Source organism: Microbacterium sp. B35-30, assembly GCF_010634855.1.
GTDB lineage: Bacteria > Actinomycetota > Actinomycetes > Actinomycetales > Microbacteriaceae > Microbacterium.
The window spans coordinates 1-115,343 of record NZ_MWLQ01000023.1; the positions used below are offsets into that span (position 1 = coordinate 1).

At 70.0% G+C, this 115,343-nt stretch carries 101 protein-coding genes; 68 read left to right on the plus strand and 33 right to left on the minus strand.

The features are described 5' to 3' along the window. Window positions 1-76 precede the first annotated feature (76 nt). From B2K11_RS13400 to B2K11_RS13410, 3 genes are all read right to left on the minus strand, one after another. On the minus strand, window positions 77-1,147 hold the full coding sequence (locus tag B2K11_RS13400) for a low specificity L-threonine aldolase (protein ID WP_163618795.1): 1,071 nt from the start codon (window positions 1,145-1,147) through the stop codon (window positions 77-79). Between the two features lie 61 nt (window positions 1,148-1,208). Further along, complete coding sequence (locus tag B2K11_RS13405; RefSeq protein ID WP_163618796.1) at window positions 1,209-1,919, minus strand: SDR family oxidoreductase; 711 nt, start codon at window positions 1,917-1,919, stop codon at window positions 1,209-1,211. Between the two features lie 75 nt (window positions 1,920-1,994). Then, window positions 1,995-3,434 carry a DUF6421 family protein gene (locus B2K11_RS13410; protein ID WP_163618797.1) on the minus strand — a complete coding sequence of 480 codons (1,440 nt, stop codon included), beginning with the start codon at window positions 3,432-3,434 and terminating at the stop codon, window positions 1,995-1,997. A 125-nt stretch (window positions 3,435-3,559) separates the two neighbouring features. Here B2K11_RS13410 and B2K11_RS13415 point away from each other — a divergent pair, with 125 nt between their 5' ends. Beyond that, a complete protein-coding gene (locus B2K11_RS13415) occupies window positions 3,560-4,030 on the plus strand; it encodes an Lrp/AsnC family transcriptional regulator (protein WP_163618798.1) in 471 nt (156 codons plus the stop codon). A 22-nt stretch (window positions 4,031-4,052) separates the two neighbouring features. Continuing rightward, a complete protein-coding gene (locus B2K11_RS13420; RefSeq protein WP_239526051.1) occupies window positions 4,053-5,027 on the plus strand; it encodes a diacylglycerol kinase family protein in 975 nt (324 codons plus the stop codon). A gap of 129 nt (window positions 5,028-5,156) precedes the next feature. Here the strand turns inward: B2K11_RS13420 and B2K11_RS13425 are convergent, their stop codons facing one another. The 9 genes from B2K11_RS13425 to B2K11_RS13465 all read right to left on the minus strand — a co-directional run bounded on the left by B2K11_RS13425 (window position 5,157) and on the right by B2K11_RS13465 (window position 15,587). Next, window positions 5,157-6,689: a CoA-acylating methylmalonate-semialdehyde dehydrogenase gene (locus tag B2K11_RS13425; protein ID WP_163618799.1), complete on the minus strand. Its 1,533-nt coding sequence runs from the start codon at window positions 6,687-6,689 to the stop codon at window positions 5,157-5,159. 67 nt (window positions 6,690-6,756) lie between these two features. Beyond that, complete coding sequence (locus B2K11_RS13430) at window positions 6,757-8,073, minus strand: aspartate aminotransferase family protein (RefSeq protein ID WP_163618800.1); 1,317 nt, start codon at window positions 8,071-8,073, stop codon at window positions 6,757-6,759. A 174-nt stretch (window positions 8,074-8,247) separates the two neighbouring features. Next, window positions 8,248-9,438, minus strand: coding sequence for an ABC transporter substrate-binding protein (locus B2K11_RS13435; protein WP_163618801.1), 1,191 nt, complete (start codon window positions 9,436-9,438; stop codon window positions 8,248-8,250). Window positions 9,439-9,493: 55 nt separating this feature from the next. Then, a complete protein-coding gene (locus tag B2K11_RS13440; RefSeq protein WP_163618802.1) occupies window positions 9,494-10,327 on the minus strand; it encodes an ABC transporter permease subunit in 834 nt (277 codons plus the stop codon). Beyond that, window positions 10,324-11,115: an ABC transporter ATP-binding protein gene (locus tag B2K11_RS13445; RefSeq protein ID WP_163618803.1), complete on the minus strand. Its 792-nt coding sequence runs from the start codon at window positions 11,113-11,115 to the stop codon at window positions 10,324-10,326. Before B2K11_RS13445 ends, B2K11_RS13440 begins: the two co-directional genes overlap by 4 nt. Further along, on the minus strand, window positions 11,112-12,041 hold the full coding sequence (locus B2K11_RS13450; RefSeq protein ID WP_163618804.1) for an ABC transporter permease subunit: 930 nt from the start codon (window positions 12,039-12,041) through the stop codon (window positions 11,112-11,114). Before B2K11_RS13450 ends, B2K11_RS13445 begins: the two co-directional genes overlap by 4 nt. Window positions 12,042-12,051: 10 nt before the next feature. Beyond that, window positions 12,052-13,068 (minus strand): TIGR03842 family LLM class F420-dependent oxidoreductase, encoded by a 1,017-nt coding sequence (locus tag B2K11_RS13455; protein ID WP_163618805.1) that lies wholly within the window; start codon window positions 13,066-13,068, stop codon window positions 12,052-12,054. A 121-nt stretch (window positions 13,069-13,189) separates the two neighbouring features. Continuing rightward, on the minus strand, window positions 13,190-14,623 hold the full coding sequence (gene hydA, locus B2K11_RS13460) for a dihydropyrimidinase (protein ID WP_163618806.1): 1,434 nt from the start codon (window positions 14,621-14,623) through the stop codon (window positions 13,190-13,192). Window positions 14,624-14,738: 115 nt separating this feature from the next. Beyond that, window positions 14,739-15,587, minus strand: a complete 849-nt coding sequence (locus B2K11_RS13465; RefSeq protein ID WP_163618807.1) for a nitrilase-related carbon-nitrogen hydrolase — start codon at window positions 15,585-15,587, stop codon at window positions 14,739-14,741. A 272-nt stretch (window positions 15,588-15,859) separates the two neighbouring features. Between B2K11_RS13465 and B2K11_RS13470 the strand changes: the two genes are divergently transcribed. The 4 genes from B2K11_RS13470 to B2K11_RS13485 all read left to right on the plus strand — a co-directional run bounded on the left by B2K11_RS13470 (window position 15,860) and on the right by B2K11_RS13485 (window position 20,484). Then, window positions 15,860-17,077, plus strand: a complete 1,218-nt coding sequence (locus B2K11_RS13470; protein ID WP_163618808.1) for a histidine kinase — start codon at window positions 15,860-15,862, stop codon at window positions 17,075-17,077. Next, on the plus strand, window positions 17,074-17,727 hold the full coding sequence (locus B2K11_RS13475; RefSeq protein WP_163618809.1) for a response regulator transcription factor: 654 nt from the start codon (window positions 17,074-17,076) through the stop codon (window positions 17,725-17,727). The genes B2K11_RS13470 and B2K11_RS13475 overlap by 4 nt, the downstream gene beginning before the upstream one ends. Window positions 17,728-18,184: 457 nt before the next feature. Continuing rightward, complete coding sequence (locus tag B2K11_RS13480; RefSeq protein ID WP_163618810.1) at window positions 18,185-19,003, plus strand: ABC transporter ATP-binding protein; 819 nt, start codon at window positions 18,185-18,187, stop codon at window positions 19,001-19,003. 98 nt (window positions 19,004-19,101) lie between these two features. Continuing rightward, complete coding sequence (locus B2K11_RS13485; RefSeq protein WP_163618896.1) at window positions 19,102-20,484, plus strand: FtsX-like permease family protein; 1,383 nt, start codon at window positions 19,102-19,104, stop codon at window positions 20,482-20,484. A 29-nt stretch (window positions 20,485-20,513) separates the two neighbouring features. Here B2K11_RS13485 and B2K11_RS13490 read toward each other — a convergent pair whose 3' ends face one another. Together B2K11_RS13490 and B2K11_RS13495 are read right to left on the minus strand one after the other, a co-directional pair. Beyond that, complete coding sequence (locus B2K11_RS13490) at window positions 20,514-21,869, minus strand: hypothetical protein (RefSeq protein ID WP_163618811.1); 1,356 nt, start codon at window positions 21,867-21,869, stop codon at window positions 20,514-20,516. Next, window positions 21,866-23,605, minus strand: coding sequence for a hypothetical protein (locus B2K11_RS13495; RefSeq protein ID WP_163618812.1), 1,740 nt, complete (start codon window positions 23,603-23,605; stop codon window positions 21,866-21,868). The genes B2K11_RS13490 and B2K11_RS13495 overlap by 4 nt, the downstream gene beginning before the upstream one ends. A 175-nt stretch (window positions 23,606-23,780) precedes the next feature. Here B2K11_RS13495 and B2K11_RS13500 point away from each other — a divergent pair, with 175 nt between their 5' ends. Next, window positions 23,781-24,374: an NADPH-dependent FMN reductase gene (locus tag B2K11_RS13500; RefSeq protein WP_163618813.1), complete on the plus strand. Its 594-nt coding sequence runs from the start codon at window positions 23,781-23,783 to the stop codon at window positions 24,372-24,374. Window positions 24,375-24,412: 38 nt separating this feature from the next. Here the strand turns inward: B2K11_RS13500 and B2K11_RS13505 are convergent, their stop codons facing one another. Further along, window positions 24,413-24,955 carry a hypothetical protein gene (locus B2K11_RS13505; protein ID WP_163618814.1) on the minus strand — a complete coding sequence of 181 codons (543 nt, stop codon included), beginning with the start codon at window positions 24,953-24,955 and terminating at the stop codon, window positions 24,413-24,415. Window positions 24,956-25,022: 67 nt separating this feature from the next. Between B2K11_RS13505 and B2K11_RS13510 the strand changes: the two genes are divergently transcribed. After that, a complete protein-coding gene (locus tag B2K11_RS13510) occupies window positions 25,023-25,664 on the plus strand; it encodes a 2-phosphosulfolactate phosphatase (protein WP_163618898.1) in 642 nt (213 codons plus the stop codon). Between the two features lie 133 nt (window positions 25,665-25,797). On the opposite strand, the gene B2K11_RS13515 is transcribed toward B2K11_RS13510, so the two are convergent. The 3 genes from B2K11_RS13515 to B2K11_RS13525 form a co-directional block, all read right to left on the minus strand. Further along, a complete protein-coding gene (locus B2K11_RS13515) occupies window positions 25,798-26,289 on the minus strand; it encodes a SprT-like domain-containing protein (protein ID WP_163618815.1) in 492 nt (163 codons plus the stop codon). A gap of 50 nt (window positions 26,290-26,339) precedes the next feature. Beyond that, complete coding sequence (locus B2K11_RS13520; protein ID WP_163618816.1) at window positions 26,340-26,867, minus strand: tetratricopeptide repeat protein; 528 nt, start codon at window positions 26,865-26,867, stop codon at window positions 26,340-26,342. A gap of 82 nt (window positions 26,868-26,949) precedes the next feature. Next, window positions 26,950-27,813, minus strand: coding sequence for a fused MFS/spermidine synthase (locus B2K11_RS13525; protein WP_163618817.1), 864 nt, complete (start codon window positions 27,811-27,813; stop codon window positions 26,950-26,952). A gap of 257 nt (window positions 27,814-28,070) precedes the next feature. On the opposite strand from B2K11_RS13525, the gene B2K11_RS13530 reads away from it, so the two are divergent. The 3 genes from B2K11_RS13530 to B2K11_RS13540 all read left to right on the plus strand — a co-directional run bounded on the left by B2K11_RS13530 (window position 28,071) and on the right by B2K11_RS13540 (window position 31,850). Further along, window positions 28,071-29,732, plus strand: coding sequence for an ABC transporter substrate-binding protein (locus B2K11_RS13530; protein ID WP_163618818.1), 1,662 nt, complete (start codon window positions 28,071-28,073; stop codon window positions 29,730-29,732). A gap of 107 nt (window positions 29,733-29,839) precedes the next feature. After that, window positions 29,840-30,844 carry an ABC transporter permease gene (locus B2K11_RS13535; RefSeq protein WP_163618819.1) on the plus strand — a complete coding sequence of 335 codons (1,005 nt, stop codon included), beginning with the start codon at window positions 29,840-29,842 and terminating at the stop codon, window positions 30,842-30,844. A 43-nt stretch (window positions 30,845-30,887) separates the two neighbouring features. Continuing rightward, window positions 30,888-31,850, plus strand: coding sequence for an ABC transporter permease (locus tag B2K11_RS13540; protein ID WP_204260133.1), 963 nt, complete (start codon window positions 30,888-30,890; stop codon window positions 31,848-31,850). Between the two features lie 36 nt (window positions 31,851-31,886). Here the strand turns inward: B2K11_RS13540 and B2K11_RS13545 are convergent, their stop codons facing one another. Next, a complete protein-coding gene (locus B2K11_RS13545; RefSeq protein WP_163618820.1) occupies window positions 31,887-33,665 on the minus strand; it encodes an ABC transporter ATP-binding protein in 1,779 nt (592 codons plus the stop codon). Window positions 33,666-33,861: 196 nt separating this feature from the next. Between B2K11_RS13545 and B2K11_RS13550 the strand changes: the two genes are divergently transcribed. Beyond that, complete coding sequence (locus B2K11_RS13550) at window positions 33,862-34,617, plus strand: 5-oxoprolinase subunit PxpA (RefSeq protein ID WP_163618821.1); 756 nt, start codon at window positions 33,862-33,864, stop codon at window positions 34,615-34,617. Between the two features lie 46 nt (window positions 34,618-34,663). Next, window positions 34,664-36,295, plus strand: coding sequence for an urea amidolyase family protein (locus tag B2K11_RS13555; protein ID WP_239526053.1), 1,632 nt, complete (start codon window positions 34,664-34,666; stop codon window positions 36,293-36,295). 13 nt (window positions 36,296-36,308) lie between these two features. Here B2K11_RS13555 and B2K11_RS13560 read toward each other — a convergent pair whose 3' ends face one another. The 4 genes from B2K11_RS13560 to B2K11_RS13575 all read right to left on the minus strand — a co-directional run bounded on the left by B2K11_RS13560 (window position 36,309) and on the right by B2K11_RS13575 (window position 46,251). Further along, complete coding sequence (locus tag B2K11_RS13560; protein ID WP_163618822.1) at window positions 36,309-38,504, minus strand: caspase family protein; 2,196 nt, start codon at window positions 38,502-38,504, stop codon at window positions 36,309-36,311. A 66-nt stretch (window positions 38,505-38,570) separates the two neighbouring features. Next, window positions 38,571-40,814 carry a CHAT domain-containing protein gene (locus tag B2K11_RS13565; protein ID WP_163618823.1) on the minus strand — a complete coding sequence of 748 codons (2,244 nt, stop codon included), beginning with the start codon at window positions 40,812-40,814 and terminating at the stop codon, window positions 38,571-38,573. Window positions 40,815-41,020: 206 nt separating this feature from the next. Further along, on the minus strand, window positions 41,021-43,660 hold the full coding sequence (locus B2K11_RS13570) for a DUF4062 domain-containing protein (RefSeq protein WP_163618824.1): 2,640 nt from the start codon (window positions 43,658-43,660) through the stop codon (window positions 41,021-41,023). Next, a complete protein-coding gene (locus B2K11_RS13575) occupies window positions 43,654-46,251 on the minus strand; it encodes a DUF4062 domain-containing protein (RefSeq protein WP_163618825.1) in 2,598 nt (865 codons plus the stop codon). Before B2K11_RS13575 ends, B2K11_RS13570 begins: the two co-directional genes overlap by 7 nt. A gap of 213 nt (window positions 46,252-46,464) precedes the next feature. Here B2K11_RS13575 and B2K11_RS13580 point away from each other — a divergent pair, with 213 nt between their 5' ends. The 3 genes from B2K11_RS13580 (at window position 46,465) to rpoC (ending at window position 54,496) form a co-directional block, all read left to right on the plus strand. Next, on the plus strand, window positions 46,465-46,791 hold the full coding sequence (locus B2K11_RS13580; RefSeq protein ID WP_163618826.1) for a hypothetical protein: 327 nt from the start codon (window positions 46,465-46,467) through the stop codon (window positions 46,789-46,791). A 293-nt stretch (window positions 46,792-47,084) separates the two neighbouring features. Continuing rightward, window positions 47,085-50,582, plus strand: a complete 3,498-nt coding sequence (gene rpoB / locus B2K11_RS13585) for a DNA-directed RNA polymerase subunit beta (protein ID WP_163618827.1) — start codon at window positions 47,085-47,087, stop codon at window positions 50,580-50,582. Between the two features lie 41 nt (window positions 50,583-50,623). Beyond that, window positions 50,624-54,496 (plus strand): DNA-directed RNA polymerase subunit beta', encoded by a 3,873-nt coding sequence (gene rpoC, locus B2K11_RS13590; RefSeq protein WP_163618828.1) that lies wholly within the window; start codon window positions 50,624-50,626, stop codon window positions 54,494-54,496. A gap of 94 nt (window positions 54,497-54,590) precedes the next feature. Here rpoC and B2K11_RS13595 read toward each other — a convergent pair whose 3' ends face one another. The 3 genes from B2K11_RS13595 to B2K11_RS13605 are packed head-to-tail and all read right to left on the minus strand — an operon-like array spanning window position 54,591 to window position 56,490. Next, complete coding sequence (locus B2K11_RS13595) at window positions 54,591-55,286, minus strand: DUF3618 domain-containing protein (protein WP_163618829.1); 696 nt, start codon at window positions 55,284-55,286, stop codon at window positions 54,591-54,593. Continuing rightward, the gene (locus tag B2K11_RS13600; RefSeq protein ID WP_163618830.1) at window positions 55,286-55,705 is read right to left on the minus strand and encodes a phage holin family protein; all 420 of its coding nucleotides are present in this window, start codon (window positions 55,703-55,705) and stop codon (window positions 55,286-55,288) included. Before B2K11_RS13600 ends, B2K11_RS13595 begins: the two co-directional genes overlap by 1 nt. Beyond that, window positions 55,702-56,490, minus strand: coding sequence for a hypothetical protein (locus B2K11_RS13605; RefSeq protein WP_163618831.1), 789 nt, complete (start codon window positions 56,488-56,490; stop codon window positions 55,702-55,704). Before B2K11_RS13605 ends, B2K11_RS13600 begins: the two co-directional genes overlap by 4 nt. A gap of 265 nt (window positions 56,491-56,755) precedes the next feature. On the opposite strand from B2K11_RS13605, the gene B2K11_RS13610 reads away from it, so the two are divergent. Next, window positions 56,756-57,370: a hypothetical protein gene (locus tag B2K11_RS13610; RefSeq protein WP_163618832.1), complete on the plus strand. Its 615-nt coding sequence runs from the start codon at window positions 56,756-56,758 to the stop codon at window positions 57,368-57,370. 15 nt (window positions 57,371-57,385) lie between these two features. Here the strand turns inward: B2K11_RS13610 and B2K11_RS13615 are convergent, their stop codons facing one another. Then, window positions 57,386-58,039 (minus strand): DUF3558 domain-containing protein, encoded by a 654-nt coding sequence (locus B2K11_RS13615; RefSeq protein ID WP_239526055.1) that lies wholly within the window; start codon window positions 58,037-58,039, stop codon window positions 57,386-57,388. A gap of 143 nt (window positions 58,040-58,182) precedes the next feature. On the opposite strand from B2K11_RS13615, the gene B2K11_RS13620 reads away from it, so the two are divergent. The 47 genes from B2K11_RS13620 to rplQ all read left to right on the plus strand — a co-directional run bounded on the left by B2K11_RS13620 (window position 58,183) and on the right by rplQ (window position 105,532). Beyond that, window positions 58,183-59,241 carry an ABC transporter gene (locus B2K11_RS13620; RefSeq protein ID WP_163618833.1) on the plus strand — a complete coding sequence of 353 codons (1,059 nt, stop codon included), beginning with the start codon at window positions 58,183-58,185 and terminating at the stop codon, window positions 59,239-59,241. A gap of 42 nt (window positions 59,242-59,283) precedes the next feature. Next, window positions 59,284-59,862 (plus strand): hypothetical protein, encoded by a 579-nt coding sequence (locus B2K11_RS13625; protein ID WP_163618834.1) that lies wholly within the window; start codon window positions 59,284-59,286, stop codon window positions 59,860-59,862. 72 nt (window positions 59,863-59,934) lie between these two features. Then, window positions 59,935-60,603, plus strand: a complete 669-nt coding sequence (locus B2K11_RS13630) for a spermidine/putrescine ABC transporter substrate-binding protein (protein WP_163618835.1) — start codon at window positions 59,935-59,937, stop codon at window positions 60,601-60,603. A 345-nt stretch (window positions 60,604-60,948) separates the two neighbouring features. Continuing rightward, complete coding sequence (locus B2K11_RS13635) at window positions 60,949-62,085, plus strand: serine/threonine-protein kinase (protein ID WP_163618836.1); 1,137 nt, start codon at window positions 60,949-60,951, stop codon at window positions 62,083-62,085. Further along, window positions 62,085-68,093, plus strand: coding sequence for an Ig-like domain-containing protein (locus B2K11_RS13640; RefSeq protein ID WP_239526059.1), 6,009 nt, complete (start codon window positions 62,085-62,087; stop codon window positions 68,091-68,093). Before B2K11_RS13635 ends, B2K11_RS13640 begins: the two co-directional genes overlap by 1 nt. A gap of 57 nt (window positions 68,094-68,150) precedes the next feature. Next, window positions 68,151-69,116 (plus strand): MoxR family ATPase, encoded by a 966-nt coding sequence (locus B2K11_RS13645; RefSeq protein ID WP_163618837.1) that lies wholly within the window; start codon window positions 68,151-68,153, stop codon window positions 69,114-69,116. Continuing rightward, window positions 69,113-70,558: a DUF58 domain-containing protein gene (locus B2K11_RS13650; protein WP_163618838.1), complete on the plus strand. Its 1,446-nt coding sequence runs from the start codon at window positions 69,113-69,115 to the stop codon at window positions 70,556-70,558. The genes B2K11_RS13645 and B2K11_RS13650 overlap by 4 nt, the downstream gene beginning before the upstream one ends. Further along, entirely contained in the window at window positions 70,555-73,104 is a 2,550-nt protein-coding gene (locus tag B2K11_RS13655) for a transglutaminase domain-containing protein (protein ID WP_163618839.1), read from the plus strand. The genes B2K11_RS13650 and B2K11_RS13655 overlap by 4 nt, the downstream gene beginning before the upstream one ends. Further along, window positions 73,101-74,666, plus strand: coding sequence for a DUF5684 domain-containing protein (locus tag B2K11_RS13660; RefSeq protein ID WP_163618840.1), 1,566 nt, complete (start codon window positions 73,101-73,103; stop codon window positions 74,664-74,666). Before B2K11_RS13655 ends, B2K11_RS13660 begins: the two co-directional genes overlap by 4 nt. Further along, entirely contained in the window at window positions 74,663-75,268 is a 606-nt protein-coding gene (locus B2K11_RS13665; protein ID WP_163618841.1) for a hypothetical protein, read from the plus strand. Before B2K11_RS13660 ends, B2K11_RS13665 begins: the two co-directional genes overlap by 4 nt. A gap of 371 nt (window positions 75,269-75,639) precedes the next feature. Continuing rightward, a complete protein-coding gene (rpsL, locus tag B2K11_RS13670) occupies window positions 75,640-76,008 on the plus strand; it encodes a 30S ribosomal protein S12 (RefSeq protein WP_018171438.1) in 369 nt (122 codons plus the stop codon). 5 nt (window positions 76,009-76,013) lie between these two features. Beyond that, window positions 76,014-76,484, plus strand: coding sequence for a 30S ribosomal protein S7 (gene rpsG / locus B2K11_RS13675; RefSeq protein ID WP_055962856.1), 471 nt, complete (start codon window positions 76,014-76,016; stop codon window positions 76,482-76,484). Between the two features lie 122 nt (window positions 76,485-76,606). After that, window positions 76,607-78,721: an elongation factor G gene (fusA, locus tag B2K11_RS13680; protein WP_163618842.1), complete on the plus strand. Its 2,115-nt coding sequence runs from the start codon at window positions 76,607-76,609 to the stop codon at window positions 78,719-78,721. A gap of 159 nt (window positions 78,722-78,880) precedes the next feature. Continuing rightward, window positions 78,881-80,074, plus strand: coding sequence for an elongation factor Tu (gene tuf / locus B2K11_RS13685; protein ID WP_163618843.1), 1,194 nt, complete (start codon window positions 78,881-78,883; stop codon window positions 80,072-80,074). Between the two features lie 200 nt (window positions 80,075-80,274). Continuing rightward, a complete protein-coding gene (locus B2K11_RS13690) occupies window positions 80,275-80,493 on the plus strand; it encodes an Rv0909 family putative TA system antitoxin (protein ID WP_163618844.1) in 219 nt (72 codons plus the stop codon). Between the two features lie 286 nt (window positions 80,494-80,779). Further along, the gene (locus B2K11_RS13695; protein ID WP_163618845.1) at window positions 80,780-86,743 is read left to right on the plus strand and encodes a SpaA isopeptide-forming pilin-related protein; all 5,964 of its coding nucleotides are present in this window, start codon (window positions 80,780-80,782) and stop codon (window positions 86,741-86,743) included. 438 nt (window positions 86,744-87,181) lie between these two features. Continuing rightward, a complete protein-coding gene (locus tag B2K11_RS13700; RefSeq protein ID WP_163618846.1) occupies window positions 87,182-88,591 on the plus strand; it encodes a hypothetical protein in 1,410 nt (469 codons plus the stop codon). Window positions 88,592-89,075: 484 nt separating this feature from the next. Continuing rightward, complete coding sequence (gene rpsJ, locus B2K11_RS13705; RefSeq protein WP_106816553.1) at window positions 89,076-89,384, plus strand: 30S ribosomal protein S10; 309 nt, start codon at window positions 89,076-89,078, stop codon at window positions 89,382-89,384. Window positions 89,385-89,392: 8 nt separating this feature from the next. Next, window positions 89,393-90,052 (plus strand): 50S ribosomal protein L3, encoded by a 660-nt coding sequence (gene rplC / locus B2K11_RS13710; protein WP_163618847.1) that lies wholly within the window; start codon window positions 89,393-89,395, stop codon window positions 90,050-90,052. A 4-nt stretch (window positions 90,053-90,056) separates the two neighbouring features. Then, window positions 90,057-90,719 carry a 50S ribosomal protein L4 gene (gene rplD / locus B2K11_RS13715; protein WP_163618848.1) on the plus strand — a complete coding sequence of 221 codons (663 nt, stop codon included), beginning with the start codon at window positions 90,057-90,059 and terminating at the stop codon, window positions 90,717-90,719. Continuing rightward, window positions 90,716-91,015 (plus strand): 50S ribosomal protein L23, encoded by a 300-nt coding sequence (gene rplW / locus B2K11_RS13720; RefSeq protein ID WP_163618849.1) that lies wholly within the window; start codon window positions 90,716-90,718, stop codon window positions 91,013-91,015. The genes rplD and rplW overlap by 4 nt, the downstream gene beginning before the upstream one ends. A gap of 24 nt (window positions 91,016-91,039) precedes the next feature. Further along, on the plus strand, window positions 91,040-91,879 hold the full coding sequence (gene rplB, locus B2K11_RS13725; RefSeq protein ID WP_163618850.1) for a 50S ribosomal protein L2: 840 nt from the start codon (window positions 91,040-91,042) through the stop codon (window positions 91,877-91,879). Window positions 91,880-91,891: 12 nt separating this feature from the next. Then, entirely contained in the window at window positions 91,892-92,173 is a 282-nt protein-coding gene (gene rpsS / locus B2K11_RS13730; protein ID WP_045275479.1) for a 30S ribosomal protein S19, read from the plus strand. Window positions 92,174-92,195: 22 nt separating this feature from the next. Then, window positions 92,196-92,594 (plus strand): 50S ribosomal protein L22, encoded by a 399-nt coding sequence (gene rplV, locus B2K11_RS13735; protein ID WP_163618851.1) that lies wholly within the window; start codon window positions 92,196-92,198, stop codon window positions 92,592-92,594. Continuing rightward, complete coding sequence (gene rpsC / locus B2K11_RS13740; RefSeq protein WP_163618852.1) at window positions 92,594-93,364, plus strand: 30S ribosomal protein S3; 771 nt, start codon at window positions 92,594-92,596, stop codon at window positions 93,362-93,364. Before rplV ends, rpsC begins: the two co-directional genes overlap by 1 nt. Continuing rightward, window positions 93,364-93,783 carry a 50S ribosomal protein L16 gene (gene rplP, locus B2K11_RS13745; RefSeq protein ID WP_018171451.1) on the plus strand — a complete coding sequence of 140 codons (420 nt, stop codon included), beginning with the start codon at window positions 93,364-93,366 and terminating at the stop codon, window positions 93,781-93,783. Before rpsC ends, rplP begins: the two co-directional genes overlap by 1 nt. After that, window positions 93,783-94,097, plus strand: a complete 315-nt coding sequence (gene rpmC, locus B2K11_RS13750; protein ID WP_045301493.1) for a 50S ribosomal protein L29 — start codon at window positions 93,783-93,785, stop codon at window positions 94,095-94,097. The genes rplP and rpmC overlap by 1 nt, the downstream gene beginning before the upstream one ends. After that, window positions 94,097-94,429: a 30S ribosomal protein S17 gene (gene rpsQ, locus B2K11_RS20780; protein WP_163618853.1), complete on the plus strand. Its 333-nt coding sequence runs from the start codon at window positions 94,097-94,099 to the stop codon at window positions 94,427-94,429. Before rpmC ends, rpsQ begins: the two co-directional genes overlap by 1 nt. Next, window positions 94,426-94,794, plus strand: a complete 369-nt coding sequence (gene rplN, locus B2K11_RS13760) for a 50S ribosomal protein L14 (protein WP_163618854.1) — start codon at window positions 94,426-94,428, stop codon at window positions 94,792-94,794. The genes rpsQ and rplN overlap by 4 nt, the downstream gene beginning before the upstream one ends. 4 nt (window positions 94,795-94,798) lie before the next feature. Then, window positions 94,799-95,158, plus strand: coding sequence for a 50S ribosomal protein L24 (rplX, locus tag B2K11_RS13765; protein ID WP_163618855.1), 360 nt, complete (start codon window positions 94,799-94,801; stop codon window positions 95,156-95,158). Continuing rightward, window positions 95,158-95,748 carry a 50S ribosomal protein L5 gene (rplE, locus tag B2K11_RS13770; protein WP_163618856.1) on the plus strand — a complete coding sequence of 197 codons (591 nt, stop codon included), beginning with the start codon at window positions 95,158-95,160 and terminating at the stop codon, window positions 95,746-95,748. Before rplX ends, rplE begins: the two co-directional genes overlap by 1 nt. Window positions 95,749-95,882: 134 nt before the next feature. Beyond that, window positions 95,883-96,281, plus strand: a complete 399-nt coding sequence (gene rpsH / locus B2K11_RS13775; protein WP_163618857.1) for a 30S ribosomal protein S8 — start codon at window positions 95,883-95,885, stop codon at window positions 96,279-96,281. Window positions 96,282-96,287: 6 nt separating this feature from the next. Further along, window positions 96,288-96,824 (plus strand): 50S ribosomal protein L6, encoded by a 537-nt coding sequence (rplF, locus tag B2K11_RS13780; protein WP_163618858.1) that lies wholly within the window; start codon window positions 96,288-96,290, stop codon window positions 96,822-96,824. Window positions 96,825-96,826: 2 nt separating this feature from the next. After that, window positions 96,827-97,186: a 50S ribosomal protein L18 gene (rplR, locus tag B2K11_RS13785; RefSeq protein WP_163618859.1), complete on the plus strand. Its 360-nt coding sequence runs from the start codon at window positions 96,827-96,829 to the stop codon at window positions 97,184-97,186. Continuing rightward, entirely contained in the window at window positions 97,183-97,884 is a 702-nt protein-coding gene (gene rpsE, locus B2K11_RS13790) for a 30S ribosomal protein S5 (protein ID WP_163618860.1), read from the plus strand. The genes rplR and rpsE overlap by 4 nt, the downstream gene beginning before the upstream one ends. Beyond that, entirely contained in the window at window positions 97,884-98,069 is a 186-nt protein-coding gene (gene rpmD / locus B2K11_RS13795) for a 50S ribosomal protein L30 (protein ID WP_018171461.1), read from the plus strand. Before rpsE ends, rpmD begins: the two co-directional genes overlap by 1 nt. Continuing rightward, a complete protein-coding gene (rplO, locus tag B2K11_RS13800; RefSeq protein WP_163618861.1) occupies window positions 98,069-98,674 on the plus strand; it encodes a 50S ribosomal protein L15 in 606 nt (201 codons plus the stop codon). Before rpmD ends, rplO begins: the two co-directional genes overlap by 1 nt. Window positions 98,675-98,773: 99 nt before the next feature. Further along, window positions 98,774-100,096, plus strand: a complete 1,323-nt coding sequence (gene secY / locus B2K11_RS13805) for a preprotein translocase subunit SecY (protein WP_163618862.1) — start codon at window positions 98,774-98,776, stop codon at window positions 100,094-100,096. Then, window positions 100,093-100,686, plus strand: a complete 594-nt coding sequence (locus B2K11_RS13810) for an adenylate kinase (protein ID WP_163618863.1) — start codon at window positions 100,093-100,095, stop codon at window positions 100,684-100,686. The genes secY and B2K11_RS13810 overlap by 4 nt, the downstream gene beginning before the upstream one ends. 4 nt (window positions 100,687-100,690) lie before the next feature. Continuing rightward, a complete protein-coding gene (gene map / locus B2K11_RS13815) occupies window positions 100,691-101,548 on the plus strand; it encodes a type I methionyl aminopeptidase (RefSeq protein ID WP_163618865.1) in 858 nt (285 codons plus the stop codon). A gap of 10 nt (window positions 101,549-101,558) precedes the next feature. Further along, window positions 101,559-102,257 (plus strand): thioredoxin domain-containing protein, encoded by a 699-nt coding sequence (locus tag B2K11_RS13820; protein ID WP_163618867.1) that lies wholly within the window; start codon window positions 101,559-101,561, stop codon window positions 102,255-102,257. A gap of 167 nt (window positions 102,258-102,424) precedes the next feature. Beyond that, window positions 102,425-102,646, plus strand: coding sequence for a translation initiation factor IF-1 (gene infA, locus B2K11_RS13825; RefSeq protein ID WP_017201569.1), 222 nt, complete (start codon window positions 102,425-102,427; stop codon window positions 102,644-102,646). 91 nt (window positions 102,647-102,737) lie between these two features. Further along, window positions 102,738-102,854, plus strand: a complete 117-nt coding sequence (gene rpmJ, locus B2K11_RS13830) for a 50S ribosomal protein L36 (protein WP_005050492.1) — start codon at window positions 102,738-102,740, stop codon at window positions 102,852-102,854. 146 nt (window positions 102,855-103,000) lie between these two features. Further along, complete coding sequence (rpsM, locus tag B2K11_RS13835) at window positions 103,001-103,375, plus strand: 30S ribosomal protein S13 (RefSeq protein WP_163618869.1); 375 nt, start codon at window positions 103,001-103,003, stop codon at window positions 103,373-103,375. Window positions 103,376-103,407: 32 nt separating this feature from the next. Further along, on the plus strand, window positions 103,408-103,806 hold the full coding sequence (gene rpsK / locus B2K11_RS13840; RefSeq protein WP_018171470.1) for a 30S ribosomal protein S11: 399 nt from the start codon (window positions 103,408-103,410) through the stop codon (window positions 103,804-103,806). A 157-nt stretch (window positions 103,807-103,963) separates the two neighbouring features. Further along, window positions 103,964-104,953 (plus strand): DNA-directed RNA polymerase subunit alpha, encoded by a 990-nt coding sequence (locus tag B2K11_RS13845; protein WP_163618871.1) that lies wholly within the window; start codon window positions 103,964-103,966, stop codon window positions 104,951-104,953. A gap of 39 nt (window positions 104,954-104,992) precedes the next feature. Next, window positions 104,993-105,532, plus strand: coding sequence for a 50S ribosomal protein L17 (rplQ, locus tag B2K11_RS13850; protein ID WP_163618873.1), 540 nt, complete (start codon window positions 104,993-104,995; stop codon window positions 105,530-105,532). 63 nt (window positions 105,533-105,595) lie between these two features. Here the strand turns inward: rplQ and B2K11_RS13855 are convergent, their stop codons facing one another. Then, entirely contained in the window at window positions 105,596-107,527 is a 1,932-nt protein-coding gene (locus B2K11_RS13855; protein ID WP_163618875.1) for an acyltransferase family protein, read from the minus strand. A gap of 97 nt (window positions 107,528-107,624) precedes the next feature. On the opposite strand from B2K11_RS13855, the gene truA reads away from it, so the two are divergent. Further along, window positions 107,625-108,485 carry a tRNA pseudouridine(38-40) synthase TruA gene (gene truA / locus B2K11_RS13860; RefSeq protein WP_163618877.1) on the plus strand — a complete coding sequence of 287 codons (861 nt, stop codon included), beginning with the start codon at window positions 107,625-107,627 and terminating at the stop codon, window positions 108,483-108,485. Between the two features lie 19 nt (window positions 108,486-108,504). On the opposite strand, the gene B2K11_RS13865 is transcribed toward truA, so the two are convergent. Next, window positions 108,505-108,951 (minus strand): hypothetical protein, encoded by a 447-nt coding sequence (locus B2K11_RS13865; protein WP_163618879.1) that lies wholly within the window; start codon window positions 108,949-108,951, stop codon window positions 108,505-108,507. Between the two features lie 149 nt (window positions 108,952-109,100). Here B2K11_RS13865 and B2K11_RS13870 point away from each other — a divergent pair, with 149 nt between their 5' ends. Both B2K11_RS13870 and B2K11_RS13875 read left to right on the plus strand, forming a co-directional pair. Beyond that, complete coding sequence (locus B2K11_RS13870) at window positions 109,101-109,820, plus strand: endonuclease/exonuclease/phosphatase family protein (RefSeq protein ID WP_163618881.1); 720 nt, start codon at window positions 109,101-109,103, stop codon at window positions 109,818-109,820. A gap of 133 nt (window positions 109,821-109,953) precedes the next feature. Continuing rightward, window positions 109,954-111,762: a DUF4012 domain-containing protein gene (locus B2K11_RS13875; protein WP_163618883.1), complete on the plus strand. Its 1,809-nt coding sequence runs from the start codon at window positions 109,954-109,956 to the stop codon at window positions 111,760-111,762. Window positions 111,763-111,774: 12 nt separating this feature from the next. On the opposite strand, the gene B2K11_RS13880 is transcribed toward B2K11_RS13875, so the two are convergent. Further along, window positions 111,775-112,617: a hypothetical protein gene (locus B2K11_RS13880; protein WP_163618885.1), complete on the minus strand. Its 843-nt coding sequence runs from the start codon at window positions 112,615-112,617 to the stop codon at window positions 111,775-111,777. A gap of 123 nt (window positions 112,618-112,740) precedes the next feature. Here B2K11_RS13880 and B2K11_RS13885 point away from each other — a divergent pair, with 123 nt between their 5' ends. Further along, entirely contained in the window at window positions 112,741-113,202 is a 462-nt protein-coding gene (locus B2K11_RS13885) for a VanZ family protein (protein WP_163618887.1), read from the plus strand. Between the two features lie 13 nt (window positions 113,203-113,215). Here B2K11_RS13885 and B2K11_RS13890 read toward each other — a convergent pair whose 3' ends face one another. From B2K11_RS13890 to B2K11_RS13900, 3 genes are all read right to left on the minus strand, one after another. Next, entirely contained in the window at window positions 113,216-113,578 is a 363-nt protein-coding gene (locus B2K11_RS13890; protein ID WP_163618889.1) for a DUF2127 domain-containing protein, read from the minus strand. 101 nt (window positions 113,579-113,679) lie between these two features. Beyond that, the gene (locus B2K11_RS13895) at window positions 113,680-114,303 is read right to left on the minus strand and encodes an HNH endonuclease signature motif containing protein (RefSeq protein ID WP_163618890.1); all 624 of its coding nucleotides are present in this window, start codon (window positions 114,301-114,303) and stop codon (window positions 113,680-113,682) included. Beyond that, a complete protein-coding gene (locus B2K11_RS13900; protein ID WP_163618892.1) occupies window positions 114,225-115,052 on the minus strand; it encodes a DUF222 domain-containing protein in 828 nt (275 codons plus the stop codon). Before B2K11_RS13900 ends, B2K11_RS13895 begins: the two co-directional genes overlap by 79 nt. Between the last annotated feature and the right edge of the window lie 291 nt (window positions 115,053-115,343).

Sequence of the window (115,343 nt, forward strand, 5' to 3'; positions counted from 1 at the left end):
TCGCTCAACGACCGTGGGGGAGGTGCGGGGCGTTTCGCCTCGCTCGCTCAACGACCGTGCGGCGAAGGCAGCCAGGTCAGGCGGCGGCGGTCTCGCGTGCGATCGCAGCGATGAAGGCGTCGATGTCGTTCTCGGACGTGTCGAACGCGCACATCCAGCGGACCTCGTTCTTCGCGGCATCCCAGTCGTAGAAGCGGAACGAGGCGCGCAGGCGGTCGGCGACGCCGTCGGGCAGGGTGGCGAAGACGCCGTTCGCCTGCGTCGGCTGCGTGAACGCCACACCGCGGATCGAGCCGTCGGCGAGGCCCGCCTCGACGCCGGCGCGCAGGCGCTGAGCCATGGCGTTGGAGTGCGACGCGTTGCGGAGCCACAGATCGCCCTCGAGCAGAGCCACCAGCTGCGCTGACACGAACCGCATCTTCGACGACAGCTGCATGTCGAGCTTGCGCAGGTACGTCAGGCCCTGCGACGCCTCGGGGTTCAGCACGACGATGGCCTCGCCGAGCATCGCGCCGTTCTTCGTGCCGCCGAAGCTGAGCACGTCGACGCCCACGTCGCGGGTGATCGCACGGAGGGGGAGGTCGAGGGACGCGGCGGCGTTCGAGATGCGCGAGCCGTCCATGTGCAGATGCATGCCGTGGCCGTGCACATGGTCGGCGATCGAGCGCAGCTCGTCGACCGTGTACAGGGTGCCGAGCTCCGTCGACTGCGTGATCGAGACGACGAGCGGCTGAGCCCGGTGCTCGTCACCCCAGCCCCAGGCCTCGCGGTCGATGAGCTCCGGCGTGAGCTTGCCGTCATCGGTCGGCACGTTGAGGATCTTGATACCGCCGACGCGCTCCGGGGCTCCGCCCTCGTCGACGTTGATGTGCGCGGTGGTGGCGGCGATCACGGCGCCCCAGCGGGGCAGCATCGACTGCAGGCCGACGACGTTCGCGCCCGTGCCGTTGAACACCGGATACGCCTCGACGCCCTCGCCGAAGTGGCGCGCCATGACCGCCTGCAGCCGTTCGGTGTAGACGTCCTCGCCGTAGGCGACCTGGTGGCCGTCGTTGGCGGCGGCGATGGCCGCGAGCACCTCGGGGTGGATGCCGGAGTAGTTGTCTGAGGCGAAGCCCCGCAGGTTCGTGTCGTGGATCGTGGTCACGGGTGTCCAATCTAGTTCGCGCGCGGCTGCGCGATGCGCGGCAGGGTTGTCGAGCCTGCCGTCACAGCGAGGGGTCGGTGAGTTCGACGATCGTGTCGTTGGTCTCGGCGGCGGGGGTCGCCCAGAGGTCGGTGAATCTCTGTGCGAGCGCCTCTTCGAGTCCCGAGAGGCTCTTCACACGGAAGACGACGGATGCCGCGGCCAGCGGCTTCCCGGCATCCCGGGCGTCCTTCGCGAACCCCTGCGCGACCGCGCGCGCCCACGCCTCGGTCGCCGCCTTGACCGCGGCGTAGTTCGCGCCGCCCGCGAGCGGACGCCCCACCGCGGTTGAGGACACGACCGCGAGACGCCCGGCGACGGATGCCCGCAGGTCGGCGTCGAAGGCCCGGCTGACGTGACGCAGTGCCGTCAAAGAGCGCTCGAGGAAGCGGTAGTCGTTGTCGCTCTGCCCGGCGAGCCCGCCGCCGCCGCGCCAGCCGCCGACCAGGTGCAGCACGCCGTCGACCGGGCCGTCGGCGGCGTGCACGCGCTCCGCGAGCGTCGTGACAGCAGCTTCGTCCGTGAGGTCGCACACCTCGGTGCGCAGCGCTTCCGAGTCCTGCGCCAGGATGCCAGCATCCGCTCGGACGGCCTCTTCGAGTTCGCGCAGCCGGCCCTCGTCGCGCCCCACAGCGACGACGCGCGCGCCGCCGGCGATCAGGGCGCGTGCGGCCGCGAGGCCCGAGGTGCTGGTCGCGCCGGCGATCACCACGAGTCTGCCTTCGACGCTCATGCTCCTACCCTTCCACGTCGAGATCGTCCGGTCTCGCCCGAACGATTGTCCTCGGCGCCGTCGACCCGGCGCGGCTCAGCCGGTGATCCCGGCCGTCGACTCGATGACGGGCTTCATCTTCTTGTCGAGCGCCTCGAAGAACATCGACAGCGGGAACTCGTCGTCCAGCACGGCGTCCGTGTAGCCCTTCGGCGCGCCGGCGAGGATGTCGTCCGGCAGGCCACGCGCCCATGCCGACGCGGGGTTCGGCGTGAGCGTGGCGCGCACGAGTTCGTACGCCGCGAGCCAGTGGGCGGTCTTCGGCCGGTCGATCGAGCGCCAGTAGAGCTCGTCGATCGCCTCACCCAGTGCGACGACCGCGGCGGGCACGTTCTCCCAGTCGAACGACAGGGCCGTGTCGGTCCAGTGCAGCACGCCCCGCTGGTGCAGCCAGGCGAACAGCAGCTGGCCGCCGAGCCCGTCGTAGTTGCGCACGCGCGTTCCGGTGATCGAGAAGCGGAAGATCCGGTCGAAGATCACCGCGTACTGCACGAGCTTCGCGTGCTCGAGCATCTCCGTCTCGGCGGCATCCAGCGGTTGGACCGGCTCACCGAGTGACAGTGCATCGACCCGCGCCGACAGCCGGCCTTGGATCGCGACGCACTCGCGGAAGGCCGTGAGGTCGCACCGCAGCTCCTCCAGCGAATACAGGAAGTACGGCATCCGCTGCTTGATCATGAAGGGGTCGAACGGCAGATCGCCGCGCATGTGGGTGCGGTCGTGGATGATGTCCCACATCACGAAGGTCTGCTCGGTGAGCGCCTGGTCGTCGAGCATGCGTGCGGCGTCGGCGGGCAGATCCAGCCGTGTGATCTCGGCAGCAGCCCGCACGACGCGGCGGTAGCGCGCCGCTTCGCGGTCCTGGAAGATCGCGCCCCACGTGAACTGCGGGATCTCGCGCATCGCGACCGTCTCGGGGAAGAGCACGGCGCTGTTGGTGTCGTAGCCCGGGGTGAAGTCCAGGAAGCGCAGCGAGACGAAGAGCTTGTTGCCGTAGTCGCCGGCCTCGAGCTGCGCGATGAACTCGGGCCAGATCACCTCGACGAGCACCGCCTCCACACACCGGTTCGGCGAGCCGTTCTGGGTGTACATCGGGAACACGACGAGATGACGGATGCCGTCGGCCCGGTGCTGCTGCGGCTGGAAGGCCTGGAGCGAATCCAGGAAGTCCGGGATGCCGAAGCCTTCGCCCGCCCAGCGCTCGAAGTCGCGCACCGATGCGGCGAGGTACTCGGCGTCGTGCGGCAGCGCGGGGGCGAGGGCGCGGATGCCAGCGATGATGCGGGCGACGTGGGAGTGCGCGTCGACGTGGGATGCGGCATCCGGAATCGAGCCGTCCTTGACCTGCAGGGCCTGGAGCGCGGTCGCCGCCGCCTTGAGCTGCAGCCACGCCGCACTCGTCTCGGCCAGTCCGGCGTCCTCGACGACCTCGGGTTCGCCGACGATGACCTGCGTGGTGCGGGCATGGATGGACATGTGAACCTCCGATCTGCGAGTCGAGGACGATCTCGGTTCCGATTGTACGGGATATCTTCCTGTCAAACATGCCATGGACAGGAAGAGTTCCTGTCGCGGCGAGCGCGCGCTGATAGCCTCGGATCATGAGCGAAGACGGCCCGGCACGCCTCGACGACGACATCGACGAGGGGATCGTGCGCGAGGTCTCGCGCAACGCCCGGGCCACGCTGGCCGAGCTGTCGGCCGCCGTCGGGCTCTCGGTCTCGGCGGTGCAGACGCGGCTGCGGCGGCTCGAGGCTCGCGGTGTCATCACGGGCTATCGGGCGCTCGTCGACGCCGAAGCCGTCGGAAAGCCGCTCGCCGCGTTCGTCGAGATCACGCCCCTCGACCCGGGGCAGCCCGACAACGCTCCCGAGCTGCTCGAGCACCTGTCCGAGATCGAGGCCTGCCACTCGATCGCCGGGGACGCCAGCTACATGCTGCTGGTCAGGGTCGCGTCGCCTCGGCATCTTGAATCGCTCATCCGCGACATCCGCTCGGCCGCATCGGTCAACACACGGACGACGGTCGTGCTGCAGACCTTCTACGAGAACAGGCCCGTCCTCCCTGCGTGAGCGCGCGGGTAGCCTCAGGAGCATGCCCACCTCACCCGAGTCGTCTGCGTTCGCCGACGGCAGCGGCGTGTTCATCGTGCGCAACGTGGCCTCCGGCACCGCCGTCGTTCGGGCAGACCCCGCCGACACGTTCGCCAAGCGCCTGCCCGCGGCCACCGTCCACGAGCTGGCCGAGGGGGAGGACCTCGCCGAGGTCGTCGCCGCTGCGATGGGGTCTGAGGCGCCGCCCGCAGTCCTGGGCGTCTACGGCGGCGACGGCTCGGTCTCCCGCATGGCGGGGCTCGCCCGTCAGCACGGCCGCCCGCTCCTCGTCATGCCCGGGGGCACCTTCAACCACTTCGCCCGCTCGGCGGGCCTCGTCGACGTGGACACGGCCATCGACGCGCTCCAGAGCGGCACGACGATCGAAGTGAGCGCGATCGAGGTGCGGGCGGACGGGGGCGAGCCCATCCTGGCGCTGAACGCGGTGTCGGTGGGCACCTACCCCGAGCTGATCGACGAGCGGGATCGCCGTCGGGCGGCCCTGGGCAAGTGGCTCGGCGGGATCGTCGCGGCGTGGCGGACGCTGCGAGGGGCGGAGTCGCTGACGATCGCGCGCGAGGGCCGGCGGGCGCAGGTGTGGTCGGTGTTCGTCGGGGTCGGCCGCAACGACCCCCAGCGGGTCGCGACGATGCAGCGCGAGACGCTGGTGGAGCCGACGCTCGACGTCCGCATCCACCACGCGCGGGGTTCGCGGGCGCGCGCGATGGCGTCACTCGCGTTCGGGAAGCGCACGGCGGCCGTGCTGCGCGCCGTCGGGCTCATGCCGCCCCGCTCGGACGTCGAGCGTCTGGTCGTCGAGGAGTTCGAGATGACGGTGCGCCTCGAGGAGGGGCATCCGTCGGTCTTCGTCCATGACGGCGAGCTCGAGGAGCAGTCGCCCGGCGGCTTCACGCTGCGCTGCGTCGCCGTTCCCCGCGCGGTAACGGTCTTCGCGTCACCGCTGCCCGGTCGTTGAGCGAGCGAAGCGAGACGAAACGCGCTGAGCCGACGTCGTACGTCAGCCCAGGGCGTTTCGTCTCGCTCGTTCCTCGCTCGCTCAACGACCGGATATCGCCCACTCAGCGAACGAAAGCGACGCCCTCCGTCAGTCGTGCTGCGGGAAGCCCAGGTTGATCCCGCCGTGCGACGGGTCGAGCCAGCGTGACGTGACGGCCTTCTCGGCGGTGAAGAACTCGAAGGCGTGAGGGCCGTACGCCTTCGTGTCACCGAAGTGCGACGCCTTCCAGCCGCCGAACGAGTGGTATGCCACGGGCACCGGAATCGGCACGTTGATGCCGATCATGCCCACCGTCGCCTCGTGTTGGAAGCGCCGAGCGGCACCCCCGTCGTTCGTGAAGATGGCCGTGCCGTTGCCGTACGGGCTCGAGTTGATGATGTCGAGGCCGTCTTCGTAGCCCTCGACCCGCACCACGGACAGCACCGGGCCGAACACCTCGTCGGCGTACACCGACGAGGTCGTCGGCACGTTGTCGATGAGGGTCGGGCCGAGCCAGAAGCCGTTCGGGTCGCCGTCGATGTCGACGTCGCGACCGTCGACGACCACCGAGGCTCCGTCGGATGCCGCCACGTCGATGTACGAGGTGACCTTGTCGCGGTGCTGCCCGGTGATGAGCGGCCCCATGTCGCACCCGCGCATACCGTCGCCGGTGCGGAGCGTCTTCATCCGCTCCGACACCTTGCGCACGAACTCGTCAGCCACCGTGTCGACGGCCAGCACCACCGAGATCGCCATGCAGCGCTCGCCCGCCGAGCCGAAGCCGGCGTTCACGGCGGCGTCCGCGGCGAGGTCGAGGTCGGCATCCGGCAGCACCAGCATGTGGTTCTTCGCGCCGCCGAACGCCTGCACGCGCTTGCCGTGCGACGTCGCCGTCTCGTAGACGTACTTGGCGATCGGCGTCGAGCCGACGAACGAGATCCCGCGCACGTCCGGGTGCTCGAGGAGCGCGTCGACGGCCTCCTTGTCGCCGTGGACGACGTTGAAGACGCCCTCCGGCAGCCCCGCCTCGGTCAGCAGCGCAGCCATCCAGTTGGCGGCCGTCGGGTCCTTCTCGCTGGGCTTCAGCACCACGGCGTTGCCGGCGGCGAGGGCCACCGAGAAGAACCACAGCGGAACCATCGCGGGGAAGTTGAACGGGCTGATGATGCCGACCACGCCCAGCGGCTGGCGGAGCGTGTAGACGTCGATGCCGGTCGAGACGTTCTCGGAGTACGCGCCCTTGGTGAGGTGCCCCACCCCGCACGCGAACTCGACGACCTCCATGCCGCGGGCGATCTCGCCCAGCGCGTCCGAGAGCACCTTGCCGTGCTCGGCGGTGAGGATCTCGGCGAGCTCCTGCTTGCGCTGATTCAGCAGCTCGCGGAAGTTGAACAGCACCGCCTGACGCTTGGCGATCGACGCGTCGCGCCAGAGCGCCCACGCCGCCGACGCGGCGTCGACCGCTTCGCCCACATCGGCCCGCGAGGCGAACCGCACCCGCTTCTGCACGATGCCGAGTGCCGGGTTGAACACCTGTCCCGTGCGATCGGATGACCCCGCCCAGGGGGCGCCGTTCACCCAGTGATCCAGGACAGCCGTGTCTGCATCCACCGTCTCGGTGTGCTCCATCGTGTCCGTCATTGTCGTGTTCCTCCTTTGGAATCCGCCTGAGCGATTCGTGATCGCCCAGCAGTGCGGGATGCACGCGTCAGAAGAGGTCGTCTTCGACGCTCGTCAGGGCTTCATCGTAGATCGCTATCGCCTCCTGCACCTCCCCGTCGGTCACCACGCAGGGCGGTACGACGTGGATGCGGTTGTCGGCGGCGAAAGGCAGCAGGCCGCGTGAAGTGAGCGCCTTCTTGAGACGGCCCATCACGTCCGCGCCCACGGGCTCGCGCGTCTCGCGGTCCGAGACGAGCTCCAGCGCCCAGAAGACGCCCTCGCCCCGCACCTCGCCGATGAGCGGATGCCGCGCCGCGAGGTCGCGCAGCCCCGGACCGATCGCGTCCTCGCCCACGCGGCGGGCGTTGTCGACGATGCCCTCGGACTCCATCGCGTCGATGGAGGCGATGATGGATGCTGCGGCCAGCGGATGCCCGGAGTAGGTGAGCCCGCCGGGGAACACCCGGTCGTCGAACGTCGCCGAGATCGCGTCCGAGATGATCACGCCGCCGACCGGGACGTAGCCGGAGTTCACGCCCTTCGCGAAGGTGATGAGATCGGGCACGACGTCATAGCCCTGGAACGCGAACCAGCGTCCGGTGCGGCCGAAACCGGCCATGACCTCGTCGAGGATGAGCACGATGCCGTACTTGTCGGCCAGCGCCCGCACACCGGCGAGGTAGCCGGGGGGCGGGAGCAGGATGCCGGCGGTGCCGGGAATCGACTCGAGCAGCAGTGCGGCGATCGTCGAGGGGCCCTCCGACTGGATGACGCGCTCGAGGTGGTGCAGCGCCCGCTCGCACTCCTCCTCGGCGGTGGTCGCCCAGAACTCCGAGCGGTACAGGTAGGGGCCGAAGAAGTGCACGTGTCCGCGGGCGAACTGGTTCGGCATCCGTCGCCAGTCACCGGTCGCGACGATCGCCGCCCCGGTGTTGCCGTGATACGACCGGTACGTCGACAGGACGGTGTCGCGGCCGGTGTGAAGGCGGGCCATGCGGATGGCGTTCTCGATCGCGTCGGCGCCGCCGTTGGTGAAGAAGACCTTCGCGAATCCGTCGGGCGCCTTGCCGAGGATGCGCTGCGCCGCGCGCCCGCGGGCGAGGTTGGCGGTGGCGGGGCCGATGGTGGCGAGCTCGTCGGCCTGCGCGCGGATGGCCGCGACGACGGCAGGATGCTGGTGCCCGATGTTGACGTTGACCAGCTGGCTGGAGAAGTCGAGCATGCGCCGGCCCGCGTGGTCCCACACCACCGTTCCTGAGCCGCCGGCGATGACGGGGAGGTCGAGCCCCGCCTGCGCGGACCAGGAGTGGAACACGTGCTCGCGGTCGAGCTCCTTCGCGAGGGCGTCGAGGTCTTCGGTCATGCGGCCACGCTTCCTGTTCTCCGTCGGCGGGTCAAGGGCGTTCGGCGGGCCCAGGGCGTTTCGTCTCTGCGTTTCGACTCGCAAGCTCGCTCAACGACCCCGTTCCTCGCTCGCTCAACGACCGACCGCGAGCCGGTCGTTGAGCGAGCGGAGCGAGTCGAAACGCCCTTCCCGCTACTGGCCGCCCTCGGTGAGGGTGACCTCGATCGGCGTGTACTCGCCGGCGACCTCGATGCCCTCGTCCTTCAGCTCGGCGAGCGCCTGCTCGATGTACTCGTTCGAGTAGGCCGAGTCGGCCGGCTCGGTGGTGATGAGCTCGAGGTCGTCCTGGTTCTTGGCCGACAGTGCTGCCGCAACGGTCTTGTCCCAGGCGGCCTCGTCGACGAGCCCGAAGTCGGCGCCCGTCCAGATGAGCTTGTTGACCTCGTTCATCTGCCACAACTGGTGCACGGGACCCACGGGGAACGCGGCCTCGGCGTTGGAGGCGATGTCGTAGACGATCGCCGCGGCCTCTTCGGGGTTGTCGCGCGCGTAGATCCAGCCCTTGGTGACGGCCTTGAGGAACCGGACCGCTGCGTCGGCGTAGGCCGGGTCTTCCTCGAGCCGCTGCGTGTCGGCCCAGATGGCGTCCTGGAGCATGGCGCCCTCGGTGTCTTCGTACGACATGACGTCGAAGTCCTCGGGCTGGTAGAGCTCGCCGGTCTCGGGGTTCACGACCTCGAGGATCTGCGCCCACTCGTTGTACGTCATGGCCTGCGCGGCGTCGACGTCGCGGTCGAGCAGGGCGTTCATCGAGAAGTCCTGGGTCGTGATCGACACGGAGGTCGAATCGAGATCCTCGGCGGCCATGGCCGCGAAGATCTCCCACTCGTTGCCGAAGCCCCACGAGCCGATCCGCTTGCCCTCGAAGTCGGCGACCGAGGTGACGCCGTCGCCCTTCCACGCCACCTGCAGGGTGCCCGACTTCTGGAACACCTGCGCGATGTCGGTGAGCTCGACGCCGGTCGCCTCGAGAGTGCCGAGCACCTTGGGCACCCAGGCGATCGCGAAGTCCGCGTCGCCCGCCACGAGCGCGTCCTGCGGGACGATGTCGCCGCCGGACGGCAGGATCTCGACGTCGTCGAAGCCCTCCTCCTCGAAGTAGCCCTGTTCCTGGGCCACGTAATATCCCGCGAACTGTGCCTGCGGCAGCCATTGCAGCTGCAGCTTGATCGATGTGAGCGGCTCGAAGTCCTCGCCGGTGTCGCCGCCGTTGTCGTCGCTCGCGCCGGAACAGGCGGCGAGCGCGAGGGCCGCGACTGTCGCGACGGATGCCGCGGCCAGCCCACGTCGGATGCCCGGGCTGCGTGAGTTGCTGTGTCTCATTGCGTTCCTTTCGTGTGGTGCGGTTGCTTGGTGTGGAGCTTGTCGAACCCGCCGGTCAGGCCGGCGACCGCCTCGTCGCCAGCCGCTCGAGGAGCGAGGTCGCGAGGAAGAACACGAGGCCGATGATGATGCCGCCGAGGACGTACGCCCACGCGAGCGCGGCGCGGCCGGACTTGGCGTAGGTCGCGATGGCGGTGCCGATGCCGTCGGCGGGACCGCCGAAGTACTCGGCGACCAGCGCGGCGATCACGGCGAGCGAGCTCGCGATGCGCAGGCCCGTCATCAGGTAGGGGAGGGCGGTGGGCAGGGTGAGCACCCGGAACGTCTGGAAGCCGGATGCCGCGGACGAGCGCAGCAGGTCGCGGTGCACGGGGCGGGTCTGGCGGAGGCCGCGGAGCACGTTGACGAACACCGGGATGAAGGCGGCGATCGTCGCCACCGCCTGGCGCCCGAACTGGCTCGACGCGCCGAACATGGTGTTGAGGATCGGCGTGACGGCGACGATCGGGATCACTGCCAGGGCAGACACGAGCGGCGCCAGCATGCCGTCGATCGGCCGGGCGGCCGCGGCGAGCCCCGCGAAGACGAGGGCGAGGAGCGAACCCACGGCCAGGCCGATGAGCGCGTTCGTGGCGGTGATCGACATGTCCTCGAGGATGATCGGGAACCGCCGGACGAATTCCTCGGCGATGGCGATCGGGCTCGGCAGCATCCGGGGCGCGGTGCCGAGCACGTCGACCCAGAAGATCCAGACGGCGAGGATCAGGATGCCGACCACGACGGGCGCCACCCATCGCAGCCAGTCCGGAAGCTCGCGCTCGCCGGGCGCCGGCGCCGCGCCCGCCGGCGTCGGCGGGGCGGGCAGCATCGTGGTCGCGGCATCCGTCATGACTCACTCGCTCTCGCGACCGGGGAGCCGTGCAGCGCCTCGCGGACGGCGGTCACGCGGTCGAAGAACGCGGGGGACTCGCGCAGCGCCTCGTCCCGCTGGTCGCCGAGGCCCGTCTCGATGACGTCGGTGATGCGGCCGGGACGCGGGCTCATCACCACGACGCGGTCGGACAGGAAGACGGCCTCCGGGATCGAGTGCGTGACGAACACCACCGCGGCGGAGGTCTCGGCCGCGATGCGCGTGAGCTCGGACTGCAGTCGCTCGCGCGTCATCTCGTCGAGCGCGCCGAACGGCTCGTCCATGAGCAGGAGCTTCGGCCGCGCGGCGAGTGCGCGAGCGATGGCGACGCGCTGCTGCATTCCGCCCGACAGCTGGTCGGGGTACCGGTCGACGAAGTCCGACAGACCGACCAGCTCGGCGAGCTCGGCGACGCGGGTCGCCCGCTCGGCCTTGCCGGTGCCGTGCAGCTCGAGCGGCAGTCCGATGTTGGCGGCCACCGTGCGCCACGGCAGGAGCCCTGCCTGTTGGAAGGCGATGCCGTAGTCCTGGTCGATCCGGGCGCGCTTGGCGGGCTTGCCGAAGATCTCGAGGGTGCCGGTGGTGGCCTGGTCGAGGTCGGCGATCAGGCGCAGGAGCGTGGACTTGCCGCAGCCCGAAGGGCCGATGAGCGAGACGAACTCGCCCGCGGCGACCTCGAGCTCGACCTCGGTGAGCGCGACGACCTCCCCGGTCTTCGTCGGGAACACCTTCCCGACTCCGGCTGCGTGCACGGCAAGGTCCGTCATGCGGTGGCCTCTCCTCTGCGGTAGTTGGCGAGTCCGAGCCCGATCAGCGCGACCGAGCCGGCGGCGATGAGGCCGAGGGCGATCGAGCCGAACGTCGGCCCCCACGGCGCGGCGGGGTCGCTCGAGGCCTGACCCGCGAGCTGGATGAGCATGCGGCCGATGCCGCCGCGCATGCCGATCGAGACCTCGGCGACGACCGCGCCGAGCACGGCGTTCGCGGCGGCGAGCCGCAGCGCGGGCAGCAGGTGCGGCACCGCGGCGGGCAGCCGCAGCCTGAGGAGGGTCGGCCAGTAGCCGGCGGCGTAGCTGTTCATGAGGTCGAGATGGATGCGGTCCGGCGAGGCGAGACCGTGCAGCACGCCGACGGCCACGGGGAAGAACGCGAGGTACGACGCGATGACGGCGACCGACAGCCACTGCGGCCACGTGCCGCCGCCGCGGTCGATCTGATTGCCGATCGCGTTGACGACCGGGGCGAACGCGATCAGCGGCACGATCTGGCTGACCACGATCCAGGGGAGCAGGCCCCATTCCAGCAGGCGCCAGCGCTGCATCACGAGACCGAGCACCGCACCGACGGCGACGCCGATCAGCCAGCCGACGGCGGCGATGCCGAGCGTCAGGAGGGCGGCACCGGCGACCGAGACCCACAGCGGCGGGGTGTCGCCGCCGCTCGTCGGTGCGAACAGGCGGGCGACCATGTCCCAGACGTGCGGCATCGCCCGATCATGGGCGCGCGGCAGGATCATGACGCCCGACCCCGACTCGCCGTCCACCGCCCCGACCACGAATCCTTCGCGGGGCCCGAGGAACTTGTACAGCTCCCACAGCACGAGCACAGCGAGCACGCCGAGGGCTCCCCAGCCCGCGGCGATCCAGCCGCGAAGCTCTCCCTGCCTTCGGGCCGACCAGCCGATCGGTCTCATGCCGCAGACCTCACTTCTTCGCGGCCACGTGGGTCTGGAGCGCGGGGATCACGGTCTCGCCGTAGACGCGCAGCGTCTCCTCCTTGTTGTCGTGCTGGAGATAGCCGGCGAACTGCGTCACGCCCAGCTCGCGCAGCTGCTCGAGCTTGGCGATGTGCTCGTCGGCGGTGCCGAGGATGCAGAAGCGCTCCACGATCTCGTCGGGCACGAAGTCGACGTGGTCGTTGTCGGCCCTGCCGTGGGTGTTGTAGTCGTAGCCCTGGCGGCCGGCGATGTAGTCGGTCAGCGCGTCGGGGACCGCGCCATGCTCGCCGTACTTCGCGACGATGTCGGCGACGTGGTTGCCGACCATCCCGCCGAACCAGCGGCACTGGTCCCGCATGTGGTCCCGGTCGTCGCCGATGTACATCGGCGCCGCGACGCAGAAGGCGAGGGCCTCGGGGTCGCGGCCGGCGGCGGCTGCGGCATCCTTCACCGTCTTGATCATCCAGGCGGCGATGTCGACGTCGGCGAGCTGCAGGATGAAGCCGTCGCCCACCTCGCCGGTGAGCTTGAGGGCCATCGGCCCGTAAGCCGCGACCCAGACGTCGAGCTCGGAGCCGCGGCTCCACGGGAACTGCAGCGTCGCACCCTTGTACTCGACCGCACGCGAGTTCGCGAGCTCGCGGATGACGTGGATCGACTCGCGCAGCTCGGCCATCGTCACCGGCTTGCCGTTGGTGACCCGCACAGCCGAGTCACCGCGCCCGATGCCGCAGATCGTGCGGTTGCCGTACATCTCGTTGAGCGTGGCGAAGACAGATGCCGTGACCGTCCAATCGCGCGTCGCCGGGTTCGTCACGAACGGCCCCACCGTGACCCGCTTGGTCTCGGCGAGAATCGCGGAGTGGATGACGTAGGGCTCCTGCCACAGCAGGTGCGAGTCGAACGTCCACACGTGGCTGAACCCGTGCGCCTCGGCGAGCCGGGCGAGCTGCACCGTGCGCGCGGCCGGCGGATTGGTCTGCAGAACGACTCCGAAGTCCATGTGTGCTCCTATTCCGGACGCGTTTCGTCTCGCTCGTTCCTCGCTCGCTCAACGACCGCGAGACATGCCGGTCGTTGAGCGTGCGAAGCGAGACGAAACGCAGAGACGAGACGCGTCATGGTCAGATGAGGTACTGCGAGAGGCCGCGCTTGAGGAAGCGGCCGTCGCCCTTGGCGCCGAGGTACTGTCCGCCGTCGACCACGACCTTGCCGCGCGAGATCACGGTGTCGACGTGCCCGTCGATCTCATAGCCCTCCCACGCGGAGTGGTCCATGTTCATGTGGTGGGATGCCGCGGAGATGCTGGTGTGCCCGTCCGGGTCGTAGACGACGACGTCGCCGTCCGCGCCCGGCTGGATCACGCCCTTGCGGCCGTAGAGCCCGAACATGCGCGCGGGCGTCGTCGAGGTGAGCTCCACCCACCGCTCCAGCGTGATCTTGCCGGTCACGACCCCCTGGTACATGAGGTCCATGCGGTGCTCGACCGAGCCGATGCCGTTGGGGATGGCACGGAAGTCGTCCTTGCCGAGCTCCTTCTGGCCCTTCATGCAGAACGGGCAGTGGTCGGTCGACACCATCTGGATGTCGTTGGTGCGCAGCGCCTGCCACATGTGGTGCTGGTGGCCCTCCTTGCTGCTGCGCAGCGGCGTTGAGCACACCCACTTGGCGCCCTCGAACTGCCCCCACTCCTCACTGAAGGCCCCGAGCTGCTCCTCGAGCGACAGGTAGAGGTACTGCGGGCACGTCTCGCCGAACACGTTCCAGCCCTGGTCGCGCGCCCATGCGATCTGGTCGACCGCCTGCTTGGCGCTCACGTGCACCGTGTAGAGCGGCGCGCCGGTGAGGTTCGCCAGCATGATCGCGCGGTGCGTGGCCTCTTCTTCCATCTGCCAGGCGCGCGCGATGCCGTGGTAGTACGGCGCCTTCTTGCCGGCTTCGGCCAGCTGCGCCGCGAGCACGTCGATCGCCGGGCCGTTCTCGGCGTGCATCATGGTGAGCAGGCCCGTCTCGGCCGACACCTGCATCGCCTTCAGCACCTGAGCGTCGTCGGAGTAGAAGACGCCGGGGTAGGCCATGAAGAGCTTGAAGCTCGAGATGCCCTCGTCGAGGAGCCCCCGCATCGCGGCAAGCGAGTCGTCGTCGACGCCGCCGACGATCTGGTGGAACCCGTAGTCGATCGCGCAGTTGCCGGCGGCCTTCTCATGCCAGGCAGCCAGGCCGTCCTGCACGCGCTCGCCGTAGCGCTGCACCGCGAAGTCGATGATCGACGTCGTGCCGCCCCAGGCCGCCGCCCGGGTGCCCGTCTCGAACGTGTCGGACGCGTTCGTGCCGCCGAAAGGCAGTTCCATATGCGTGTGCGCGTCGATGCCGCCGGGGATCACGTACTTGCCGGTCGCGTCGATGACGGTGTCGACGGATGCCGCGACATCCGTCCCGAGAAGCTGCGAGCCGGGCGCGAGCACGGCGGCGATCGTCTCGCCGTCGATGAGAACGTCGGCTTCGCCGCGCCCGGTCGCCGAGACGACGGTCCCGCCGGTGATGAGTGTGGTGGTCATTGCATCTCCCTTGATCCCCGTCGTTGAGCGAGCGAAGCGAGACGAAACGCGTCATCCGTGCGCTCGGGCCGCTTTGTCTCGATCGTTCCTCGCTCGCTCAACGACCGCATATCGGTCACGGCTTCGCGATCCGCGTGTACGAGTCGGGCCGGCGGTCGCGGTAGAACTGCCAGTCGTCGCGCATCTCGCGCACCATCTCGAGGTCGAGGTCGCGCACCAGCAGCTCCTCCTGGTCGCCCGAGCCGCGCTCGCCGACGAAGTTCCCCCGGGGGTCGATCACCTGGCTCGTGCCGTAGAAGTCGACCGCGAGGTCGCCGTACTCGTTGTCTTCGCGGCCCACGCGGTTGGGCTGCAGCACGAAGTAGCCGTTGGCGACGGCCGCCGCCGGACCCTCGACCTCCCAGAGCCGGTTGGAGAGCCCGGGCTTCGTGGCGTTGGGGTTGAAGACCATATGCGCGTCGGCGAGGCCGAGCTCGCGCCAGCCTTCGGGGAAGTGCCGGTCGTAGCAGATGTACATGCCGACGCGTCCGACGGCGGTGTCGAAGACGGGGTACCCGAGGTTGCCGGGGCGGAAGTAGAACTTCTCCCAGAAGCGGTCGAGGTGCGGCAGGTGGTGCTTGCGGTAGCTGCCGAGGATGGTGCCGTCGGCATCCACCAGCACCGCGGTGTTGTAGTAGACGCCCGTCTCGGCCTCCTCGTAGATCGGGAGCACCATCACGATCCCGAGCTCCTTGGCCAACGCGGCGAACCGCTGCACGATCGGGCCGTCCACCGGCTCGGCGAAGCGGTAGTACTTCTTGTCCTGGGTGATGCCGAAGTAGGGCCCGTAGAAGAGCTCCTGGAAGCACACCACCTGCGCACCCTGGGCTGCGGCATCGCGCGCGAACCCTTCGTGCTTGTCGAGCATCGACTCTTTGTCGCCCGTCCACGTGGTCTGTGAAATCGCCGCGCGTACCGTCGTCATCGTCTCTCCGTTCGTGAACCGGCGCGTGCCGTGTTCCTCGTCCCTCGGGTGGGACCGGCGGGGTCCGCTCCCGCGGCGACCCTGCACCCCGATCCTGTCGACCCGACGTTTCCCGTCGGTTTCGGCCTGTGACGCGACAGTAAAGCCTGACCCGGTGCGGCGCAATGGTTGGTTCGGCCGACCTTTCGATCGATCGCGGGGTGGATGCCGCGGCATCCGTCGTACATCTCCGGACGGATGCCGCCCCACAGGGCTTCCCGTAACGTGAAACGGTGTTCCGCCGCCTGAAGACGTACCAGCTCGTCGCCGACCTGTCGGTCGCGCTGGTCTTCCTGCTCATCGCCTGGCCCCTCGAGGCGGTCATGGCGACCGGTGCGTTCGGCGTGGAGTACGGATTCGGCGCGGAGGGGCACACCGTATTCGGGCTGCTCGTCGCGGGCCTGTTCAGCGCGGCGCTGGCGCTCCGCCGACTCTCGCCCGCGCTCGCCCTGGGCATCGCGTGGATCGGCGCCCTGGTGCAGATGGGTCTCGGCCGTCCGCCGAGCTTCTCGGACGTCGCGATCTGCGCCGTGCTGTACGCCACCGCCGCGTACGGGTCGCGGCTGGTGTACTGGGCGGGCTTCGCGTCGGCGATCGTCGGAGCCCTGGTGATCACGGTCTACCTCTTCGCCGGGCCGGTGTTCGCGGGGGGCGGGCTGTCGTGGGAGACGCTGCCGCTGGCTCTCGTGCTGCTCGTCGCGGCCGCGTTCGCCCTCGGGCTCTCGTGGACCGTGGGCGCCCTCGTGCGCACCGCGGTGAGGGCGCGGGAGAATCGCGAGGCGCAGCAGCGCGCCGAAGCCGAGACGGTCGCGGAGCAGGAGCGCGTGCGCATCGCCCGGGACATGCACGACGTGGTGGCGCATTCGCTCGCCGTCGTGATCGCCCAGGCCGACGGTGCGCGCTATGCCGCCGCGGCGGATCCCGCAGTCGCCACAGACGCGCTGGCGACGATCTCGACCACCGCCCGTTCGGCGCTCGCCGACGTGCGGCTGCTGCTCGGTCAGCTCAGGCACCGCCAGGGCGACGGGCCGCAGCCGACGATCGGCGACCTGGAGGAGCTCTACGCGCAGGTGCGCGCGGCCGGGGTGCAGTTGCGGGTCGACGTCGATCCCGCGCCGCAGCCCAGTTCGGCAGAGGGCCGTCCAGCAGAGGGCGAGCCGGCGGCCGCCGTGCAGCTCGCCGTCTACCGCATCCTTCAGGAGGCGCTGACGAACGCCCTCCGCCATGGCGCTCCCGGCGGCCCCGTCGACGTGCACCTGGGATGGCTGGCGGACCGCGTCGAGCTCGATGTGCGCAACCCGATCGTTCCAGGCACCCAGCCGGGGCGGTTCGGCCATGGGCTCATCGGCATGCGCGAGCGTGCGCAGCTCGCCGGCGGCAGGCTCGACGCGGCCGACGAGTTCGGCGCCTTCACCGTGCGCGCGCACATCCCGATCGGAGATCTCGCATGATCCGCGTCGTGCTGGTCGACGACCAGGCGCTGTTCCGCGCCGGCATCCGCATGCTCATCGACTCGCAGCCCGACCTGGAGGTCGTCGCCGAGGCCCCTGACGGCCGTGAGGGGATCGATGCGGTGCGCCGGTCGCGGCCGGACGTGGTGCTCATGGACATCCGCATGCCGGTCCTGGACGGCCTCGCGGCCACCGCGGAGCTCCTCGCCGACACCCCGGAGCCGGGAGTGCCGTCGCCGCGCATCGTGATGCTCACGACCTTCGACCTCGACGAGGCGGCGGCCCGGGCCATCCGGCAGGGCGCCAGCGGGTTCCTCCTCAAGGACGCCGACCCCGAGTTCCTCCTCGCCGCGATCCGCACGGTGCACGCCGGATCAGCCGTGATCGCGGCATCCGCCACCCGCGAGCTCTTCGAGCGCTTCACGGATGCCGCGCCGCAGCCGGTGCCCCCGTCCTACGGCGACCTCACCGACCGTGAGCGCGAGATCTTCGCGCTCGCCGCGCGCGGGCTCTCGAACGCCGAGATCGCGGCGCGCGAGTTCCTCTCTGAGGCCACCGTGAAGACGCACATCAGCCGCATCCTCACGAAGCTCGGGCTGCGCGACCGCGTGCAGCTCGTCGTGTTCGCGTTCGAGCACGGCCTGGCGTAGGGCCACGCACCACCGTCCCACGTTTCGTCTCGCTCGTTCCTCGCTCGCTCAACGACCGGGGGAAGGTTCCGGTCGTTGAGCGAGGGAGCGCCAGCGACCGAGACGAAACGCGGTAGCGCCTCGCACCACCGTCCCACCACGTTTCGTCTCGCTCGTTCTTCGCTCGCTCAACGACTGGGGGAAGGTTCCGGTCGTTGAGCGAGGGAGCGCCAGCGACCGAGACGAAACGCGGTAGCGCCTCGCATCACCGTCTCACCACGTTTCGTCTCGCTCGTTCTTCGCTCGCTCAACGACTGGGGGAAGGTTCCGGTCGTTGAGCGAGGGAGCGCCAGCGACCGAGACGAAACGCCTCGAGCCTCTCGACGACCGAGGCCCTTGCGAAGTCATCCTCCAGATGTACACGGATGCCTCGCCGGGCCGACGCGGGAGACCGGGGGCCGTCCATACCGTCGTAGGCATGGAACTCTCATCGACCGACTTGGGCCTCGCCGCCCGGGTGCAGCAGCTCAGCAAGACCTATGGCACCGGCGAGAGCACGGTGCATGCGCTCGACGGGGTGAGCGTCGGCATCCGCCGCGGCGAGTTCACCGCGATCATGGGCCCGTCGGGCTCGGGCAAGTCCACGCTCATGCACATCATGGCCGGCCTCGACGCGCCCAGCTCCGGCCGCGCCTGGATCGGCGACACCGACATCACCGGGCTCTCCGACCTGGAGCTCACCATCCTGCGCCGGCGTCGTGTCGGCTTCGTGTTCCAGGCGTTCAACCTCGTGCCGACCCTCGATGCCCTCGGCAACATCCTGCTGCCGTTCGACCTCGACGGGCGCCGGCCCACGGCGCTCGAGCGAGCGCGCATCGACGGGCTCATCGAGCGCCTCGGCCTCACGAGCCGCCTCGGGCACCGGCCGCACCAGCTGTCGGGCGGGCAGCAGCAGCGCGTGGCGATCGCCCGCGCCCTCGCGACCGCGCCCGACCTGGTGTTCGCCGACGAGCCGACCGGCAACCTCGACTCGCGGTCGGGCCGTGAGGTGCTCGCCCTGCTCGCCGCCGCCACGCGCGAGCACGGCCAATCGATCGCGATGGTCACGCACGACCCGGTCGCCGCCTCCCACGCCGACCGCGTGCTGTTCCTCGGCGACGGGCGCATCGTCGCCGACAAGCCGCGCCAGAGCGCCGAGGAGATCTCGGCGTACATGCTCGCGTCCGAGCTGACCGCGGGGGCGCCGGTTCCCGCGTCGTCGGCCGTAGGCCACCGGGTCGCGGAGGTGACGTCGTGAGCTCCGTCGCCACGACTGAGCGCCCGCCTGGGCTCGAGGCATCCGTCATCCCCTCGTCGCGCCCCGCCGCGCCGCTCGCCTGGCTGCGGGAGAGGGGCATGGGCGCGAGCATCCTGGTGGCCGCGATCTCGAGCGCGTTCGGCGCGATCCTGCTGAGCGCCACAGGGTTCATCGCCGCACTGCTGCGGGCAGACCCGTACATCGGCGACAGCGGCACGCTCGCGGCGGTGCTCGCGATCATGAGCTTCCTGCTCATCGGAGTGGCCGTGTACGTCGCCGCCGTCGTGACCGCGAACACCTTCGCCACGGTCATCGCCGGACGCACGCGCCGCATCGCGCTGCTGCGCCTCATCGGCGCCTCGGCGCGCTCGCAGCGCTCCGAGGTGGCACGGCAGGGCCTCGGGGTCGGCGTGATCGGTGCCGTGCTGGGACTGGTCGGCGGCACGCTGGCCGCCTGGGCGGGCGTGCTGCTCGCGACGTCGGCGCTCGGCATCCAGGATGTCGACTACGCCGTCGTGCAGCCGGTGCTGCTGGTCCCGGCAGCCGTCGTCGCCTTGACGACGTGGGCCGCCGCGTGGGCGGGATCGCGGCGCGTGCTGACGGTGACGCCGCTGCAGGCCCTCGGCGGCTCGGTCGAGGCATCGCACGACGCGCAGGTGCGCAAGGGCGGGCGCAACGGCGTCGCGATCGCCCTGTTCGCGATCGGTGGCGTGCTGCTCGCCGGCGGGATCCTGATCGGCCTCGTGTCGCCGCTCGGGGTGGTCGTGGCGTTCTTCGGCGGCATCTTCTCCTTCACCGGGCTCGCGCTCGGCGCGACGCTCGTGATGCCGCCGGTGCTGCGTCTCGTCGGCAGGCTGTTCGGCCGGTCGGCGACGGCCCGGCTGGCGGCTGAGAACGCCCTGCGGTATCCCGAGCGCTCGAGCCGCATGGCCATCGGCGTCGTCATGGGCGTCACGCTGGTGACGATGTTCGCGGTCGCACTCGAGACGCAGAAGGCCGTGTTCGCGGCATCCGCCGACGGTCCGCTGCCCACCGACATGACGACGCTCATGGACACGTTCGCGGGCATCATGATGGGCCTCGTCGCCGTCTCGGCCGTGATCGCCGCGGTGGGACTGGTCAATCTCCTGACCATCGGCGTCGTGCAGCGGCGTCGCGAGCTCGGACTGCTGCGCGCGCTGGGCGTGTCGACGGGGCAGGTGCGGCGCCTCGTGCTGCTCGAGGCCGCGCACATCACGATCACCGCCACCGTGACGGGGCTCGCGCTCGGCACCGCCTACGGGTGGGCCGGCGCGCAGTCGCTCCTCGGCGCGGTGCCGATGCCCCCGTCGTTCTCTGCGCCGACGCTGGTCGCACCGGCCGTGCCGTGGCTGCCCGTCGCGATCATCGTCGTGGCGACGGCGGTGCTCACGCTGGTGGCGGCGGTCGTGCCGACGCGGCTCGCGACGAGGGTCGCTCCGGTCGAGGCGCTCGCCGACTGACCGCGCCGGGTTCTCGCGTCGTGGAGTCGTCAGCCCGGTGGGGGGACGAGGCGGAAGGGACCACCACGCGCGTCGGCGACCACCTCGACGAATTCTCCGCCGGTGACGGGCTCGTCCGTCGAGTACACGTCGGCGACCCCGCGCAGCGCCGTCAGCAGCTGCTCCTGCGGAACCGCCGTGTCGCGCTTGCCGTGGACGTCCTGCCGGGTGGACAGCAGCGCCGTCATCCGCGGGCGGTCGGGGGAGCGGCCGCTCCACAGGGCGTGCAGCGACCGGGGGGTGGCGTTGCGGCTGCCGTGGTGACCCACCTTGTACAGGTCGACCCGCGCCAGCCGGTCGCGGAGCTTCGCGTCGCGGGGGAGCCGCTCGAGGGTGTGCTGCCAGTTCTCGATCTGCGCGTCGCCGGGGAACAGCAGGGTCAGGCCGCCCACCTCGAGGAGCAGGATGACGCTCGTGTTGTTGAGCGCGTCGTCGAGGTCTCGCACCAGCCGGGCAGCGGAATGCGACCGCTGGTCGGCGAGCCGGTCCACCAGCCAGCGGACGGGACCCGGCGGCAGCGTGACCGGCGCCGGTGCGTCGGCGTCGCCCGCCGATCCTGCCACGCGCAGCGAGGCGTCCAGGGCCGTCAGCCAGTACTCCGGGTCGTTCTCCCGCTGTTTCGCCACGCGCCGGTCCTGGTCGACGGTGGGCGGGCCGAGCACCGTCGCTGCGAGCCCCGGGATCACGTCGGCGATGCCGGCATCCATCCCCGCGTACAGGTAGCGCCCTCGACCGTCGCGCGAGAGCTCATCGAGCAGCGCCACGGCATCCGCGTTCTTGAGCTGGTCCTGGGCCGCGGCGCGGATGTCGTCGTCGAGGCCGACGAGCCCGCTCAGGCGTGCGACGTGCTCCTGCGCCTGCGCGATGAGCGCGGCGTACCGGACGGATGCGGCGCTGATCGGGCCGGCCGCGCCGTCCCGTCGCGGCGCATCGGCCCCGTCGGCATCGCCGACCGGGGTCGCCCCCGGCTGGGCATCCGGTCCGTCGGCGGTCGCCGACAGCTCCGGGTCCTCCGTCCACGACCGCAGCACGAGCTTGGGAGCGAGCTTCTTCATGATCGCGCCGCCCGCGGCGACTTCGAAGCCGCGCAGATGGTCGCGGTGCCGATGGGACACCACGAGCACGTCCAGCTGGCCGCCGGTGTGCGTCTCGATCAGTGCGGCGACATCCGCCATGCGCCCGCGCGCCATCCCGTCGCGTGGGGGGTGGCTCGTCCCGAAGTCGATGAGCAGGTGCCGCTCGGCGCGACCGTCGGCCAGTGGGGCGTCGTACTGCACCGACACCAGGAAGCAGTCGCCGAAGCCCACCTGGTACATCCGGACGCGGACGCTGATCGGAGTGCTCACCATGCCTCCCCGGAGCTCAGGTCGCTGTTGTGCAGTCGGGCGAACGCCTGGCCGCGGGCCGTGCCCTCGGAGAACCCGAGACGCTGCAGCGAATCCCGTCGGCCCGTCTTCGCGAGGTACTCGAGGCGCCGCTGCTGGCGCTTCCAGTCGGTGAGGCGCTTGAAGATATGCAGCTTCAGCCGCCCGAACTGGTCGAAGACGAGGGTGCCGCCGCCGAACAGCTGCACCGATGTGCCGGGGTCGATCTGCGGTGAGAGCTCCAGCCCCGAGGCGTCGGTGAACTCGCGGGCGGTCATGTTGACCATCTGCAGGTAGGTGGCCACCGACTCCGGAACGATGAGCCCGTCCGGTCCGATCCGCTGCGTCGGCAGCACCGACTCGATGACGGTGTAGTAGTCCGTGCAGATCTCGAGCCGGGGTGCGTTCAGCCAGAGGAAACGGAACACCTCGTCGCGGTCGCTGCGGAGCCCCGCGAAGTTGATCCCCAGGTAGTGCGGCGGGCGCTGGGCGGTGAGCACGTCGGTGACCCGGTTCTGAGGGCGCTTGATGCCCGCGGCCTCGAAGCGGCCGATGAGCAGGTCGCGATAGCCGAGGTCGTCATCGGGCACCACCTCCGCGTCGGCGAGCACCACGGCGTTGAGCAGGTCGCCGTAGTCGAACTCGACGGGCGGCAGGTAGTCGAGTCCGCGGATGAGCATGGTGAGCAGCTGGGATGCCGCCCGTGCCCCCTCCTCGGCGGCCCGGGCCCGGTCGACCGTGATGCCGCGGCCGTCGCCGTCCGCCGCTTTCGGGCGAGAGAGGAGCGGCTGCAGCCGCTTCCACCAGATCTCGACGAGCAGCTCGAACGCGAGCGCCACCAGCACTTCGCCGCGCCGATGCGGCTCGTCGAACTCGGGCATCTCGTCCCACCCCGTGGGCGGCGGCTTCCTCGCCGACTCCCGGAGGGCCCCGCGGCCCTGCGTGAGCACGCCGCCGATCTCCTCGGCGACCTTCGCGAGGACGCTCCTGCGGAGCGCTGCGGGCTCGACGCTCGCGCGCTTGATGCGCCCGTTCTTGTCGGCCGGCCCGAGCGCCCGCTCGATGACCGGACGCATGGAGAACACCGACAGCAGTGCGACGATGTCGGCGAACCCCTCGTGGAAGGCGGCCTGATCGGGAAGAGCCGGCTCGAGGTAGCGCCGCCGGAGGCCGTCGAGCACCGCGTGCGCAGTCTCGTGGACGACGACGTCATGGCTCAGACAGGTGTAGACGGCCTCGCGGTCGGCATCCGCGGGCACGTAGCCGAACAGCAGCGCCCCGTCTTCGCGTGAGTAGTACGCGTTCGCCTCGGCGAAGGCATGCGGAACGAGGGCGAGCTGGTGGTTCGCGAAGCCCCAGGGCAGCCGGCGCCCGAGAGCGGTCTCGAACGCCGCCAGCGTGCGTGCGGCCGTGCCGTAGACCTGCTGCGCGTGGAACGCCCGGTCTTTCTTCAGCGTCGTGTCCGGGACGTCCGCGAACGGGTCGTCGTCGGTGATCGCGGCGTGCCTGTAGTAGCGGCCGGTCGCGGTGTCGTAGTCGACCACGTGCAGCCGGGCGCCCCGCGGGCCCACCTCCATGCGCGACCACGGCACCCTGACCAGCGCGGTCAGGATCCGCTCGTCCTCGCCGAGCACAGTAGGGTCCTGTGCGATCAGGCGCAGCGTCATGTGGGTGCGCGGCTGATCGGTGTCATCGGCGAAGTCGATGCCGTCGGGCATGTGCCACCTCCAGCAGGCTCGGGCGTGCACCTGTGGCGTACGTCCCGTTGTTGATGAGGATGCTCCTGTGCACCTGATACCGATAGGGGGACGGCGCGACGGCGCGGACGGGGGCTCCGGCATCCGTCCGTCAACGGGGGTGCGTGCGCGCCCGCACCGGGTGCAGGCTGAGGCCATGAAGATCGACATCGTCGAGCACGAACCGCCCTACCGCGTCGGCGTCATCGTCGGCAGTCTGTCGCGCGAGTCCATCAACCGGCGCCTGGCCACGGCGCTGCAGCGCCTGGCGCCGCCCGAGCTCGAGTTCTTCGAGATCGGGTACGGCGACCTGCCGCTGTACAACCGCGACCTCGACAGCGACTACCCGCAGGAGGCGCTGGACTTCAAGGCGGCGGTGCGCTCGGCCGACGCGCTGCTGTTCGTGACGCCCGAATACAACCGCTCGCTGCCCGGTGCGCTGAAGAACGCCATCGACTGGGGGAGCCGCCCCTGGGGGCAGAACGCGTGGTCCGACAAGCCGACCGCCGTCATCGGCGCCTCGGCCGGCCAGATCGGCACGGCCGTCGGCCAGCAGTCGCTGCGCAGCACGCTGAGCTTCCTCAACGCGCGGCAGATGACGACGCCCGAGGCGTACATCCACTTCACGCCGGGGCTCATCGAAGACGACGGCGAGGTCACCGTGCCGGAGACCGAGGAGTTCCTCCGCACCTTCATGGTGAAGTTCCTCGAGTACACCGCGCGGGTGCTCACCGTGATCCCGCAGGCCTGACGGCGCGGCATCCGTTCGGCCGAACCGCAGGCGCCCGCTCAGGCGTCGGCGCGCGCGTCCGCCCCCGCGTCCGCGTCGGCGGGGGCGGGCTCAGGATCGTGCGCCCAGCCCGGGGCGAGCGCCTTCACCCGCGCGGCGCGCCACTGCCAGATGCCCCACAGCACCGGCCACAGCAGCGGCGCGGTCGGGCCGCCGATGACGAGGCGGTCGCGCCACAGCGTCTTGCCGGGCTGCCCCGGCGCCGGCGACACGGCCATCTGGTGATCCCAGACGTCGAGGCTCGCGAGCGGACCGGTCAGCGGGATGCCGCTGTCGCGGAAGACCCGCACGCGTCCGCCCGGCTCGTCGACCGACCTCTCGCTGACGTGGATCAGCTGCCGCCCCATCGGCACCGAGCCGAACGCCGAAAGCTGCACGGGCACGTCGTCGCCGGGAGTCCACGACGTCGGCAGGCCGCGCGGGACCAGCGGCGCGAGATCCATCACCGGGCCGTAGAGCTCGGCCACCGCACGCGGCGAGTGCACCGCCCGCCACGCGGCGTCGGGGTCGCAGTCGATCACGAACTTCAGCAGGATCCGCATGCTCCAGTGTCGCACCCGCCTCGGCACCGGGCACCGGCTCGCGGATGCCGCGGCCTACGCTGGACGGATGCCCGAGAGTCCCTTCGACCAGCGCCGCTACCAGGTCCGCCACGACTGGGGAGTCGAGGGCCTTCGGCGTCTCGCTCCCGCCGACGTCGTCGTGATCGTCGACGTGCTGCGGTTCTCCACGACGGTGACGGATGCCGTGGCCCGGGGTGAGCACGTGCCGCTCGACGCCTCGGCGCACGCCGTGTCGCTCAACGGCGCGGCGGTGGCCGACGCGGCCCGCGAGTCCGGCGTGGTGGTGCTGCTCGGCTGCCTCCGCAACGCCTCGGCGGTGGCCGGCGTGGTTCTCGACATCCAGCACCGGCGTGCCGAGCGGACGAGCATCGCGGTGATCGCCGCCGGCGAGCTCGGCGGCCGCGAGTCCGGTGCGTCGCTGAGGCTCGCCGTCGAGGACCAGCTCGGGGCGGGCGCCGTCGTCGACGCCCTCGGTGCGCTCGGCATCGACCACACGTCGCCCGAGGCGGCCGCGGCGGGCGAGGCGTTCCGCGGCCTGCGCGGTGCCGTGCGCCACCTCCTCGCGGCGAGTGGCTCGGGCCAGGAGCTGCTCGACCGCGGCCCGCGTGACGAGGTGCTGAACGCCGCGGTCGTGGATGCGGCATCCGTCGTGCCCGTCCTCCGCGACGGCTCGTTCGTCGCGTACTGAGGCCTGTGCTGCGCCGGGGGCAGCGCGTCTCGTCTCTGCGTTTCGACTCGCAAGCTCGCTCAACGACCGCGCTCCTCGCTCGCTCAACGACCGGCAAGGGTCGCGCCGCGGCGACCGCGGGCCCGGCCGGGGTTCAATCGCGCGGGGTCATCGCCGCCAGGCGCGTCGCACGGGTGATCTCGCGCCGGGTCCAGGTGAACGCGTGGCGCTCGTCGAACCCCGGTGCGCACTTGGCGCACGACGTCGGCCTCGTCGCCTTGCGGTGCCGGTAGGCGACGTGCCCGGCGGGGCACACGCCGATCCACGGCGCGAGCTCGGTCGCCGTCTCGCCGTGGTGGGTCGTGCCGCCGACGTAGCCGAGCTCACGCGCGACCTCTTTCCAGCGCGGCCCGTGCCCCGCCCGGGGACCGGCGAGCGCATGGGCGACCTCGTGCAGCAGCGTCTGATGGTTGGTGTCGTCGTCATACCGCGCCGCAAGGTAGCGCGATACGCTGATGCGCTTGTGCGTGTAGTCGCACAGCCCCGCCCGTCGCTTGGCGTTGTCGAACGCGAAGGTCCACGACGGGTCGAGATGGGCGGCGATGAGGGCGTCGGCCCAGTGCCGCACGCGATGCAATTCCGACATGACGCGAGACTAGAACAAATCTCCGACACTCAGACCGACGGCATCCACCCTCAGCTGGCGACGGTTGCCGAGGTGCGGCGCCGGTCGGCGGCGTCGATCGCAAGGAGGACGGACTCGAGCTGATCCTCGGTGGCGCCGGACTCCTGGCGGAGGAACAGTGCGCGCTTGAAGTCCTTGCGGGCTGCGTCGTAGTCGCCGGCGTCGAAGTGGACCTTGCCCCGATGCTGGTGGGCGAAGGCGGCGATGCCGGCCCATCCCTGTCCCTCGGCCTCGGCGGCGCAGGTCGTGAGCTCCTGCTCGGCGGCGGCATAGGCGCCCCGTGCCTGCACGACGGTGGCGTGCAGGATGCGGGCGCGGAGCAGGTCCTTGCGGGTGCCTGCCATGCGCGCGACGCGCACCGACTGCTCCGAGACCACCAGGGCGTCCTCGGTGCGGTCGAGCACCTTCAGCAGCCAGACACGCTCCAGCAGCGCCGGAAGGCTGCGCTGCTCGCCGATCTCTTCGAGCCGCTCCCTGCATTCGCTCGGATTCACCTGTTCGCGGAGAGTATCGGGATCGTACCCGCTGATGTAGCTCACGTCTGACTCCCTTCGCCGAACCGGTGGCCCATCCAGTGTGCCTGGCGGGGGCGCGCTCGGCGGCGTGCCACGCCGGGTCGCGTCAGCGTGAGAACACGGATGCCGAGGGCTTCGGCGACGGCGTGGCATCGGCGTCGGTGGCGACCCGCGCACCGCGCGCGAAGTCCTCGAGCTCGCGCCCCTCCGCGACCTTCGCCGGATGGGGCCCGGCCGCCATGAGCCGCGGCAGCCACTCGGTCGGAAGCGGCGCCGGCGAGGCGGCGATCACGAGGTTGCCGAAGCGCCGCCCCTTGAGGGTCTGCACCTCTGCCAGCACGATGACGTGCTCGAGCACGGCCTGCACCGTCGCCACCTCGCGGCGGGCGAACGCGAGCCCCGCGCCGTCGGCGACGTTGACGAGCAGCACGCCGTCGGGGGCGAGGAAGCGGGCGGCCTCGGTGAAGAACTCGACGGTGGTGAGGTGCGCCGGCGTCTGCGCGCCGGAGTACACGTCCGACACGACGAGGTCGGCGGCGCCGACGAGTCCGGCGGGAAGGCGCCCGAGGGCTGCGCGAGCGTCGCCGATCCGCATGCGGATCGAGGCGCCGCGGGGGAGCGGCAGGTTCTCGCGCACGAGGTCCCACAGCGCCGGCTCGAGCTCGACCACCTGCTGCCGGGAGCCCGGCCGCGTCGCCTCCACGTAGCGGGGGATCGTGAGGGCGCCGGCGCCCAGGTGGATCGCGGTGAGCGGCTGCCCCGGCATCCGCAGCCGGTCGATCACCGCTCCCATGCGCGCGATGTACTCGAAGTGCAGATGGGTCGGATCATCGAGGTCGACGTGCGACTGCGGGGTGCCGTCGACGTCGAGCTCCCACCCGCCGCCGAACTGCGAGCGGACGACCCGGGCGAGGGTGCCGTCCGAGAGGCGCACGGACGGGACGGATGTCTCCTCCCTCGCGCGTGCCATGGCTCCACGTTAGCCGCATCGCCGCCTCGCACCGGGGGCGGTTGACACTTCTGCGCACCCCGCAGCGTCGTCTCTGCACAGAACGCTGAGGGCGCGGCATCCGTCATCGCCGAAACCGAATCGAGACACAGGTGTAACCGACGAGTACGCCCGGCCCGGGTAGCGTCGGACCCATCACACCCCGCTGAGGGCTGCGCGCACCTCTGCTCCACGACGACGTGCAGCGGAGCCCACACGACATGGAAGGTGCACAGCACATGCTCCACACTGCGAGAAGGCGCTGGCTGACCGCCGCCGCCACGGTCGCCGTCGGTGCGGTCGTCCTGACCGCCTGCGCGAGCCAGCGCGAGGATGGCGGCGGCGACGACGACGCGTCCGGCGACGTCGACACGACGTTCGTGTTCGGCGCGTCCGGAGACCCGGCCAGCCTCGACCCCGCGTTCGCGAGCGACGGCGAGACGTTCCGCGTCGCGCGCCAGATGTTCGAGGGCCTCGTCGGCACCGAGCCCGGCACCGCCGACCCGGCACCGCTCCTCGCGAAGAGCTGGGAGCAGCCCGACGACACGACCTACGTGTTCACGCTCGAAGAGGACGTCACGTTCCACGACGGCACGGACTTCAACGCCGAGGCCGTCTGCTTCAACTTCGACCGCCAGAATGCCTTCACGGGCGTCGCGGCCTCGCAGAGCATGGCGTACTACTGGGGCGTCATCATGCGCGGCTTCGGCGAGGAGTCGATCTACGAGAGCTGCACGGCCGACGAGGACTACCAGGTCACGATCGCGCTGAAGCAGCCGTTCGCCGGCTTCATCCCCGCGCTCTCGCTGCCCTCGTTCTCGATCCAGAGCCCGACGGCGCTGGAGGAGTACGGCGCCGACGAGATCGGCGGCACCGAGGAGGCGCCCGTCCAGAGCGAGTACGGCCAGGGACACCCCACCGGCACCGGTCCGTTCGTGTTCGACTCGATCTCGCCCGGCGAGCAGACGGTGCTCACGGCGTATCCCGACTACTGGGGCGAGCAGGGCGTCGTCGAAGAGGTCATCTTCCGCGTCATCGGCGACACGACGGCTCGCCGTCAGGCGCTCGAGGCCGGCAGCATCGACGGCTACGACCTGGTCGCGCCCGCCGACCTCCAGTCGCTGGAGGATGCCGGATTCTCGCTCGTGAACCGCGATCCGTTCAACGTGCTGTACCTCGGCATGAACCAGGCCGCACCCGGCCTGTCGGACCCGAAGGTGCGCCAGGCGATCGCCCACGCGATCGACAAGGATGCGCTCATCACGCAGGTGCTCCCCGAGGGCACCGTGGCGGCGAGCCAGTTCATGCCCGACGCCGTGATCGGCTGGAACGAGGACGTCACGCAGTACGAGTACGACCCGGAGGCCGCGCAGGCGCTCCTGGCCGAGGCCGGCTACTCGGAGGCGAACCCGCTGACGATCACGTTCAACTACCCCGTGAACATCTCGCGGCCGTACATGCCCAACCCCGAGCAGATCTTCACCAACCTGCAGAGCCAGCTCGAGGCCGTGGGCATCGTGCTCAACCCGGTGACGAACGAGTGGGTCGAGTACCTCGACCTGATCCAGGGCGGCACGGAGCACGGCATCCACCTGCTCGGCTGGACCGGCGACTACAACGACCCCGACAACTTCGTGGGGACGTTCTTCGGTCTGCCCACAAACGAGTGGGGCTTCGACAACGCCGAGCTGTTCGACGCGCTCACCGAGGCACGCGGTCTCGCGACCGAGGAGGAGCAGGAGTCCGCCTACGCCGCGATCAACGAGCAGATCATGGAGTTCCTGCCGGGCGTGCCCCTCGCGCACCCGGTGCCGACGCTCGCGTTCGACGCGCGCGTCACGTCCTACCCGGCGAGCCCGGTGCAGGACGAGGTGTACAACCTGGTGGAACTCAGCGAGTGACGCCGTGACCGGATGCCCCGTCCCGGCGACGCCCGCCGGGACGGGGCATCCGGTTCCCCCCGTCTGCTCGCCCGCGACCGCCGGTCGCCGTTCCCCGGAGATTCCACGTGCTACGCACCATCGGCAGGCGCCTCCTCCTGCTCGTCCCGACCCTGTTCGGGCTGACACTTCTGCTGTTCTTCTGGGTGCGCGCCCTGCCCGGCGGGCCGGCCGTCGCCCTCCTCGGCGAACGCGCGACGCCGGAGCGGGTCGCCGAGATCAACGAGCTGTACGGCTTCAACGAGCCGCTGATCGCCCAGTACTTCACGTGGCTCGGGCAGCTGCTGCAGGGCAACTTCGGCGTCTCGATCCAGACCCAGCGGCCCGTGACGGAGGAGTTCCTCCGCCGCTTCCCCGCGACGCTCGAGCTGACCTTCTTCGCGATCATCCTCGCCGTGGGCCTCGGCATCACGATCGGCTACTGGGCTGCACGCCGGCAGGGGAAGCCCGCCGATCACTTCGCCGTCTTCGCCAGCCTCATCGGCATCACGATCCCGGTGTTCTTCCTAGGCGTGATCCTCAAGTGGATCTTCGCGGTGCAGCTCGGATGGCTCCCCTCGGACGGTCGCCAGGATCCGCGGCTGGACGCGACCCACTACACGAACTTCTATGTCCTCGACGGCATCATCACGGGCGAATGGGATGCCGCGTGGGACGCGTTCCTGCACCTCATCCTTCCCGGCATCGCCCTGGCGACGATCCCGCTCGCGATCATCACGCGCATCACCCGCGCCTCGGTGCTGGAGGTCCAGAACTCGGACTACGTGCGGACGGGCATGGCGAAGGGCATCTCGCGCGGCACCATCCGCGGCCGGTTCATCCTCCGCAATTCTCTGCTGCCGGTCGTGACCACCATCGGCCTCCAGTTCGGTCTGCTGCTGTCAGGCGCCATCCTCACCGAATCGGTGTTCGCCTACCCTGGCATCGGATCCTTCCTCTCCCGCGCGATCTTCACGCGCGACTACCCGGTGCTGCAGGGGTTCATCCTCTTCATCGCCGTCATCTACGCGCTCATCAACCTCGCGGTGGATGTGTCGTACAGCTTCATCGACCCGAGAGTGCGGGTGCAGTGATGGCGCCGGCACAGCTCATCAGAGACACCCTCGGAGGTGCGGCATGACGTCCGCGATGCTTCCCCCCGCCCCGAGCGGCGGACCCGTCGACGACACCGCCATCGACGACAAGGAGCTGCTTGCCGCGAAGACCCGCGGCGGCGGCTTCTGGCGCGACGTCTTCCGGCGACTGCGCCGCAACCCCAGCGCCTGGGTCGGCGCCGTCATCATCGCGATCTTCGTGCTCGTCGCGATCTTCGCCCCGTGGCTGGCGCCCTACGGCCCAGAGGAGCTGCCGGGTCAGCAGTACATCACGCCGGGCCACATCCCCGGCCCGGGTGAGATCCCCGGCTTCCCGCTGGGTTTCGACCGCTTCGGCGGCGACATGCTCTCCAAGCTCATCTGGGGTGCGCGCGCGTCCCTCGTGATCGGCATCGTGTCGACGCTGGTCGGTCTCATCGGCGGCATGATCCTCGGCCTGGTCGCCGCCACGTTCGGGGGCTGGGTCGATACGGCCATCATGCGCTTCGTCGACATCCTGCTGTCGGTGCCGTCGCTGCTGCTCGCCGTCTCGATCGCGGCGCTCATGGGCCAGACGCCGCTCGCGATCATGATCGCGATCGGTGCGGCGCAGGTGCCGATCTTCGCGCGCCTGCTGCGCGCGTCGATGCTGCAGCAGAGATCGAGCGACTACGTGCTGTCTGCGGCGACGCTCGGCCTGGGCCGCGGACGCATCACGATGAGCCACGTGCTCCCGAACGCCGTCGGCCCCGTCATCGTGCAGGCGACGCTGTCGCTCGCGACGGCCGTCATCGAAGCCGCGGGCCTGTCGTACCTCGGGCTCGGCGGCGGCGTGCCGCAGACCGCCGAGTGGGGCCGCATGCTCACCTACGCGCAGCTGGAGCTGTCGGTCAACCCGTGGATCGCGATCCTGCCGGGCATCTGCATCACCATCACGGCGCTGGGCTTCACGCTGCTCGGCGAGGCCCTCCGCGAGGCCATGGACCCGCGCACCCGCGCCCGCTGACGCACGCCGGCTCGCGGCATCCGTCCCTTTCGCGCTTCAGACGGCGATGTCGAGCTCGTTGCCGGGGATCGATGCCAGCAGGCGCCGCGTGTACGGGTCGCGGGCGTTGGTGAAGATCTCCTCGGAGGATGCCGCCTCCACGAGCTGCCCGTCCTTCATGACGCAGACGTAGTCGCTGATGAGGCGCACCACGGCGAGGTCGTGCGAGATGAAGAGGTAGCTCAGGCCGTACTCGCGCTGCAGGTCGCGCAGGAGCGTCAGCACCTGGTCCTGCACCAGCACGTCGAGCGCCGACACCGGCTCGTCGCACACGATGAGGTCGGGCGAGAGCGCGAGCGCGCGCGCGATCGCGACGCGCTGGCGCTGACCGCCGGACAGCTCCGAGGGGTAGCGGCGCAGCATCGACTCCGGCAGCGCGACGTCGTCGAGGAGCTGGCGCACGCGGGCCGCGCGCTCCTTGGACGATCCGCGCTTGTAGAAGTCGAGCGGCTCGGAGATGATCCGCTCGATCGAGAACATGGGGTTCAGAGATGAGTACGGGTCCTGGAAGATCGGCTGCACGCGCTGGCGGAACTGCTTGAGATCTGCGCCCTTGAGGGTTGCGACATCCTGCCCGTCGAAGCGGATGGACCCGCTCGTGGGCTCGTACACCCGCAGCATCATGCGCGCCGTGGTCGTCTTGCCCGATCCCGACTCGCCCACGATCGCGACGGTCTCGCCGCGCGGAATGGCGAACGACACGTCCTGCACGGCCGCGAAGTCCTCCTTGCTGCCGCGCACCTTGAAGATCTTGGTCAGGCCCTCGACCTCCACGATGTAGTCGGGAGCTGCGGCCTCGTCCCCGGCGGCCTCGTCGGCTCGCGGTTGCGTGAGCGCGGGCTGGACGGGCCGGGGCGGGGGGACCGTCCCCGTGCCTGTCGCCTCCGCGGCCGGTGCGATGTCAGGTTCGGGAGTTTCGGCGGGGGTGGCACGGAACACCTCGGGGCGGAGCCGCACCGCCGCGACCGACGGTGCCGCCTTCACCAGGGCCTGCGTGTAGGGATGCTGCGGGTCCTCGAGGATCTGCCGCGCCGGCCCCTGCTCGACGATGCGTCCGCGGTTCATCACAACGACGCGCGCCGCCCGCTCGGCGGCGAGGCCCAGGTCGTGCGTGATGAGCATGACCGCAGTGCCGCGCTCGCTCGTCATGCGATCGAGCTGATCGAGGATGGTCTTCTGCACCGTCACGTCGAGGGCGCTCGTGGGCTCGTCGGCGATGAGCAGCTTCGGGTCGCACGCGAGCCCGATCGCGATGAGCGCACGCTGTCGCATGCCGCCGGAGAACTCGTGCGGGTATTGCTTGGCCCGCTCCTCGGCGTTCGGAAGGCCCGCGGCGGCGAGCGTCTCGACGACCTTGCGGTCGACATCCCTCCGGGTGGCGAGGCCGTGTGCGAGGAGCGTCTCGGCGATCTGCGTGCCGATCTTCGCGACGGGGTTGAGGTTCGACATCGGGTCCTGCGGCACGAGGCCGATGGAGCGGCCGCGAATGGTGCGCAGTACGCTCTCCGGCGCGCCGACCAGGTCTTCGCCCTCGAACAGGATGCTGCCCCGGGTGATCTTGCCGTTGCCGGGCAGCAGCCCGATCACGGCCATCGCGGTGGTCGACTTGCCCGAGCCGGACTCGCCCACGATGGCCAGCGTCTCGCCGGCGACGAGATCGAGGTCGACGGCTTCGACGGCGTGCACCGGGCCGTCGATGGTCTGGAACTCGACGGCGACGTCGCGGACCTGAAGCAGCGGCGCCCCGGCCGCCGGACGTTCATGGGTTCGGGCCATGGGCTCCATCCTGCCTCCCGGCGTCTCGCCGCGCACCCGTCCCCGCCCAGCCTTTACTCATCCGTAACGCGTGGGGGACGGGCGCGCGCAGCCCAGGCAGATCGTCGACGGCGGGCGGCTCACGGGCCGTCGGGGACGGGATGGCCTGAGTCATGCGCAGGACGAACGCGTGCCGGCCGGGCGTAGCGTGGGATCTGTGACGGCGATCGACCTCAACGCGGACCTCGGCGAGACCGTGGACGGGATGCCGACGGCCGACGACGAGGCGATGTTCGCGGTGATCTCGAGCGCGAGCATCGCGTGCGGCGGGCACGCGGGGGACGCGGCCTCGATGCGCGAAGCCGTCGGCCGGGCCGAGCGGTTCGACGTGGCGGTGGGCGCCCACCCCTCCTATCCCGATCGCGCGAGCTTCGGCCGCGTGCCGGTCGCGATGGAGGCGGCCGCTCTCGCCGAGACCGTCGGGCAGCAGCTCGACCGGCTGCACCGCGCGGGCGCCGACCTGCGCTACGTCAAGCCGCACGGCGCGCTCTACCACGCGGTCATCCGCGACAGGGAGCAGGCGGATGCCGTCGCCCGCGCCGTCTCCGAATTCTCGGAGATGCTCGGCCGACCGCTGCCGCTGCTGGGCCTCCCCGGCGAGATCGCGGCGGCTGCGGCATCCGTCGGCCTGCCGTTCGTGCACGAGGCGTTCCTCGATCGCGGCTACCTGCCCGACGGTTCGCTCGTGCCACGCGGCCGGCCGAAGGCGCTGCTCGACGACCCGCAGCTGGTCGCCGCGCGAGCGGTGCGGCTCGCCAGAGAGGGTGTCGTCGAGGCGATCGACGGGACGCTCGTGCCGGCCGTCGCCGAGTCGCTGTGCGTGCACGGCGACTCGCCGGCCGCCGTGGCCATGGCCCGCGCGGTGCGCGCCGCGCTCGACGACGCGGGCGTCGAGGTGCGGGCGTCGTGGTGAACGTGCGGCACCCGATCCGTGGTGCGGGGAGCCCGAGGTGGGCAGCGTGCTGAGTCCGCGCGTGCGGCCGATGGGGGAGCGGGCGTTCCTCCTCGAGGTCGGGGCGCTCGACGAGGTGCTGCCGCTGCACGCCGCGCTCGCCGCCGCCCGGCCCGACGGCGTGGTCGACCTCGTTCCCGCTGCGCGGACCGTGCTGGTGCGCGTCGACACGCGGCGGCTGCCGCTGGCCGCCGCCCGCGCGTGGGCGCTCGGTGCGGCCGCCGACGCTGAGCCAGGCGGCGGCACCGCCGGCCCGCTGGTCGAGCTCGACATCGTGTACGACGGCGCGGATCTCGCCGAGACCGCCCAGCTGCTCGGCACCGGCGCCGACGAGCTGGTGCGACGTCACACCGCGGCGGAGTGGCGCGTGGCCTTCACCGGCTTCGCGCCGGGCTTCGGCTACCTCGTCAGCGAGGGCTGGCCCTTCGACGTCCCTCGCCTGGACTCGCCGCGCACCCGCGTGCCGGCCGGTGCGGTGGGGCTGGCCGGCGGCTTCTCGGGCGCGTACCCGCGTGACACCCCGGGCGGCTGGCGGCTCATCGGCACGACTGCGGCGCGACTGTTCGATCCGGATGCCGCGTCCCCGGCTCTTCTCGCACCCGGAACGCGCGTCCGGTTCCGCGAAGTCGGCGGTCTCGACCGCGCGAGATCAGGTGATCTCGCGGGCTCAGGACTTTACGGCGCGAATCGGCCTGCCTCCGTGAGATCACCTGATCTCGAGGCGGCGCGCGGGGGGACGGACGCCGGACCCGGCTTCACCGCGTCGGGCCGCGGCATCCGCATCGTCGAACCGGGTCTCCTGGCGACCCTGCAGGATCTCGGGCGCGAGGGCGCGGCATCCGTCGGTGTGGCCGTATCGGGGGCACTCGACCGCGGCGCCCTGCGCACCGCCAATCGTCTGCTCGGCAACCCCGAGGGCGCGGCCGCCATCGAGGTGACGATGGGGGGCCTCCGGGCCGTGGCGGAGGAGGACCTGTGGGTCGCGGTGACGGGTGCGTGGGGCGCCGTCCGCATCGACGGCCGCGACGCCGACCCCTATGCGGCGCACCCGTGGCCGGCGGGCGCCGAGCTGCAGCTGGACTGGTTCGCCCACGGCGCCCGCGCCTACGTCGCCGTGCGCGGCGGGCTCGACGGCCGCCTGGCTCTCGGGTCGCGGGCGACCGACCTCCTTGCGGGTCTCGGACCGGCGGCGCTGCGCGCGGGCGGCGTCGTAGGCATCCGCGATGACGCGGTCGCGCCGATCCCGGTCGCACCGCCCGCCGCGTGGGGCGCGCCGCACGACGACGAGCTCGAACTCGACCTCGCCCCCGGACCCCGCGCCGACTGGTTCACCCCGGCGGCGCTGACGACGCTGTACGACACCGTGTGGACCGTCTCGAACCACGCCGACCGCGTCGGCGCCCGGCTGGACGGGCCGTCGCTCGCCCGCTCGCGCGAGGGCGAGCTCGCGAGCGAGGGCATGGTCCCGGGCGCGCTGCAGGTCCCGCCCAGCGGCCGACCCACGATCCTCCTCGCGGATGGTCCGGTGACGGGCGGCTATCCCGTGATCGCGGTGGTGACGGATGCCGGGCTCGACCTGGTCGCGCAGGCCAGGCCGAGCACCCGCATCCGTTTCCGGCACGCCCGCGCGTCGGCGTGACGGCGCCCGGCACTCAGTTCCCGCCGGCCTCCAGCAGGTCGGCCGTCGCGCGCAGGATGGCGACGATCGCGGCCGTGCGCATCTCTGCGGGTGCGCGGTGGCCGTTCGTCTCGACCGCGACGGATGCCGCGGTGGGAAGCGCGTCGTGCACGGACGTCAGCAGGCCCCGCGCACTCAGCTCGCTCGTCGCCGAGAGCATCGGCCGCTGTTCATAGGTGTCGTCGACGATGTCGAACACCGCGCGGACGAAGTCGCCGTTGGTGAGCGCCGGCGTCTTCGCCAGCACCGTCAGGGCGGCCGACGTGAACACCCCGTGCCCGTTCGTCTCGAGCGCCACCTGATCGGGCTGGCAGGCGCTGAACAGCACCTCGCGACCGTCCACCCGCTGCGCGCGCTGCACCGCGGCACGGTTGGTCTCGACCTTGACGACCTCCTTCCAGGCCTCCAGGCGGAACTCGTCCTTCGGCGACGCCGCACGCTCTCCGCGGAAGGCCGCCTCCTCGTCGGCATCGAGCACGGTCATGCGCGGTGTGGCGCCTGCCGGGATCTTGCGCGACTCGAACTCCTCCGGAGTGATCTGGCGGTTCGCCGAGCCGGAGTGGCACGAATCGAAGAAGAGCGTCACCGCGACGCCGTCGGGGATCGCGTCCCAGATGGCGCCGAGGTCGTCGTCGATGATGAGCTGGCCGTCACGGAAGTCGATCGGGCAGAGGGCCTCGTCCTTCGGCCCGAACTCGTCGGTCTCGTCGCCGTCCAGGTCTGGGGCGAAGGTGCCGTGACCGGCGAACTGGATCGCGACGATGTCGCCGTCCCGCGCCGACGAGACCTTGTCGAGCATCGCCCGCAGGATCCCGTCGCGGGTGGCATCGGCGTTGTGGATCGACTCCACCTTGAAGCCGGCGTCCCCCAGCGCATCCGCCCAGGACGTGGCGTCTGCGACGCAGCCGCTCAGCGGATCCCTCGGGTAGGCGTCGATGCCGATGCACAGCGCCAGCTTCCGCGGCGCCGCGCCGCGGGCGCCGGTCGGCTCGGGGCGCGGCGACGGGGTGAACTCGCCGACCTCGCGCGTCCGTGACGGGAACACCGCGACGTGATCGGGCTCGTCGCTGTCGGGCACGCCGACGACCCGTCGCGCCAGGCTCATCATCGTCTGCTCGTCGTTGTCGAAGGCCCCGTGCGATGTCGCCTGCGTGCTGCTGAGCCGGCCGCGGGCGACGGGCCCGAGGACGAGGCGCTCCGAGGCGTCGTCGAGGTAGGCCATGATCCGCCCCGAGCGGCGCAGGTGTGCCTCGAGGCCGAGGATCTCGGCATCCTTCTCGGCCTCGAACGCCCGCGAGACCAGGTACAGGAGCGATTTGCGGTAGACCCCCGCCGTGTTGTCGCGCTTCTCCTGATCCTCGTTCATCGTGAAGATCGACAGGTTCTCGATCCGGCCGGTCTCGGCGAGCGGCAGCAGCGTCGCCTCGAAGGTGTCGACCCGCACCGCCGGCGCGAGGAAGGTCACGCTCTTCACGCTCTCGACCTTGTCGTCACCCTCGAAGAGGCGCGGCACGAAGTGCGAGTGGTAGATCGACCCGGCGCTGTGGCCGGCGATGTGCAGCTCGATCGCACCGGAGTTGGCCGCCATGTACGAGCGCAGTGCGGATGCCAGCACGAATGCGCCGCCCGGCGCGCCTTTTCCCACAGGAGGAAGGCAGGCGCCGGCGGAGTCGAGCTTCATGTCGTCCCAGAACTTGCGGCCGCCGAGCACGCGTGCGGCGGCCTCCACGGCGAGGTCGGTCACATCGGTGAAGCCGCGCTTGCCGGGCTTGGCGCGCAGGACGTCTTCGAGAGTGGTCTTGAATCCGCTCTCCCACACGAGATGGAGGGGGTAGACGCCGTTCTTCTTCCACCACGCGACCTGGCGCTGCGCGGTCAGCAGCCCTGCGCCCTTGTCGGTGAGCCCACCGTGCGCCCAGATGAGCACGGGCACCGGCGGCGGCACCTCGCCGGCGGGGGTCTTCTTGGCCTGCTGCGCGACGAAGTCGGCGAGGTCCGTCTCGATCATCCGCTTCACATCTTCGGCGGTCGTGAGGAAATCCTCGACGGTGCGCGGCTTGGCGCTCGCCGTCGGCGCGAGCCTGCCGTCGGCCGTGTGGACGACGTGCTTGCGCAGCGCGGTGAGCTCTGCCGGGCTGAGTGTCGCGCCACGGGTGGTGGTGTCGGGCATGGTGTCACGTCCTGTCTGCTGATTCTGGGTGTCTTGATGGCGGTCTGCCGATGGTGGATGGAGGTTTCAGGAGTCGTCGCCGCGGGCGCCGGCCACGAGCTTGGCGCGTGGGTCGGCGAAGACCGTGAAGGCCAGCGAGGTGAGGTCGCCGGCGTCGCGCGCGGCGTGCCGCGCCGTGAGCACCGCCTCGCCGACGGTCGCGTGGTCGTCGCCGAGGAGCTTCTCGTAGAAGGTGCGGACGAACAGTGACGTGACGTCGTCGCGCACCGCCCAGGAGCATCCGATGAACACGCCCACGCCGCCGCGGAGGAAGACCTCGGCGAACCCGCCGAGACCCGTCGCGCCGGAGCGGAGCCGACCGACATCGCACGCGCTCAGGAACACGAACGGCGCGGATGCCCCCGCCGGCGGCCCGTCGAGCTCGGGAAGATCGCGGCGCGCATCGGAGTCGGTGTACGACGCGGAGCCGTCGTCGTGGTCCTCCGAGAACGTGGCGAAGGCGATCTCCTGCCCGAGCGGGTCGGCCTCGCGCCACCGACCGTGACCGGCGAAGTGGAGGAGGTCGAAGCCGTCGGTGATCGCCTGACGCAGCTCGACGGGGTCGGCGGCGGAGCGAGGACTCCTCGCCAGCAGCTCGCCGAGCCTCCGGACCTCCTCGCCGGTGCGGCTGAGCTTGTACTCCGGTTTGATGTAGTCGGGGGCGATCGCGACGACGCGGCTCGCGTTGATGGGGATGACGGTCGGCCGCAGCGTGCCGTACATCCACCGCGTGAGACCGAGGTCGCCCAGGAAGAACCGGTCCTTGTCGGGCCGCTGGGTGCCGACGGGCACGAGATGCACCATCTCCCAGGGGATGTCGAGCTCGCCGGACGTCTGCAGCACGAGGTGCGATATCCGGCGGCGCCTGCTCCAGAGCAGCTTGTTGACCTCGTCCCCCAGCAGCTCGCGGGCGATCCGCGCGCCGAGGCTGCGCACCTCGCGGCGGACCGTGTCGGCCGCCTCCTCGGCTTCCTCCGGAGCAGCGCGGACGGTCTCGAGATACTCCGACCTGATCCGGGTGAGCTCGGCGTAGACGCCCTGGATGTACTCGGCCTTCCTGGCGAGATGCACCGAGTTCTTGACGACCGTGCCGCCGATCTTCGCCGTGATGAGCAGGTCGGAGGCGCCACCGGCGATGGACTCGTCGATCACGAGTGTCGGAAGGTCGGCGATGCTGCGTGGCGGTGCGGCGACGGATGCCGTGACGACGCGCGGATCGTCCGAGTCGGGATCGCCGGCGCCGGCGTCGGGCGGGAGCACCGGGGTGCTCAGCGCGAGCACGGCGAGCGGCGCCACGACGGGCGGCTGGGTGAAGGTGACGGTGATGTGGCCGCGCCCGGGTTCCTCTGGCCGGAGGCGGAAGACCAGGCGCCGGGTCTCGTCCGGCGTGGCGGGCAGCGTCGTCGTGACGACCGGCAGCGTGCCGTCTGCGAACGCGAGGCCGCGCAACTGGACGCCCACCTCGATCTCGCGGGTGGGGTCGAACCGCGCCGTGGCCTTCTGACGCGCCGTGCCGGCGGTCGGGACCAGCTCCTCCCGCGACAGCCGTACGACGGCATCGAACTCCACGCCGGCGACGAGGCGAGCGGGGATCTCGGCGTCGACGAACGCCGGTACGGGTGACGCACCGTCGAGCCCGCCTGCCGGGGCTCCCGGGGCAGGCGCGGCGCCTGCCGGCGGGGCCGCGCCTGCCGGCGGGGCCGGTGCGGCTGCCGGCGGCGCCGGGGGAGCGAGCCCGGGAGAGCGAGTGCTGGTGAACCCACCACCGCCGAGCGGGCCACCCCCGAGCGGGCCGACACCCAGCACGTCATCCGGCACGAGAGGTGGCGGCGGTGGCGCGGCTTCGGCGGCCGACCCGGGGCCGGCGCTCATGCCCATGCCGCCGGCGGCGACCGTCGCCTCGAGCCACAGCATCCCGGTCTCGAAGTCGCTCGCGACGACCGTCAGGTGCAGCATCTCCCCGGGCGCCACGGCGATGTCGGCCGTATAGAGGTCGTCGTCCTGCCGCTCCAGGTGCCTGAGCTCGGCGTGCATGAAACCGGCGGAGTCCTCGCGTGCCACCACCGCGGCGTAGTGGAAGTCGTCCGTCCCCCGCACGATCATCGTCGCCATGCCGCCGGCGCGGCCGCGGATCACGACGTCGGCCAGCGTCGCGACGCCATGCTCGTTGGCGCCGGCATGCTCGGGAGCATGCTCGATGCGCACCTCGAAGGCCTCGGCGTCGCCTTCGACGTCGACCATGCCGCGCGGCATGTCCGGAACGCGAGCCATCTCGACCCCCTCGCACCGATGCCCGCTTCCCCAGGGGGCACCGTCACCTTCGATTTCGAGGAGCGCAGTCCGAGGCACAGCATACGAGCAGGCTCCTCACCGCACCAGAGCCCGGTGCGCGACCTGCTGATACGTGCCGACGTCGGTCCCCACGCCCCTCCAGCCGTCGCTGGCACCGGCGCCCGGATCCGTGGCCCGGCCTGTGCCTACCAGGCGCGGAGCGAGTCCGCGACGGTCTCCCACTCGTGCTCGGGCAGCGCGAGCTGCACGGCCTCGGCGACCGTGAGCTCGGCGCCCGCGGTCCGACCCGCCTCGACACTCGCCTGGTCGTGGCCGCGCAGGATCTCGAGGTGCGGCGTGTGGACCGTGAAGGCCTCGACGTCGAAGATGCCGATGCGCCGCCGGATCTCGCCGGCCGCGACCGCCAGTGCCGCCGCCCGCCACGCCTCGCCATGCGCGGCTGCCACGGCGCAGACGCCCTCGAGTCCGTACGCGATGCCCTCCTCGTAGTGCAGCCCGATCGACAGCAGCAGGGTGTGGACGAACTCGCGCTCCGCCTGCTCCGTGCGTCCGAGCTGGAAGTTCAGCCGCGCGCGCAGGTTGCCGGCGACGGACGTGGTGAACAGGTCGCCGCGCGATTCGGCGACCGAGGTGGCGCGGTCGAAGTGCGCCAGGGCGTCGTCGGTGGCGCCCCGCACCCACGCCAGCCGCCCGAGCGAGACCTCCGTGATGGCCTCCGCCCACGTGTTGCCGCGCGCGCTCAGCGTGACGACCGCCTCACGCAGCTCCGCCTCCGCCCTGTCGGTGTCGAAGATGGAGAACTGCACGCGCGCCGTCGCACGCGCGGCGAGAGCCATCGCCGCGGCATCCTCGTCACCGCTCTCGATGAACAGCCGTACGCACTCCCCGAGTCCGGCGACCACCTGCTCGCTGGGACGCTGCCACATCTCGCCCCAGAGCGCGAAGAACCATGCGATCGCGCGGGTGTGCGGCGTGATGGGCTGGTCGTGCTGCTTTTCGAGCAGCTCGAGCATCCAGAGCCGCACCTCGGCGAAGAAGCCGGAGATCCACCAGTAGATGAGGAGGCTCCACGCGAAGTCGCCGGCGTCGTCCAGCCGGTTCGTATGGACGAGATGGCGCACCGCGGCGCGCAGATTGGGGAGCTCGAGGCCCAGTCGCACCACGGCGTCCGCCTGCCCGCTGCCCCCCAGGTCGGGCGCGATGCGCTGCACGAGCCCGCGGTAGTAGTCGGCGTGCGCGCGGCGCACCCGCACCGCGTCACCCCGGTCCTTCAGTCGTCCGAGCGCGTACTCGCGCACCAGCGCGAGCAGCGAGAACACGCGCCGCCCGCCGACCTGGCTCTGCTTCACCAGCGAGCCGTCGATGAGGGCGGTCAGGGCGTCGATGGCGTGTTCGCCCCACGAACGTCCCTCGCCGAGCGCCTCGACGGCATCCAGCGTGAACCGCGTGGCGAACACGCCGAGGTCCTCGAGCAGCTCGCGCTGCGAGTCGGGGAGCAGGCTCACGCTCCAGTCGATCGTCGCGCGCATCGTGCGGTGCCGCTCGGGAAGATCGCGCACGGCGGCCGTCAGCAGCGGCAGGCTGCGCTCCAGACGCTCGGCGATGCCGGCGGGGCTGAGGATGCGCACCTTGGCGGCCGCGAGCTCGATCGCCAGCGGCAGTCCCTCGAGCCGGCGGCAGATGTCGGCCAGGTCGGCGGCGTTCTCGGCGCTGACGTCGAAGTCGGCGTCGATCGCCCGTGCCCGGTCGACGAACAACGTCACCGCGGCCGAACGCGTCGCACGGTCCAGGCTCGCCGGGCCGTCGCCGGCCGGCGTCGTCAACGGCGCCACCTCGAACACGCGCTCGCCGCGGATACGCAGCACGATGCGGCTCGTCACCAGGAACGTCGCCGTCGGCGCGACCGTGTACAGCCGCACGAGCACGGGTGCGGCATCCACGATCTGCTCGAAGTTGTCGAGCACGATGAGCACCCGGCGATCGGCGAGGGCGTGGGCGATGCGCTCCTCGAGGGCGGCTTCGCCGTTGTCGCGGATGCCGAGATAGTAGGCGATCGTCGGCAGCAGCAGCCCCGGCTCGAGCACGCCCTCGAGGAGCACGAAGTACACCCCGTCGGGGAACATGTCGCCGCACGCCAGCGCCGTCTCGATCGCGAGGCGGCTCTTGCCGATGCCACCGGGGCCGATGAGGCTCACGACGCGATCTGTGCCGCGTGCGAGGAGCGTCCTGACAGCGTCGATGTCCGCCTCGCGGCCGATCGTCGGGGTGTAGGGGACCGGCACCCGGCCGATCAGGGAAGGAATCACCGGTTCCGGTTCGGATGCCGCCGATGCCCGCGATTCGTCGAAGCGCTCGGCGAGGAGCATGGCGAGGTCTCCGGCGACCTGATCTTCGAGGTCGTCGGCGGAGCGGAAGTGCAGGTAGGCGGCGGTGTCGTCGGCCTGGATGCGGGCGATGAGCTGGGTGAGGCGCTCGTCGCGGGGGTCGGCGTCCTTGACGTAGATGAGCTTGGGCATCTCGGCGGCGGCGAGGTTGTATTCGTCCTCGAGGCCGGAGACCTCCTCTCCGGGAGCGACCCAGCCGTAGCTCGCACCGTAGATGCCGATGAAGACGTCGCTCTGCGCGAGGTAGGACCGGTAGAGGTCCCGCGGCGGATGCGGACGGGCGCCCAGCTCGAACATCACGGGCGCGAGTCGCAGGCGCTCGATGGCCGACCTCACCGCTTCACGTTCGTCGCCGAGCTCGCGCAGGGTCGAGCTCACGAACACCCGGATCCGCTGGTCGGGTGTGCGGATCACGGGGGATCGCGCAAGACCGGTCACCATGACGGGACCTTCTGCAGATCGGCCTCGGGTTCGGGCAGTGCGATGGCGATGGCGTCTGCGAGAGCCATCTCCGCACCGGCCTGGGCCCCGGCCTCGACGCTCTCGGGGTCGGTGGCGCGCAGGGCCGCGAGCGGTTCGAGGTGCACGGCGAACCCCGCGGGGTCGTACACGCCGGTCTTCTCGCGGATCGTCGCCGCTACCGCCGCGAGGGCGCCCGCCCGCCAGCCGTCGCCCCGCGAGGCCGCGACCGCGCAGATCCCCTCGATCCCGTAGGTCGCGCCGTCGACGAAGTGCAGCCGTATCGACAGGGTCAGGATGACGAGGAACTCCTCTTCCGCGGATTCGTGGTCGCCGAGCATGAACCTCAGGCGGGCGCGGTTGCTGCCCGCAACGACGCGAGTGAACGCATCGTCTGCGGCCTCGGCGATCTGGACTGCGCGGTCGAAATGGGCGAGCGCCGCGGGAATGTCACGGCACACCACGCCCAGCTGCCCGAGCGCCACCTCCGCGAGCGACTCCGCCCAGCTGTCGCCCAGCCCGTGGAGCTTCGCGATCGCGCTCTCGAACTCGGCGCGTGCCGTAGCGGGGTCGAGGTCGGGGAACTGCAGCCGGGTCGACGCCTGTGCCGCGAGCGCCATCGCGGCGGCCTGTTCGTCTCCGCTCTCGGTGAACAGTCGCACCGCCTCGCCGAGCCCCGCCACCACCTGGTCGCTCGGCCGCTGCCAGAGCTCTGCCCACAGCGGGAAGAACGTCGCGATCGCACGCGTGCGGGCGGTGATCGGCAGTTGCTTCTCCAGGAGCTCCAGCATCCACACGCGCACGTCGGCGAAGTAGCCCGAGATCCACCAGTAGGGCAGCAGCGTCCACGCGAAGTCGCCCGCGTCGTCCAGCCGGTCCTCCTGGACGAGGTGCCGCGCAGCCGCGCGCAGGTTCGGAACCTCCAGTCCGAGCTCGGCGACGGCGGTGATCTGTGCGGCGCCGCGCAGCCGGGGTGCGATCCGCCGCACCAGCGCCAGGTAATACTCTGCGTGCGCGATCCGCATCGCGTCGGCCGCGCCGCGGGACTCGAGCACCCCGAGGGCGTACTCGCGGACGATGGCGAGGAGCGAGAAGACCGTTCGGCCGCCCGAGTCGAGGCGCTGCACCAGGGATGCGTCGATGAGTGCGGCGAGCGTCTCGATCGTCTCGTCACCCCAGGATCGCCCCATGCCGACCGCCTCGACCGCCTCCAGGGTGAACCGCGCCGCGAACACCCCGAGGTCCTCGAGCATCGCGCGCTGGTCCTCGGTCAGCAGACCCACACTCCAGTCGATCGTCGCCCGCATCGTGCGATGCCGATCGGGCAGGTCCCGCGCGGAGGTCGACAGCAGCGGGAGGCTGTTCCCGAGTCTCTCGGCGACGTCGTGGGGCGAGAGCAACCGGATCTTCGCCGCGGCGAGCTCGATGGCCAGGGGCAGGCCGTCCAGCCGCCGGCAGATCTCGACGACGTCCTGTGCGTTCTGCGCCGTCAGCTCGAAGCCCGGCAGCGCGGCGGCGGAGCGCTCGGCGAACAGCCGGCACGCCGAGGAGGCCTGCGCCTGGGCGAGGGTCGCAGGAGCTTCGGGGGCGGGCGTCTCGAGCGTTTCGACATCGAACACGCGTTCGCCGCGGATGCGCAGCACATTCCGGCTGGTCACCAGGAAGCAGGCGCGCGGAGCCAGCGTGTAGAGACCGACGATGACCGGAGCCTCGTCGATGATCTGCTCGAAGTTGTCGAGCACGATGAGGACATGGCGGTCGCCGATCGCCTGTGCGATGCGCTCTTCGAGCGTCGCCGCACCGGTGTCGCGCACGCCGAGGACGTAGGCGATCGTCGGCAGCAGCAATCCCGGCTCCAGCACGCCCTCCAACGGCACGAAGAAGACGCCGTCGGGGAAGAGATCGGCGTCGGCGTGGGCGGCCTCGATGGCGAGCCGGCTCTTGCCGATGCCGCCGGGGCCGACGAGGCTCACGACCCGGTGCTGTCCTCCGGCCAGCAGTGCGCGGATCTCGGCGAGCTCGCCCTCGCGCCCGATCGTCTCGGTGTACGGCGCCGGCACCCGCGCAGTGAGGCCGATGTCGGCCGCGCCGGCCGGTGCACCGTCGTGCCGGGACTGGTCGAAGCGTTCGGCGAGGAGCATGGCGAGGTCGCCGGCGACCTGGTCTTCGAGGTCGGCGGCGTTGCGGAAGTGGAGGTAGGCGGCGGTGTCGTCGGCCTGGATGCGGGCGATGAGCTGGGTGAGGCGCTCGTCGCGGGTGTCGGTGTCTTTGACGTAGATGAGCTTGGGCATCTCGGCGGCGGCGAGGTTGTATTCGTCCTCGAGGCCGGAGACGTTTTCGTCGGGGGCGACCCAGCCGTAGCTGGCGCCGTAGATGCCGATGAAGATGTCGCTCTGCGCGAGGTAGGACCGGTAGAGGTCCCGCGGCGGATGCGGGCGGGCGCCCAGCTCGAACATCACGGGCGCGAGCCGTAGGCGCTCGATGGCCGACCTCACCGCTTCACGTTCGTCGCCGAGCTCGCGCAGGGTCGAGCTCACGAACACCCGGATCCGCTGGTCGGGCGTGCGGATCACGGGGGATCGTCCCCCAGTCATGACCACATCATGGACCTGTCCGGCCGATTCCGCCACGGTTTCAGTGCATCGGTGTATCGGCAGCGGTCGTTCCTCCGCGGGCGTCCTTCCGCTCGGCCTCCGTCAGGAGTATGGTGCGGCGGTGACGGCGCCGAAGGGGACGCCGTTCGTCCGATCCGGGACTTCGGGCGTCACCATGGGGAGGGGAATGCAATGAAGAAGGTCTTGGCGTGCGCGGCGGTGGCGATCGGGCTGGTGCTCGGCAGCGGCGGAGCCGCGATGGCAGGAGAGGCGACCGGCAACGGCGGTGAGGCGCAAGGCGCCAACAACTCCGCGTCGGAGTGCGCGTTCTCGGGGCAGGACACCATCGACAGTGTCGAGGGCAACCCCGAGGGCTTCGACGACGACATGCTCGCGATGCGGGGCAACCAGAAGAACGGCTACAAAGGCATCCAGAGCTACGGCATGTTCGTGAGCGCCGGCATCGACGTCGGCGTGAACCCGGGCATGGCTTGCCGAGGAAACCTCGGCAAGAAGTAGGCAGCACCACGTCGCGCCCGCGCGGTCTGGCCCCTGGGCTGGGCCCGCGGGCGCTGTGCTGCGCGCGTTTATACCGCAGCATCCGAAAGTCGTCAAGGATCGGACTGGACACGGCGCGTCGTTCGACGTATAGTTGGTCTTTGCGCTCTTGGATTCCCCCTGCCCTCATATGGTGGTCGGCTGTGCCCGCGCCCCCCGCGTTCACGCGAGGAGTGCCGCGCGGGTTTCGGGGAAGAGAGCACTCCACCTGACGACAAGGAAACGAGCCCTACGGGCCCACGGAGGTAATCCCCTTGGCTGCTGCGCGCAACGCATCCAACCCCACCACCCCCAAGAACGGACGCGGAGCTTCCCGCCTCTCGTTCGCCAAGATCTCCGACACGCTGACGGTCCCCGACCTTCTCGCGCTGCAGACCGAGTCGTTCGACTGGCTCGTGGGCAACGAGGCCTGGAAGGCCCGCGTCGCCCAGGCGAAGGCCGACGGTCGCACCGACGTGCCCGAGATCAGCGGCCTCGAGGAGATCTTCGAGGAGATCAGCCCGATCGAGGACCTGAGCGAGACCATGCAGCTCTCGTTCACGAACCCCTACCTCGAGCCTGAGAAGTACTCCATCGAGGAGTGCAAGGAGCGCGGCAAGACGTACGCGGCCCCGCTCTACGTCGAGGCCGAGTTCATGAACCACCAGACCGGTGAGATCAAGACCCAGACGGTCTTCATGGGCGACTTCCCGCTCCAGACCGGCAAGGGCACTTTCATCATCAACGGCACCGAGCGCGTCGTCGTGTCGCAGCTCGTCCGTTCGCCCGGCGTCTACTTCGACAAGACCGCCGACAAGACGTCCGACAAGGACATCGTCTCGGCGCGCGTCATCCCGAGCCGTGGCGCATGGCTCGAGTTCGAGATCGACAAGCGCGACCAGGTCGGCGTCCGCATCGACCGCAAGCGCAAGCAGTCGGTCACCGTCTTCCTCAAGGCGCTCGGCCTCACCAGCGAGGACATCCTCGCCGAGTTCGCCGGCTTCGACTCGATCGAAGAGACGCTGTCGAAGGACACCATCCTCACCAAGGAAGACGCCCTCCGCGACATCTACCGCAAGCTCCGTCCGGGCGAGCAGGTCGCCGCCGAGGCCGCCCGCGCGCTCCTGGACAACTTCTACTTCAACCCGAAGCGCTACGACCTCGCCAAGGTCGGCCGGTACAAGATCAACCACAAGCTCGGCCTCGACAAGCCGCTGTCGGACTCGGTGCTGACGGTCGACGACATCGTCGCCACCATCAAGTACCTCGTGCGCATCCACCGCGGCGACGTCACCTTCGACGGCGTGCGCGGCGGCAAGCCGGCCGAGATCCGTCTGGACGTCGACGACATCGACAACTTCGGCAACCGTCGCATCCGCGCGGTCGGCGAGCTCATCCAGAACCAGGTCCGCACCGGTCTGTCGCGCATGGAGCGCGTCGTCCGCGAGCGCATGACCACGCAGGACATCGAGGCGATCACGCCGCAGACCCTGATCAACGTCCGCCCCGTGGTGGCCGCGATCAAGGAGTTCTTCGGAACGTCGCAGCTGTCGCAGTTCATGGACCAGAACAACCCGCTCGCGGGTCTGACGCACAAGCGCCGCCTCTCGGCCCTCGGCCCCGGCGGTCTGTCGCGTGAGCGCGCCGGCGTCGAGGTCCGCGACGTCCACCCGTCGCACTACGGCCGTATGTGCCCCATCGAGACCCCGGAAGGCCCGAACATCGGCCTGATCGGCTCGCTCGCCTCGTTCGCGCGCATCAACGCGTTCGGCTTCATCGAGACGCCGTACCGCCGCGTGGTCGACGGCAAGGTCACCGACCAGATCGACTACCTGACCGCCTCGGAAGAGAGCGACTACATCGTCGCCCAGGCCGGTGTCGAGCTGAAGGCCGACGGCCGCTTCGCCCAGGACCGCGTCCTCGCCCGTCGCGGCAACGGCGGTGAGGTCGACCTCTTCCACTCGGAGGAGATCGGCTACATGGACGTCTCGCCGCGCCAGATGGTGTCGGTCGCGACCTCGCTGATCCCGTTCCTCGAGCACGACGACGCGAACCGCGCCCTCATGGGCGCGAACATGCAGCGCCAGGCCGTGCCGCTTCTCCGTTCGGAGTCGCCGGTGGTCGGCACGGGCATGGAGGGCTTCGCCGCGATCGACGCCGGTGACGTCGTCACCGCCGACAAGGCGGGTGTCGTCGTCGAGGTGTCGGCCGACGTCGTGACCGTGCAGCTCGACGAGGGCGGCACGCAGGACTACTTCCTGCGCAAGTTCGACCGCTCCAACCAGGGCACGAGCTACAACCAGCGCGTCGTGGTCTCGGCCGGCGAGCGCGTCGAGGCCGGCGAGGTCATCGCCGACGGTCCCGCGACGGAGAACGGCGAGCTCGCGCTCGGCAAGAACCTCCTCGTCGCGTTCATGACGTGGGAGGGTCACAACTTCGAGGACGCGATCATCCTGAGCCAGGACCTGGTGAAGGACGACACCCTCTCGTCGATCCACATCGAGGAGTACGAGGTCGACGCGCGCGACACGAAGCTCGGCAAGGAGGAGATCACCCGTGATCTCCCCAACGTGAGCCCCGACCTGCTCAAGGACCTCGACGAGCGCGGCATCATCCGCATCGGCGCCGAGGTCCGCCCCGGCGACATCCTCGTCGGCAAGGTCACGCCCAAGGGCGAGACCGAGCTGTCGGCCGAGGAGCGCCTGCTCCGCGCGATCTTCAACGAGAAGAGCCGCGAGGTCCGCGACACGTCGCTGAAGGTGCCCCACGGTGAGCAGGGCACGATCATCGCGGTCAAGGAGTTCAACGCCGAGGACGGCGACGACGAGCTCGGCTCGGGCGTCAACCGCCGCGTCGTGGTCTACATCGCCCAGAAGCGCAAGATCACCGAGGGCGACAAGCTCGCCGGTCGTCACGGCAACAAGGGCGTCATCGCGAAGATCCTCCCCGTCGAGGACATGCCGTTCCTTGCGGACGGCACGCCGGTCCAGGTCATCCTGAACCCGCTCGGCATCCCCGGTCGAATGAACTTCGGCCAGGTCCTCGAGCTGCACCTGGGCTGGATCGCGCAGCAGGGCTGGAAGGTCGAGGGCACCCCCGAGTGGGCCGCCCGGCTTCCGGAGCAGGCGTTCGAGGCCCCCGCGGGCACCAAGGTCGCCACCCCGGTGTTCGACGGTGCCTTCGAGGCCGAGATCGCGGGTCTGCTCGACTCGACGCTGCCCACGCGCGACGGCGACCGCCTGATCGACTCCACGGGCAAGACGCAGCTGTTCGACGGCCGCTCCGGCGAGCCGTTCCCGGCTCCGATCTCGGTCGGCTACATGTACATCCTGAAGCTGCACCACCTCGTGGACGACAAGATCCACGCGCGCTCGACGGGCCCGTACTCGATGATCACCCAGCAGCCGCTCGGTGGTAAGGCGCAGTTCGGTGGTCAGCGCTTCGGTGAGATGGAGGTGTGGGCCCTCGAGGCCTACGGCGCCGCGTACGCGCTCCAGGAGCTCCTCACGATCAAGTCCGACGACATCCTCGGCCGCGTCAAGGTGTACGAGGCGATCGTCAAGGGTGAGAACATCCAGGAGCCCGGCATCCCCGAGTCGTTCAAGGTGCTCATGAAGGAGATGCAGTCGCTCTGCCTGAACGTCGAGGTGCTCTCGGCCGACGGCACGGCGGTCAACCTCCGCGACACCGACGACGACGCCTTCCGCGCAGCGGAAGAGCTCGGCATCAACATCTCCAGCCGCTTCGAGTCGTCGTCGATCGACGAGATCTAAGCGCGCCAGGTAACGAACGAATTTCCGACACAGGAGAACCAGTGCTCGAATCAACCACTTTCGATCAGCTTCGCATCGGCCTGGCCACCGCTGACGACATCCGTCGTTGGTCCTACGGCGAGGTCAAGAAGCCCGAGACCATCAACTACCGCACCCTGAAGCCCGAGAAGGACGGTCTGTTCGGCGAGCAGATCTTCGGACCCTCGCGCGACTGGGAGTGCGCGTGCGGCAAGTACAAGCGCGTCCGCTTCAAGGGCATCGTCTGCGAGCGCTGCGGCGTCGAGGTCACCAAGTCCTCGGTGCGCCGTGAGCGCATGGGCCACATCGAGCTCGCCGCGCCCGTCACGCACATCTGGTACTTCAAGGGCGTCCCGTCGCGCCTCGGGTACCTGCTCGACATGGCGCCGAAGGACCTCGAGAAGGTCATCTACTTCGCCGCCTACATGGTGATCTCCGTCGACGAGGAGGCTCGCCACCGCGACCTCTCGACGCAGGAGAACAACATCCGCCTCGAGCTCAAGACGCTCGCCGACCGCCGCGACGCGCGTGTCGCCGCTCGCCTCCAGAAGCTGGAGGAGGAGCTCGCCGCGCTCGAGGAGGAGGGTGCCAAGGCCGACCAGAAGAAGAAGGTCAAGGACGCCGCCGAGAAGGAGATGGCCGGTATCCGCAAGGGCACCGACGACCAGATCACGCGCCTCGAGAAGGTGTGGGAGGACTTCCGCACGCTCGAGGTCGGCCAGCTCAAGGGCGAAGACGAGATCTTCCACGAGCTGCAGGACCGCTTCGGTCAGTACTTCGAGGCCCACATGGGCGCCGAGTCGATCAAGCGTCGCCTCGAGGCGTTCGACCTCGCCCAGGAGTCCGAGGACCTGCACCTGCAGATCTCCGAGGGCAAGGGCCAGCGCAAGATCCGTGCGATCAAGCGCCTCAAGGTCGTCAACTCGTTCCTGCAGACCGGTATGAGCCCGGCCTCGATGGTGCTCGACGTCGTCCCGGTGATCCCGCCGGAGCTGCGCCCGATGGTGCAGCTGGACGGTGGCCGCTTCGCGACCTCCGACCTGAACGACCTCTACCGTCGCGTGATCAACCGCAACAACCGCCTCCGTCGCCTGATCGACCTCGGTGCTCCCGAGATCATCGTGAACAACGAGAAGCGGATGCTGCAGGAGGCCGTCGACGCGCTGTTCGACAACGGCCGCCGCGGTCGTCCCGTCACGGGCACGGGCAACCGTGCGCTGAAGTCGCTGTCCGACATGCTCAAGGGCAAGCAGGGCCGGTTCCGTCAGAACCTGCTCGGCAAGCGCGTGGACTACTCAGGCCGTTCGGTCATCATCGTCGGCCCGCAGCTCAAGCTCCACCAGTGCGGTCTGCCCAAGCAGATGGCGCTCGAGCTGTTCAAGCCGTTCGTGATCAAGCGCCTGATCGACCTCGGTCACTCGCAGAACATCAAGGCGGCCAAGCGCGCCGTCGAGCGCACGCGTCCCGAGGTGTGGGACGTGCTCGAGGAGATCATCCGCGAGCGTCCCGTGCTGCTCAACCGCGCACCCACGCTGCACCGTCTCGGCATCCAGGCCTTCGAGCCTCAGCTCGTCGAGGGCAAGGCCATCCAGCTGCACCCGCTCGTCTGCGCCGCGTTCAACGCGGACTTCGACGGTGACCAGATGGCCGTGCACCTGCCGCTGTCGGTCGAGGCCCAGGCCGAGGCCCGCATCCTGATGCTGGCGTCGAACAACATCCTGAAGCCGTCGGACGGCCGTCCGGTGACCCTGCCCTCGCAGGACATGATCATCGGTCTGCACCACCTGACCACGGTCATCGAGGGCGCAGCCGGCGAGGGCCGCGTGTTCGGCTCGGTCGGCGAGGCGATCCTGGCCAAGGACGAGGGCACCCTCGACCTGCAGGCCAAGGTGCGCATCCGCGTCCCCGGGCTGACGTTCCTCGAGGGCGAAGCGCCCGAGGGCTACGAGCGCCACGGCCTCGTGGACGCGTCGCTCGGCCAGGCGATCTTCAACGACACGCTCCCCAAGGGCTACCCGTTCGTTCGCGAGCAGGCCGACAAGGGCAAGCTGTCGCAGATCGTGAACAAGCTGGCCGAGGAGTACCCGAAGGTGGAGGTCGCGGCTTCGCTCGACCGCATCAAGGACGCCGGCTTCTACTGGGCCACCCGTTCGGGTGTCACCGTGGCGCTCAGCGACATCCTCACGCCGCCGAACAAGGGCGAGATCGTCGCGGGCTACGAGAAGCAGGCCGCGAAGGTCCAGGCGCAGTTCGAGAAGGGTCTCACCACCGACGCCGAGCGTCGTCAGGAGCTCATCAAGATCTGGACCGAGGCGACCGACGAGGTCCAGAAGGCGATGCGGGACAACTTCCCGGCCGACAACACCATCAACCGGATGGTCTCGTCGGGTGCTCGTGGTAACTGGCTGCAGATCCGCAACATCGCGGGTATGCGAGGCCTGGTGAACAACCCCAAGGGTGAGATCATCCCGCGTCCGATCATCTCCTCGTACCGCGAGGGTCTGTCGGTGGCGGAGTACTTCATCGCGACGCACGGTGCCCGTAAGGGTCTGGCCGACACGGCCCTCCGTACCGCCGACTCGGGGTACCTGACCCGTCGTCTCGTGGACGTCTCGCAGGATGTCATCATCCGCGAGGAGGACTGCGGCACGACCAAGGGCCTCGAGTTCACCATCGCCGCCCCCGGCGCCGACGGTGAACTGGTGCGCGACGCGAACGTCGAGAACTCGGTGTTCGCCCGCACGCTCGCGGCCGACGCGGTCGACCCGAAGGGCGAGGTCGTCGCCTCCGCCGGTGAGGACGTCGGCGACGTGCTCATCGACAAGCTGGTGGCGGCGGGTGTCGAGTCGATCAAGGTCCGCTCGGTGCTCACCTGCGACTCGGCCGTCGGTGTCTGCGCGAAGTGCTACGGCCGTTCGCTCGCGACCGGCAAGATCGTCGACATCGGCGAGGCCGTCGGCATCATCGCGGCCCAGTCGATCGGTGAGCCCGGCACGCAGCTGACCATGCGTACCTTCCACACCGGCGGTTCGGCCTCGGCCGATGACATCACGCAGGGTCTGCCCCGCGTGCAGGAGCTGTTCGAGGCCCGCACCCCGAAGGGTGCGTCGCCGATCGCCGAGGCCGATGGCCGCATCACGATCGACGAGACCGAGAAGTCGAAGAAGGTCATCCTCACGCCCGACAACGGCGACGAGCCGCACGTCTACCCGGTCCTGAAGCGCGCGACGCTCCTGGTCGAGGACGGGCAGCGCGTCACGGTCGGTCAGCCCCTGCAGGTCGGTACGCTCGACCCCAAGGAGGTCATGCGCGTGCAGGGTGCCCGCGAGGTGCAGAAGTACCTCGTGAACGGCGTCCAGGGCGTGTACCGCTCGCAGGGTGTGCCGATCCACGACAAGCACATCGAGGTCATCGTCCGTCAGATGCTGCGGAAGGTCACCGTGGTCGACCACGGCGACACGACGCTGCTGCCGGGTGAGCTGGTCGACTTCAAGAAGTACCAGAACATCAACCGCGAGACCGTGGCCGAGGGCAAGCGCCCCGCGTCGGGTCGTCCCGAGCTGATGGGTATCACGAAGGCGTCGCTCGCGACCGAGTCGTGGCTGTCGGCCGCGTCGTTCCAGGAGACCACCCGCGTCCTGACGCAGGCGGCCATGGAGGGCAAGAGCGACCCGCTCGTCGGCCTCAAGGAGAACGTCATCATCGGAAAGCTCATCCCCGCCGGAACCGGCCTCGCGAAGTACCGCGATGTCACGGTCGAGGCGACGGAAGAGGCCAAGAGCGAGCGGTACCCCAACCGCATCTTCGCCTCGGACGGCGCGTACACCGACGCCGACCTGAGCTACGTCGACTTCGACAGCTTCTCGACGGACGGTTTCACCACCGACTACAACTGAGTCGACCAGGGTCCGATCGGACCCGCACGTCGCAAGCGAAGGGCCCTGGCTTCTGCCAGGGCCCTTCGTCGTTGCGGGAAACGGATGCCGCGACTCAGTACTGCGTCGTCTTCCCCGTGTCACCCGTGGTGCCGGTCGTGCCCGTCGTGTCCGTGGCTCCGGGGGTGCCCGAAACTCCGGTGGTGCCGGTGCTGCCCGTCGAACCGCTGCTCGGGGCGACGTTCGCCTTGACCCGCTCCGCGGTGCTCTGAGCCTCTTCCTTCACGGTCTCGGCGGATGCGGCGGCCGAATCCTTGACCTGGTTGACGGCGTCCTTCGCCGGCTCCTTGAGGTTCTGCGCCACGTCCTGCGCGGCATCCTTCGCCTTGTCCACCGCCTTGTCGACGAGCGGCTGCGCCTGGTCGCGGAGCTGGGTGCTCCAGCGCTTCTCAGCGTCCGTCGCGGGGATGAGGCTCGCGACGAGGAAGCCGACGCCGGCGGCGAGGAGCCCGACCACGAGCGGCGTGCCCTGAGTCTGCGCCTTCGCTCGGTTCGGCAGGTCCTTCACCGCGTCGCCCGCCGCGCCGAGCTTGTCGCCGACCGTGTGGCCGGCCGAGGATGCCGAGTCGCCGACGTCGTCGGCGACGCCCATCACACGACCCTTGACGTCGCCGAGCACCTGCCGGACGCGCGTCTTCTGCCGTTCCATGATCTTCGGTGGCGAGACCTTGTCGGCGAGTGCGTCCACATCCCGGCCCAGTTCGTCGCGCGTGACCTCGATATCGGCGCGGATCTGCTCTGCGTTGCTCATTATCGGTTCTCCTGATTTCTCTTGAGCGCGTCGGGGATCTCCTTGACGGTCTCGACCGTCTTCGGAGCCCCTTGCACGGTCTTCAGTCGCTTCCGCCCGACGGCGAAGAGGATCGCGGCGATGATCACCCAGATGACGGCCACGATCACGGCCGACCAGCCGAGGCTGTCGATGAGGTCGCCAAGACCCCACCACAGGGCGACGGACAGGAAGAAGACTGCCATCGCGCCGGCGTACCCGGCGCCGCCGAGGAGCCCTGCGCCCGCGCCGGCTCGCTTGGCCGACTCTGAGAGCTCGGCTTTCGCAAGCTCGAGCTCCTTGCGCATGAGCTCTGACAGGTCACGCGAAACCTCGCCTACCAGCTCGCCCAGCGATGTCTCGGCCGCCTTCTGCTGAGACGGCGTGGGCATATCCGTCATCGTCGTGCCTCTCCTGTCGCGGACCACTCGTCTTCTGCTCCGGTGGTCGCACCGGGGCTGGTGCCGGTGGTCAGCGGGTCGCTCGAGAGAGCGTCGCCGATCGGGGTGTCACCCTCGTAGCCCGTCGTTCCCAGCGCGCCGGCACCGGCAGCCGTGCCACCGAGGCCGGCGGTGGTGCCGCCTGCGACGGTCGGTGAGCCCGTGACGAGGGGCTGCTGGGTGCGGCCATAGGCATCGAGCGTTCGGTCCGTGGTCCGATCATTGTCGCGGGCGTCCGAGACGAGAGCCCGGGTGAGGCGACCGGCGACGAGGCCGACTCCGACCGCGATGGCCAGGAAGGCTCCCGTGTGCCGGCGCGCGAAGGTCCGGACCTCGTACACCACGTCGGCGGGTTCTTTCTGCTCCAGCCAGTCGGCGACGCGGCGGGTCTGCTCGCCGACGGCGCGCACGGCTTTGGTCGCCGTTCCGGAGCCCGTAGCCGTGCCGTCAGCCAGCCCGGCGAGTTCGTCGCCCGTAGTGCGCAGTGCGCCCGCGGCTCGGCGCTGCTGCGTCGACGCCTGGTCCGACAGTTGCGCGCGGGTCTCGTAAAGGAAACCGCGAGCGGCGTCCTTCGCGTCGTGGGCCACGTCCTTGGCCTCTTCGCCGGCGACGCCGGCGACGTACTTGGCACCCGCGTCCACCTCCGCGACGGTCTCGACCGCGCGCTCCTTGACGTCGGCCGAGCCTGTGCTCTGGCCGGAACCCGTGCTCTGATTCGCATACGGGTCGGTGTCGTAAGTCGACATGCTCCTCCTCCATCTCGCGGCGGGGTCGGGCCGGCGATGTGCCGGCTTCGGAGATCCGCCGTGACGACAACCGTGCGTGATGAACCCGGTTGTGAAGAGAGGGTGGCACTCGGCGCATCGGCGGAGTATCCTTCCAGCCCGGAGCCGCGAGGGAGGGCGCGGCGACCGTTCTCGCGCCGTCGCGGCCGCCGCGACGGTTCTGCGGCGTGTATCGATCTCAACTCGGCCCCCCGGCTTACCGTGGAAGACGGAGGTTGGGGGCCCCATGTCGCGGATCGGCGGTCGCAATGCCTGGATCGCCGTGCCCGCCGGGATGCTGTGCGCCGCCGTCGTGGGCACGCTCGTGTGGCTGTCGCTGCCGATGCTGCCCGTGACGGTCGCGTGGGTCGGCGACAGGCTGCGGAGCGCTACGGCGCCGCAGCCGAGCGCCACACCCCGTCAGACGCCGGCGCAGACCGCAGCGGAGGGCGGCGCGATCGACTGCCGCACGCTGTACGCCGACGATCTGTGGAACGAGCTGATGTGGCGGCCGGGGTCGCTCCTCGGCCAGTCCCAGGCGCCGCCGGCGACGACCGCGACATCGTTCGCCGACGCGGCGGCGCCCGAGGTGCTGGTGACCTGCACGTGGCGGTTCGACACGGGCGACATCGTCACGACGCTCTCGAAAGTCGACGCGGATGCCGCCGCCATCGCCGAGGCCGCGCTCGCCGGCGAGGGGTTCTCGTGTGAGGCCAAGGGGCCCGCGACGGCGTGCGCACGCACGCGGGGCGCCGTGCGGGAGGAGCACACCCTGCGCGAGGGGCTCTGGCTCGTGAGTGTCGAGACCCAGTGGCACCCCGAGGATTTCGGAGCGCGACTCGATCGCACCATCTGGGGCTGACCCGGAGGACGTCCCTCAGCCGAAGATGCTCGCAACGAGCGCGGCGGTGTACCCGATGGGGGCGAGATTCGAGTACGCCGTGTCGACGAGGATGTCGTCGCGCCAGAACAGGGTGCGGCCGTCGGTGACCGGGTAGGTCGCGTTCTGCCAGGTCTTCTCGCAGCGCGTGCCGCCGTCCGGCGTGTAGCAGGTGTAGCCCTCGTCCGCCACGAGCTTGTTGAGCATCTCGAGCGCCGGGCCGCGCGACATGTAGCTGATCGTGGTGACGAGCCCGGTCGTGTCGGTGGCGGGATCGCGCCACACGCACACCAGGCCGCCATCGGGCTGGGGACCCGACGAGCCGAAGGCGGGATCGTTGAGCGGCACCCCGTCGAGCTGCGCCAGCACATCAGCGGTGAGCATCGCGCGGCAGTCGTCGGGGATGTCGGCGAGGGCGGTCGCCGACGGTGTCGGGGTGGGCGTCGCCGAGGCGTCCGCCGAAGGAGTCGGCGTGTAGGTGAACTCACCGCCGGCGGGGGCCTCGTCGGGGGCGCACGCCGTCAGGACGACGAGAGCGAGGAGGACGGATGCCGCGCCCGCCGCACGCCGCCGCGCTCGGGTGGGCGTGCGCGCGACGCTGCGCGGGCCGGCGAGGGCTGACACCGGGAGCCGGGTCGCTGGGGATGCCATGGGCTCAGGGTAGTGGGCGGCGCTGCGCGAGACGCCGCGCCGTGCGCCTGCTGTGGATTCTCGCGGCACGCCTCCGCGGCATGCGTGGACCTGCGGGCTACTCTGCCACTGCGGGGACTGGCCCTGCGTGAGGAGTGCCTGCGATGAGTGACCCCAAGTCGTCTTACGGCGAACCCGTCGAAGAGCCCAACGGCGTCGACGACGTCGTCGGCCGTGCGAACGAAGGTCTCGCCGACGCAGAGGCCGCCCGCGGTGACGCGGTCGCCGCCGACGCCGCCCCCGCCGAAGCTCCGATCTCCGCCGACCGCTCCGATGAAGATGTGGTGTCCGACCAGACCGCCGCGTCCGACGAGCACACCCCGGTCGTGACCGACGAGGCCGCTGCGCGGCGCGCCGCCGAGCCGGCCGACGTCGCGACCGACGAGGTCGTCGCACCGGCGACCGCTGCACCTGCCGACCCGGAGCCCGACCCGTGGGCATCGCCGGAGGCGGCATCCCTCGAGTACACCTCGACCGCGGCACCCGTCGCGCCGGTCGCTGCCGACGACGCGCCGACGGTCGTGGCGGCACCGGTCGTGACTCCGAGCGAGCCGGTCGTCGCCGAGCCCGCCGTCGTCGCCGCCGCCGCCGCTCCGCAGCCCATCTTCGTGCAGGCGCCCGAGGCGCCGCGTCCGCGCGGAAACCGCGCGGCAGCCGGCGCCATCGGCCTTCTCGCCGCCCTCGCTTTCGCGGTGCTCTATCTCGCCGTCTGGCTCGGCGTCGGCGCGATCGAGGGAGAGGTCACCGGCGAGAACGTCGGCACGACGGTCCTCGGCGCACTGGCCACGTGGTCGCTGTGGGTGCCGGTCGTGGTCTTCTTCATCGCGTTCTGGCTGCTCGGGGCGATCATCAACCGCGGTCGCTGGGGCGCGTGGGTCATCCTCGGCATCCTCGTCGGCATCGCCGCCTACGGCGGCCACATCCTCGGCGCGCTGTTCCAGGCGCCGTTCTGGGAGCTCACGGCCAGCGAGGGCGGCGACCTCGCCGAGGCCGAATTGCTCACCCCGCTGGCGATCGCCGCGTTCGTCATCGGGCGCGAGCTCACCATCTGGTTCGGGGCCTGGGCCGCGGCCCGCGCGGCACGTGTCACCGAGCTCAACGTCGAGGCGCAGCGCGAGTACGAGCGCACGCTCGAGGCCGGGCCGCAGCTCGTTCGCGCGTAGCCGCACCCACCCGCGCGGCCGGTCCCGACGTAGGCTGGCGCCATGGCCGGTGACGGGGCAGGCGCAGCGTCGGCGGGACCGGTGCGCCCGCCGATCGCCCTCGCGTTCGCGACGATCGGCTTCGTCGCGCTCACCATCTTCGGCCTCGGCATGACGAGCCTCCTGGCGGGTGAAGACGTCATCGCGGCGCCGGGCCTCGGCCAGATCCCCGGGATCGCCGGCGTGGTGTGCGCCACGCTGGCATTCGCCGGCGGACTGTGGGCCGCGATCGCCCGGGCGGGCAGTCCTGCGGATGCCGCGGCCCCCGGCGCGGAGCCGGCAGCGGGAGGCGCGGGCGCCTCGTCGCCCGCGGGCGCCGGGACGCGGCATCCGTCGTACTGGGGTGCCGCGTGGACGACGGCCGCCGCGTTCCTCGCCTACGTCGGAGGGGTGTGGTTCGCCGCCGTCTTCACCGGCGCCGACCTCGGCGTGGCGACGGCTGTCGCCGGACGCCTGGCGACCTCGTGGTTCGGCCTGGCCGTCGCGGCGGCTGCGTTCGTGTCGGCGTGGAGCGGGATCGCGCTCGTGCGCACGCGCGCACACCGTCCGCGTTGGCCCTGGGAAGACGAGTTCGACGAGTGATCGGCGCGCCGGGGCCGCGGAAATCCGCGCTGATCCGGGCGTGAACGGATGCCGGGTACTAGCGTTGAGCGGGTGGAGCGGTCGCTCGAGACCCAAGTCAGCCAGGCGGTGGACGCCTGGCTCGCGTGGTTGCCGCGATGGGAGCCTGCGACGCACCGCGGCCGGACCGCTCCGTGCCGCCGCTGCTTCGGGTCGCCGGTGCTGTCGGCTGCCGGTCTCGGAGCCGACGTCCCGCACGGCGTGCAGCACGGCCTCTCGACCCGGATCAAGACGATCGTCGACCGCTCCGTGGCCGAGTACACGGCGCTGAACCTGCCGATGCTGCAGGGCGAGCTCGATCAGCAGGCGGCCCGCAACCGCGCGCGCAGCTATCGACCCGGCGAAGGGCTCGACCCCGAGTTCGAAGGGCTGCCGCTGGATCCCGACCCGGTGCCGGGCGCGCCCTTCCTCTTCACGATCGCCGGACTCGCCGAAGAGGCCGACGCACACGTCCCGGCGCTGCCGCCGCTCACCGACGAGGCGAAGGCGGCGCTCCGGCAGGAGGTCGGCCTCGCGGACGATTACGCCAACATGGTCGGGCGCGAGGTGTGCACGATCCTGCTGCACCACCGGCTGCGCATCCAGGCCGCGGTCAGCGAGTTCGTCGAGCCGCAGATCGAGGCCATGCTCGCCGACCTCACCAAGTCGCTCGACGCACCTTTCGACCCGCACGACCCCGGCGACGCCCCCCGCCTGGAGTGAGCCCGGCCCCGAGGTCGCCCCGCGCGCTTCTGGCCCCGTAAGCCCGGTCCGTGAGGCCCGGGTCCGTGTGTCCGGTCCGTGTGTCCGGTGCGAGCGCTCGCGTGCGAAAAGTCGGGTCGGTGACGGCGGCGCGCCGGTGACGGATGCCTCGGCCCGGCGTGTCAGCTGACGGACCCGACTTTCGGCACACCAGCTTTCGAGTCCGGCAGGACTTGCCTGGCCGCGGCGTATTCCACAGACCGGTTAGCGGCGCGTGCTCGGAAGTGGTTTTGTTAGCATGGCCAGGTTTGTTGCCGCCAGCGCGGCACGGGTCGTGTCAAGGTAGCGGACTGCGGGGGAGGTGTGGTGGCCACACGGCTTCCCTCGGCGCCCCCGATCCTTCCCGGGCTGGCCTATATCCGCCCGCTCGGCTCCGGCGGATTCGCCGACGTCTTCCTGTACGAGCAGGACATGCCCCGCCGCAACGTCGCGGTCAAGGTCATGCCGAGCGACGTGCGTGACCCCGAGCTGCGGCGCATGTTCAACGCCGAGGCCGACGTGCTGGCGCACCTGTCGGCCCACCCCTCGATCGTGACGGTCTACCAGGCGAGCATCTCCGCCGATGGGCGCCCCTACATCGTGATGGAGTACTGCCCGGGATCGCTCGCGCAGCGCTACCGGGTGGAGCGCATCCCCGTCGAGGAGGTGCTCGCGATCGGCGTGCGCATGTCGAGCGCACTCGAGTCGGCGCATCGCGCCGGGCTCATCCACCGCGACGTCAAGCCCAGCAACATCCTCATCACGACCTTCGGCACTCCGGTGCTCGCCGACTTCGGCATCTCGGCCTCGCTGCAGCGCAAGAGCGGCGGGGAGGTGCTCGCGATGTCGATCCCGTGGAGCTCGCCGGAAGTCGTCGCCGAGCAGACCAGCGGCACGGTCACGAGCGAGGTGTGGAGCCTCGGAGCGACCGTGTACTCGCTGCTCGCGGGCCACAGTCCGTTCGAGCGGCGCGAGCGCGGCCAGAACACCAAGGACCTGCTGCGGCGGCGCATCGCCCGTGCCACGTACGTCGAGATCCCGCGCACCGACGTCCCCGCCGCGCTGCAGAGCGTGCTCGCGACCGCGATGAGCCGCGACCCCGGTCGCCGGTACGACTCTGCCCGTGCGCTCGGCGAGGCGCTGCGCGAGGTGCAGGCGGGGCTCGGCCTGTCGCCGACGCCGCTCGAGATCCCCGACGCGGAGTGGTCCCCGGCATCCGGGCCCGTCGACTTCGGCGACTCGGCGCTGCGCGGCCCCGCGCGTTCGCACATCGAGCGCGATCTCACGCGCAAGGCGCGCGCCGGCAGCGGGGTCGCAGCGCTCGCGCGCGACGAGGACACCGAGATCTCGGCGCCCGCACGGCGCGGACGCGGCGCCGTGCCCTGGGTCGTCGGAATCGGCGCCGGAGTCGTCGTGGGCGCCGGCGCGGTCGTCGTGACCCTCCTTGCGGCGGGGGTTCTCTGATGGCCCGCGGCACCGGGCCGTCGGCGCGCAGCACGACGCCGGTGCGTCGCGGCACGATCATGGGCTTCATCGCCGCCGGGGCGGTCGTGGCCGCGGTCGTCGGGGTCAGCATCGTGTGGCCCGGGCTCGACGCGCAGGAGACGCCCGACGTCGACACCGCGGTGTGGGCGCTGCAGACCGGCGACGGCCGCCGCTACGCGCGGGTCAACACGTCGGTGGGTGAGCTCGACACCGTCCGCAGCATCAGCAATCCCGACCAGGTCGTGCAGACGGGGGATGCCGCGTACTTGTTCAGCGACAGCTTCAGCACGCTCACGCGCATCGACGCGGCGATGCCCGCCGACCTCGACGAAGAGGCGCTGCAGGCGTCGCAGAGGACACCGCCCGGCACGACCGAGGTGGTGACGGCGGGGGACTACGTCGCATATCTGACCGATTCGGGCGCCGTCTTCGCGGGGCGCCTGTCGAGCGGCTCGTCGACGCAGCTCGACCCGTTCCGCACCGATGACGACGACACCCCGCAGTACACCGCCGACGCGATCGCGGTCGACGACCGCGGCATGCTGTTCGCCTACTCGCGCGACGATGGCTCGGTGCTGCGCTACCACGTCGGTGATGGCGAGGTCCGCGCCCGCGACGCGCTCGACGACGATGGGCTGGCCGTGCCGGCCATCACGGCCGCGGGCGACACGTGGGCCGTCGTCGACACGGAGGACGGCGACGTGTGGCTGCGGGGGCAGGACGCCGCGGCCCGGGCGCCGATCGCCGGCACCGTCGTGGTCGGCGCACCGGCTGCCCGCGGCACCGACGTCTACCTCGCCGACGACACCAGCCTTGTGCGGGTGCCGGCCGACGGCTCGGACATGACGACCGAGGTCGGGGGCGGGAACGGGCCGGTGCTCGGCACCCCCGCGCAGCCGATCACGCACGACGGCGAGACGTACGCCGCCTGGTTGGGCACCGGCGACGCCGGCGGGCAGCTGTGGCGCTCGGGCGGCGGGGGAGTGGTGCTCGACTACGGCGCCGAGTCGCTGGCCGACGACGTCCGCCCGGTGTTCGTCGCGAGCGACTCCGCCGTGATCCTCAACGACACGCGTTCCGGGTGGGCGTGGTCGGTGCCGGACGGCGCGCTCATCACGTCGAGCCAGGACTGGAGCCTCGACGACCGCACCGACCCCGACGCGGTGCCGAGCGGGGAGCAGCTGCAGGTCATGCTCGACCCGAAGCCGCCCATCGCCGAGCCGGACGCCTTCGGCGTGCGCGCCGGCGCGCTCGTCTCGCTGCCGGTGCTCATGAACGACCACGACCCCAACGAGGACGTGCTCACCATCGACCCGAAGTCGGTCACGGGACTCGATCCGGCCTTCGGCACCGTGACGGTGACCGACGCCGACCAGCGGCTCGCGGTGCGTGTGCAGCCCGGTGTGACGGGCTCCGCCACCTTCTCGTACGCGGTCGCCGACGGCACGGCCGAGAACGGCCTCATGTCGGAGGCGACGACGGTCACCCTGACCGTGGCGGATGCCGCGGCCCGATCAGCGCCGGAATGGTGCGGGGTCGAGCGGTGCCTGGTGCAATGGCCTCAGCCCGAGGTCGCGCGCGGCGGCACGGTGACGGTGCCGGTGCTCCCGGGCTGGGTCGATCCGGAGGGCGACCCGCTGCTGCTGCTCTCGGTCGAGAACGTGACGGGGCCCGGAAGCGTCGCGGCGACGCCCGGCGGCGACGTCGTCTACCAGCACAGCGATGCCGGCGACGGCGGGGAGGAGCTCATCGAGCTCGCCGTGACCGTCGCCGACACGCAGGGACAGACGGCCGTGAAGCCGCTGATCGTGAAGGTGTCGCCGCAGCCGCAGCTGGCCGCGCAGTCGTTCGCCGTCACGGACACGGTCGCGTCGGGCATCACCGTCGACGTGGCCGACCATGTCACCGGCACCGCGGGCACGCTGTCGCTGGCCTCGGTGCGCGTGCTCGATGACGCCGCCGCCACGGCGACCGTGGCCGGCGGCTCGACCTCGTTCGACTTCACGGCCCAGCAGCCCGGCACGTTCCGCGTCGACTTCACGGTGTCCGACGGCGTCAGCGAGGCGACCGGCACCGCGCGCATCACCCTGCTGCCCGCCGATGCACCGGCGCAGCTCGCGACCTCGCCGGTGGTCGCGTTCGTGCACCCTCAGCAGGACGCCACGCTGGAGGTCTTCGACGCGGTGTCGAACCCGACGCGGCGTGTGCTGCTGCTGAGCGATGTCGCCGCGCGCGCGGACGACGGCGCCACGCTCTCGGTCGACGCGGTCGGGCAGAACCACCTCCGGGTCTCGGGAACGACCGCGGACGGCGCCGCCGGCCGGCTGGGCACCGTCTCGTACGTGGTGAGCGACGGCACCGAGGATGCCGGCGCGAGCGTCCAGGGCGAGGCGACGGTGTACCTGCTCCCGCCTGCGCCGGAGCTGGCGCCGATCGCCGTCCACGACACCGTCGTGGTGCGCGCGGGCGCGCAGATCGACATCCCGGTGCTCGCCAACGACATCGCCCCGTCGGGCGGCTTGCCCACGCTCAACCCGGCCTCGGTGCGGTCGTCCTCCGACGACGCGCTGGCCTTCGCGTCGGGCGACCTGCTGCGCTACCTCGCGCCCGAGGAGCCCGGCGACTACGGCATCGAGTACTCGGTCTTCACCACCGGCGCGCCGGCGCTCGCCGACACGGCGGAGGTCCGGGTGCAGGTGATCGACGCCGACGCCAACCGCGCTCCGACGGCCGACACGCTGGAGGGCCGGGTGCTGAGCGGACAGTCCGCGCTCATCGACTTCGACGGCTTCGGCATGGATCCCGACGGCGATGTCGTGACCCTGGACCGCATCGTCGCCCAGCCCGAGCGGGGTGCCGCGACGGTCACCGCGGACGGGGCGTCGATCATGTACACGAGCGTGCCGGGGGACAGTGGGCAGGTGTCGTTCCGCTACCGCGTCGTGGACGCGTTCGGCGAGACCGCCGAGGGCACGGTGCGGGTCGGCGTGCTCGACACCGAGGCCAACCCGAGTCCGGTCACCTTCACCGACTACGTGCAGGTGCAGGCCGGCGACGGCAACGCCGTCCGCGTCAGTCCGCTCTCGAACGACGTCGACCCGACCATGGGCGAGCTGCGCGTCACCGACATCCGTCCCGACGTGCCGGCGACCCTCGTCGACGGCAGCGATAACCCCGAGTACGCGCGCCTGCGCGAGCAGATCGTCGACGTCGACGACGCGACGGTGCGGATCGCGGCCGGCGACGAACCGGCGACGATGTCGTTCCTCTACGACGTGGAGTCGTCGTCGGGCAACACGGGGCGCGGCCTCATCGTGGTCCGCGTGGTGCGCGAGAGCGTGCCCGACTACCCGGTCGTCGCCGACACCGCCCTGACCGTCGAGAGCCGCGAGGACTTCCCCCGCGGCGTCGACGTGATGGCCGGAAAGGTCGCGTGGTCGGGCGGCGACGTCGACGACCTCGAGCTCTCGCTGTGGGGCGATCCCGCGGGGGTGTCGGTGCAGGGCTCGCGCCTCCGCGGCGCGCTGCCCGCCACCACCCGGCTCATCCCGTTCGCCGTGACCGGCGACGGCGCGTCGGGCGAGGTGACCTCGTACGGGTTCCTGCGCGTGCCGGGTGACGACGACCTGGCGCTGACGCTCCGCGCGGGTGCGGCATCCCCCGAGGTCGCCGAGCTCGAATCGACGACGTTCGACATGGCGAGCCTGGTGGCGCGGCCACGGGGCACGTCGATCGAGATCGGCGACGAGGTGCGCGCCTCGGGCGCCCGCGGCGAGGCGGCCTGCGCCGTCGAGTCCGGTGCGGTCGTGCGCTACGACGCGGGTGCGGGTGCGCCGTGGGTGGACGCCTGCCAGGTGCCGGTGAGGCTGGCGGGCGACGAGGAGTGGACGTTCCTCTCGGTGCCGATCGTCGTGCAGCCGCGTGATCCGCAGCCCGAGCTGCGACCCGGCTCGATCACGGTCGGACCCGGCGAGACCGCGACGTTCGACCTGAAGAACATGACCACCTGGCAGCTGCGCGAGGACTGGGACGGCATCGTCTATGCGACCGAGCACGCGGGCACCGCGTTCCAGGTGACGCAGGACGGCTCCAGCCTGACGGTGACGGGCGCCGACCGTGCCGTTCCCGGCTCGGAGGAGGTGGTGCTGGTGTCGGTCACCAGCCACCCCTCGGTGACGCCGGCGCGCCTCATCCTCCGCGTCGGCGCCGCGCCCTCGACGCTGCCGCAGGGCGGCTCGGTCGTCCAGCAGTGCTCGCAGGCGGCGGGATCGTCGTGCACCATCCCGGTGATCGGCGCAGGCGGCGAGGTCAACCCGCTGCCGCGCACACCGCTGGAGGTGGCCGACGTGCAGTCGACGGGAGCGTGCGCCGGCGTGGGCTTCCAGGTCGCCTCGGCGACGTCGATCACGGCCACATGGACGACGGATGCCCCGGGGGCGACGTGCACCGCCACGTTCTCGGTCCGGGATGCCCAGGGCCGGGTCACGAACGCCGAGCGCGACGGCCGCGTGATGCTGGATCTGCTGGGTTACCCGAAGCCGCCGGCGAGTATCACCCAGACGGCATATGCCGACGGCAGCGTCACGCTGCGGGTCGACCCGGGGGAGGCGCGCCTGGCGTATCCGGCGCTCTCGGGGTTCGTCATCCGTTCCGGCGGCCAGGAGGTCGCCCGCTGCGGCGCCGACGGCGTCTGCCCGACGATCGCCGCCCCGAACGGCGAGCAGCGTACCTACGAGGCGTGGGCGGTGAACGGCGTGGGCGAGTCGAAGGGCAGCGTCCGCACGACGGCCTGGGCGTATGACGCGCCGCTCGCACCGACGAGCGTCACGGCGGCGCCCGTGGTCACCGGCGACGGCGCCGGCGGCATCGTGTCGCTCGTCATCGACGGCATCGAGACGGGCGAGACCGGAAGCCTCGAGATCTCGAGCCCCGCGGGTGAGGTGGTGCGGGTGCCGGTGAACGGCAACCAGACGCGCGTCGAGGTGCCGGGGTACCGCGTCGGCAGCAACACCGCCTCGCTGGTCACCGTGACGCCGTACTCGCGGTTCGAGCTGCCGCCCGGGCTCGGCGGCAGTGCCTCCGGCGCCTCCGCGACGGTGCAGGCGAACGGCGTCGGCAGCCCGTTGTCGCCGCAGCTGACGCTCAGCTCGGTGTCGAACGGCGACGAGACGGCGACGATCACCGCGAACGCCTCGGCCGTGCTCAACGGCGACGGGTCGAGCCTGCGCTACGGCATCGTGCGCGACGGTGAGCGCTGCACGGTGGCTGCGACCGGCTCGACCGCGACGTTCTCGGTGGCGGACGGCGATGAGTACACGTACCGCGTGTGCGTCGAGTCGTACGTGGACGACAGGTCTTACGGGCGGGCCGAGACGTCGGCCAGCGTGCGCGCGCAGCAGTCCGGCAGGGCACCGCAGGGCTGGACGTTCGCGGTCGACGCCACCCCGAACGTGAACGGACAGCGCGCCGACTGGATCATCCGGGCCGAGCCCACCACCACCGAGAGGATCCCCAACCGCAACCACCCCGAGTTCTCGGGTTGGAACGGCTCGACGTCGGTGGTCGGCCAGAGCCCCGGCATCCAGGTCCGTTACGTCCACGACTGGTGGGGGACCGCCACGGGCTGGGCGACGGTGACGCCGCGCGCCGGCAGCGCGCCGTACCAGGTGCAGGCGACGTGGGAGGTCACCTCGTGCGTCGGCGGGAGCGACCTGGCCTATCGCGGCCGCTCGTCCAACGCGCCGGACGGCTCGTCCGCCGCGTTCACGTTCGGCAACGCCGGGCTGCGCTACTTCAACGACCAGGAGAGGCTGCTGACCTCCGAGCCGGGGACGTGGACCGTGCCGATCGGCGCGGTGCGGGTCGAGGGGATCGCCGTCTCGGTCAACTGGGACGCCCAGGGCTGGGGACTCGCGCCCGTGAGCACGACCTTCAAGGCCGACTGCCAGCCGAACAACGGCAACCCCCCACCCGGCCCGACGCCCTGACCGCCGGCATCCACCGCTCATCACGACCATCCCCCGCCACAGAGGACGAGACACGACATGACGATCACGCAGGAGCAGGCCGACTGGTTCGCGCAGACGTTCGGGCAGATCGCCGACAATGTCGAGCGTGCCGTGCTGGGCAAGCGCCACGTCGTCGAACTCGTGCTCACCGCGATGCTGAGCGACGGGCACGTGCTGCTCGAGGATGTGCCGGGAACCGGCAAGACCTCCCTCGCGCGGGCGATGGGGCAGTCCGTGCAGGGCGCGAACACGCGTATTCAATTCACCCCCGACCTCCTGCCGAGCGACATCACCGGACTCAGCGTGTACGACCAGAAGGAGGGGGTGTTCGAGTTCCACGCCGGCCCCATCTTCGCCAACATCGTGCTCGCCGACGAGATCAACCGGGCGAGCCCCAAGACGCAGTCGGCGCTGCTCGAGGTGATGGAGGAGGGCCGCGTCACGATCGACGGCGTCTCGCGTGAGGCCGGCGTGCCGTTCCTCGTGCTCGCGACCCAGAACCCCGTCGAGCAGGCCGGCACCTACCGCCTGCCCGAGGCGCAGCTGGACCGCTTCATGATGCGCACCTCTCTCGGGTACCCCGATCACGCCGCGACCGTTCGCATCCTCGACGGCGCAGCCATCGCGACGGCGGACCTCACGCCGATCATCACGCCGCAGGCCCTCGTCGGCATGGCCGATCTCGCGGCCCAGGTGTATGTCGACGCCCTCGTGCTCGACTACATCGCACGGCTGGTGGACGGCACGCGCACCGCCGACGAGGTGCGCCTGGGCGTCAGCATCCGCGGCGCGCTCGCGCTCACCCGCGCCGCGCGCACCCGCGCCGCCTCGCAGGGGCGCACCTATGCCACGCCCGACGACGTCAAGACGCTCGCGGTGCCCGTGCTCTCGCACCGGCTGATCCTGCACCCCGAGGCCGAGTTCGACGGCGTGACGCAGGAGACCGTGGTCGGCCAGGTGCTGCTGGACGTGGCTCCGCCCTCGAGACGCGAAGCGGTATGAGCGCCGACCGTCCGGGCGGTACCTCAGGGTCTGGTGAGCGCCGGCGCGGCGGCACCGGCACCCTGGATGCGCGCATCACCCGCACCGTCTCGTCCACCGCGACGGAGGGCCGCACCCACCTGACCTCCACCGCCACGGGCTCCGCGACAAGTGTGGCGCCGCGCCGCGGGCGCGCGTTCGTGCGCGCGGCCGTGTGGGGGACGGGCGCGTGGCGGGCAGCCTCCACCGCCATCGGGGCTGCCGCCGTCTGGTCGGCGCGTACGATCCGGCCCGCAGGCGCCCTGGCCGCGGTGGCGGGGACGGCGGGTCTCGTCCTGGGCATCGCCTTCGGCTGGGTGGAGTTCATGGTCGCGGGCGCGGCATCCGTCCTCCTCCTGATCGCCGCCGTGCCGTTCCTCTTCGGCGCCCGCGCCTACGACGTCGACCTCACGCTCACCCACGAGCGCATCGTCGCCGGCGACGGCGTGAGCGGGCGCATCGTGGTGCGGAACGAGAGTCACCGCGTCGCCCTGCCGGGACGCATCGACGTCGCGGTGGGTGCGGGGCTGGTGGAGTTCGGGGTGCCGCTGCTGCGCCCGGGGCACACCGTCGAGCAGCCGCTCGACATCCCGGGCCTCCGCCGCGGCATCGTGACGGTCGGGCCGGCGACCACCGTCCGCAGCGACCCGGTCGGGCTGCTGCGCCGCGAGCACTCCTTCGCCGACGTGCACGACCTCTACGTCCACCCCCGCACGACCGCGCTGCCGTCGACGAGCGCGGGGCTGATCCGCGACCTCGAGGGCGCCCCGACGCGGCGGCTCGTCGACGCCGACATGTCGTTCCACGCCATCCGCGAGTACGTGCCGGGCGACTCGCGCCGGCAGATCCACTGGCGCTCGACGGCCAAGACCGGGCGCCTCATGGTGCGCCAGTACGAGGAGTCGCGGCGCTCGCACATGGCGGTGGTGCTCGCGGTGGCCGAGGGCGAGTACGCGGATGCCGACGAGTTCGAGCTCGCCGTGTCCTGTGCCGCCTCGCTCGGCCTGCGCGCGGTGCACGACGCCCGCGACGTGCAGATCGTCACCGGCTCGGAGATCCCTCGGGTGGTGCGCGGGCGGCTCCGCGCCATCCGCCGCATCCCGGCCGCGGCGCCCCGCCCCATGCTCGACGGGTTCAGCGGCATCGACCTGATCGAGAGCACCATGCCGGTGGGGGAGGTGTGCCGGCTCACCGCCGAGTCGGGCGAGCGCCTGTCGATCGCCTTCGTGGTCGTGGGCTCGCGAGTGCCGCTCAACCGACTTCAGCAGGCGGCGCTGGCGTTCTCGGCCGACACGGCGGTCGTCGGCCTCGTCTGCGACGAGCGCGCCCACCCGCGGATGCAGCAGCTGTCGGGCATGACGGTGCTCACCGTCGGCACCCTGGACGACCTCGCCGGTCTCCTCCTGCGGGGAGCGACGTCGTGAGCGGGCCGATCGACGTGCCGGTGAGCGCGGCGGCCGCCCCGCGCACCGCCGCCGAAGCCCCCGCGCCGCGGCTGGTGCCGCGCATCTGGGTGGGAATCGCGTTCGCGGTGCTGATCGCAGCCGTCGCCGCGGTCGCCGCCTGGCCCATCTACCGCTCCGGTGCCTTCGCGCTCCTGGTCGCCGTCGGAACCCTCGTGGGCGGCGGGATCGCGGCGGTGGCGTGGTGGCGGCGGTGGAGCGGCTGGATCGTCGCGGCTGCGCTCGCCGCCGCCGTGTTCCTGCTCGGTGTGCCGCTGGCGGTGCCCTCGCGCCTCGGCGCGCCCGACGACCTTCTCCGGGGGCTGGGCGAGGTCGCGACCGGGCTCGTGCTGGGGTGGAAGGACCTCGTCACCGTCGAGCTGCCCGTCGGCTCGTATCGCAACCTGCTGGTGCCCGCACTCGTCGTCTTCCTCGTCGGCACGTGCCTGGTGCTGCTGCTGGCCTGGCGCGACGACCGGGCTGCCTACGCCGCGGTCCCCGTGGCGCTCGGCATGGTGACCTTCGGCCTGTTCTTCGGACGCACCACGGTGAGCGCGCCGCTGCAGCTCGGCCCCGTCACGCTGTACGCCCCCGTAGAGACGGCTGTCGGCATCGCCGGTCTCACCACCTGCCTGCTGTGGCTCGCGTGGCGCACGCACGACGAGCGGGTCCGCGCGCTGCAGCGCGCGGCGGCCTCCAGCGGCGTGCGCATCTCGCGCCGCCCCACCGGCGCCGACCGCCGTCGCACGGCGCTCGGCGCCGGCATGGTCGCGGGTGCGCTGGTGCTCGCAGTGGCGGTGGTGCCGTTCGCCGCCCGCGGCGCCGAGCGCGACGTGCTGCGCTCGGCGGTGGGCCCCGACATCGACCTGTCGGCCGAGGTGAGTCCGCTGGCGCAGTACCGTGCGCTGTTCACCGACGACCGCGCCGACGAGGTCCTGTTCACGGTGGAGCCCGTGGCCGACGGATCTGCGGGCGCGCTGCCCGAGCGCGTCCGGATCGCCACCCTCGACGCGTACGACGGGCAGGTCTACCGCTCGGGCGGCGAGGGCGCCGTCGACGCGGGGCGGTTCGTGCGCGTGCCGTCGGCGCTCGACGCCGGTGAGGGCGAGGTCGTCGAGGCGCGCGTCGAGATCGACGCGTGGGACGGGATCTGGATGCCCACAGCCGGCCGGCTCTCTGCCATCCAGTTCGCCGGCGACAGGTCGGCGTCGCTCGCCGATCGGTTCTATTACAACGCCGCCGCATCAGCCGGGGTGCAGACCGCCGGGGGAGGCCTCGAGGCGGGCGACAGCTACGTCGTGCGCGGGGTCGAGCCGCCGACCGCGGACCTCGCCGAGCTCGAGGCGCCCGGCAGCCCGGGGGGTGTCGCCGCGCCCGACAACCTGCGGGCGTGGATGGACGAGCATGTGACGGGCTCCGGCGGCGCCGCCCTCGCGGGCCTGGTCTCGCTGCTCCGGGAGCGCGGCTATCTCAGCCACGGCCTGTCCCGCGGCGACCAGGTGCCGGCATGGGCCGCCGCGCTCCCCGACTACACGTTCCAGCCGAGCGCCTCGGGGCATTCGCTGGCTCGGGTCGACACCATGTACGCCCGCCTGCTCGAGCGAGAGACCGACCAGCAAGGCACGGGGCCCCGCAGTTTCGTCGCGGCGATCGGCGACGACGAGCAGTTCGCGGTCGCGGTGGCGCTCATGGCGCGAGAGCTCGGCTTCCCGTCGCGCGTCGTGCTCGGCGCCCGGCTGACGTCGGCCGAGCCGGGGCTCGCCACATGCGACGACGGAGCGTGCGGGGCGCAGGACCTGACCGCGTGGACCGAGGTGCAGTCGGCCGGCGGGCAGTGGGTCGCCGTCGACGTGACGCCCCAGTACGCCGTGTCGCCGAGCCTGGACGTGACCGAGCAGCGCGATCCCGAGAACGTGACCGAGGTGCGCCCGGACGCCGTGGAGGAGGTCGTGCCGCCGGACCCCGCACAGGAGGACTCCGGCGAGGAGCGCACCCCCGAGGACGGCTCGGGCCTCGACCTCGCGTGGCTCTGGCCGACGTTGCGGATCGCCGGCATCGCGCTGCTCGTGCTGGCCCTGGCGTTCGGTCCCTTCCTCATCGTGATCGGAACCAAGGCCGCCCGCCGCCGATCCCGCCGACGCGCCGGGGCCCCCTCCGCCCGGATCGCCGGCGGCTGGGACGAATACGTCGACGCCGCCGTCGACACGGGGCGCACGGCATCCCGCGCGCTCACCCGCACCGAGCTGGCCGCCGCGTTCGCGACCCCCGCCGGCGACGAGCTCGCGCACACCGCCGACCGTGCGGTGTTCTCGCGCGCCGAGCTGTCGGCCGACGAAGCCCGGCGGTACTGGGACGCCGTCGACGCGGAGCGGCGGACGCTGCGCCGCCAGAATGGGTTCTGGCGCGGAGCCCTGGCGACCGTATCGTTGAGATCGTTGCTCCGCCCACTGGCGCCCGAGGCGGGCGTCCGCAGCCGATTCTCCGAGAGGGGGAGACGGCGGGCTCTGCCCGTGCGTCCCATGCCATGAACGCCACCGATGCCACCGCGGCCGTCTTCGGCACGCTGATCAGCCTGCTCCTGTTCGCCGGTGTCTACGTCTGGATGGCGCTCGCTCTGTCGGCGGTCTTCCGCAAGTCCGGTGTGGAGCCCTTCAAGGCCTGGGTGCCGATCCTCAACATCGTCGTCCTGCTGCAGCTGGCGGGGCTCTCGCCGTGGCTGGTGCTCCTGGCGTTCGTCCCGATCGTGAACATCGCGTTCCTGGTGGTCTTCGCGATCGCGCTCTACCGCGTCAGCGTGGCGTTCGGGTTCGGGGCCGGCATGACGGTGGTCGGGGTTCTGCTCTTCCCGGTGTGGGCGTCGATCGTCGGGTGGGGAAGTGCCCGATGGGTCGGACGGGATGCCTCGTCCCGCGGCCCCCGCGGCGGCGGCGTCCGCCGGGCATCGGCCGAGGCGCCCGGCCTTCCGCCGTTGCCGCCGTTGCCGCCGTTCCCCGCTCCCGCCTCGCGCGCGGGTGAGCCGGCCGTGTTCCCGCCCGCATCGCCCGCCGCCGCCGGCTTCGCTCCGGCCGCGTACGCGCCTCCGCCCCCCGCCGCCACGCCCAGCGCACCCGCCGCAGCTGACGTCGCGCCGCCGGCAGGCGGCTGGACGCCTCCGCCGCTTCCCGGCCGTCCTGTCGCGCCGAGCCCCGGTGTCGCCGGTCCGGTCGCCGCCGCCCCCGTCTCCTCCGCTCCTCTCGACTCCTCCGGCGACGAAGCAGCGCAGGCCGACGCCGGCGCTCTTCCCGACCCCTGGAAGGGTTTCGTCCTCGACACGACCGACCGCAGCGCCGAGGTCACCGGTGCGGTGCCCGGTGCTCCCGGGCCCATCTCGGCCGTGCCGTCCGCTCCCGCGCCCGCCTCCGCCTCCGCGTCCGCGTCCACCTTCGCGCCCGCCTCCGCGTCGGGCCCGTTCGCGGCCCCCGAGGGGTCGACGACGGGCGAGCACCTCACGCGCCCGCCCGTGATGCGGGTGCCGGCCGCTGACCGTGTCCCCGGCGACAGTGTGGTCGACGACAGCGCCGAGCCCTGGGCGCCGGCAGGCTCGCCGATGAGCGAGGGCGACGCATTCCCCGAGGCATCCGGTCCCGTGTCGGCGATCGCCGGCGCACCGGATGCCGGCGCGCCCCGCTCCGCGCGGACGTCGGTGTCGTCCTTCCACGGCAAGCCCGAGATCCCCGACGAGCAGGACGTGCTCGACGAGACGATCATCGCCCGCCGCAAGCGCACCGACTGGACCCTGGTCCCGCCGACCGGCGAGCCGGTCGCCCTGTCGGCCGAGGTCGTGATCCTCGGCCGGCGCCCGGCGGGCGACCCCGACTTCCCTGCCGCGCAGCTGGTGTCGATCCACGACGGCACCGTCTCCAAGACGCACGCCCGGCTGACGCTGCGCGACGACCGCTGGTACGTCACGGACCTCGACTCCACCAACGGCGTGCTGTTCGCGACGGTGATGGGCACCGAGGTCGAAGCGCCCGCCGGCGAAGAGGTCGAGGCCGGGGACCGGTTCCTGCTGGGTGACGCGGAGGTCCGGCTGCGGCGGAGCGACGGGTGATCGATCCCGACGACGAGCGCACGGCCCTCTCGCGGCGCGCGACGGCGGCCGCTGGACCGTCCGCCGACGACGCTCCGGACGACCGGACCCTCCCCAGCAGGCGGGCACGAGCCGGGACGACGGATGCCGGTGCCCCCGCGCCGTCCGACGCGGCCCCGCGCCGATCCACCGCGCTTCCGGCCGACGTCGACATCACCGCCGTGTCGTCCCGCTCCGCGGGGCCGCAGGCGTCCGAGCTGACCACCCAGGCGGCGACCGCATCGGGACCGGTCGGCCCTCGCCGCAGCGCACCCGCCGACGCAGGCGACGCCGACGATCGCCCGGCGGGCCCCGCCCGCACCGGCGCGTCCGCGTGGCACGGCCGCGTCGCGTCGCGTCCGCAGGTCGACGCGGCCGCGTACCGCGCGCGCCAGGTGCCGGCGGCGAACGCAACGCGAGCCGAGCCCGGCCCCCGCGCACCGCAGACGTACATCGACACGGCCGCCGCCGAGGATGGCCGGCGGCGCCGCCGACGCCGTCGGGCGATCGTGGTGGTAGCCGCGGCATCCGTTCTCGCGGCCGTCGTCGCAGTGTCACTCGTGGTTCTGCTGACCGTCGGCTGACGTACTCAGCGGGGGCGATCTGGCGCCCGGGGCGGCGTGTCGCGGCCACGTTCGGCCCGCGGCGTGCTTGCGCGTTTGCCCGACCCCCGAAACCCACGTATCATGGATCGGGTGTGCGCTCACGCGCGCCATCGACCGTGCCTCGGTGCGGACGATGGTGTGGGCGCCGCATCTCAGGGAACGGCCTGCGAACAGGCCACCCCCACGGCATACCCACCAGCGAAAGCGCGTCAGTAATTCTGCCGCGTCGGTGGGTCCGCGTGAGCCCGCAGCGTCATGAATCGCAAGATCCGGATGCGGCGGGGGAGACCACGACGCTGTCACCGTGCAGCAGCTGCGCGCCACAACCGCGCAGACGACAAGGAGAGAACGTGCCAACCATTCAGCAGTTGGTTCGCAAGGGTCGCTCGCCCAAGGTCTCGAAGACCAAGGCGCCGGCGCTCAAGGCGAACCCGCAGCAGGCGGGTGTCTGCACCCGTGTGTACACCACCACCCCGAAGAAGCCGAACTCGGCGATGCGCAAGGTCGCCCGTGTCAAGCTCCGCAACGGCACCGAGGTCACCGCGTACATCCCCGGCGAGGGCCACAACCTGCAGGAGCACTCGCTCGTGCTCGTGCGTGGCGGTCGTGTGAAGGACCTCCCCGGTGTCCGCTACAAGATCGTCCGCGGTGCGCTCGACACCCAGGCAGTCAAGAACCGTAAGCAGGCTCGCAGCCGCTACGGCGCGAAGAAGGGCTAAGCAAGATGCCTCGTAAGGGACCCGCCCCGAAGCGCCCCGTCGTCAACGACCCGGTATACGGCGCACCCATCGTCAGCCAGCTGGTGAACAAGATCCTCGTCGACGGCAAGAAGTCGATCGCCGAGTCGATCGTGTACACCGCCCTCAAGGGTGTCGAGGCGAAGAACGGCCAGGATGCCGTCGCCACGCTCAAGAAGGCGCTCGACAACGTGCGCCCGACCCTCGAGGTCAAGAGCCGCCGTGTCGGTGGCTCGACCTACCAGGTGCCGGTCGAGGTCAAGCCTCACCGCGCCAACACGCTGGCGCTGCGCTGGCTCGTCAGCTACGCGAAGGGTCGTCGTGAGAAGACGATGACCGAGCGTCTGCAGAACGAGATCCTGGACGCCTCGAACGGCCTGGGTGCCGCGGTCAAGCGCCGCGAAGACACCCACAAGATGGCCGAGTCGAACCGCGCCTTCGCGCACTACCGCTGGTAATCCACTTCGCGCGTTTCGTCTCGCTCGTACCTCGCTCGCTCAACGACCGGAGATCTCGGTCGTTGAGCGAGCGAAGCGAGACGAAACGCCCCCGAATCACTTTCAACCCGTAAGGACACCCCGTGGCACAAGAAGTGCTCACCGACCTCAACAAGGTCCGCAACATCGGCATCATGGCGCACATCGATGCCGGCAAGACGACGACGACCGAGCGCATCCTGTTCTACACGGGCGTCAACCACAAGATCGGCGAGACGCACGACGGCGCTGCCACCACCGACTGGATGGAGCAGGAGCAGGAGCGCGGCATCACGATCACGTCCGCCGCCGTGACGTGCTTCTGGGACAAGAACCAGATCAACATCATCGACACCCCCGGTCACGTGGACTTCACGGTCGAGGTGGAGCGCTCGCTCCGCGTCCTCGACGGTGCCGTCGCCGTCTTCGACGGCAAGGAGGGCGTCGAGCCCCAGTCCGAGACCGTCTGGCGTCAGGCCGACAAGTACGACGTCCCCCGCATCTGCTTCGTCAACAAGATGGACAAGCTGGGCGCCGACTTCTACTTCACGGTCGACACCATCGTCAACCGCCTGAAGGCCAAGCCGCTCGTCATCCAGCTGCCGATCGGCGCTGAGAACGACTTCGTCGGCGTCATCGACCTCGTCGAGATGCGCGCACTCGTCTGGCCCGGCGACGCCAAGGGCGACGTGACCATGGGCGCCAAGTACGAGATCCAGGAGATCCCGGCCGAGCTCGCCGACAAGGCTGCCGAGTACCGCGAGAAGCTGCTCGAGACGGTCGCCGAGTCCGACGAGCACCTGCTCGAGAAGTACTTCGGCGGTGAGGGCCTCACGGTCGCCGAGATCAAGGGCGCCATCCGCAAGCTCACCATCGCCTCGGAGCTCTACCCCGTGCTCTGCGGCTCGGCGTTCAAGAACCGCGGCGTGCAGCCCATGCTCGACGCGGTCGTCGACTACCTCCCGTCGCCTCTGGACGTCCCCGCCATCGAGGCGAAGGACCCGAAGAACGAAGAGGTCATCATCGAGCGTCACGCCGACCGTGACGAGCCGTTCGCGGCGCTCGCGTTCAAGATCGTGACGCACCCGTTCTTCGGTCGCCTCACCTACATCCGCGTCTACTCGGGTCACCTCGACTCCGGTGCCCAGGTCGTCAACGCGACCAAGGGCAAGAAGGAGCGCATCGGGAAGATCTTCCAGATGCACGCCAACAAGGAGATGCCGGTCGACTCCGTCACCGCCGGTCACATCTACGCGGTCATCGGCCTCAAGGACACCACCACGGGTGACACGCTGTCCGACAGCGCCAACCAGGTCGTCCTCGAGTCGATGACGTTCCCGGAGCCGGTCATCGAGGTCGCGATCGAGCCCAAGACGAAGGCCGACCAGGAGAAGCTGGGTCTCGCGATCCAGAAGCTCGCCGAGGAGGACCCGACGTTCCGCGTCGAGCAGAACTCCGAGACCGGTCAGACCGTCATCAAGGGCATGGGCGAGCTGCACCTCGACATCCTGGTCGACCGCATGAAGCGCGAGTTCAAGGTCGAGGCCAACGTCGGCAAGCCGCAGGTGGCGTACCGCGAGACGATCCGCAAGATCGTCGAGCGTCACGACTACACGCACAAGAAGCAGACCGGTGGTTCGGGTCAGTTCGCGAAGATCCAGTTCGCGCTCGAGCCCCTTGAGGTCACGGCCGACAAGACGTACGAGTTCGAGAACAAGGTCACCGGTGGCCGCATCCCGCGCGAGTACATCGAGCCGACCAACCAGGGCTTCCAGGACGCCATGGCCGTCGGCGTGCTCGCCGGCTACCCCATGGTGGGCGTGAAGGCGATCCTCACGGACGGCGCGTCGCACGACGTCGACTCGTCCGAGATGGCGTTCAAGATCGCCGGCTCGATGGGCTTCAAGGAGGCCGTCCGCAAGGCGAACCCCGTCATCCTCGAGCCGCTCATGGCGGTCGAGGTGCGTACTCCCGAGGAGTACATGGGCGACGTCATCGGCGACCTGAACTCGCGTCGTGGCCAGATCCAGTCCATGGAGGACGCCCAGGGCGTCAAGGTCGTCCGCGCGCTGGTCCCGCTGTCCGAGATGTTCGGCTACATCGGCGACCTGCGCTCGAAGACCTCGGGCCGCGCCGTGTACTCGATGGAGTTCGACAGCTACGCCGAGGTTCCTCGCGCCGTGGCTGACGAGATCATCCAGAAGGTCAAGGGCGAGTAAGCCCTTTTCTCCTGGGATGCCTCGGTGACGAGGCATCCCGGGGGCACAACTTCACACAGAATCACCAGAATCGTCTCCACTAAGGTGGAGATATCCCCGTAGGCGACCGGCGCACACCAGCGTCCGGAAGTTCTACACGAACGTCCTGAGGAGGACCCAGTGGCTAAGGCCAAGTTCGAGCGCACCAAGCCGCACGTGAACATCGGAACGATCGGTCACGTCGACCACGGCAAGACCACGCTCACCGCAGCGATCTCGAAGGTGCTCGCCGACAAGTACCCGTCGGCCACCAACGTGCAGCGCGACTTCGCGTCGATCGACTCCGCTCCCGAGGAGCGCCAGCGCGGCATCACGATCAACATCTCGCACGTCGAGTACGAGACCCCGAAGCGTCACTACGCTCACGTCGACGCCCCGGGTCACGCCGACTACATCAAGAACATGATCACCGGTGCTGCTCAGATGGACGGCGCGATCCTCGTGGTCGCCGCCACCGACGGCCCGATGGCGCAGACGCGCGAGCACGTGCTGCTCGCCAAGCAGGTCGGCGTTCCCTACCTGCTGGTCGCGCTGAACAAGTCGGACATGGTCGATGACGAGGAGATCCTGGAGCTCGTCGAGCTCGAGGTTCGCGAGCTGCTGTCGTCGCAGGACTTCGACGGCGACAACGCTCCTGTCGTCCGCGTCTCGGGCCTCAAGGCTCTCGAGGGCGACGCCGAGTGGGTCGAGAAGATCGTCGAGCTCATGGACGCTGTCGACGAGTCGATCCCGGACCCGATCCGCGACAAGGACAAGCCGTTCCTCATGCCGATCGAGGACGTCTTCACGATCACCGGCCGTGGCACGGTCGTCACGGGCCGCGCCGAGCGCGGTACCCTCGCGATCAACTCCGAGGTCGAGATCGTGGGTCTGCGCCCGACGCAGAAGACGATCGTCACCGGTATCGAGATGTTCCACAAGCAGCTCGACGAGGCATGGGCCGGCGAGAACTGTGGTCTGCTCCTGCGCGGCACCAAGCGTGACGACGTCGAGCGCGGCCAGGTCGTCGTGAAGCCCGGTTCGGTCACCCCGCACACCAACTTCGAGGGCACGGCGTACATCCTGTCCAAGGAGGAGGGCGGCCGTCACAACCCGTTCTTCACGAACTACCGTCCGCAGTTCTACTTCCGCACCACCGACGTCACCGGCGTCATCACGCTGCCCGAGGGCACCGAGATGGTCATGCCCGGCGACACCACCGACATGACGGTCGAGCTGATCCAGCCGATCGCCATGGAGGAGGGCCTCGGCTACGCCATCCGTGAGGGTGGCCGCACCGTCGGTGCCGGCACGGTCACGAAGATCATCAAGTAAGACGGTTCTCGACGAGGTCGCCCTGCGACCTGATCGACTGCTGTGACGAGAAGCCCCCGGGAGTGATCCCGGGGGCTTCTCGGCGTCCCCGGGCGGCTGTGAGCCGCGCGGGGCCGTTGACGCGCAGGGGTACCGCCGCGGCATCCGTCCCCGGCACAATTGGCCTGACGCCTCGCCGGGGGGCGGCTGAAGGAGTGAGCATGGGCGGTTTCGACGACCTCGTCAATCAGGGCAAGGGCCTGTACGAGCAGAACAAGGACAAGATCGGCGAGTTCCTGAAGTCCGAGCAGGCCGAGGACATCAGCGACAAGGTGCTGGACGGCGCCTCGGGCATCGCGAAGAAGGTCGTGCCGGAGGAACACCACGACACGGTGGACGACATCCGTGGGAACGTCGACGGAGCAGTCGGCAACCAGTAGACCGCCGATGTGACGAGACGGCCCGGGCACACGCCCGGGCCGTTTCGCGTCGGCCGCACTATGGGCAATCCCCAGGACCCGCCCTCTCCAGCCACGCCCGGCGTTCCGATCCGACACTTGACGTGGCCCGACCGCGGGCATAGCTTTGCCCCGGGAACACGTTTCGGCTCGTGTTTGGGGACAACGCCGAACCTCTTCGGGGGCGCCGTTGCAATCGCTGGCCGTTGCGTGATGGGAGGGGCCTCTTCTTGGGGCACCCTGTGTCGTGACGACCAAGGGTGAAGTGATGTTCAGTCGTACTTTCGTGCGCGCCTCTGATGAGGGTCTGCGCCGCCGCATGCGTCAAGAGCGGGCTCAGGAGCGCAAGATCGCGCTCCAGAGGCGCTGGTACGTCGGAGGGCTCGCGGCCGTCGTCGCGAGCGCGCTCGTGTTCTCGGGCATGTCTCCGGCCACCGCGGAGGAGGTGACTCCCACCGATCCCGCTCCCACGAGCGAGGCGACGACAGAGACGCCCTCGACGGATGCCGAGACCCCGCCACCCGCGGAGGAGCCGGCCGCTGAAGAACCCGCGGCCGAAGAACCCGCGCCGGCTGAGCAGCCGGCTGCGCCTGAGGTGACCGCTCCGGAGGGCGACGCGCCGTTCTCGGCGCTGGTCGCACCTCTCGCTGAGCCGGAGGTGTCGCTGTTCGCGCTCGTCCCGTGCGACGGCTGGCCGGTCGCCGGTTCGCCGGTCGCCGGCTTCGAGATCGACGGCAACCTGTGTCTCGACGGCGACGGCACGCTGGACTGGGCGAATGTCGGCGGGCAGCCGGTCGCGAGTGACGGCTTCGACGACCCCGAGCAGTTCGACCAGGGCGCCTCCGAGGCCAACTGGCCGTGGAGCGCGGCGCAGACCATCCTCAACAGCGGATCGGGATCGGCCAAGACCGACATCGGAAACGTGTACGCCTACACGCAGACCGTCGACGGTCACGTCTACGCATACCTCGGCTTCGAGCGCCAGGTGAACACCGGGTCGGTGTCGTACCACGTCGAGCTGAACCAGGCGGACAACGCGTTCGGGCCGGTGCCGACCCGAACGGTGGGCGACCTCCGTCTGACGATCGAGCAGAACGGCAACAACACCATCTCGCTCGTGGGCGCGGACACCTGGGACGGCGACAGCTGGGTCTCGCTCGGTTCGCTCGCCGGCTTCGTGGGCCAGGTCAACCAGGACATCATCAACCGGCTGACGGGCACCGATGAGCTGGAGGCAGGCACCTTCGCCGAGGCCGCGATCGATCTGACGAAGCTCTTCGGTGAGACCGGCTGCAGCGGCAGCTTCGGCGTGCTGAACGTGCGTTCGAGCCAGTCCCCCTCCGAGACGTCCTCCCTCGCCGACTGGGTCGACCCCATCGCCCTCAATGTGCCGTCGACGTGTGCGACGCTCACGATCCTCAAGACCAACACCGACGGCACGCCGCTCCAGGGTGCGGAGTTCACGATCTCTCCGGTGCCGACGGGCAGCGACGGCACGGAGACGACCGGGGCTGACGGCAAGATCGTCCTCGGCGGCATCGAGCCCGGCGTCTACACGGTGACCGAGACCAAGGCTCCTCCGGGCTACCTCCTGCCGACGTCGAACAACCCCCAGCAGGTGACGCTCGGCGACGCAGAGACTGAGACCCTGACGTTCGTAGACCCGCTCGGCACGGTGACCTGGCTCAAGCACGACGGCGCGGGCAACCCGCTCGGCGGCGCGACCTTCCAGATCGTGGCCAACACCGGCGGCGTGGCCCAGGGTGTGGCGGGCTTCCCCCGCACCGTGGTCGACAACGGCACCAATGACACCGACCCGGCTGCGGGCGTGATCAAGGTCGTGAACGTCCCGATCGGCACCTACACCGTGACCGAGACGGCGGCGCCCACCGGCTACGTCCTCGACGGCAACCCGCAGAACTTCTCGATCACCCAGCAGGCGCCCAACGCCTCGCTCACCAACCCGTTCGTGAACATCCCGTTCGCGACGGTGACGCTGAGCAAGGTCTGGGTCAACTCGTTCACGGGTGACAAGGCCGACCTCTCCATCGGGGGAGCGGCCACGGCGAACGGCACCTCGACGGCTCCGACCAACGGTCAGGTCGTCCAGGTCTCCGTCGCACCGGGCTCGGCGCTGACGCTCGCCGAGGTTCTGCCGGACGCCAACACGGGCGAATACTCGTCGGTCCTCACGTGTGTGGGGGCCACTGTCTCCAACAACACGGGAACCGGCGGCTCGATCACCGTGCCCGCGTACCCGGCTTCGGGGGCGGGCGTGCAGTGCACGTTCACCAACACCGCGGTCCAGAAGACCATCACCCTGCAGAAGCGCTGGGTCGATGCCATCGAAGGCGACACGGCGGAGTTGCAGGCAGGTGCCGACACTGCAACGTCGGTGGCGAACGGCACGGCCGAGCAGCTCGACCAGATGAACGTCGCGCAGGTCTCGGTTCGCGTCGGTGACACCGTGGGCCTCAGCGAGGTCTTGGGCGGCGTCGGCAGCTACGGTTCGACCTACTCATGCACCAGCGGTCAGACGACCGGTGACGGCACCGGAACGTCGTTCACGCTCACCGTTCCGAACGCCAACGTGACCTGTACCTTCACGAACACCGCCGACCGCGGCACGGTCACACTGAACAAGCAGTGGGTCAACGCCTTCGAAGGCGACGAGGCCGATCTGTCCATCACGGGTGCGGCGTCCGACAACGCGACCTCGGTCGCGACCGGCGGGAACAGCACCGACGACACGAACGTGGCGTCCGTCGAGGTTCGGTTCGGCGAGAAGGTGACACTCTCGGAGAGCCTGCCCGGCGACAACACGGGTGAGTACACCGCGACGTGGTTCTGCTCGGACGGCAGCAGTGGCGAGGGCGACAGCATCCCCGAGATCACGGTCGAGGGCGACCTCGACTGCACGATCGTGAACACGGCGGATGAGATCAGCGTCACACTCGACAAGCGCTGGATCGATGCCTTCGCGGGCGATGTCGCGTCGCTGTCGATCAATGGCACCACCGAGGAGTCGACAGCGAACGGCACGGCGAACCAGCTCGACGAAGATGTGGTCACCGTGTCGGTGCGCGTCGGCGACGACGTGAACATCCACGAGGTCCTCGACAGCGCGACCAACACCGGCGAGTACGACAGCTCGTACGCGTGCTCCACCGTCGCGAACGGTGTCGGGCAGGGGCGCGACTTCGACTTCGTCGCTCCCGACTCCGATGTGAGCTGCACGTTCATCAACACCGCCATCAAGGTCGGGGTCGTCCTGCACAAGCAGTGGATCGGAGCCGTTCTCGGCGATGACACGACGTTGTCAGTGACGCCTGAAGCGGGCCCGATCCTCACGAGGCTGTCGGAGGTCATCGGCACCGGAACCTTCATCGACAACATCAACACCGTTGTCCTCCAGGCGCGTATCGGCGCCGTGCTGCCGATGAATGAGACGATCGCGCTCAACGCCCTCGGTCAGTACGACTCCACGTACAGCTGCACCGGCGGGCAGGCTTCGGGTACCGGCGTCGGCCGGAGCTTCCAGCTGACCGTGACGGGCCCGAGCCTGTGCTTCTTCGTGAACCAGGCACGCACCGCTAAGGTGCACCTCGTCAAGACATGGGTGAACGGTCAGGAGGGCGATTCCGCCGACCTCTCGATCTCGGGTCTCCCGTTGACCGAAGACACCTCGGTGTCGAACGGCGACCTCGGCTCGTGGACAGACGTCCAGAACGCGCTCGAGAAGCAGGCGCTGATCGGCAGCGAGGTCACGGTCAGCGAGGTTCTCGACGTGGTCGAGGGTGAAGCATCCGACTACACCAGCTCGCTGGTCTGCATCACCGTCGACCACTCGAAGGTGCTCGAAGTCGATGCGAGGTCCGGCACGTTCACCATGCCGAACGAGAGCGTGTGGTGCGAGTTCACCAACACGGCCGAGCGGCCGACGCTGTCGCTCGTGAAGGTCGTGAACGGCGCTCAGGTGGCCGACACCAACTGGCAGCTCTTCGGCACTCCGGCGGAAGGTGACGCCGTCACCAACCCGGCGGGCGGCGATGTCGCTCCGACCGCGGTCCTGCCGGGAGTCGAGTTCGACCTGTCGGAGGACGTGATCGGCGACGTTCCGGGTCTCGGCGAGTTCGAGCCGGAGCTGTGGTCCTGTGTCTCGGACGACGCGGGCACGATCACGCTGACCGACAGCGAGCCGGGTGCGGCGACACTGCGTGGCCTCGACAAGGGCGAGAACGTGGTCTGCACCATCGTGAACACTCACGTCGACCAGGGCTACACACTCGACAAGACCGCGATCAGCTCAGTGCAGAACGAGGACGACAGCTGGACCGTGACCTATGAGATCACGGTGCACAACAACAGCGTGCTCGTGCCCATCACGTACGACCTGACTGACACCCTCGACACTCCGGCCGCAGGCGTCACCTACACCGGCGCCTCGTGGAGCGGGCCGACGAGCGGTGACTTCGACCTCGAGTCGTCGCTGACCGCAGTGCTCGCGGATGACGAGGAGCTCGCCGCCTACAACGGCTCGAACGACGCGGTGTACACCGTGGTGGTCGAGGTCGATGTGACGGCCGAGCCAGCTGACCCCATGACGTGTGAGGAAGGCGGCGAAGGCATCGGCATCGTCAACACCGCCGAACTGACGGTGGGCGAGGATGAGCCGATCGACGACGAGGCGTGCGGCACGGTGCACTTCGACGACGTGGACATCGTGAAGACGTCGAACCTGCCGGAGGGTCAGACCTCGGTCGAGCCCGGTGACGAGTTCGACTACGTGCTGACGGTGACCAACAACGGCACTCGTGACGCGACGGACGTGGTCGTCACCGACCCGATCCCGGACCGCCTCGAGGTGACCGGCATCACGCTCCCGGCTGGCTGGACGAATGACAACGCGCCGGACTTCGTGGACGGCGACAACGTGCTGCAGGTGAGCACGCCGCTGCTGCTCGAGGGCGATTCGGTGGAGATCACGGTGACGGTGGAGTTCCTGCCGGCCCCGGTGCCGCCGATCGAGCCTGGTGACGGGACGGACGAGCCGCCGGCTCCGCTCGAGGAGCTCGTCAACGAGGCCTGCGTCGCCGCGGAGCGTGATGAGGTCGATGAGAACAACTGCTCGGAGATCGAGATCCCGGTCCGCGAGATCACCGCGATCGTCTACACCAGGTGCGTGGCGGACGCCCCGCTCCTGGGCTGGACGATCACCAAGTCCGCGGCGCTCATCGACGAGGAGATCGACTTCCTCTGGACTCCCGACAACGGCACTGCGACGACCGACCCCGCGAACGTCTCGATCACCCAGCCGGGTGGCACTGCGACGTGGAGTGAGGAGATCGACTGGCCGGGTGCGGCGTTCACACCTTCGGGCGTGAGCATCGACTACCCGGGATGGCGGCCGATCGTCGCGAGCGACATCGTGCCCGGATCGACCCCGACGCAGTACTACTACCCGGGAACGACCGACATCATCAGTGCGGCCGACCAGCCGGACTACGTGTTCAACGGTCTGATCCTCGACGACAGCGAGCTCGACTACGCCTGGCGTCTCAGCTCGACGATCACCTTCACGGTCAACCCCGAGCTGGTGTTCACGACGGAGTACCCGGCGGCGACGCCCGAGTGCTCCGTGGCCCGCCACTCGAACGTCCAGATCGAGAAGACGGCCAGTGTCGAGAAGACCGACCCGGGTGCCTCGTTCACGTACACCCTCGCGGTGGCCAACGTGAGCGATGACGCGGCCGCCGAGTCGGTGGTGGTCACCGACGCGATCCCCGCCGACATCAAGATCACCGACGTGAGCTGGGTCGGCGAGGGTGACGACGCGGTGTTCCCGAACTGGCAGACCTGTGAGGTCACCGGACAGAACAGCGCCGGCTACGGCGGCACCCTCGAGTGCGTGCTCTTCGGACCCCTGCAGCCGCAGGGGGCGAACGAAGGCGCCTCGGCGGCTCCGACCATCACCCTGGCGGCGACGGTGAACCCGGCGTCCACGAGCAGTTCGATCACCAATGTGGCAGTCGTGGACTACCACACCTTCGGTGACCCGGACGACGCGGGCCGCGACTCCGACGACGCCATCGTGCTGCTGTCGGCGCTCCCGGCAACGGGTGGCGAGCTGCCGCCGCTGCTGGTCATCATGGGCCTGTTCGCTCTGCTCGGAGGCACGACGCTGCTCCTCGTCGCCCGCCGCCGGCGCGGAGAGGTCAAGGCGACCCTCTGACGTGAGAGAGGGCGGGACCGCCCCAAGGCCCGCTCTCTCCCACCTGGCTCCGACCCGCTCCGGTAGGCCGGAAGCTCGAGCCCCTCGTACCCCGAACACGAGGGGCTCGAGCGCGTCTGCGACACGTGCGGATGACGGATGCCGCGGCCGCGGCTAGACCGTCCCGCGCGTCGATTTCGCACATCGACGTCTGACCGATAGCCTGCACGAACGGCGGTTCTCCGCCGTTCTCCTCTGCGCCCCCCGCATCGGAGGAGGAACGGCACCCCCGTGCCGGTGAGTACGGCGTGCCCCCGCGCGTCGCAGAGAAGTACCGGCGTGCCCCGCACGTCGCTGGGAAGTACGGCGTGCTGTGCGCGCCGCTGGGAAGTACGGCGCGCTGCGCGCGCCGCTGGGACGACGCTCGACGTCGATTAGGGGAGGAACACTGTGTCTGCAGTGCGCAAGAGAACTCTGAAAGCTTGGGCTGGGGCATTGGTCGCCGCGGCACTCGTCGTGGCACCGCTGGTGACCGCCGGCGCGACCGCGGCCGAGGAGGACTGGCCCGCCGCAACGATCGGCATCAAGGGTGAGCTCGTGCCGGCCGCCGGCATGAACCAGGTCGGCGACTGGGTGGATTTCACCGATCACGAGGCCACCTGTTACGAGGGTGGCGGTTCGCACGGGACCGTGACGGACAACGGCCTCACTGTCACCCTCAAACCGTTCGGTGAGAACTGGGATGGAGACCACTGGGAGCTCCTGGTCATCAAGGCCGGCAACCTGTGGAACAACGTCATCGTTCACCCGGAGGCGAACAAGGCGTACGCATCGCCTCCGAACGCCAGTGGCAATCAGGCAGAGGTCTCGCACTGGATCGTCTGTAAGGGCACGACGCCGGACGAAGAGCCCGACCCCGAGGTCATCACGCCGACCCTCAGCTGGACGCCGCCGTCGTGCGTCGCCGCGGGAACTCTCACCAAGGGCCTCGGCGTGACGTGGACCTCTGCGGACAACGGGGACGGTACCACGACGTGGACCGCTTCGCCCGAGGAGGGCACGGTCTTCGCCGACGACGCACAGATCAGCTGGGTCGTTCCGAACCTCAGCATCCGCACGAACTGCGAGGTGCCGCCACCGCTCGTCGAGCCCGGCGAGTGGGAAGACGGCACGTGGGCGTGCGGCGACACCGTCGTGACCCAGACGCGCGAGGTCAGCACGACCACCTACACGCGCGACGGGGAGGGCGTCCTCGTCCCGTCGACCACGAAGAACTCTGAGACGCAGACACGCCCCCTCACGCAGGACGAGCTCGGCGAGTGCCCGCTGGTCCCCGGTGAGATCCAGTCCGTGTGCGTCGGCGACGTGCCGTACCTCGGCTACCAGGTGACGCTGCCCGGGGGCTTCGTGGCCGACAGCGCCAACCCCGTCACGATCACGTTCGTGAACCCGGACGGCGAGGACTACGTCGTCGCGGACCAGCCCCTGAGCGGTGCGCTTCTCTGGCCGGGTGCGTCCGACGGCGAGCCGAAGATGTGGCCGGGCTGGGATCTCGTCGACGGCGAGTACGTGGAGACCGACGGCAACTTCGCGTGGACCCGCGCAGGCGTCACGGTCGAGTTCGACGTCAACCCGACGTACACGACCGTGGTCGAGTACCCGCAGGCCACTGCGCTGTGCGCCAACCCGCCCGTGGGCGACGACGACCCCACCACCGGCACCCCGACGTCGACCGACGCCGAGGCACTGGCCGTGACCGGTGGCGGCATCAACCCGATCGTCGTGGCAGCGGGCGGAGCGGCACTCGTCGCCGGCATCGCGGTCGTGACGATCGCGGCGTACCGCCGCCGTCACGCGAGCATGCAGTAACGCCGACGGACAGTCGAAAGGGCGGTCGCGCATAGCGCGGCCGCCCTTTCCGTTGCCCTCCGGCATCCGCCGTCTGGGAAACGGCCGAGCATACTCGCGTCGCGACACGCCCGAGTTTGCGACACGCCCGGGCTGCACGTAGACTAGTGAGGTTCCACATTCCGGCGCCCCTCTTGGCGTGCGTCGGATCACTGTCAGGGCAGTGCATAGGCAGGCGCAACGCGCAGGGTCCTAGGCCGCGGGCAGCAGAACCACCACATCTCGAATCCATCCACAGCGGAGCCATGCTCCGCGCGCAGACGGAGAACGGATGCCGGGAGCAGCGCTTCGGTGCGACACCCGGATTGACAGCAGAACAGCGGTGCAGCATCCCTCGACAAGCTCGGGAACCGAGCGGCCGCGAGGAGTAAGTGCCATGGCGCCCCGTGCGCCACGTGCGTCCAATGCCACTGGGGTATGACGCGAGAAAGAGAGTGAGCAGACAATGGCGGGACAGAAGATCCGCATTCGCCTGAAGTCGTACGACCACGAGGTCATCGACTCGTCGGCACGAAAGATCGTCGACACCGTGACCCGTGCGGGCGCGACGGTCGTGGGCCCCGTGCCCCTCCCGACGGAGAAGAACGTGATCGCCGTGATCCGTTCTCCCCACAAGTACAAGGACAGCCGCGAGCACTTCGAGATGCGCACCCACAAGCGTCTGATCGACATCGTCGACCCGACGCCCAAGGCTGTCGACTCGCTCATGCGTCTCGACCTCCCGGCCGATGTCAACATCGAGATCAAGCTCTGAGGTTCGACATGGCTGACATCAACTCAAAGGTTTCCAAGGGCCTGCTCGGCACCAAGCTCGGCATGACCCAGGTGTGGGACGAGAACGGCAAGCTCGTTCCCGTCACCGTCATCGAGATCGCACCGAACGTGGTCACGCAGGTGCGTACGCCCGAGAAGGACGGCTACAAGGCCGTCCAGATCGCGTACGGCCAGATCGACCCCCGCAAGGTGAACCAGCCCCTCACGGCCCACTTCGAGGCCGCGGGTGTCACCCCGCGCCGTCACCTCACCGAGGTCCGCACCGCGGACGCTGCTGACTACTCGCTCGGTCAGGAGCTCACGGTGGACGGCACGTTCGAGGCCGGCCAGCTGGTCGACGTCGTCGGCACCAGCAAGGGCAAGGGCACCGCGGGTGTCATGAAGCGCCACAACTTCAAGGGTGTCTCCGCTTCGCACGGTGCGCACCGCAACCACCGCAAGCCCGGTTCGATCGGCGCCTCGTCGACGCCGAGCCGCGTCTTCAAGGGCATGCGCATGGCCGGCCGTATGGGTGGCGAGCGCGTGACCGTCCTCAACCTCAAGGTGCACGCCGTCGACGCCGAGAAGGGTCTGCTGCTCGTCAAGGGCGCCGTCCCCGGTGCTCGTGGCCGCATCGTCTACGTCCGCAACGCAGTGAAGGGTGCCTGATCTCATGGCTGACACCACTCTCGCGCTCGACGTCCTGAAGGCAGACGGCACGGCGGCTGGTTCCGTCGAACTGCCGGCTTCGATCTTCGACGTCAAGACGAACATCCCGCTCATCCACCAGGTCGTCGTCGCGCAGCTCGCGGCGGCTCGCCAGGGCACCCACTCGACCAAGCGTCGCGGTGAGGTCTCGGGCGCCGGCCGCAAGCCCTTCAAGCAGAAGGGCACGGGTAACGCCCGTCAGGGCTCCATCCGCGCGCCTCAGATGACCGGCGGTGGCATCGTGCACGGCCCCAAGCCGCGCGACTACTCGCAGCGCACTCCCAAGAAGATGATCGCGGCCGCCCTCCTGGGTGCGCTCAGCGACCGTGCTCGCGGTGAGCGTCTGCACGTCGTCGAGACGTTCGGCATCGAGGGCGCGCCCTCGACCAAGACCGCCGCAACGGTCTTCGCCAGCGTCAACGCGACCAAGAACGTGCTCGTCGTCGTGGACCGCGATGACGACGTCACCGTGCTGAGCGTGCGCAACATCTCGTTCGCCCACGTGCTGCCGTTCGACCAGCTCAACGCGTACGACGTGATCGTCTCGGACGACATCGTCTTCACCAAGGCCGCCCTCGACGCGTTCATCGCGTCGAAGACCGCCGTCACCGAGGAGGCCTCGGCATGACCGCCGTTTACAAGGACCCGCGCGACATCATCCTGAAGCCGGTCGTTTCGGAGAAGAGCTACGGGCTCATCGACGAGGGCAAGTACACCTTCCTCGTCGACCCCCGCGCTTCGAAGACCGAGATCAAGCTCGCGATCGAGAAGATCTTCGGCGTCAAGGTCGCAGCGGTCAACACGCTCAACCGCACGGGCAAGGCCCGTCGTACCCGCTTCGGCACCGGCAAGCGCAAGGACACCAAGCGCGCCATCGTGACCCTGAAGTCGGGCACCATCGACATCTTCACGGCAGTCGGCTGACGGTCGGGATAGAGGACTAGAGATATGGCTATTCGCAAGTACAAGCCCACGACCCCGGGTCGCCGCGGCTCGTCGGTGGCCGACTTCGCCGAGATCACCCGATCGACGCCTGAGAAGTCGCTCCTCCGCCCGCTCAGCAAGACCGGTGGCCGCAACAACCAGGGCCGCATCACCACGCGTCACATCGGTGGTGGCCACAAGCGTCAGTACCGCGTCATCGACTTCCGTCGCAATGACAAGGACGGCGTCAACGCCAAGGTCGCTCACATCGAGTACGACCCCAACCGCACTGCGCGCATCGCGCTCCTGCACTACTTCGACGGCGAGAAGCGCTACATCCTCGCGCCGAACAAGCTGTCGCAGGGCGACATCGTCGAGTCGGGCGCCTCGGCTGACATCAAGCCGGGCAACAACCTGCCGCTGAAGAACATCCCCACCGGTACCGTGATCCACGCCATCGAGCTCCGCCCCGGCGGCGGCGCCAAGCTGGCGCGCTCGGCCGGCACGTCGGTTCGCCTCGTGGCGAAGGACGGCCCCTACGCCCAGCTGCGTCTGCCCTCGGGCGAGATCCGCAACGTCGACGCGCGCTGCCGCGCGACCGTCGGCGAGGTCGGCAACGCCGAGCAGTCGAACATCAACTGGGGCAAGGCCGGCCGCAACCGCTGGAAGGGCATCCGCCCGACCGTCCGCGGTGTCGCGATGAACCCGGTCGACCACCCCCACGGTGGTGGTGAGGGTAAGACCTCCGGTGGTCGTCACCCGGTTTCGCCTTGGGGTCAGGCCGAAGGCCGCACCCGTCACGCGAACAAGGAAAGCGACAAGTACATCGTCCGTCGTCGCAACGCCGGCAAGAAGCGGAAGTAGGAGTAGAGGAAGATGCCTCGCAGCCTTAAGAAGGGCCCCTTCGTCGACGAGCACCTGCTTCGCAAGGTCGTCGTCCAGAACGAAGCCGGCACCAAGAACGTCATCAAGACCTGGTCGCGCCGTTCGATGATCATCCCGGCCATGCTGGGTCACACCATCGCCGTGCACGACGGACGCAAGCACATCCCCGTGTTCGTGTCCGAGACCATGGTCGGCCACAAACTGGGCGAGTTCGCGCCCACCCGCACCTTCCGCGGCCACGTGAAGGACGACAAGAAGGGCCGCCGCCGCTGACGCGGGGGCAGAGGAGAGAGAAATGGTGGAGTCCATCGCACGCGTGCGACACATCCGCGTGACCCCTCAGAAGGCTCGTCGTGTCGTCGCGCTCATCAAGGGCAAGCAGGCTGAGGAGGCCCTGGCCATCCTCAAGTTCGCGCCGCAGAGCGCGAGCGAGCCGATCTACAAGCTCGTCGCCGCCGGAATCGCGAACGCTCGCGTGAAGGCAGACAAGGACGGCGAGTACCTGGACGAGCAGGACCTGTACGTGGCCAACGCGTACGTCGACGAGGGCACGACGCTCAAGCGTTTCCGCCCCCGCGCGCAGGGTCGTGCCTTCCAGATCAAGAAGCGCACCAGCCACATCACCGTCGTGCTGTCGACCCCCGAGGTCACCGACACGGCGCCGGCTGCCAAGACCAAGAAGGCGAGCAAGTAATGGGACAGAAAGTCCACCCCTACGGCTTCCGCCTCGGCATCACGACCGACCACGTGTCGCGCTGGTTCTCGGACTCGACGAAGCCCGGTCAGCGTTACGCCGACTACGTCGCCGAGGACATCAAGATCCGCAAGCTCCTGCAGACCCAGCTCGACCGGGCCGGCGTGAGCAACATCGAGATCGAGCGCACCCGTGACCGCGTTCGCGTCGACATCCACACCGCCCGTCCGGGCATCGTGATCGGTCGTCGCGGCGCCGAGGCCGAGCGCATCCGCGCCGACCTCGAGAAGCTCACCGGCAAGCAGATCCAGCTGAACATCCTCGAGGTCAAGAACCCCGAGGCCGACGCTCAGCTCGTCGCGCAGGGCATCGCCGAGCAGCTCACCGCTCGCGTGGCGTTCCGCCGCGCGATGCGCAAGGGCCTGCAGGGCGCCCAGCGCGCCGGCGCCAAGGGCGTCCGCATCCAGGTCTCCGGCCGCCTCGGCGGCGCCGAGATGAGCCGCTCGGAGTTCTACCGCGAGGGTCGTGTGCCGCTGCACACGCTGCGCGCGAACATCGACTACGGCTTCTACGAGGCGAAGACCACCTTCGGCCGCATCGGCGTGAAGGTCTGGATCTACAAGGGCGACCTCACCAACAAGGAGCTCGCTCGCGAGCAGGCCAACCAGAAGCCGGCCCGCGACCGCGGCGACCGTCGCGGCCCCCGCGACCGTGGCGACCGTGGCGACCGCCGCAACGAGGCCCCCGTGGCAGAAGGAGCATCGGCGTAATGCTTATTCCCCGCAAGGTCAAGTACCGCAAGCAGCACCACCCGGGTCGCTCCGGCCAGGCCACCGGCGGCACGAAGGTCTCCTTCGGCGAGTTCGGCATCCAGGCCCTCACGCCCGCGTATGTGACGAACCGTCAGATCGAGTCCGCTCGTATCGCGATGACCCGTCACATCAAGCGTGGCGGCAAGGTGTGGATCAACATCTACCCCGACCGTCCGCTCACCAAGAAGCCGGCCGAAACCCGCATGGGTTCCGGTAAGGGTTCGCCCGAGTGGTGGGTCGCAAACGTCAAGCCGGGTCGCGTCCTCTTCGAGGTCGCCGGCGTCAACGAGGAACTCGCTCGTGAGGCCCTGACCCGCGCTATCCACAAGCTGCCGCTGAAGGCACGCATCATCAAGCGCGAGGAGGGCGACGCGTAATGGCGATCGGCACCAAGACGCTCGCTCCGAGCGAGCTCGACACGTTCGAAGACCAGCGCCTCGTCGAGGAGCTGCGCAAGGCCAAGGAAGAGCTGTTCAACCTGCGCTTCCAGTCGGCCACCGGCCAGCTCGAGAGCCACGGCCGCATCCGTGCGGTCAAGCGCGACATCGCGCGGCTCTACACCGTGATCCGTGAGCGCGAGCTCGGCATCCGTGCCACTCCCGCTCCGCTGGAGACGGCGACGAAGGCGAAGAAGACGAAGGCCAAGAAGGCGGATGCCGCTGACGAGGCCGCGAAGGAAGAGGCCGAGTAATGGCTGACACGAAGAAGGCCGCCGACGCGGTCGAGACCAAGGGTCACGAGTCGTCCGAGCACGATGTGCGCGACGTCGACGCCCGCGGCTACCGCAAGGCCCGCCGCGGCTACGTCGTCAGCGACAAGATGGACAAGACCATCGTCGTCGAGGTCGAGGACCGCGTGAAGCACCCGCTCTACGGCAAGGTCATCCGCCGCACCTCCAAGGTGAAGGCGCACGACGAAGGCAACACGGCCGGCATCGGCGACCTCGTGCTCATCAACGAGACCCGCCCGCTGAGCGCCACGAAGCGCTGGCGTCTGGTCGAGATCCTGGAGAAGGCCAAGTGATTCAGAACGAGTCCCGCCTCAAGGTCGCCGACAACACGGGCGCCAAGGAGCTGCTCACCATCCGCGTTCTCGGCGGCTCGAACCGCCGTTACGCGGGCGTGGGTGACATCATCGTGGCCACCGTCAAGGACGCGATCCCGGGCGGCAACGTCAAGAAGGGCGATGTGGTCAAGGCCGTCATCGTCCGTACCGTCAAGCAGACCCGTCGTGCCGACGGCTCTTACATCAAGTTCGACGAGAACGCCGCCGTGATCCTGAAGAGCGACGGGGAGCCCCGCGGCACCCGCATCTTCGGCCCGGTCGGCCGTGAGCTTCGCGACAAGAAGTTCATGAAGATCGTCTCGCTCGCACCGGAGGTGATCTGACCCCATGGCCAAGATCAAGAAGGGTGACCTGGTTCAGGTCCTCAACGGCAAGAAGCAGGAAAACGGCGGCGACCGCGGCAAGCAGGGCAAGGTCCTCGAGGTCCTCGCCGACCAGAACCGCGTCATCGTCGAGGGCGTGAACTTCGTCACGAAGCACAACCGCGTCGGCCAGTCGCAGCGCGGCACCAAGACGGGCGGCATCGAGACGATGGAAGCCCCGATCCACATCTCCAACGTCGCCGTCGTCGACCCCTCGACCAAGAAGCCGACCCGTGTCGGCCACCGGGTCGAGGAGCAGACGAAGGACGGCGTGAAGCGCACCGTCCGCGTGCGCTACGCGAAGAAGTCAGGCAAGGACCTCTGATGAGCACCGCAACTGCCGCGCCGGCTGGCAAGATCCAGCCGCGCCTGAAGCAGAAGTACAACACCGAGATCAAGAAGGCTCTGCAGGACGAGTTCGGCTATGCCAACGTCATGCAGACGCCCGGCCTGGTCAAGGTCGTCGTGAACACCGGTGTCGGCGAGGCAGCTCGCGACAGCAAGGTGATCGATGGCGCGGTCGACGACCTCACCAAGATCACCGGCCAGAAGCCGGTCGTGACCAAGGCCCGCAAGTCCATCGCGCAGTTCAAGCTGCGCGAGGGTCAGGCCATCGGCGCGCACGTCACCCTCCGCGGCGACCGCGCGTGGGAGTTCATCGACCGTCTCGTCAACCTCGCCCTGCCCCGCATCCGCGACTTCCGCGGCCTGTCGGGTGCGCAGTTCGACGGCAACGGCAACTACACGTTCGGTCTCCAGGAGCAGTCCGTGTTCCACGAGATCAACCAGGACAAGATCGACCGCGTCCGCGGCTTCGACATCACCATCGTGACGACGGCGAAGACGGATGCCGAGGGCCGCGCACTTCTGCGCCACCTGGGCTTCCCGTTCAAGTCGGACGACGCGCAGGCGTAACTCCTGAAACGGATGCCGCGGCCGGCGCGCGAGCGGCGGTCGCGGCATCCGATCACATAACTGAATACGGCAATCATGGAAGGTCGTCTGGCGTGTAACGGCAGCCGATACCTCGTGAACAAAGGAATCAACAAATGACAATGACAGACCCGGTCGCAGATATGCTGACCCGTCTGCGCAACGCGAACTCGGCGCACCACGACTCGGTGTCGCTGCCGAATTCCAAGCTCAAGACGCACATCGCCGAGATCCTCAAGCGCGAGGGCTACATCTCCGCGTGGGAGATCAGCGACGCTCGCGTCGGCCAGACCCTCACGCTGACGCTCAAGTACGGCCCGAACCGCGAGCGGTCGATCGCCGGCATCAAGCGCGTCTCGAAGCCCGGCCTCCGCGTCTACGCGAAGTCCACCGAGATCCCGCGCGTCCTCGGCGGCCTCGGCGTCGCGATCCTGTCCACCTCCTCCGGTCTTCTCACGGACCGCCAGGCCGAGCAGAAGGGCGTGGGTGGGGAAGTCCTCGCCTACGTGTGGTGATCTGACATGTCGCGAATCGGTCGTCTTCCGATCGACATCCCCTCCGGCGTGACCATTTCGGTCGAGGGCCAGGATGTCGCCGTCAAGGGCCCCAAGGGCGAGCTCGCGCTCACCGTGGCCCGTCCCATCGAAGTCAAGGTCGAAGAGGGCCAGGTCATCGTGACCCGTCCCGACGACGAGCGCTCCTCGCGGTCGCTCCACGGCCTGACCCGCACGCTCATCAACAACAACATCATCGGTGTCACCCAGGGCTACACCAAGGGCCTCGAGGTCGTCGGCACGGGTTACCGCGTCGCGCAGAAGGGCACGGCGGTCGAGTTCGCTCTCGGCTTCTCGCACCCCGTCCTCATCGAGCCGCCCGCTGGTATCACCCTGACCGTCGAGGGCAACAACAAGCTCACGGTCAGCGGCATCGACAAGCAGGCCGTCGGCGAGGCCGCCGCGAACATCCGCAAGATCCGCAAGCCCGAGCCGTACAAGGGCAAGGGTGTGCGGTACGCCGGCGAGGTCGTTCGTCGCAAGGCCGGAAAGAGTGGTAAGTAACCATGGCTGTCAAGACAAAGACTCAGGCGCGTTCGCGTCGTCATGCCCGCCTGCGCAAGAAGGTCGTCGGCACCGAGCTGCGTCCGCGCCTCGTCGTCACCCGTTCGGCCCGCCACGTCTTCGTGCAGGTCGTCGACGACAGCAAGGGCCACACCGTGGCCTCGGCCTCGACCCTCGAGACCGATCTGCGCACGTTCGACGGTGACAAGACGGCCAAGGCACGCAAGGTCGGCGAGCTCCTCGCGGAGCGCGCCAAGGCCGCCGGTGTCTCGGACGTCGTGTTCGACCGTGGCGGCAACCGCTACGCGGGCCGTGTCGCGGCGATCGCCGACGGCGCCCGCGAGGGAGGTCTGAACCTGTGAGTGACAACAAGGAGAACATCGTGACCGAGCAGGCAGCTGCCGAGGCTCCGGCCGAGGCCGAGGCCGCGACCGCCACCGCGCCCGCCGAGCGCGAGCGCGAGCCGCGCCGCGGCGGTCGCGAGCGCAACCAGACCCGTGGTGACCGTGGCGGTCGCGACCGCAACGAGAGCCAGTTCCTCGAGCGCGTCGTCACCATCAACCGCGTGTCGAAGGTCGTCAAGGGCGGTCGTCGCTTCAGCTTCACCGCGCTCGTCGTCGTCGGCGACGGCAACGGTGTGGTCGGCGTCGGCTACGGCAAGGCCCGCGAGGTGCCGCTGGCGATCTCGAAGGGTGTCGAAGAGGCCAAGCGCAACTTCTTCCGCGTGCCGCGCGTCGGCTCGACCATCCCGCACCCCGTGCAGGGTGAGGCCGCTGCCGGTGTGGTGCTGCTGCGCCCCGCCGCTGCCGGTACCGGTGTCATCGCCGGTGGTCCGGTGCGTGCCGTGCTCGAGTGCGCCGGCATCCACGACGTGCTGTCGAAGTCGCTCGGCTCGTCGAACACGATCAACATCGTCCACGCGACGGTGGAGGCCCTGAAGCAGCTCGAGGAGCCCCGTGCGGTCGCCGCGCGTCGCGGTCTCGACTTCGACCAGGTCGCCCCCGCCCGTCTCGTCCGTGCCGAGGCTGAGGCCGCGGCCGCTGCGAAGGCAGGTGTCTGATGGCTGCGCGTCTGAAGGTCACGCAGGTCAAGTCCAAGGTGAGCGAGAAGCAGAACCAGCGCGACACGCTGCGTTCGCTCGGTCTGAAGCGGATCGGCGACTCGGTCGTCCGTCCCGACGACGCGCAGACGCGCGGCTACGTCCGGACCGTCGCTCACCTCGTAAAGGTTGAGGAGATCGACTGATGGCTGAGAAGGCCCAGAAGAACGAAGCCGTCGAGGCTGAGAAGGCGCCCAAGAAGGCTCCGGCCAAGAAGGCTGCTGCCCCCAAGGCCGCCGCCGACAAGGCGCCGGCGAAGAAGGCTGCCGCCCCCAAGAAGGCTGCGCCCAAGAAGGACGTCCCGGCTGCGCGCCCGGGCGTGCTGAAGGTGCACCACCTGCGTCCGGTCCCCGGATCCAACACCCCGAAGACCCGCGTGGGTCGTGGTGAGGGCTCGAAGGGCAAGACCGCCGGCCGTGGCACCAAGGGCCAGAAGGCCCGCTACCAGGTCAAGGTGGGCTTCGAGGGTGGCCAGATGCCGCTGCACATGCGCACCCCGAAGCTGCGCGGCTTCAAGAACCCGTTCCGCGTCGAGTACCAGGTCGTGAACCTGGACAAGCTCGCGGAGCTGTACCCGGCCGGTGGCGACGTCACCGTCGGCGACCTGGTCGCCAAGGGTGCAGTGCGCAAGAACGAGAAGGTCAAGGTGCTCGGCACCGGCGACATCTCGGTGAAGCTCACCGTGTCGGTCGACAAGGTCTCGGGTTCTGCCGAGCAGAAGATCGTCGCCGCGGGCGGAACCGTCAAGTAATACGCGCACAGTGGGGGTCGGAGCTTGCTCCGGCCCCCACTGGGTTACCCTGGACGTCGGCACGTCTGCGTGCCGACGCCCCCCTCTGGAGGAATCCTCTTGTTCAGCGCCATCGCGCGGATCTTCCGCACACCCGACCTGCGTCGGAAGATCGCATTCACCCTGGCGATCATCGCCCTGTACCGTTTCGGTGCGCACATCCCGGCGCCGTTCGTCGACTTCCCGAACGTGCAGACGTGTCTGCGGGCGTCCGAGGGCACCGAGGGACTGCTGTCGCTGGTCAACCTGTTCTCGGGTGGCGCACTGCTGCAGCTGTCGATCTTCGCGCTGGGCGTCATGCCGTACATCACGGCGACGATCATCGTGCAGCTGCTGCGCGTGGTCATCCCGCACTTCGAGACCCTCTACAAAGAGGGCCAGTCGGGCCAGGCCCGCCTGACGCAGTACACGCGCTACCTCACGATCGCGCTGGCGCTGCTGCAGTCGACCACCCTCGTCACCGTGGCCCGCAGCGGCCAGCTCTTCGGGACCACCGGTGTTCCCGAATGCGAGCAGCTCCTCACCAACGACGTGTGGTGGGCGCAGCTCCTGATGATCATCACGATGACCGCCGGCACCGGCCTCATCATGTGGTTCGCCGAGCTCGTCACCGAGCGCGGCATCGGCAACGGCATGTCGCTCCTGATCTTCACCTCGATCGCCGCCGCCTTCCCCGCCTCGATGTGGGCGATCGCGCAGTCCAAGGGCTTCGAGGTCTTCCTGCTCGTGCTGGCCGTCGGCATCGTCGTCGTCGCGCTGGTGGTCTACGTCGAGCAGTCGCAGCGCCGCATCCCGGTGCAGTACGCCAAGCGCATGGTGGGTCGCCGCACCTACGGCGGCACCAACACGTACATCCCGATCAAGGTGAACATGGCCGGCGTCGTGCCCGTCATCTTCGCGTCGTCGCTGCTGTACATCCCGGCGCTCATCGCACAGTTCAACCAGCCGCAGGCCGGTGAAGAGGTCCCCGCCTGGGTGGCGTGGATCCAGCTGTACCTGGTGCGCGGCGATCACCCGCTGTACATGGCGCTGTACTTCCTGCTCATCGTCGGCTTCACGTACTTCTACGTCGCGATCACGTTCAACCCGGTCGAGGTCGCCGACAACATGAAGAAGTACGGCGGCTTCATCCCCGGCATCCGTGCGGGTCGCCCGACGGCCGAGTACCTCGACTACGTGCTCACGCGCATCACGCTCCCGGGCTCGATCTACCTGGGTCTGATCGCACTGCTGCCGCTGATCGCCCTCGCCACGGTCGGCGCGAACCAGAACTTCCCGTTCGGCGGCGCCTCGATCCTCATCATCGTCGGCGTCGGCCTCGAGACGGTGAAGCAGATCGACGCACAGCTCCAGCAGCGTCACTACGAAGGGCTTCTCCGATGACCCGTCTTCTCATCGTCGGACCGCAGGGCTCGGGCAAGGGCACGCAGGGCGTCCGCATCGCGGAAACGTTCGGCGTCCCCGCCGTCTCGACGGGCGATGTCTTCCGCGGCGCTGTCGCGGCGGGCACCGACCTCGGCCAGCAGGTCAAGGCCATCATCGAAGCCGGCGACCTCGTGTCCGACGAGCTCACGAGCGCGGTCGTGCGCGATCGCCTGTCGCAGCAGGATGCGGCAGAGGGCTTCCTCCTCGACGGCTACCCGCGCAACGTCGCCCAGGTCATGCACCTCGATGAGTTCCTCGAGGGACGCGATGAGCAGCTGGACGCGGTCATCGAGCTCGTCGTGCCCCGTGACGAGAGCATCGCCCGCATCTCGCTGCGGGCCGCCGAGCAGGGGCGCAGCGACGACACCGAAGAGGTCATCGCCAATCGCCTCGCGATCTACGAGCGCGAGACGGCGCCGATCCTCGAGGTGTACCGCACCCGGGGCATCGTCGACCGCATCGACGGCGTGGGCTCGCTCAACGAGATCACCGCTCGCATCATCGCGGCGCTCGAGGCACGCGGTCTCGACCGCGCCGCCGCCGCCTGATCCCGTGTCATTGCGCCGTTCGATCTACAAGTCACCCGCCCAGCTGCGGGCGATGGTCGAGCCCGGGCTCATCACGGCCGCGGCGCTCGACGCCGCACGGAGCCTGATCGCTCCGGGCGTGACGACGGCGGAGCTGGATGCCGCGGCATCCGCTCTCATCACCGCTCGCGGCGCGAAGTCGAACTTCCAGATGGTGCGCGGGTACCGCCACACCATCTGCGCCTCGGTCAACGAAGAGGTCGTGCACGGCATCCCCGGCGATCGCGTGCTCGAGGCCGGAGACATCCTGTCGATCGACGCGGGTGCCGAGTACAAGGGCTGGAACGGCGACTCGGCGTTCACCTTCGTGCTGCCCGATGACACCCGGCCCGAGATCGTGGCCGAGCGTCAGCGGCTCTCGGATGTGACCGAGGGGTCGCTCTGGGCCGGCATCGCCGCCCTGGCGTCGGCGAAGCGCATCGGCGAGGTCGGCACGGCCGTGCAGGAGTACATCGAAGCCCACTCCCCGCGTTCTGTGAATGGCACTGCCGGCACCTACGGCATCCTGCGCGAGTACGTGGGCCACGGCATCGGCCGCAAGATGCACGAGTCGCCCTCGGTCTTCAACTACCGCGTCCCGGATCCGGGGCCGGAGGTGCGCCCGGGCCTCGTGCTCGCGATCGAGCCGATGGTCGTCATCGGCGACCAGGCCACGTTCGTCGAAGACGACGGCTGGACGGTCTCGACGCTCGACGGCACCGCGGGCTCCCACTGGGAGCACAGCGTGGCCGTGCACGAAGACGGAATCTGGGTGCTCACGGCACCCGACGGCGGTGCCGCGGGCCTGGCGCCCTTCGGCGTGACCCCGCGCGAGATCGCCTAGGAGGCCCGACATGGCACAGACCGCACGCAAGACCAACTGGTTCGCGATCTGGGTGACGGCTGGCGTCGCGGTCGCCCTCGTGCTCGTCGTCGTCCTGGTGGTGACGCTGAACAACGCGGCGACGCCCAAGCCGCTGCCCACCGAGGTGAACCCGCCGTCGTCAGCGGGCATCGACAGCGAGACCGGCGCCATCCTCGTCGGCGACGGCGAGGACCGGCTCGACACCTACATCGACTTCATGTGCCCCGTCTGCAACCAGTTCGAGCAGGTGTACGGCGCCGAGATCGAGGGCATGGTCGACGCCGGGGACATCACCCTCGGCATCCACCCGATCTCGATCCTCGACGATCAGTCGAACGGAACGCAGTTCTCCACGCGTGCGGCGAATGCCGCCTACTGCGTCGCGGACGCGGACCCCGACGCGTCGCTGCCGTTCCTGCAGGCGATGTTCGAGAACCAGCCCGCGGAAGGCTCCTCGGGTCTCACGAACCGCGAGATCCTCGACATCGCGTCGGGCGTCGGCGTGACGGGCATCGACTCGTGCGTCAACGACGGCACCTACGCCGGCTTCGTGACCGAGATGACCGAGCAGACGCCGATCCAGCCCGGATCGCAGGGGATCGGCACGCCGACTGTCGCCGTCAACGGCCAGGTCATCGCGAACTCGACGCTGCCCCCGGCGGGCGAGCTCGCGACGCTCTTCGAGTAAGCCTGCGGACGACGGATGCCGCGGCCGGCGGCATCCGCCGGTGATTTGCCGAGGCATCCACTATCACGTATGCTTGATCTTTGGTGCGTTGCGCCTTCATTGGCGTGTCGTAGCACCGAATCCCATCCACCGCAGACCGACCGGTCTGCAGAACTGTTAGCGAGCGTATGGCGAAGAAAGACGGTGTCATCGAAATCGAGGGCGTGATCTCCGAGGCGCTGCCCAACGCGATGTTCCGCGTTGAGCTGAGCAACGGACACAAGGTCCTCGCGACGATCTCCGGCAAGATGCGGCAGAACTACATCCGCATCATCCCCGAGGACCGTGTCGTCGTGGAGCTCTCGCCCTACGACCTCACCCGCGGGCGCATCGTCTACCGCTACCGCTAGACCGGTCGAGAAGTAACGCCCCAGTGCTTCGACAGGCTCAGCAACCGAGCCGAGAAGCCTGCCCGGCGAAGACAGCGAAACAGGAAAGAACATGAAGGTCAATCCCTCCGTCAAGCCCATCTGCGACCACTGCAAGGTCATCCGTCGCCACGGTCGCGTCATGGTCATCTGCAAGTCGAACCCGCGTCACAAGCAGCGCCAGGGCTGATCGGGGGCTGCGCCCCGCGCAGCCTCGAACCGCACAACTGAACACATCACAGGCAGGGTCAGAACCTCTTCGGAGGGGACACCTCGGGCGGAGGCCCGGGCACCGATCCTGCTCCACACCTCCACTCACTCCATAGGAGAAACCGCATGGCACGTCTTGCCGGCGTTGACATCCCGCGCGACAAGCGCGTGGTGATCGCCCTCACGTACATCTACGGCGTGGGCCGTACCCGCTCGAACGAGATCCTCGCAGCAACGGAGATCGACGAGAACATCCGCGTCAAGGACCTCAGCGACGACCAGCTCATCGCACTCCGCGACCACATCGAAGGCAACTACAAGGTCGAGGGCGATCTTCGCCGCGAGGTCGCCGCCGACATCCGCCGCAAGGTCGAGATCGGTTCCTACGAGGGTATCCGCCACCGCCGCGGCCTCCCGGTGCGCGGTCAGCGCACGAAGACGAACGCCCGTACCCGCAAGGGCCCGAAGCGCACCGTCGCCGGCAAGAAGAAGGCGCGCTAAGGCGCGGCCCCAGGGTTTAGGAGAGAACGCACATGGCACAGGCCAAGTCCGCCGCGCGCAAGCCGCGCCGCAAGGAGAAGAAGAACATCGCGTTGGGCCAGGCCCACATCAAGTCGACGTTCAACAACACGATCGTCTCGATCACCGACCCGTCGGGCGCCGTCATCAGCTGGGCGTCGTCGGGTGGCGTGGGCTTCAAGGGCTCGCGCAAGTCGACGCCGTACGCCGCCGGCATGGCCGCGGAGTCCGCTGCCCGCCAGGCGCAGGAGCACGGCGTCAAGAAGGTCGACGTCTTCGTGAAGGGCCCGGGCTCGGGTCGCGAGACCGCGATCCGCTCGCTGACGGCCGCCGGCCTCGAGGTCGGCTCGATCCAGGACGTGACGCCGCAGGCGCACAACGGCTGCCGCCCGCCGAAGCGCCGCCGCGTCTGACGCTTCGCCCTTCGACAGGCTCAGGGACCGGTCCCTGAGCCTGTCGACGGGCCACCGTTCGTTTCGGATGCCTCTGCCCGAGGCATCCTGATCAAAACTCAACACCTCACCCACCGCACGTGTCATATAGCGGGCACGTGATCGAAAGGAACACATAGTGCTCATCGCACAGCGTCCCACTCTGACCGAGGAGAAGATCGGGGAGTTCCGCAGCCGTTTCGTCATCGAGCCGCTGGAGCCCGGCTTCGGTTACACGATCGGCAACGCGCTGCGTCGCAGCCTCCTGTCGTCCATCCCCGGTGCCGCAGTGACGTCGATCCGCATCGACGGCGTCCTCCACGAGTTCAGCACCATCCCGGGTGTGAAGGAGGATGTCACCGAGATCATCCTCAACATCAAGCAGCTGGTCGTCTCCAGCGAGCGCGACGAGCCCATCACCGCGTACCTGCGCAAGACCGGCGCCGGTGAGGTCACCGCCGCCGACATCTCCGCGCCGGCCGGTGTCGAGGTGCACAACCCCGAGCTCGTCATCGCGACGCTGAACGACACCGCCAAGTTCGAGCTCGAGCTCACGATCGAGCGTGGCCGCGGCTACGTCTCGGCGACGCAGAACCGCAACGAGTACGCCGAGGCCGGTCAGATCCCGATCGACTCGATCTACTCGCCGGTGCTCAAGGTCTCGTACCGCGTCGACGCGACGCGTGCCGGTGAGCGCACCGACTTCGACAAGCTCGTGCTGGACGTCGAGTCGAAGTCGTCGATCGCCCCGCGCGACGCCGTCGCTTCGGCCGGCCGCACCCTGACGGAGCTCTTCGGCCTCGCCCGCGAGCTCAACGTCGAGGCCGAGGGCATCGAGATCGGCCCGGCGCCGGTCGAGACCGTCCTGTCGAACGAGCTGTCGATGCCGATCGAGGACCTCGACCTGTCGGTGCGTTCGTACAACTGCCTCAAGCGCGAGGGCATCAACACCGTGTCGGAGCTCGTCGCCCTGTCGGAGACGCAGCTCATGAACATCCGCAACTTCGGGCAGAAGTCGGTCGACGAGGTGCGCGACAAGCTCGTCTCACTCGGCCTGTCGCTGAAGGACTCGGTTCCCGGGTTCGACGGCGCGCACTTCTACGGCGGCTACGACGACGAGACCGTCTGAGTCCCGGTCCCCCCGAATCTGATCCTGGAGTAACAAAGAATGCCCAAGCCCACCAAGGGTCCCCGCCTCGGAGGCGGCCCCGCCCACGAGCGTCTGCTGCTTGCGAACCTGGCCGCTGCGCTGTTCACCCACAAGTCGATCAAGACGACCGAGACCAAGGCCAAGCGCCTGCGTCCGCTCGCCGAGCGCCTCATCACGTTCGCGAAGCGCGGCGACCTGCACGCGCGTCGTCGCGTGCTGTCGGTCATCGGCGACAAGTCGGTCGTCCACGAGCTCTTCACCGAGATCGCCCCGCTGGTGGCGGACCGTGAGGGCGGCTACACCCGCATCACGAAGGTCGGCAACCGCAAGGGCGACAACGCCCCCATGGCCGTCATCGAGCTCGTTCTCGAGCCCGTGACGAAGAAGCCGTCGGCGAAGAAGGCCGCTGCCGCCAAGGCTGCTCCGGCCGAGGAGACCCCCGCTGCTGAGGAGGCTCCCGCCGCCGACGAGGCCGCCGAGGCCGGCGCCGAGTCGCCGGAGGAGGGCGCCGCCGCCGAGGCTGCTGCCGAGGACGCCGTCGAGGAGAAGTCCGCGTAATCCGGACCCCCTTGCACCGAGAGACCCGCCACCCGTGAGGGTGGCGGGTCTCTCTGCATCGACTCAGCGGTCCGCGCCGAGCTGCACCTGCTTCAGCTGCACCTGCTGCAACTGCACGAAGAGCTCGGCGGCGGCGCGGCGCTTGTGGGCGAGCGTGTCGACGGCGGCCGCGACGGTGTCGGCGAAGATGCGGCCGCCGGCCGAGCCGGGGTGGATCTGGTCGCCGGCCAGCAGATCGGTGTGCGCGGCGATCGCGCCTGACCAGTCGGCGACGGCGACGTTGGTGCGGTGCTCGGCGAAGGCGGCGAGGTCGGCGTTGACGCCGGGGATCCAATCGCGTGGCGCATACGCGTTGACGAGCACCAGCCCGCGCTTCGGGCCCACCGTGGCGGCGATGCGCTCGAGCGAGTCGCGGTCGATGGCGCCGTTCGTGCCGAGCGCCACCACGACGTAGGGGCGCAGCCGTCCTGCGGCGGCGAGGTCGTCCACGATGCCGGGCCCAGCCCACATCGACCGAGACACCGCCGCGTCCACCTCGATGCCGGGCAGCTCTTCGAGGAGGCCGCCGGCGGACGCGAGCATCACGGAGTCGCCCACGGCGCTGATCCGGTCGCCCGTGACGCCGGTCGCCGCATCCGCGACTTCGTGCTCGGGGCCGGCGTCGGGTGACACCGGCGCAGGGGGAGCGTTGCGTCGTGCCTCTTCGAGCGCCGCGCGGCCTGCCGCGACGGCCGCTTCGGCGCTCGATTCCTCGGGTGCGGCTGCGAGCGCCGCGCCGGTGCCGGCGAGCACGAGTGCCCCGGCGAGGGCGACACCGAGCGTGCGCAGCCGGGCGCGAGGACCCCCGTGCAGCCGCGCCACGAGCGCGCGTGCCGATGCGCGCAGGCCGAGGCGCCGCACCGGGGTCTCGACGAAGCGGAACGAGAGAGCGGATGCCGCAGCCGTCGCCGCGAGCACGCCCATGCCGATCCACACCGGTGCCGTCGCGACGGTCGCGCCCGGTGCGAAGGCGGCCACCGCGAGCACGAGCAGCGGCCAGTGCCAGAGGTAGATGCCGTAGGAGCGGTCGCCGATCCAGCGCAGGGGTCGGACGTCGATCGCCCGCCCGAACCGTGAGCCGGGCCAGACACCCGCGACGATCGCGACGGCGCTCAGCAGGCTCGCGGTGAGGAGGGCGCCGGGGAAGGCGGCCACAGAGCCGCCGAGCGGCAGCGCTGTCACGGCGACGAGCCCCGCGAGCGCGGCGATGCCGGCCGCTTCGGCAAGGCGACGCGCGGTGGGGGAGTGCACCCAGCGCGGCCGTGCCTCGGTGAACAGCGGCGCGAGCAGGAACGCCAGCCCGACGCCGATCAGCAGCCCGAACGCGTGTGTGTCGGTGCCGAAGTAGGCGCGGGTGAGGTCGCCGCCGCTCCCGACGATGACGCCCATGCCGACCGCCGAAGCGGCGGCGAGAGCGAAAGCCGCGGCGATCCGCGCCCACGTGCGCGGCAGCAGCAGGAACAGCGGAAAGACGACCGGCCACAGCAGGTAGAACTGCTCCTCGACGGCGAGCGACCAGAAGTTGCGGAAGAGCTCGGGCGTCGCAGCGGCGAAGTAGCCGCCGCCGCCCGCGATCGAGACCCAGTTGTAGCTGAACGTCGCCGCCGCGAGTACCTGCGCGTCGAGGTCGACGAGCACGTCGCCGCCGACGACCCACGCCACCGCCGAGCAGACCGCCACGACGACTGCGAGCGCGGGCAGAAGCCGTCGCGCGCGGCGCTGCCAGAACCGGCCGAGCGCGATACGACCGGTGGCGGTGTGCTCGCGCAGCAGCAGGCTCGTGATCAGGAACCCGCTGATCACGAAGAACACGTCCACGCCCACGAAGCCGCCCGGCAGCATCGCCGGCGGGAACAGGTGGTAGACGACCACGAGCACCACCGCGATCGCGCGCATGCCGTCGAGCCCGGCGAAGCGGGCCAAGAGCGGGCTCTTGAAAGGCACAGTGGACGTCATGAGTTCTCGCGAACGAAGGAGGGGGAAACGGCAAGTCTACGTGGCAGTGCCGGGCCGACATCACGACGGCCAGTGGTCGCCCGAATAGGGTGGGAGGGTGCGCATCCGTCTCGACATCGCCTATGACGGCACGCATTTTCGCGGGTGGGCGCGTCAGCCGGGCCTGCGCACCGTGCAGGAGACCCTCGAGTCCTCGCTCGCGCGCGTGCTGGGCGGTGACCCGCGGCTGGTGGTCGCCGGTCGCACCGACGCCGGCGTTCACGCCGCCGGCCAAGTCGCCCACGTGGATCTCGACGACGCACAGGTGCAGCGCCTCCTCGCGCGGCACGCGCGTCCGGGAAACGGAACACCGACGCTCGACGACCGTGCCGGTGCGCTCGCCGCGCGTATGACGGGCGTGGTGGGCGCCTACTCCGATGTGGGGGTGCGCGCCTCGCGCGTCGCCCCCGCCGGCTTCGACGCCCGGTTCTCCGCGGTGTGGCGCCGCTACGAGTACCGCATCGGCGACGCGGTCAGCGGCTACGACCCGCTCGAGCGCCATCGCACCACCTCGGTGCGCTCATCCCTCGATGTGGAGGCGATGGATGCCGCAGCCGGCGCCCTCATCGGGCTGCACGATTTCGCCGCCTACTGCAAGCCGCGCGACGAGGCGACGACGATCCGCACGCTGCTGGAGTTCGACTGGCACCGCGACGACGCCGGCGTGCTGGTCGCGAACGTCAAGGCGGACGCGTTCTGCCACAGCATGGTGCGCGCGCTCGTCGGAGCGTGTGTGGCCGTCGGCGACGGGCGCCTCGCTGTCGACGACGTCGTGGGCATCCGCGACGAGCAGGAGCGCGTGCCCGAGGTGAAGGTGCTCGCGGCGCGCGGGCTCACGCTGACCGAGGTCGGCTACCCGGCCGACGACCTGCTGGCGCAGCGCGCGGAGCAGACACGGGCACGCCGCGACCGCGAGTGATCGCCGTCGAGAACGGACGTCAGGCCGTGCGAGGACGCGTGCTGCGCAGACGCGCCGCCGGCGCGGCACGCCGCGCAGCCGCGACCGGTGCGCGACCGCGGGTAGCTCCCGCACGCGAGCCGACGAGCTCGAGCAGCGCGGCCGCCAGCGGGCTCGCCGACGCGGCCTCGGTCTCGAACGCCTCGGCCACGACGATGGCGGCGCGTTCGAACTCGCGCGCCTTGTCGACGGCGGCGCGACGCTCGGCCACCACGCGGTCGGCGGCGGCGTACTCGTCACGCAGCCGCACCCGCTCGGCCTCGTCCAGCCCGCGCCGCCCAGCGGTGCGTTCCAGGGTCTCGCCGACGCGGGAGCGGACGGCGATGCTGCGGCGCAGCTCGCGCTCCGCGGCTTCGCGGGCGGCGCGGCTGGCGTCGAGGGCGCCGACGAGCTCGGCTCGTACGGCGGGAGTGGATGCTGCGGCCATGGGGTCCTCCTGGGTTCTCGGCAGACACCACTCCAGAGGCGCCCGCACGCGTTTTCGTACATCGGAGGTCGGTGGTCCCTCTAAGGTCCCGTTGTGGATGCCGCAAGGCCACCCGTCGGCAACGTCATTCGGCATAGGCTTGCCTCGACATGAAGGTCATCTCTTACAACCTGCGCAAGCACCGGGCGGCCGGCGAACTGGCCCACCTGGTAGAGCGCCACGGTGCTGATGCGCTGTGTCTGCAGGAGGCGGATACCAGCGACCTCCCGGACGAGATCTCTGGGCTGAGGCTGGCGGAGTCCACGCAGCGCAACCGGCTGGGGCTCGCCGTCTACTACCGCGAGAACACCTACCGCGCCGTCGATGTGCGGGCTATCGCCCTCAAGAAGTCGCTCCACGACAGGGTGCTGAAGCCGGCGGAGGAACGGATGCTGGGCGTCCGGCTCCACGACATCGACGAGAACATCGACATCATCGTGGCGTCGTTCCATGCCGCCCCGCTCACCGCGCTGAATTCTCTGCGGCGCCACCAGATCCGCACGGCGCTGGGCGAGTTGCAGCAGCTCGGCGAAGGGCTGCCGGCGCTCATGGTCGGCGACTACAACTATCCGGTGTTCAAGGAGCGGCTCGGCCAGCACGTGCGCGAGCAGGGGTACGAGCTCAACCTCAGCGATTCGCGCACGTACACGCGCTACCGCTTCTTCCGCGGGCACTACGATTTCGCGACGTCGGTCGGCTTCGAGATCGACCGCGTGCGCACGCTGCCGCAGGGGCTCAGCGACCACCTGCCCATCCTCGTGACGGCTCACCCCGCCGTCGGCGTCCGCCGGGTCGTCGAGGTCGCGGAGGCCGAGACCGGCGTCGCCTGACCTCACCCCGGCGTTTCAGGCGCCCCCTGGTTTCCTGACGCGCCGCGCGTACGATGGGAGCGTGACGAGGGGGACCGTCACGCGCACCGTATCCGAGGGTGCGCGAACTGGGGTTGCTTACGATGCCGGGGCAATGCCTGTTCCGACGCGCCGGCGGCGCGTGTGGCCCTGGATCCTGGTCGGTGTCCTCGCCGTACTGCTCGCGGCCGCCGTGGTCGCCGGCGCGCTCACGATGCAGTTCTGGTCCGAAGCGCAGCGGGCCCGCGCCGCGGTCGGGCGGGCGGCATCCGGGATCGCGGAACTCCGCGGCAGCCTGGAGACGGCCGACGAGGCGCAGCTTCTCGCGGCGACGGACGCGATCCAGGCGGACGTGACGCTCGCCGTCCGGACCGTGGATGGCCCGTTGTGGGACCTCGCCTCTCGCGTGCCGTTCATCGGGCAGAACGTCGATGCGGTGCGGCGTGTGACGCATGCGGTCGACGTCCTCGTCGAGCGCGCCCTGACGCCGGGACTGCAGTTCCTCTCGGTCACCGACTTCGACGACCTCACGCTCGACGGCGGCGGGATCGACCTCGAGCCGTTCCGCCAGGTGCAGAGCTCGATCCCCGAGATCGCCGCAGCCTTCGCCGACGCGCAGTCGATCGTCGCGCCGATCGACACGGCGACGCTCCTTCCCGAGGTGAGCGCGTCGATCTCCGACATCCTCACCTTCATCGACCTCGCGACGCCGGCACTCGGAGTAGCCGAGAAGTACCTGCCGACACTTCTCGACATGGCAGGGTCTGGCGGAATCAAGACCTACCTCCTGATCTTCCAGAACAACGCCGAGATCCGTGCCACGGGTGGGAACCCGGCGGCGAGCATGATCGTGACCCTCACGGACGGCAAGCTCGGGTACGTGGATCAGGCGAGTTCGCAGACGTTCTACGACGCCGGAACGCAGGACGATGTGTACGTGGCGCTGCCCGCCGAGACCACCGGGCTGTATCTGCCCACGTTCGCGCAGCACTCGCAGGATTACACCTTCACCCCCGACTTCCCGACGACGGCCCAGCTCTTCCAGGCCCTGTGGACCCACACCACCGGCGCGACGTTCGACGGTGTCGTCTCGATCGACCCCGTCGTGCTCTCGCACATGCTCGCCGTCGCCGGACCCGTGACGCTCGGTACGGGGGAACAGCTCACCGCGGACAACGCCGTCTCGGTGCTGCTCCGTGACGCGTACGAGCGCTATCCCGAGGGCCGCGATTCCGACCGGTTCTTCGCGGATGCCGCGAAGCAGGTGTTCGCGCACCTCACGACCTCGGCCTGGGACCCGCTGCAGATGCTCGATGCGCTGAAGAAGGCTGCGGCAGAGCAGCGCGTCAACCTCGCGTTCGTCGACCAGGCCGCGCAGGCGCTCGCCGTCGAGCTCGGGGTGGACGGCGCGTTGGCCGGCGACACCACGACGCGGACGCAGGTGGGGATCTACCTGAATGACTCCTCCGTCGGCAAGCTCGAGTACCACTTGACGACGTCGATCATCGCGACGTGCGACGCCGCGGCGCGGACGATCACGACCACGATGACGCTGGCGAACGGCATCGGCGACGACATCCGAAGCCCTTACACGCTCGGGCTCCGCAACTGGCGATTCGGCCTGCCGAGTACCACGATGATGCTCGACGTGCTGTTCTTCGCGCCTCCCGGCGCTCAGATCACGCACACCGTCCCGGCGGTGGGAGACGTCCCGCGGTGGGAACGCAGCGGCGTCGAGAAGGGCAACACCGCACTCAGCAAGACGGTGTTCGTCGCCAAGGGAGAGACCGTGACCACCGCGTTCACGGTCGCATTGCCGCCCGGCGACCTCGCTCCGCTGCGACTGCGTCACACCCCCACGGCGACCGCGACCACCGTCACCATCGACCCGAGCTGCGTGGCGCTCTTCCCGGCTGCACGGTGACGGCCGGACCCGTCAGAGGAGCGTCGGATCCGGGTCGGACCACTTCTCGATGCCCTGCACCACCCAGAACGCGAAGAACAGTATGAGCGCGGCGGCTTCGACGATGAGCACGATCGGGATGCCGGAGCCGTCGGCGTCGGGCAGCAGGATGACGTACGCGATCAGGGTGAGCACGAGTCCCACGGCGATGACCGTGTAGAGCACGCGGAACACCGGCGTCGGCTGCGGACCCCGGCGGGGGAAGGCGTTGCGCACCGCGACCGCCGCGAACAGTGCGAAGAAGGCCGTCGTCGCGACGAAGTGCGCCTGCTGCAGGAACGCGTCGCGTGCGAACGCCCAGGTGAGTGCGGTGACGGCGAGAACGACCACGGCGACCAGCAGCGACGGCCACACGGCGGCGAGCGAGACCTGACCGAGCGCAGCGAGCACGAGGGCGACGAGGAGCACGAGCGCGCCGAGCACGAGGTACACGGAGACGCCGTTCGCGGCATCCGCTTCGTACTGCGGGGGGAAGCAGCGCCCTGTGCAGTCGACGACGACGCCGGGCACGGCATCCGGTGACAGCGTCGTCGGCACGAGGGCGATGAGGGGTGCGAACAGCGCGGCGGCATCGAGGAGCGCACGCTCGGCGCCGCGACCCGACAGCGCGAAGAGCGCGAGGGACACCGCGATCAGCGCCCCGACGAACACGTCGCGGGCGGGCGTGTAGAAGTAGTCGCTCACCGACGTGAGCCAGCCGTAGGTGGTCGCCGCCTGCGCGATCGCGACGAAGATCGCGACGACGGTGCCGGCGATGCCGATCCGCAGATACCGGTAGGTGCGCTCGAGCGAGGTCGAGACGGCGGCGATCGACATGCCGATCACCCTAGCGGGAGGTGCCCGACGGTCGTCGGCGGGGCCAGACGCTTTCGAGGACCGCGAGTAGACTCGCCGCACTGCGCGGCACTGCCGCGGCGCCCGACCGAGGGGAGCCCCGCCATGACCGACGCACCCATCCTCGTGCCCGCACGGCCCCACACCGCGGCCGTCGCCACCGTGCACCGCCGTCGCGCGCAGGGGCGCGGCATCCGTCTGCTCGTCATCTACGGTGTGCTGCTGACGCTCATCGCGTTCTGGCCGGTGCCGGTGGATCGCGGGGCGTCTGGCCTGCTGCGCGCGATCACGCAGGCGGTCCCATGGCTGACGTACGACGTCATCGAGACGACTGCCAACGTCGCACTGTTCGTGCCGTTCGGGGTGCTGCTGGCGCTCGTGCTTCCGCTGCACCGCGGACTCGTCGTGCCGATCGCTCTCGCCACCACGCTGCTCATCGAGTCGGGTCAGGCTCTGCTCCTCGCCGAGCGCACGCCCAGCCTGCGCGACATCGTCGCCAACGTTCTCGGCGCGGCCATCGGCCTCGCCATTGTGCAGCTCATCGAACGGCGTGCGGCGCCGAAGTGACGGGTGCCGGGCATCAGCTCCCGAAGTAGCTGCGTGCGTCGCGGGTGCTCAGCAGGATCAGCCCGATCAGCGACAGCAGCGACCCGCCGATCACCGACCACAGGCTGGCATCGGAGAAGAGGTTGAGCACCTGCAGCACGATGGTGATGGCGAAGACGACCATCGCGATCGTGCGGGCGGTGGGGTTGCCGCGCCACAGGCCGACGCCGACGGCGAGGGTGATGGCTCCGATGATGAGGCTGATCCACCCGAGGATCGCGGGCCAGGTGATGAAGAGGCCGGCGATGATCGCGAAGATCGATCCAACGATCTGCAGAAAGCCGGAGATCCAGGCGATGATGGCGACGAGCGTGACGCCGAGCGGGCGCTGAGTCATGGGTGAGTCCTCCGTGGCGAGACAGATTCGGCTGAAGGCTCCAACGTAGCGGTCGCCTGCCGGCGCGAACGCGTTTCACGCTGAGCTGCTCGTGTCGGCCCTCAGAATGGTGCCGCGGTGTCGTCGCCCGGCACGAAGACGACGCGCTGCGGAGGATGGTCGAGGTACGGCCGGCCGGCCGGACTGGTCCACTCGAGGGTGCCGCCGGGGAGCTGGCGCACCGTCCAGTCGGTCGCGTGTTTCAGCGTGTGATGTCTTTTGCAGAGGCAGGCGAGATTGCGGACGTCGGTCGGACCGCCTCGGGCGTGGTCGTGCGTGTGGTCGTCATCGCACAGTCGCGCCGGCCTTCGGCATCCGGGGAAGCGGCAGTGCGGATCCCGGGCCTTGAGGTACCGCTGCTGCGCCGCCGACGGCTGGTAGCGGTCGACCGCGAGCACCATCCCGGTCACCGGATCGGTCATCACGCGGTCCCAGCCCGGCGCATCACCGGCGAGGCGCCGTGCGGTGGCGGGGTCGACGGGCGCGATGCCGTCGAGTTCGACACCGCCGCTCGTGACCCCGGTCAGGGTCGTGACGGGCACCGTGATCTGCGCGGTCGCGCGGATCGCCCCGAGTCCGCCGGGCGCGGCATCCAGGGTCGGGTCGATCACCGGAGCGCCGGTGAGGAGCAGATCGGCGACGAGGTCGGCGCGGATCTGGTCGATCGTCCGCTCGTCGAACCACACTTCTTCGTCGGGCGCGGTCTCGCAGCTGCTGTCGGGAGCACCAAGGGCTGCGGCATCCGTCGTTTCGTGCGTCGTTCGCACCTGGTGCCGGCGGGAGGCGTCGACCCGCTTGATGAGCTTGGCCTGCCGTGTCGCCGGTCGACGATGCCGTGGGCCAGCGCGGTCGGGAGCATGTGGTTCAGCAGCGACATGCCGTCGTCGAGGTCGGTCACCCAGATGCGGCGGCCCTGCACAGCGAGATCGTGGCGCTCCTGAAGAGTGAGCGGGTTGCGGATGTCTGCCTGCTGCCGGGCGTAGGCACGGGTGCGCGCGGCCGTCGTCGTCTCCGCGTATTCGAGAACCGCGCGTTCGAACTCGGCCCGTGCAGCGGGCTCGTCGATCGCGCCGCCGCAGTCGAGGATGGCTGTCACGTGGCCTCGTGAGATGCGCCCCGCTTCGAGGGCTGTCACGGTGACCGCGAACGAGGTGGTGAGCCGATGTGCGTCCCACATGTGCGACTGCATCGTGCGGTCGTTGACCTTCACGGCGAGACCGAGCTCGGCCGCCAGTGCGCGCAGCGGCATGTCGCGTTCCTTCGAGCGCGCCGACGGGATGCGCGCCTGCTGCGCCTCAGCGAGGGCGAACGCGTCGGCCAGGAGACGCAGTTTGCGGGCGTGGAGGGCGGCCTCTTCGGCGTGGATACGGCGCAGCTGCGCAGCGAGGTCTCCGGCGCGCTGCGCCTCGACCTCGTCGCGTTCCGCGTCGTCCACGATGTGCCCTTCCGTCGCGCAGAGAGCGCGACCCTTCTCACGGGATGATCCCGATCGGACCGCGGGGCACAACGCGGTCGGATCTCTGCGAAAGAACCGGATGACGGTGTCTTTCGCTGGATCCATCATGGCGGGGGCCTCCGACATTGCGGTGGCCGTCCGCATCCGGCCGACACCGCCTGGGCGCGTGCCGGACGACGCCCTTGTGCGCCGGATTCGGCCGCGCTAGCATCCGGGCATCGATTGCCAGGGGGTGTCGCAATCGTTGGGGTCCATCGCACGGTGCGACTT

Excerpts from the sequence above, each read along its gene's own strand:
- rplF (WP_163618858.1), top strand. The coding sequence starts at position 96,288 with ATGTCGCGAATCGGTCGTCTTCCGATCGACATCCCCTCCGGCGTGACC.
- rplP (WP_018171451.1), top strand. The coding sequence starts at position 93,364 with ATGCTTATTCCCCGCAAGGTCAAGTACCGCAAGCAGCACCACCCGGGT.
- B2K11_RS13500 (WP_163618813.1), top strand. The coding sequence starts at position 23,781 with ATGAAGATCGACATCGTCGAGCACGAACCGCCCTACCGCGTCGGCGTC.
- rpsM (WP_163618869.1), top strand. The coding sequence starts at position 103,001 with ATGGCACGTCTTGCCGGCGTTGACATCCCGCGCGACAAGCGCGTGGTG.
- rpsC (WP_163618852.1), top strand. The coding sequence starts at position 92,594 with ATGGGACAGAAAGTCCACCCCTACGGCTTCCGCCTCGGCATCACGACC.
- rpsS (WP_045275479.1), top strand. The coding sequence starts at position 91,892 with ATGCCTCGCAGCCTTAAGAAGGGCCCCTTCGTCGACGAGCACCTGCTT.
- B2K11_RS13430 (WP_163618800.1), bottom strand. The coding sequence starts at position 8,073 with ATGACCGAAGACCTCGACGCCCTCGCGAAGGAGCTCGACCGCGAGCAC.
- rpmJ (WP_005050492.1), top strand. The coding sequence starts at position 102,738 with ATGAAGGTCAATCCCTCCGTCAAGCCCATCTGCGACCACTGCAAGGTC.
- rplC (WP_163618847.1), top strand. The coding sequence starts at position 89,393 with ATGGCTGACATCAACTCAAAGGTTTCCAAGGGCCTGCTCGGCACCAAG.
- B2K11_RS13660 (WP_163618840.1), top strand. The coding sequence starts at position 73,101 with ATGAACGCCACCGATGCCACCGCGGCCGTCTTCGGCACGCTGATCAGC.
- B2K11_RS13485 (WP_163618896.1), top strand. The coding sequence starts at position 19,102 with ATGGGCGCGAGCATCCTGGTGGCCGCGATCTCGAGCGCGTTCGGCGCG.
- B2K11_RS13625 (WP_163618834.1), top strand. The coding sequence starts at position 59,284 with ATGGCCGGTGACGGGGCAGGCGCAGCGTCGGCGGGACCGGTGCGCCCG.
- B2K11_RS13475 (WP_163618809.1), top strand. The coding sequence starts at position 17,074 with ATGATCCGCGTCGTGCTGGTCGACGACCAGGCGCTGTTCCGCGCCGGC.
- B2K11_RS13545 (WP_163618820.1), bottom strand. The coding sequence starts at position 33,665 with ATGGCCCGAACCCATGAACGTCCGGCGGCCGGGGCGCCGCTGCTTCAG.
- B2K11_RS13650 (WP_163618838.1), top strand. The coding sequence starts at position 69,113 with ATGAGCGCCGACCGTCCGGGCGGTACCTCAGGGTCTGGTGAGCGCCGG.
- B2K11_RS13870 (WP_163618881.1), top strand. The coding sequence starts at position 109,101 with ATGAAGGTCATCTCTTACAACCTGCGCAAGCACCGGGCGGCCGGCGAA.
- rpsQ (WP_163618853.1), top strand. The coding sequence starts at position 94,097 with ATGGCTGACACGAAGAAGGCCGCCGACGCGGTCGAGACCAAGGGTCAC.
- B2K11_RS13595 (WP_163618829.1), bottom strand. The coding sequence starts at position 55,286 with ATGAGCAACGCAGAGCAGATCCGCGCCGATATCGAGGTCACGCGCGAC.
- B2K11_RS13515 (WP_163618815.1), bottom strand. The coding sequence starts at position 26,289 with ATGTCGGAATTGCATCGCGTGCGGCACTGGGCCGACGCCCTCATCGCC.
- rpsK (WP_018171470.1), top strand. The coding sequence starts at position 103,408 with ATGGCACAGGCCAAGTCCGCCGCGCGCAAGCCGCGCCGCAAGGAGAAG.
- B2K11_RS13865 (WP_163618879.1), bottom strand. The coding sequence starts at position 108,951 with ATGGCCGCAGCATCCACTCCCGCCGTACGAGCCGAGCTCGTCGGCGCC.
- B2K11_RS13495 (WP_163618812.1), bottom strand. The coding sequence starts at position 23,605 with ATGCCCGACGGCATCGACTTCGCCGATGACACCGATCAGCCGCGCACC.
- rpmD (WP_018171461.1), top strand. The coding sequence starts at position 97,884 with ATGGCTGCGCGTCTGAAGGTCACGCAGGTCAAGTCCAAGGTGAGCGAG.
- rpsJ (WP_106816553.1), top strand. The coding sequence starts at position 89,076 with ATGGCGGGACAGAAGATCCGCATTCGCCTGAAGTCGTACGACCACGAG.
- rplQ (WP_163618873.1), top strand. The coding sequence starts at position 104,993 with ATGCCCAAGCCCACCAAGGGTCCCCGCCTCGGAGGCGGCCCCGCCCAC.
- B2K11_RS13620 (WP_163618833.1), top strand. The coding sequence starts at position 58,183 with ATGAGTGACCCCAAGTCGTCTTACGGCGAACCCGTCGAAGAGCCCAAC.
- B2K11_RS13465 (WP_163618807.1), bottom strand. The coding sequence starts at position 15,587 with ATGACGACGGTACGCGCGGCGATTTCACAGACCACGTGGACGGGCGAC.
- B2K11_RS13615 (WP_239526055.1), bottom strand. The coding sequence starts at position 58,039 with ATGGCATCCCCAGCGACCCGGCTCCCGGTGTCAGCCCTCGCCGGCCCG.
- B2K11_RS13600 (WP_163618830.1), bottom strand. The coding sequence starts at position 55,705 with ATGACGGATATGCCCACGCCGTCTCAGCAGAAGGCGGCCGAGACATCG.
- B2K11_RS13525 (WP_163618817.1), bottom strand. The coding sequence starts at position 27,813 with ATGGCACGCGCGAGGGAGGAGACATCCGTCCCGTCCGTGCGCCTCTCG.
- B2K11_RS13880 (WP_163618885.1), bottom strand. The coding sequence starts at position 112,617 with ATGTCGATCGCCGCCGTCTCGACCTCGCTCGAGCGCACCTACCGGTAT.
- B2K11_RS13420 (WP_239526051.1), top strand. The coding sequence starts at position 4,053 with ATGCCCACCTCACCCGAGTCGTCTGCGTTCGCCGACGGCAGCGGCGTG.
- B2K11_RS13695 (WP_163618845.1), top strand. The coding sequence starts at position 80,780 with ATGTTCAGTCGTACTTTCGTGCGCGCCTCTGATGAGGGTCTGCGCCGC.
- B2K11_RS13425 (WP_163618799.1), bottom strand. The coding sequence starts at position 6,689 with ATGACGGACACGATGGAGCACACCGAGACGGTGGATGCAGACACGGCT.
- B2K11_RS13480 (WP_163618810.1), top strand. The coding sequence starts at position 18,185 with ATGGAACTCTCATCGACCGACTTGGGCCTCGCCGCCCGGGTGCAGCAG.
- rplR (WP_163618859.1), top strand. The coding sequence starts at position 96,827 with ATGGCTGTCAAGACAAAGACTCAGGCGCGTTCGCGTCGTCATGCCCGC.
- B2K11_RS13875 (WP_163618883.1), top strand. The coding sequence starts at position 109,954 with ATGCCTGTTCCGACGCGCCGGCGGCGCGTGTGGCCCTGGATCCTGGTC.
- B2K11_RS13580 (WP_163618826.1), top strand. The coding sequence starts at position 46,465 with ATGAAGAAGGTCTTGGCGTGCGCGGCGGTGGCGATCGGGCTGGTGCTC.
- B2K11_RS13885 (WP_163618887.1), top strand. The coding sequence starts at position 112,741 with ATGACCGACGCACCCATCCTCGTGCCCGCACGGCCCCACACCGCGGCC.
- B2K11_RS13610 (WP_163618832.1), top strand. The coding sequence starts at position 56,756 with ATGTCGCGGATCGGCGGTCGCAATGCCTGGATCGCCGTGCCCGCCGGG.
- B2K11_RS13570 (WP_163618824.1), bottom strand. The coding sequence starts at position 43,660 with ATGGTGACCGGTCTTGCGCGATCCCCCGTGATCCGCACACCCGACCAG.
- B2K11_RS13415 (WP_163618798.1), top strand. The coding sequence starts at position 3,560 with ATGAGCGAAGACGGCCCGGCACGCCTCGACGACGACATCGACGAGGGG.
- rplD (WP_163618848.1), top strand. The coding sequence starts at position 90,057 with ATGGCTGACACCACTCTCGCGCTCGACGTCCTGAAGGCAGACGGCACG.
- B2K11_RS13690 (WP_163618844.1), top strand. The coding sequence starts at position 80,275 with ATGGGCGGTTTCGACGACCTCGTCAATCAGGGCAAGGGCCTGTACGAG.
- B2K11_RS13410 (WP_163618797.1), bottom strand. The coding sequence starts at position 3,434 with ATGTCCATCCATGCCCGCACCACGCAGGTCATCGTCGGCGAACCCGAG.
- B2K11_RS13640 (WP_239526059.1), top strand. The coding sequence starts at position 62,085 with ATGGCCCGCGGCACCGGGCCGTCGGCGCGCAGCACGACGCCGGTGCGT.
- rplW (WP_163618849.1), top strand. The coding sequence starts at position 90,716 with ATGACCGCCGTTTACAAGGACCCGCGCGACATCATCCTGAAGCCGGTC.
- rpsH (WP_163618857.1), top strand. The coding sequence starts at position 95,883 with ATGACAATGACAGACCCGGTCGCAGATATGCTGACCCGTCTGCGCAAC.
- B2K11_RS13890 (WP_163618889.1), bottom strand. The coding sequence starts at position 113,578 with ATGACTCAGCGCCCGCTCGGCGTCACGCTCGTCGCCATCATCGCCTGG.
- rpsG (WP_055962856.1), top strand. The coding sequence starts at position 76,014 with ATGCCTCGTAAGGGACCCGCCCCGAAGCGCCCCGTCGTCAACGACCCG.
- B2K11_RS13855 (WP_163618875.1), bottom strand. The coding sequence starts at position 107,527 with ATGACGTCCACTGTGCCTTTCAAGAGCCCGCTCTTGGCCCGCTTCGCC.
- B2K11_RS13605 (WP_163618831.1), bottom strand. The coding sequence starts at position 56,490 with ATGTCGACTTACGACACCGACCCGTATGCGAATCAGAGCACGGGTTCC.
- B2K11_RS13450 (WP_163618804.1), bottom strand. The coding sequence starts at position 12,041 with ATGAGACCGATCGGCTGGTCGGCCCGAAGGCAGGGAGAGCTTCGCGGC.
- B2K11_RS13645 (WP_163618837.1), top strand. The coding sequence starts at position 68,151 with ATGACGATCACGCAGGAGCAGGCCGACTGGTTCGCGCAGACGTTCGGG.
- B2K11_RS13560 (WP_163618822.1), bottom strand. The coding sequence starts at position 38,504 with ATGCCCGACACCACCACCCGTGGCGCGACACTCAGCCCGGCAGAGCTC.
- B2K11_RS13505 (WP_163618814.1), bottom strand. The coding sequence starts at position 24,955 with ATGCGGATCCTGCTGAAGTTCGTGATCGACTGCGACCCCGACGCCGCG.
- B2K11_RS13810 (WP_163618863.1), top strand. The coding sequence starts at position 100,093 with ATGACCCGTCTTCTCATCGTCGGACCGCAGGGCTCGGGCAAGGGCACG.
- rplE (WP_163618856.1), top strand. The coding sequence starts at position 95,158 with ATGAGCACCGCAACTGCCGCGCCGGCTGGCAAGATCCAGCCGCGCCTG.
- infA (WP_017201569.1), top strand. The coding sequence starts at position 102,425 with ATGGCGAAGAAAGACGGTGTCATCGAAATCGAGGGCGTGATCTCCGAG.
- B2K11_RS13405 (WP_163618796.1), bottom strand. The coding sequence starts at position 1,919 with ATGAGCGTCGAAGGCAGACTCGTGGTGATCGCCGGCGCGACCAGCACC.
- B2K11_RS13565 (WP_163618823.1), bottom strand. The coding sequence starts at position 40,814 with ATGGCTCGCGTTCCGGACATGCCGCGCGGCATGGTCGACGTCGAAGGC.
- B2K11_RS13820 (WP_163618867.1), top strand. The coding sequence starts at position 101,559 with ATGGCACAGACCGCACGCAAGACCAACTGGTTCGCGATCTGGGTGACG.
- B2K11_RS13445 (WP_163618803.1), bottom strand. The coding sequence starts at position 11,115 with ATGACGGACCTTGCCGTGCACGCAGCCGGAGTCGGGAAGGTGTTCCCG.
- B2K11_RS13540 (WP_204260133.1), top strand. The coding sequence starts at position 30,888 with ATGACGTCCGCGATGCTTCCCCCCGCCCCGAGCGGCGGACCCGTCGAC.
- rplV (WP_163618851.1), top strand. The coding sequence starts at position 92,196 with ATGGTGGAGTCCATCGCACGCGTGCGACACATCCGCGTGACCCCTCAG.
- hydA (WP_163618806.1), bottom strand. The coding sequence starts at position 14,623 with ATGACCACCACACTCATCACCGGCGGGACCGTCGTCTCGGCGACCGGG.
- B2K11_RS13510 (WP_163618898.1), top strand. The coding sequence starts at position 25,023 with ATGCCCGAGAGTCCCTTCGACCAGCGCCGCTACCAGGTCCGCCACGAC.
- rplX (WP_163618855.1), top strand. The coding sequence starts at position 94,799 with ATGGCCAAGATCAAGAAGGGTGACCTGGTTCAGGTCCTCAACGGCAAG.
- B2K11_RS13435 (WP_163618801.1), bottom strand. The coding sequence starts at position 9,438 with ATGAGACACAGCAACTCACGCAGCCCGGGCATCCGACGTGGGCTGGCC.
- B2K11_RS13530 (WP_163618818.1), top strand. The coding sequence starts at position 28,071 with ATGCTCCACACTGCGAGAAGGCGCTGGCTGACCGCCGCCGCCACGGTC.
- B2K11_RS13455 (WP_163618805.1), bottom strand. The coding sequence starts at position 13,068 with ATGGACTTCGGAGTCGTTCTGCAGACCAATCCGCCGGCCGCGCGCACG.
- B2K11_RS13440 (WP_163618802.1), bottom strand. The coding sequence starts at position 10,327 with ATGACGGATGCCGCGACCACGATGCTGCCCGCCCCGCCGACGCCGGCG.
- rplO (WP_163618861.1), top strand. The coding sequence starts at position 98,069 with ATGGCTGAGAAGGCCCAGAAGAACGAAGCCGTCGAGGCTGAGAAGGCG.
- rplB (WP_163618850.1), top strand. The coding sequence starts at position 91,040 with ATGGCTATTCGCAAGTACAAGCCCACGACCCCGGGTCGCCGCGGCTCG.
- rpmC (WP_045301493.1), top strand. The coding sequence starts at position 93,783 with ATGGCGATCGGCACCAAGACGCTCGCTCCGAGCGAGCTCGACACGTTC.